The sequence below is a fragment of the Pseudoalteromonas sp. AWH4_217 genome, assembly GCF_056161105.1.
Genome location: NZ_JBSWYM010000002.1, coordinates 1 through 115,343 on the forward strand (window position 1 = coordinate 1; position 115,343 = coordinate 115,343).

The 115,343-nt window shown below is 48.5% G+C and carries 101 protein-coding genes and 1 other RNA gene; 62 read left to right on the forward strand and 40 right to left on the reverse strand.

All coding sequences use genetic code 11. The features are described from left to right. Nucleotides 1–252 precede the first annotated feature (252 nt). Together ACXAH1_RS01770 and uvrA are read right to left on the reverse strand one after the other, a co-directional pair. On the reverse strand, nt 253–1,335 hold the full coding sequence (locus ACXAH1_RS01770; protein ID WP_475193303.1) for a hypothetical protein: 1,083 nt from the start codon (nt 1,333–1,335) through the stop codon (nt 253–255). 68 nt (nt 1,336–1,403) lie between these two features. Continuing rightward, complete coding sequence (gene uvrA, locus ACXAH1_RS01775; RefSeq protein ID WP_475193304.1) at nt 1,404–4,223, reverse strand: excinuclease ABC subunit UvrA; 2,820 nt, start codon at nt 4,221–4,223, stop codon at nt 1,404–1,406. Between the two features lie 124 nt (nt 4,224–4,347). On the opposite strand from uvrA, the gene ACXAH1_RS01780 reads away from it, so the two are divergent. From ACXAH1_RS01780 to ssb, 3 genes are all read left to right on the forward strand, one after another. Beyond that, on the forward strand, nt 4,348–5,100 hold the full coding sequence (locus ACXAH1_RS01780; RefSeq protein WP_475193306.1) for a substrate-binding periplasmic protein: 753 nt from the start codon (nt 4,348–4,350) through the stop codon (nt 5,098–5,100). 97 nt (nt 5,101–5,197) lie between these two features. Continuing rightward, entirely contained in the window at nt 5,198–6,565 is a 1,368-nt protein-coding gene (locus ACXAH1_RS01785; RefSeq protein ID WP_475193307.1) for an MFS transporter, read from the forward strand. Nucleotides 6,566–6,592: 27 nt separating this feature from the next. Continuing rightward, nucleotides 6,593–7,288, forward strand: a complete 696-nt coding sequence (gene ssb, locus ACXAH1_RS01790; protein WP_138550215.1) for a single-stranded DNA-binding protein — start codon at nt 6,593–6,595, stop codon at nt 7,286–7,288. 182 nt (nt 7,289–7,470) lie between these two features. Here ssb and ACXAH1_RS01795 read toward each other — a convergent pair whose 3' ends face one another. From ACXAH1_RS01795 to ACXAH1_RS01805, 3 genes are read right to left on the reverse strand one after another with little or no spacing between them, the layout of a single operon-like run. Further along, nucleotides 7,471–8,709, reverse strand: a complete 1,239-nt coding sequence (locus ACXAH1_RS01795; protein WP_475193310.1) for a serine hydrolase domain-containing protein — start codon at nt 8,707–8,709, stop codon at nt 7,471–7,473. Nucleotides 8,710–8,731: 22 nt separating this feature from the next. Next, nucleotides 8,732–9,466 carry a hypothetical protein gene (locus ACXAH1_RS01800; protein ID WP_253048040.1) on the reverse strand — a complete coding sequence of 245 codons (735 nt, stop codon included), beginning with the start codon at nt 9,464–9,466 and terminating at the stop codon, nt 8,732–8,734. 2 nt (nt 9,467–9,468) lie between these two features. Next, a complete protein-coding gene (locus ACXAH1_RS01805) occupies nt 9,469–9,813 on the reverse strand; it encodes a PadR family transcriptional regulator (protein ID WP_253048042.1) in 345 nt (114 codons plus the stop codon). Nucleotides 9,814–10,143: 330 nt separating this feature from the next. Here ACXAH1_RS01805 and ACXAH1_RS01810 point away from each other — a divergent pair, with 330 nt between their 5' ends. Further along, complete coding sequence (locus ACXAH1_RS01810) at nt 10,144–11,787, forward strand: EAL domain-containing protein (protein WP_475193312.1); 1,644 nt, start codon at nt 10,144–10,146, stop codon at nt 11,785–11,787. Between the two features lie 153 nt (nt 11,788–11,940). On the opposite strand, the gene ACXAH1_RS01815 is transcribed toward ACXAH1_RS01810, so the two are convergent. Next, nucleotides 11,941–12,843, reverse strand: a complete 903-nt coding sequence (locus ACXAH1_RS01815) for a 1-aminocyclopropane-1-carboxylate deaminase/D-cysteine desulfhydrase (RefSeq protein WP_475193314.1) — start codon at nt 12,841–12,843, stop codon at nt 11,941–11,943. Nucleotides 12,844–13,054: 211 nt separating this feature from the next. Here ACXAH1_RS01815 and ACXAH1_RS01820 point away from each other — a divergent pair, with 211 nt between their 5' ends. The 9 genes from ACXAH1_RS01820 to tldD all read left to right on the forward strand — a co-directional run bounded on the left by ACXAH1_RS01820 (nt 13,055) and on the right by tldD (nt 25,846). After that, complete coding sequence (locus ACXAH1_RS01820) at nt 13,055–15,079, forward strand: SUMF1/EgtB/PvdO family nonheme iron enzyme (protein ID WP_475193316.1); 2,025 nt, start codon at nt 13,055–13,057, stop codon at nt 15,077–15,079. 139 nt (nt 15,080–15,218) lie between these two features. Beyond that, on the forward strand, nt 15,219–16,262 hold the full coding sequence (locus ACXAH1_RS01825) for a rod shape-determining protein (protein ID WP_054014269.1): 1,044 nt from the start codon (nt 15,219–15,221) through the stop codon (nt 16,260–16,262). Next, complete coding sequence (mreC, locus tag ACXAH1_RS01830) at nt 16,262–17,095, forward strand: rod shape-determining protein MreC (RefSeq protein ID WP_054014270.1); 834 nt, start codon at nt 16,262–16,264, stop codon at nt 17,093–17,095. The genes ACXAH1_RS01825 and mreC overlap by 1 nt, the downstream gene beginning before the upstream one ends. A 2-nt stretch (nt 17,096–17,097) precedes the next feature. Continuing rightward, nucleotides 17,098–17,574 carry a rod shape-determining protein MreD gene (gene mreD / locus ACXAH1_RS01835; protein WP_138550208.1) on the forward strand — a complete coding sequence of 159 codons (477 nt, stop codon included), beginning with the start codon at nt 17,098–17,100 and terminating at the stop codon, nt 17,572–17,574. Further along, complete coding sequence (locus ACXAH1_RS01840) at nt 17,574–18,152, forward strand: Maf family protein (RefSeq protein ID WP_475193318.1); 579 nt, start codon at nt 17,574–17,576, stop codon at nt 18,150–18,152. Before mreD ends, ACXAH1_RS01840 begins: the two co-directional genes overlap by 1 nt. Beyond that, the gene (rng, locus tag ACXAH1_RS01845; RefSeq protein ID WP_475193319.1) at nt 18,145–19,617 is read left to right on the forward strand and encodes a ribonuclease G; all 1,473 of its coding nucleotides are present in this window, start codon (nt 18,145–18,147) and stop codon (nt 19,615–19,617) included. The genes ACXAH1_RS01840 and rng overlap by 8 nt, the downstream gene beginning before the upstream one ends. A 4-nt stretch (nt 19,618–19,621) precedes the next feature. Further along, nucleotides 19,622–23,578, forward strand: a complete 3,957-nt coding sequence (locus ACXAH1_RS01850; RefSeq protein ID WP_475193321.1) for a YhdP family protein — start codon at nt 19,622–19,624, stop codon at nt 23,576–23,578. Then, a complete protein-coding gene (locus ACXAH1_RS01855) occupies nt 23,575–24,399 on the forward strand; it encodes a carbon-nitrogen hydrolase family protein (RefSeq protein ID WP_475193322.1) in 825 nt (274 codons plus the stop codon). The genes ACXAH1_RS01850 and ACXAH1_RS01855 overlap by 4 nt, the downstream gene beginning before the upstream one ends. After that, entirely contained in the window at nt 24,392–25,846 is a 1,455-nt protein-coding gene (gene tldD / locus ACXAH1_RS01860; RefSeq protein WP_475193323.1) for a metalloprotease TldD, read from the forward strand. The genes ACXAH1_RS01855 and tldD overlap by 8 nt, the downstream gene beginning before the upstream one ends. A gap of 56 nt (nt 25,847–25,902) precedes the next feature. Here tldD and yjgA read toward each other — a convergent pair whose 3' ends face one another. Continuing rightward, nucleotides 25,903–26,424 (reverse strand): ribosome biogenesis factor YjgA, encoded by a 522-nt coding sequence (gene yjgA, locus ACXAH1_RS01865; RefSeq protein WP_475193325.1) that lies wholly within the window; start codon nt 26,422–26,424, stop codon nt 25,903–25,905. A 191-nt stretch (nt 26,425–26,615) separates the two neighbouring features. On the opposite strand from yjgA, the gene pmbA reads away from it, so the two are divergent. Beyond that, entirely contained in the window at nt 26,616–27,962 is a 1,347-nt protein-coding gene (pmbA, locus tag ACXAH1_RS01870; protein ID WP_475193327.1) for a metalloprotease PmbA, read from the forward strand. Between the two features lie 24 nt (nt 27,963–27,986). On the opposite strand, the gene mgtE is transcribed toward pmbA, so the two are convergent. The 12 genes from mgtE to ACXAH1_RS01930 form a co-directional block, all read right to left on the reverse strand. Further along, nucleotides 27,987–29,345, reverse strand: a complete 1,359-nt coding sequence (gene mgtE / locus ACXAH1_RS01875) for a magnesium transporter (RefSeq protein WP_138546508.1) — start codon at nt 29,343–29,345, stop codon at nt 27,987–27,989. A 180-nt stretch (nt 29,346–29,525) separates the two neighbouring features. Beyond that, on the reverse strand, nt 29,526–29,804 hold the full coding sequence (locus ACXAH1_RS01880) for an HPr family phosphocarrier protein (RefSeq protein WP_475193328.1): 279 nt from the start codon (nt 29,802–29,804) through the stop codon (nt 29,526–29,528). Then, nucleotides 29,801–30,646: an RNase adapter RapZ gene (gene rapZ, locus ACXAH1_RS01885; RefSeq protein WP_138546510.1), complete on the reverse strand. Its 846-nt coding sequence runs from the start codon at nt 30,644–30,646 to the stop codon at nt 29,801–29,803. Before rapZ ends, ACXAH1_RS01880 begins: the two co-directional genes overlap by 4 nt. A 12-nt stretch (nt 30,647–30,658) precedes the next feature. Then, nucleotides 30,659–31,114 carry a PTS sugar transporter subunit IIA gene (locus ACXAH1_RS01890; RefSeq protein WP_475193332.1) on the reverse strand — a complete coding sequence of 152 codons (456 nt, stop codon included), beginning with the start codon at nt 31,112–31,114 and terminating at the stop codon, nt 30,659–30,661. 2 nt (nt 31,115–31,116) lie between these two features. Next, a complete protein-coding gene (hpf, locus tag ACXAH1_RS01895; protein WP_010386630.1) occupies nt 31,117–31,404 on the reverse strand; it encodes a ribosome hibernation promoting factor in 288 nt (95 codons plus the stop codon). Nucleotides 31,405–31,429: 25 nt separating this feature from the next. After that, entirely contained in the window at nt 31,430–32,938 is a 1,509-nt protein-coding gene (locus ACXAH1_RS01900; RefSeq protein ID WP_475193334.1) for an RNA polymerase factor sigma-54, read from the reverse strand. Between the two features lie 44 nt (nt 32,939–32,982). Then, the gene (gene lptB / locus ACXAH1_RS01905; RefSeq protein WP_253048062.1) at nt 32,983–33,708 is read right to left on the reverse strand and encodes an LPS export ABC transporter ATP-binding protein; all 726 of its coding nucleotides are present in this window, start codon (nt 33,706–33,708) and stop codon (nt 32,983–32,985) included. Then, nucleotides 33,705–34,244, reverse strand: coding sequence for a lipopolysaccharide transport periplasmic protein LptA (gene lptA, locus ACXAH1_RS01910; RefSeq protein WP_253048063.1), 540 nt, complete (start codon nt 34,242–34,244; stop codon nt 33,705–33,707). Before lptA ends, lptB begins: the two co-directional genes overlap by 4 nt. Next, nucleotides 34,234–34,788: an LPS export ABC transporter periplasmic protein LptC gene (lptC, locus tag ACXAH1_RS01915; RefSeq protein WP_475193336.1), complete on the reverse strand. Its 555-nt coding sequence runs from the start codon at nt 34,786–34,788 to the stop codon at nt 34,234–34,236. The genes lptA and lptC overlap by 11 nt, the downstream gene beginning before the upstream one ends. Then, nucleotides 34,785–35,336, reverse strand: a complete 552-nt coding sequence (kdsC, locus tag ACXAH1_RS01920; protein ID WP_475193337.1) for a 3-deoxy-manno-octulosonate-8-phosphatase KdsC — start codon at nt 35,334–35,336, stop codon at nt 34,785–34,787. Before kdsC ends, lptC begins: the two co-directional genes overlap by 4 nt. Continuing rightward, nucleotides 35,337–36,308 (reverse strand): KpsF/GutQ family sugar-phosphate isomerase, encoded by a 972-nt coding sequence (locus ACXAH1_RS01925; RefSeq protein ID WP_475193339.1) that lies wholly within the window; start codon nt 36,306–36,308, stop codon nt 35,337–35,339. Between the two features lie 9 nt (nt 36,309–36,317). Continuing rightward, a complete protein-coding gene (locus ACXAH1_RS01930) occupies nt 36,318–37,277 on the reverse strand; it encodes a calcium/sodium antiporter (RefSeq protein ID WP_475193340.1) in 960 nt (319 codons plus the stop codon). Nucleotides 37,278–37,505: 228 nt separating this feature from the next. On the opposite strand from ACXAH1_RS01930, the gene ACXAH1_RS01935 reads away from it, so the two are divergent. The 7 genes from ACXAH1_RS01935 to murA are packed head-to-tail and all read left to right on the forward strand — an operon-like array spanning nt 37,506 to nt 42,164. Beyond that, complete coding sequence (locus ACXAH1_RS01935; protein WP_253048068.1) at nt 37,506–38,312, forward strand: ATP-binding cassette domain-containing protein; 807 nt, start codon at nt 37,506–37,508, stop codon at nt 38,310–38,312. After that, nucleotides 38,312–39,088 carry a lipid asymmetry maintenance ABC transporter permease subunit MlaE gene (mlaE, locus tag ACXAH1_RS01940; protein WP_253048069.1) on the forward strand — a complete coding sequence of 259 codons (777 nt, stop codon included), beginning with the start codon at nt 38,312–38,314 and terminating at the stop codon, nt 39,086–39,088. Before ACXAH1_RS01935 ends, mlaE begins: the two co-directional genes overlap by 1 nt. Nucleotides 39,089–39,102: 14 nt before the next feature. Next, a complete protein-coding gene (mlaD, locus tag ACXAH1_RS01945; RefSeq protein WP_253048070.1) occupies nt 39,103–39,648 on the forward strand; it encodes an outer membrane lipid asymmetry maintenance protein MlaD in 546 nt (181 codons plus the stop codon). Nucleotides 39,649–39,653: 5 nt separating this feature from the next. Further along, a complete protein-coding gene (locus ACXAH1_RS01950; protein ID WP_475193346.1) occupies nt 39,654–40,337 on the forward strand; it encodes an MlaC/ttg2D family ABC transporter substrate-binding protein in 684 nt (227 codons plus the stop codon). Continuing rightward, complete coding sequence (locus ACXAH1_RS01955; RefSeq protein ID WP_253048071.1) at nt 40,330–40,623, forward strand: STAS domain-containing protein; 294 nt, start codon at nt 40,330–40,332, stop codon at nt 40,621–40,623. Before ACXAH1_RS01950 ends, ACXAH1_RS01955 begins: the two co-directional genes overlap by 8 nt. A 5-nt stretch (nt 40,624–40,628) precedes the next feature. Continuing rightward, nucleotides 40,629–40,886, forward strand: coding sequence for a BolA family protein (locus tag ACXAH1_RS01960; protein WP_010386610.1), 258 nt, complete (start codon nt 40,629–40,631; stop codon nt 40,884–40,886). Nucleotides 40,887–40,898: 12 nt separating this feature from the next. Then, a complete protein-coding gene (gene murA, locus ACXAH1_RS01965; RefSeq protein WP_253048072.1) occupies nt 40,899–42,164 on the forward strand; it encodes a UDP-N-acetylglucosamine 1-carboxyvinyltransferase in 1,266 nt (421 codons plus the stop codon). A gap of 68 nt (nt 42,165–42,232) precedes the next feature. On the opposite strand, the gene ACXAH1_RS01970 is transcribed toward murA, so the two are convergent. From ACXAH1_RS01970 to ACXAH1_RS01980, 3 genes are all read right to left on the reverse strand, one after another. Then, nucleotides 42,233–43,315 carry a trypsin-like peptidase domain-containing protein gene (locus ACXAH1_RS01970; RefSeq protein ID WP_475193349.1) on the reverse strand — a complete coding sequence of 361 codons (1,083 nt, stop codon included), beginning with the start codon at nt 43,313–43,315 and terminating at the stop codon, nt 42,233–42,235. A 271-nt stretch (nt 43,316–43,586) separates the two neighbouring features. Beyond that, nucleotides 43,587–44,939 carry a DegQ family serine endoprotease gene (locus ACXAH1_RS01975; RefSeq protein ID WP_475193351.1) on the reverse strand — a complete coding sequence of 451 codons (1,353 nt, stop codon included), beginning with the start codon at nt 44,937–44,939 and terminating at the stop codon, nt 43,587–43,589. Between the two features lie 111 nt (nt 44,940–45,050). After that, complete coding sequence (locus ACXAH1_RS01980) at nt 45,051–45,503, reverse strand: Z-ring associated ZapG family protein (protein ID WP_475193353.1); 453 nt, start codon at nt 45,501–45,503, stop codon at nt 45,051–45,053. Between the two features lie 142 nt (nt 45,504–45,645). On the opposite strand from ACXAH1_RS01980, the gene zapE reads away from it, so the two are divergent. From zapE to ACXAH1_RS02020, 8 genes are all read left to right on the forward strand, one after another. Next, entirely contained in the window at nt 45,646–46,740 is a 1,095-nt protein-coding gene (zapE, locus tag ACXAH1_RS01985) for a cell division protein ZapE (RefSeq protein ID WP_138546538.1), read from the forward strand. A 259-nt stretch (nt 46,741–46,999) separates the two neighbouring features. Next, the gene (gene rplM / locus ACXAH1_RS01990) at nt 47,000–47,428 is read left to right on the forward strand and encodes a 50S ribosomal protein L13 (RefSeq protein WP_010386604.1); all 429 of its coding nucleotides are present in this window, start codon (nt 47,000–47,002) and stop codon (nt 47,426–47,428) included. A 12-nt stretch (nt 47,429–47,440) separates the two neighbouring features. Beyond that, on the forward strand, nt 47,441–47,830 hold the full coding sequence (rpsI, locus tag ACXAH1_RS01995; RefSeq protein WP_010386602.1) for a 30S ribosomal protein S9: 390 nt from the start codon (nt 47,441–47,443) through the stop codon (nt 47,828–47,830). A 504-nt stretch (nt 47,831–48,334) separates the two neighbouring features. Next, nucleotides 48,335–48,925 carry a ubiquinol-cytochrome c reductase iron-sulfur subunit gene (gene petA, locus ACXAH1_RS02000; RefSeq protein ID WP_054014295.1) on the forward strand — a complete coding sequence of 197 codons (591 nt, stop codon included), beginning with the start codon at nt 48,335–48,337 and terminating at the stop codon, nt 48,923–48,925. Continuing rightward, nucleotides 48,925–50,217, forward strand: coding sequence for a cytochrome b (locus ACXAH1_RS02005; RefSeq protein WP_475193356.1), 1,293 nt, complete (start codon nt 48,925–48,927; stop codon nt 50,215–50,217). The genes petA and ACXAH1_RS02005 overlap by 1 nt, the downstream gene beginning before the upstream one ends. Continuing rightward, nucleotides 50,214–50,951 (forward strand): cytochrome c1, encoded by a 738-nt coding sequence (locus ACXAH1_RS02010; RefSeq protein ID WP_054014297.1) that lies wholly within the window; start codon nt 50,214–50,216, stop codon nt 50,949–50,951. The genes ACXAH1_RS02005 and ACXAH1_RS02010 overlap by 4 nt, the downstream gene beginning before the upstream one ends. A 127-nt stretch (nt 50,952–51,078) precedes the next feature. Continuing rightward, nucleotides 51,079–51,705, forward strand: coding sequence for a stringent starvation protein SspA (gene sspA, locus ACXAH1_RS02015; protein WP_010386598.1), 627 nt, complete (start codon nt 51,079–51,081; stop codon nt 51,703–51,705). Further along, nucleotides 51,705–52,154: a ClpXP protease specificity-enhancing factor gene (locus tag ACXAH1_RS02020; RefSeq protein WP_253048076.1), complete on the forward strand. Its 450-nt coding sequence runs from the start codon at nt 51,705–51,707 to the stop codon at nt 52,152–52,154. Before sspA ends, ACXAH1_RS02020 begins: the two co-directional genes overlap by 1 nt. A gap of 50 nt (nt 52,155–52,204) precedes the next feature. Here the strand turns inward: ACXAH1_RS02020 and dolP are convergent, their stop codons facing one another. From dolP to ACXAH1_RS02040, 4 genes are read right to left on the reverse strand one after another with little or no spacing between them, the layout of a single operon-like run. Then, entirely contained in the window at nt 52,205–52,771 is a 567-nt protein-coding gene (dolP, locus tag ACXAH1_RS02025) for a division/outer membrane stress-associated lipid-binding lipoprotein (protein ID WP_054014300.1), read from the reverse strand. A gap of 3 nt (nt 52,772–52,774) precedes the next feature. Next, complete coding sequence (locus ACXAH1_RS02030) at nt 52,775–53,359, reverse strand: SIS domain-containing protein (RefSeq protein WP_138550180.1); 585 nt, start codon at nt 53,357–53,359, stop codon at nt 52,775–52,777. 1 nt (nt 53,360) lies between these two features. Then, nucleotides 53,361–53,726: a YraN family protein gene (locus ACXAH1_RS02035; RefSeq protein ID WP_138550179.1), complete on the reverse strand. Its 366-nt coding sequence runs from the start codon at nt 53,724–53,726 to the stop codon at nt 53,361–53,363. Between the two features lie 3 nt (nt 53,727–53,729). Next, nucleotides 53,730–55,622, reverse strand: a complete 1,893-nt coding sequence (locus tag ACXAH1_RS02040) for a penicillin-binding protein activator (protein WP_475193360.1) — start codon at nt 55,620–55,622, stop codon at nt 53,730–53,732. A gap of 63 nt (nt 55,623–55,685) precedes the next feature. Between ACXAH1_RS02040 and rsmI the strand changes: the two genes are divergently transcribed. The 6 genes from rsmI (at nt 55,686) to secF (ending at nt 68,060) form a co-directional block, all read left to right on the forward strand. Beyond that, complete coding sequence (rsmI, locus tag ACXAH1_RS02045; RefSeq protein ID WP_475193363.1) at nt 55,686–56,549, forward strand: 16S rRNA (cytidine(1402)-2'-O)-methyltransferase; 864 nt, start codon at nt 55,686–55,688, stop codon at nt 56,547–56,549. Nucleotides 56,550–56,599: 50 nt separating this feature from the next. Beyond that, an RNA gene (gene rnpB, locus ACXAH1_RS02050) (RNase P RNA component class A) lies at nt 56,600–56,970 on the forward strand. A 279-nt stretch (nt 56,971–57,249) separates the two neighbouring features. Next, the gene (locus tag ACXAH1_RS02055; protein WP_475193364.1) at nt 57,250–64,434 is read left to right on the forward strand and encodes a LamG-like jellyroll fold domain-containing protein; all 7,185 of its coding nucleotides are present in this window, start codon (nt 57,250–57,252) and stop codon (nt 64,432–64,434) included. Nucleotides 64,435–64,702: 268 nt separating this feature from the next. Then, nucleotides 64,703–65,227, forward strand: a complete 525-nt coding sequence (locus tag ACXAH1_RS02060) for a hypothetical protein (protein WP_475193366.1) — start codon at nt 64,703–64,705, stop codon at nt 65,225–65,227. Nucleotides 65,228–65,341: 114 nt separating this feature from the next. Next, nucleotides 65,342–67,156 carry a protein translocase subunit SecD gene (secD, locus tag ACXAH1_RS02065; protein WP_475193367.1) on the forward strand — a complete coding sequence of 605 codons (1,815 nt, stop codon included), beginning with the start codon at nt 65,342–65,344 and terminating at the stop codon, nt 67,154–67,156. Nucleotide 67,157: 1 nt separating this feature from the next. Continuing rightward, nucleotides 67,158–68,060 (forward strand): protein translocase subunit SecF, encoded by a 903-nt coding sequence (secF, locus tag ACXAH1_RS02070; RefSeq protein ID WP_475193370.1) that lies wholly within the window; start codon nt 67,158–67,160, stop codon nt 68,058–68,060. Between the two features lie 49 nt (nt 68,061–68,109). Here the strand turns inward: secF and ACXAH1_RS02075 are convergent, their stop codons facing one another. Beyond that, nucleotides 68,110–70,224: a winged helix-turn-helix domain-containing protein gene (locus tag ACXAH1_RS02075; protein ID WP_475193371.1), complete on the reverse strand. Its 2,115-nt coding sequence runs from the start codon at nt 70,222–70,224 to the stop codon at nt 68,110–68,112. Between the two features lie 191 nt (nt 70,225–70,415). On the opposite strand from ACXAH1_RS02075, the gene ACXAH1_RS02080 reads away from it, so the two are divergent. From ACXAH1_RS02080 to ACXAH1_RS02095, 4 genes are all read left to right on the forward strand, one after another. After that, the gene (locus tag ACXAH1_RS02080; RefSeq protein ID WP_475193373.1) at nt 70,416–71,309 is read left to right on the forward strand and encodes a TolB-like translocation protein; all 894 of its coding nucleotides are present in this window, start codon (nt 70,416–70,418) and stop codon (nt 71,307–71,309) included. Between the two features lie 154 nt (nt 71,310–71,463). Then, on the forward strand, nt 71,464–71,973 hold the full coding sequence (locus ACXAH1_RS02085) for a hypothetical protein (RefSeq protein ID WP_475193375.1): 510 nt from the start codon (nt 71,464–71,466) through the stop codon (nt 71,971–71,973). Beyond that, entirely contained in the window at nt 71,966–72,187 is a 222-nt protein-coding gene (locus ACXAH1_RS02090) for a helix-turn-helix transcriptional regulator (RefSeq protein ID WP_054014315.1), read from the forward strand. Before ACXAH1_RS02085 ends, ACXAH1_RS02090 begins: the two co-directional genes overlap by 8 nt. A gap of 151 nt (nt 72,188–72,338) precedes the next feature. Then, nucleotides 72,339–72,794 (forward strand): hypothetical protein, encoded by a 456-nt coding sequence (locus ACXAH1_RS02095; protein ID WP_475193377.1) that lies wholly within the window; start codon nt 72,339–72,341, stop codon nt 72,792–72,794. 44 nt (nt 72,795–72,838) lie between these two features. On the opposite strand, the gene ACXAH1_RS02100 is transcribed toward ACXAH1_RS02095, so the two are convergent. Next, entirely contained in the window at nt 72,839–73,411 is a 573-nt protein-coding gene (locus tag ACXAH1_RS02100) for a DUF4879 domain-containing protein (RefSeq protein ID WP_475193379.1), read from the reverse strand. Nucleotides 73,412–73,681: 270 nt separating this feature from the next. Between ACXAH1_RS02100 and ACXAH1_RS02105 the strand changes: the two genes are divergently transcribed. The 3 genes from ACXAH1_RS02105 (at nt 73,682) to ACXAH1_RS02115 (ending at nt 77,915) form a co-directional block, all read left to right on the forward strand. Beyond that, nucleotides 73,682–76,540 carry a WD40/YVTN/BNR-like repeat-containing protein gene (locus tag ACXAH1_RS02105; protein WP_475193380.1) on the forward strand — a complete coding sequence of 953 codons (2,859 nt, stop codon included), beginning with the start codon at nt 73,682–73,684 and terminating at the stop codon, nt 76,538–76,540. 296 nt (nt 76,541–76,836) lie between these two features. Next, the gene (locus tag ACXAH1_RS02110; RefSeq protein WP_475193816.1) at nt 76,837–77,658 is read left to right on the forward strand and encodes a TolB-like translocation protein; all 822 of its coding nucleotides are present in this window, start codon (nt 76,837–76,839) and stop codon (nt 77,656–77,658) included. A gap of 104 nt (nt 77,659–77,762) precedes the next feature. Beyond that, on the forward strand, nt 77,763–77,915 hold the full coding sequence (locus ACXAH1_RS02115) for a hypothetical protein (RefSeq protein WP_171045418.1): 153 nt from the start codon (nt 77,763–77,765) through the stop codon (nt 77,913–77,915). Nucleotides 77,916–77,983: 68 nt separating this feature from the next. Here ACXAH1_RS02115 and ACXAH1_RS02120 read toward each other — a convergent pair whose 3' ends face one another. After that, a complete protein-coding gene (locus ACXAH1_RS02120; RefSeq protein WP_475193382.1) occupies nt 77,984–78,316 on the reverse strand; it encodes a putative quinol monooxygenase in 333 nt (110 codons plus the stop codon). Then, nucleotides 78,306–78,527, reverse strand: a complete 222-nt coding sequence (locus tag ACXAH1_RS02125) for a DUF2798 domain-containing protein (protein WP_475193383.1) — start codon at nt 78,525–78,527, stop codon at nt 78,306–78,308. Before ACXAH1_RS02125 ends, ACXAH1_RS02120 begins: the two co-directional genes overlap by 11 nt. Before the next feature lie 87 nt (nt 78,528–78,614). On the opposite strand from ACXAH1_RS02125, the gene ACXAH1_RS02130 reads away from it, so the two are divergent. Further along, nucleotides 78,615–79,475 (forward strand): LysR family transcriptional regulator, encoded by an 861-nt coding sequence (locus ACXAH1_RS02130; RefSeq protein ID WP_475193384.1) that lies wholly within the window; start codon nt 78,615–78,617, stop codon nt 79,473–79,475. Between the two features lie 158 nt (nt 79,476–79,633). Here ACXAH1_RS02130 and ACXAH1_RS02135 read toward each other — a convergent pair whose 3' ends face one another. Further along, nucleotides 79,634–80,665 carry a hypothetical protein gene (locus ACXAH1_RS02135; RefSeq protein WP_475193387.1) on the reverse strand — a complete coding sequence of 344 codons (1,032 nt, stop codon included), beginning with the start codon at nt 80,663–80,665 and terminating at the stop codon, nt 79,634–79,636. Nucleotides 80,666–80,872: 207 nt separating this feature from the next. Here ACXAH1_RS02135 and ACXAH1_RS02140 point away from each other — a divergent pair, with 207 nt between their 5' ends. The 3 genes from ACXAH1_RS02140 (at nt 80,873) to mutM (ending at nt 83,899) form a co-directional block, all read left to right on the forward strand. Further along, nucleotides 80,873–82,516: a methyl-accepting chemotaxis protein gene (locus ACXAH1_RS02140; RefSeq protein WP_475193388.1), complete on the forward strand. Its 1,644-nt coding sequence runs from the start codon at nt 80,873–80,875 to the stop codon at nt 82,514–82,516. Between the two features lie 85 nt (nt 82,517–82,601). Continuing rightward, nucleotides 82,602–83,090, forward strand: a complete 489-nt coding sequence (locus ACXAH1_RS02145) for a hypothetical protein (RefSeq protein ID WP_475193389.1) — start codon at nt 82,602–82,604, stop codon at nt 83,088–83,090. Continuing rightward, nucleotides 83,090–83,899, forward strand: a complete 810-nt coding sequence (gene mutM, locus ACXAH1_RS02150; protein WP_475193391.1) for a bifunctional DNA-formamidopyrimidine glycosylase/DNA-(apurinic or apyrimidinic site) lyase — start codon at nt 83,090–83,092, stop codon at nt 83,897–83,899. The genes ACXAH1_RS02145 and mutM overlap by 1 nt, the downstream gene beginning before the upstream one ends. On the opposite strand, the gene ACXAH1_RS02155 is transcribed toward mutM, so the two are convergent. After that, nucleotides 83,896–85,026 (reverse strand): M20 family metallopeptidase, encoded by a 1,131-nt coding sequence (locus ACXAH1_RS02155; protein WP_475193392.1) that lies wholly within the window; start codon nt 85,024–85,026, stop codon nt 83,896–83,898. The two genes, mutM and ACXAH1_RS02155, sit on opposite strands and share 4 nt — an antisense overlap. 188 nt (nt 85,027–85,214) lie before the next feature. Between ACXAH1_RS02155 and ACXAH1_RS02160 the strand changes: the two genes are divergently transcribed. The 5 genes from ACXAH1_RS02160 to ACXAH1_RS02180 all read left to right on the forward strand — a co-directional run bounded on the left by ACXAH1_RS02160 (nt 85,215) and on the right by ACXAH1_RS02180 (nt 93,094). Continuing rightward, nucleotides 85,215–86,162, forward strand: coding sequence for an ATP-grasp domain-containing protein (locus ACXAH1_RS02160; protein WP_138550160.1), 948 nt, complete (start codon nt 85,215–85,217; stop codon nt 86,160–86,162). A gap of 58 nt (nt 86,163–86,220) precedes the next feature. Beyond that, complete coding sequence (locus tag ACXAH1_RS02165) at nt 86,221–87,615, forward strand: ATP-grasp domain-containing protein (protein ID WP_475193393.1); 1,395 nt, start codon at nt 86,221–86,223, stop codon at nt 87,613–87,615. A gap of 75 nt (nt 87,616–87,690) precedes the next feature. Continuing rightward, complete coding sequence (locus ACXAH1_RS02170; protein WP_475193395.1) at nt 87,691–90,282, forward strand: M14 family zinc carboxypeptidase; 2,592 nt, start codon at nt 87,691–87,693, stop codon at nt 90,280–90,282. A gap of 82 nt (nt 90,283–90,364) precedes the next feature. After that, nucleotides 90,365–92,839 (forward strand): cation:proton antiporter, encoded by a 2,475-nt coding sequence (locus ACXAH1_RS02175; RefSeq protein WP_475193397.1) that lies wholly within the window; start codon nt 90,365–90,367, stop codon nt 92,837–92,839. Between the two features lie 81 nt (nt 92,840–92,920). Next, nucleotides 92,921–93,094, forward strand: coding sequence for a hypothetical protein (locus ACXAH1_RS02180; RefSeq protein WP_171039557.1), 174 nt, complete (start codon nt 92,921–92,923; stop codon nt 93,092–93,094). A gap of 64 nt (nt 93,095–93,158) precedes the next feature. Here the strand turns inward: ACXAH1_RS02180 and ACXAH1_RS02185 are convergent, their stop codons facing one another. The 3 genes from ACXAH1_RS02185 to ACXAH1_RS02195 are packed head-to-tail and all read right to left on the reverse strand — an operon-like array spanning nt 93,159 to nt 95,738. After that, nucleotides 93,159–93,656: a DUF3299 domain-containing protein gene (locus tag ACXAH1_RS02185; protein ID WP_475193398.1), complete on the reverse strand. Its 498-nt coding sequence runs from the start codon at nt 93,654–93,656 to the stop codon at nt 93,159–93,161. Nucleotides 93,657–93,666: 10 nt separating this feature from the next. Beyond that, nucleotides 93,667–95,055, reverse strand: coding sequence for an ABC transporter permease (locus tag ACXAH1_RS02190; RefSeq protein ID WP_475193400.1), 1,389 nt, complete (start codon nt 95,053–95,055; stop codon nt 93,667–93,669). Further along, complete coding sequence (locus ACXAH1_RS02195) at nt 95,052–95,738, reverse strand: ABC transporter ATP-binding protein (protein WP_475193401.1); 687 nt, start codon at nt 95,736–95,738, stop codon at nt 95,052–95,054. Before ACXAH1_RS02195 ends, ACXAH1_RS02190 begins: the two co-directional genes overlap by 4 nt. A gap of 195 nt (nt 95,739–95,933) precedes the next feature. Between ACXAH1_RS02195 and ACXAH1_RS02200 the strand changes: the two genes are divergently transcribed. From ACXAH1_RS02200 to ACXAH1_RS02220, 5 genes are all read left to right on the forward strand, one after another. Further along, complete coding sequence (locus ACXAH1_RS02200) at nt 95,934–97,037, forward strand: phosphoribosylaminoimidazolesuccinocarboxamide synthase (RefSeq protein ID WP_475193404.1); 1,104 nt, start codon at nt 95,934–95,936, stop codon at nt 97,035–97,037. Nucleotides 97,038–97,250: 213 nt separating this feature from the next. Continuing rightward, complete coding sequence (locus tag ACXAH1_RS02205) at nt 97,251–97,988, forward strand: methylamine utilization protein (protein ID WP_475193405.1); 738 nt, start codon at nt 97,251–97,253, stop codon at nt 97,986–97,988. Then, complete coding sequence (locus ACXAH1_RS02210) at nt 97,978–100,293, forward strand: putative bifunctional diguanylate cyclase/phosphodiesterase (protein ID WP_475193407.1); 2,316 nt, start codon at nt 97,978–97,980, stop codon at nt 100,291–100,293. The genes ACXAH1_RS02205 and ACXAH1_RS02210 overlap by 11 nt, the downstream gene beginning before the upstream one ends. Further along, entirely contained in the window at nt 100,280–101,122 is an 843-nt protein-coding gene (locus ACXAH1_RS02215; protein WP_475193410.1) for a DUF3034 family protein, read from the forward strand. Before ACXAH1_RS02210 ends, ACXAH1_RS02215 begins: the two co-directional genes overlap by 14 nt. A gap of 30 nt (nt 101,123–101,152) precedes the next feature. Continuing rightward, on the forward strand, nt 101,153–101,584 hold the full coding sequence (locus ACXAH1_RS02220; RefSeq protein WP_475193411.1) for a group I truncated hemoglobin: 432 nt from the start codon (nt 101,153–101,155) through the stop codon (nt 101,582–101,584). 65 nt (nt 101,585–101,649) lie between these two features. Here ACXAH1_RS02220 and ACXAH1_RS02225 read toward each other — a convergent pair whose 3' ends face one another. The 4 genes from ACXAH1_RS02225 to ACXAH1_RS02240 all read right to left on the reverse strand — a co-directional run bounded on the left by ACXAH1_RS02225 (nt 101,650) and on the right by ACXAH1_RS02240 (nt 105,487). After that, entirely contained in the window at nt 101,650–102,174 is a 525-nt protein-coding gene (locus tag ACXAH1_RS02225) for an RICIN domain-containing protein (protein WP_475193412.1), read from the reverse strand. 374 nt (nt 102,175–102,548) lie between these two features. Further along, the gene (locus tag ACXAH1_RS02230; RefSeq protein WP_475193415.1) at nt 102,549–103,355 is read right to left on the reverse strand and encodes an FkbM family methyltransferase; all 807 of its coding nucleotides are present in this window, start codon (nt 103,353–103,355) and stop codon (nt 102,549–102,551) included. A 345-nt stretch (nt 103,356–103,700) separates the two neighbouring features. Continuing rightward, the gene (locus tag ACXAH1_RS02235; protein WP_475193416.1) at nt 103,701–104,450 is read right to left on the reverse strand and encodes a glycosyltransferase family 25 protein; all 750 of its coding nucleotides are present in this window, start codon (nt 104,448–104,450) and stop codon (nt 103,701–103,703) included. Between the two features lie 32 nt (nt 104,451–104,482). Further along, nucleotides 104,483–105,487, reverse strand: coding sequence for a glycosyltransferase family 9 protein (locus ACXAH1_RS02240; RefSeq protein ID WP_475193419.1), 1,005 nt, complete (start codon nt 105,485–105,487; stop codon nt 104,483–104,485). A 95-nt stretch (nt 105,488–105,582) separates the two neighbouring features. Here ACXAH1_RS02240 and ACXAH1_RS02245 point away from each other — a divergent pair, with 95 nt between their 5' ends. Further along, entirely contained in the window at nt 105,583–106,419 is an 837-nt protein-coding gene (locus ACXAH1_RS02245; RefSeq protein ID WP_475193420.1) for a sulfurtransferase, read from the forward strand. Here ACXAH1_RS02245 and ACXAH1_RS02250 read toward each other — a convergent pair. Beyond that, on the reverse strand, nt 106,416–107,597 hold the full coding sequence (locus tag ACXAH1_RS02250) for an ROK family transcriptional regulator (RefSeq protein WP_475193421.1): 1,182 nt from the start codon (nt 107,595–107,597) through the stop codon (nt 106,416–106,418). The two genes, ACXAH1_RS02245 and ACXAH1_RS02250, sit on opposite strands and share 4 nt — an antisense overlap. A gap of 295 nt (nt 107,598–107,892) precedes the next feature. Here ACXAH1_RS02250 and ACXAH1_RS02255 point away from each other — a divergent pair, with 295 nt between their 5' ends. From ACXAH1_RS02255 to ACXAH1_RS02275, 5 genes are all read left to right on the forward strand, one after another. Next, the gene (locus tag ACXAH1_RS02255) at nt 107,893–108,978 is read left to right on the forward strand and encodes a substrate-binding domain-containing protein (RefSeq protein WP_475193424.1); all 1,086 of its coding nucleotides are present in this window, start codon (nt 107,893–107,895) and stop codon (nt 108,976–108,978) included. Between the two features lie 8 nt (nt 108,979–108,986). Continuing rightward, complete coding sequence (locus ACXAH1_RS02260; RefSeq protein WP_046005381.1) at nt 108,987–109,955, forward strand: ABC transporter permease; 969 nt, start codon at nt 108,987–108,989, stop codon at nt 109,953–109,955. Continuing rightward, a complete protein-coding gene (locus ACXAH1_RS02265; RefSeq protein WP_138544617.1) occupies nt 109,948–110,721 on the forward strand; it encodes an ATP-binding cassette domain-containing protein in 774 nt (257 codons plus the stop codon). Before ACXAH1_RS02260 ends, ACXAH1_RS02265 begins: the two co-directional genes overlap by 8 nt. A 196-nt stretch (nt 110,722–110,917) precedes the next feature. Beyond that, the gene (locus tag ACXAH1_RS02270; protein ID WP_475193427.1) at nt 110,918–112,516 is read left to right on the forward strand and encodes a glycoside hydrolase family 3 protein; all 1,599 of its coding nucleotides are present in this window, start codon (nt 110,918–110,920) and stop codon (nt 112,514–112,516) included. 167 nt (nt 112,517–112,683) lie between these two features. After that, nucleotides 112,684–115,275, forward strand: coding sequence for a TonB-dependent receptor (locus ACXAH1_RS02275; protein ID WP_475193428.1), 2,592 nt, complete (start codon nt 112,684–112,686; stop codon nt 115,273–115,275). Nucleotides 115,276–115,343 lie beyond the last annotated feature (68 nt).

Genomic DNA, 115,343 nt, shown 5'->3' on the forward strand with positions numbered 1-115,343 from the left:
TGTCAGCTAGCGACTGTCATGCGTTGCCCGAAGACATGGAAGTCCAATAGCCGCAGAGGTGCTGGGGCTCACCACCAATTCATGTCAGCTAGCGACTGTCTTGCGTTGCCCGAAGACATGGAAGTCCAATAGCCGCAGAGGTGCTGGGGCTCACCACCAATTCATGTCAGCTAGCGACTGTCATGCGTTGCCCGAAGACATGGAAGTCCAATAGCCGCAGAGGTGCTGGGGCTCACCACCAATTCATGTCAGCTACCGACTGTCTTGCGTTGCCCGAAACTGGTGTCCGATGGCTGCGGAGATGCAGGGTTTCACCACAAATTCATACCGGGTAGGCTCACCTTCAATTTTAGTGATCTCAAGCAGTTCGTAATCATTTAGCTCTATGATCCGGGTACCGGGTGTTATCTCACAGCGTGAGCGGCTATCCGATTCATACTCATAAATGAAGTAAGTGAGTACGTTCTGCAGGTGACGCTCGTAGTTATCGGCATTTTTTTCAAAGGCGGATAACTGTACCTTAATTTCTTCAAGCTCAGCTTGTTTCTCTGCCAGTTTAGCTTGCGCTACATCATCGACTCCAGAACCTGCAATGGCGTCAACATTTGCACGTGAGATGGCATTTTGAGCCTCTTCTGGTACGGCAACATTGACCTTAATTGATTGGCCGGTAAAGCCTTCGAAGATATGTTGCAAAAAACTATTCACACCACGTGACATACCAGTAGAAGAAATAAATATGGCCATTTGGTAGAGTAAAAACAGTCCGAAGAAAAAGCGCACCAATCCAGTGGTAACAGGATACTGATAGTCCGGGCTGTGCCACCATTTATGTAAACCAAAGGGTCTTAACAACATCAGCACAAACAAATAAACAGGCTGGATGAGTTGTAACAGGATCAGCAGCAGGATGCTGGTGGTGACAAACCAGGTTGGCACAGATAGCAGCATACTAAAGTTATGCGAATAGGGGAGATGATCGGCATTCACTCCGGTGATGTCATTGACCATACCAGCCGCCTGTGCCAGCGCATAGTTGGCAATAAACGCGTAGAACAATAGGATCACAGCCTTGCCGGGCAGGCTTTCCCAGAGGTGAATAAACCTGGGCCAGAACTCTCGGGTCATAGCTATCAGTGCCAGAACCGATGCGCCCAGATACAGGGGACTGTCTTCAGGCGCCTCATTAAAAATGCCAAGCAGGCAGAGTATGGTTGCCGAGCAATAACAACGTTGAGCGACATTTAGCGCCTGCCAAAATGCCAGCCATTTTTTGTGGATGACCTGCAACGGGGTTAATGCGTTCTGTATAGCTCCAGGTATTGTCAGTTTCATTATTATTATTCCATTCCCTGACGTACTCATTATTGTGGGGGAGAGACTCCCCCCTTTTAGATGCTCCGTTATAGCATAGGCTTGAGGTATCGACCAGTGTGAGAGGCTGTGCAGTCTGCAACTTCCTCTGGTGTACCTGAAATAAGAATTTGGCCTCCGCCTGCGCCGCCTTCTGGGCCCAGATCGACGATCCAGTCTGCGGTTTTTATGACGTCCAGATTGTGCTCTATCACCACGACAGTGTTACCATGATCGCGTAAGCGGTGCAGAACCACCAGTAACTGTTGAATATCGTGGAAGTGCAGGCCGGTGGTGGGCTCATCCAGAATATAGAGGGTTTTACCTGTGTCTCGCTTAGATAGCTCGCGGGCCAATTTAACCCGTTGCGCCTCACCCCCTGACAAGGTTGTCGCTGCCTGGCCCAGTCGAATGTACGACAGGCCCACGTCCATCAGGGTTTGTAGTTTGCGTTTAATGGCCGGGATCTTATCAAAGAATTCACGGGCATCTTCTACCGTCATCTCCAATACTTCGTGAATGTTTTTGCCCTTATAAAGGACTTCTAAGGTCTCACGATTGTATCGCTTACCTGTACACACATCACAGGGGACATAGACATCAGGCAAGAAGTGCATTTCGACCTTGATCACCCCGTCGCCCTGACAGGCTTCACAGCGACCACCTTTCACGTTAAAGCTGAAACGACCTACTTTGTATCCCCGAGAACGTGCTTCCTGAGTACCGGCGAACAATTCCCGGATCGCTGTAAATATCCCGGTGTAGGTGGCCGGGTTTGAGCGTGGTGTACGTCCAATAGGGCTTTGGTCTATGTCGATCACTTTGTCAAAGTGTTCCAGGCCTTCAATCGACTGATAAGGCGACGGTTCAGCGACTGTAGCACCATTGAGCTCTCTGTGAGCTAGCTTGAACAGTGTGTCGTTTATGAGTGTCGATTTACCTGATCCAGATACACCAGTGACACACGTCATCAGACCAAATGGGATCTTCAGGTTAACGTCCTTAAGATTATTTCCACTTGCACCATTGAGTGCCAGCCATTGTTCGCCCGGCTGATGACGCTGTGCAGGGACTGCAATGGCTTGTTTGCCACTGAGATACTGTCCGGTCAGTGATTCCGGGTTGGTCATAATGTCGTCGCGACTACCTTCTGCGACCACATAACCACCATGTACGCCAGCACCCGGACCAATATCAATAATGTGATCCGCTGCTCGGATAGCATCCTCATCATGCTCAACTACAATCACAGTGTTACCGAGATCGCGTAGATGGGTGAGGGTACTCAGCAATCGATCATTGTCTCTTTGGTGCAGACCGATTGACGGCTCGTCAAGTACATACATGACCCCAACCAGACCGGCACCAATCTGGCTGGCTAATCGGATCCTTTGAGCTTCACCACCGGAAAGGGTATCGGCACTACGCTCCAGTGACAGGTAATTCAGACCGACATTAATCAAGAAGGACAGGCGATCACGGATCTCTTTAAGTACCTTTTCTGCGATCTTGGCCTTCTGGCCGCTGAGGGTCAGGTCACCGAAAAAGTCACACGCTTCGCCAATACTCATAGTGGTAACAGCTGGCAAATTAGTGGCACCAATGAATACGTGGCGCGCTTCTTCTCTCAGTCGAGAACCTTCGCATTTTGGGCATGCCTGGCTGGTCTGATATTTAGCCAATTCTTCACGGACTGAGGCTGACTCTGTTTCCCGGTAGCGGCGATTCATATTATTCAACACGCCTTCGAACTCATGGTTCCGAGTGATTAAATCACCTCTGTCGTTACGATAATTGAAGGCAATTTTGGTTCGCCCTGAGCCTTCAAGTACCACTTTTTGCGCGTCTTGTGGTAAATCCTGAAATGGCACTTCCAGATCAAAGTCATAATGCTCGGCCACGGAACTGAGCATCTGGTAATAATAGAAACTACGTTTATCCCAGCCCTTAATGGCGCCACCGGACAGGCTCAGCTCTGGGTTTTGTACAACCCTGCTGGGGTCAAAAAACTGTCTTACACCAAGGCCGTCACAACTCTGACAGGCTCCGGCGGGGTTGTTGAAAGAGAACAGGCGAGGCTCAAGCTCGGTCATGGCATAGCCACACGTTGGACAGGCAAAGTTGGCTGAAAATATCAACTCTTCTTCAAGACTGTCATCCATCGCGGCCACCACTGCGATGCCATCGGCCAGTTCCAGCGCGGTTTCAAAAGATTCTGCGAGTCTTTGTTCCAGGCCTTCCTTTACTTTAAACCGGTCAACCACCACTTCAATGGTATGCTTTTTATGTAATTCCAGTGTTGGTGGATCGGATAAGTCACATACCTCACCATCAATACGAGCGCGGATAAAGCCCTGGCTGGCAAGCTGCTCCAGGAGCTTGACGTGCTCCCCTTTGCGGTTTTTCACCACCGGGGCAAGCAGCATCAGCTTGCTGCCTTCGGGGTGGGCCAGTACCGTATCCACCATCTGACTGATGGTTTGGGCTTTGAGAGGCAGATCATGCGTCGGACATCGTGGCTCACCAACTCGGGCAAACAATAAGCGCAAATAATCATAAATTTCAGTGATGGTCCCGACCGTTGAGCGCGGATTATGAGAAGTCGACTTCTGCTCAATGGAAATCGCCGGCGAAAGCCCTTCGATGTGATCAACGTCAGGCTTTTCCATCAGTGACAGGAATTGTCTGGCATACGCTGAGAGCGATTCGACATAGCGGCGCTGCCCTTCGGCATATAAAGTGTCGAATGCCAGCGATGATTTCCCCGACCCCGACAGACCGGTGATCACAATGAGCTTGTCGCGCGGTATTGTCAGAGAGATGTCTTTGAGGTTGTGCGTGCGTGCACCTCTAACTTCTATTTTATCCATGGTGGCCTTATTTGCTGTACAAACTTACAGTGTTTTTCTCAGACTCCAAGAGTACCCTATCCTGTCTGTAAAATTAAGCTATCTTGACTAAACTTACGAGAAACCTTGAAACTGGGGATCACAATTGTATTGGCTCGTTCTGATATGCGTACTGTTTACCCCGGTGACAGCCAGCTGCGAGCTGATTGTCCGATTTGAAAACTACGCAGCGCAATCACGACAAGATAATAATCTGACTTGGCATGGGCTGGACGTCGATTTTGCCAGAGCTCTGCTAGATGAGGCCGGCTGTCACTATCAGTTTATTAATGTCCCCTGGGGACGGGCACTGAAAATGCTGGCGGAAGGCGAGCTTGATATGGTACTCAGTGTCAGCCGTACGCCCGAACGGGAGCAATTTGCCTATTTTATTGGCCCGCAAAGAATGGAAACAATCGTGTTTGCCATGAGTCGCTCACGCCCATTTGCAGTACATACTCTGACCGATCTATTTACCTTGCCTGTGCCTGTCGCTATTCAGCGAGAAGCGTTTTACGGTCATGCATTCAATGAACGGTTATTATTAGAACAAAGCAAGGTTGAATCGCAACGATTTATCTATGTTGCAGACAACCAGCGCAAGCTGAGTTTGCTTAAACATGGGCGAATTGCCGGGTTTCTGGAAGAAAAATTTAACGTTCTGTACCAGTCGCAACACAATCCGGACTTTGCCCAGATCACTGTGAGCCCGCTGGTGGTGAACCGAGAGCCAGTTTATTATGCCATGAGCAAACAGTCAGTGTCGTCCAGAGAGTTGCAGCAGCTGGCGGCAGCGTTTAAGCGGTTGCAACACTCAGGCCGTATAAAGCAGATCCTGGCCAAATATGGATTAGACTAATTACCGGTTTTTCTCACTAAAATCCGCTCTGGTCGTCAACACTTGGTTACTTTTTTGCTAGACTAGCGCCTGTTTTTGTCTTAGCCAAATAAGTGTCATGTCGAAACAATCACTTAACTCTCTTGAAAAACGTGCTGCTATTTCACTGGCCAGTGTCTTTGCCTTTCGGATGCTCGGGCTGTTTATGCTCATGCCCGTGTTGGCCATTTATGGTCAGTCACTCACAGATGTGTCGCCATTGTGGATTGGTCTGGCAATTGGAGCTTACGGACTGACACAGGCGTTACTGCAAATTCCCATGGGGTGGTTGTCTGATAAATTTGGCCGCAAACCGATTATTGTTGCTGGATTAATTATGTTTGCTATTGGCTCAGTGATAGCGGCACTGGCTGACTCGATTTACTGGGTGACAGCAGGGCGAGCCTTGCAGGGCATGGGCGCGATTGCAAGTGCTTTGCTGGCGTTGGCTTCTGATCTAAGCCGAGATGAACAGCGACCCAAAGTCATGGCTGTCATTGGTATGTGTATCGGTATGAGCTTTGCTGTAGCGATGTTGTTGGGTCCTATGGTTGCTGCTGCTTTTGGCATAGCGGGAATTTTCTGGCTGACGGCGGCACTGGCTGTATTGGGGATCGGAATAGTGATGTTTATCGTGCCAAGTGCAGTAAACCGGGCGCCCAAAGGAGACACGGTAGCCAGCATGGCAGATATTCGTCAGTTAGTGCGTCATCCGCAGCTGGTAAGACTGGATCTGGGCGTGTTGCTGCTACACTTAACTTTGACGACGTTATTTGTCGCGCTGCCGGGTCAGCTGATTGCTGATGGTTTGGCTGCGCAGGACCATTGGCAATTGTATATCCCCGTTTTATTGCTTGCGTTCGTATTGATGGCGCCGCTGATGATAGTGGCCATTCGTAAGCAAAAAGAGAAACAGGTATTTCTGACGTCGATAGCCCTACTGGTGCTGAGCACGCTGGCTTTAATCCCAGCGGCAAACTCACTGGTAGGGATAGCGGTAGCGATGACAGTGTATTTCATTGCGTTTAACTTTCTTGAGGCAACGATGCCAGCTTTGGTTTCGCGCATAGCCCCGGCAACCCAAAAAGGTTCAGCAATGGGCGTCTTTTCCTCTTCGCAATTTTTTGGCGCATTTGCAGGTGGTGTGATGGGGGGTTATCTGGCGCAGCAGTTTAATCCTCAAACTGTGTTTGCTGCGGCTGCGGCAATTGGGGTAATATGGCTATTTATTGCGTGGCGTATGCAAATCCCGGTGCGAAGTAAAACACTCAGTTTTGTAACTGACGTGGACGAGCCTGAGCGAGCCGATGCTTTGGCCGATCAGCTGGTCGCGTTACCCGGGGTAATCGAAGCGACCGTTGTCAGTGAAGAAAATCGTACCTACTTAAAAGTAAACGATAAAGAATTTGATTTAAACCAAGCAAAGCAAGCCCTGGGCTTGCGCTAGCTTGCAATAGTGTGAGGAGAGGGTGCCATGGCACGCGGTGTAAACAAAGTTATTTTGGTTGGTAATTTAGGCCAAGATCCTGAAGTACGTTATATGCCTAACGGAAACGGCGTAGCGAACATCAGCATTGCAACGACCGACAGTTGGAAAGACAAAAACACAGGTCAGATGCAAGAGCGCACTGAATGGCACCGTGTAGTGCTATTCGGTAAGCTGGCAGAAGTAGCGGGCGAATACTTACGCAAGGGTTCACAAGTCTATATCGAAGGTCGTCTGCAGACTCGTAAGTGGACTGATCAAGGTGGTCAGGAGCGCTATACGACAGAGATCGTTGTTGATATGGGTGGCCAGATGCAAATGCTGGGTGGCCGCGGTGAACAAGGCGGTGGTCAGTACCAGGGTGGACAGCAGGGCGGCCAAAACTATGGTCAGTCTAACCAGTCTAACTATGGCAACCAGGGTGGTCAGTCTCAGTATGGGCAACAGCAGCAGGGCGGTTTTGCACCTCAGCAAGCACAACAGCCTCAGCAAAACCAACAGCAAGGCGGCGGCTTTGGTGGTGGTCAGTCTATGGGTCAGCAACCGCAGCATAATGCGCCTGCACAAGGTGGCTTCGCTCCTCAGCAAGGCAATGCAGGTGGTAACACCGGTGGCAATGCAAGTGGCAGCGCCAGCAACCCAATGGAACCGCCTATCGACTTTGATGACGATATTCCGTTCTAATCAAAGACAAATATTATTAGTGTTGGAAAATACTCTGAAAAGCCGCGGTTGAGCGGCTTTTTTAGTTTATTGGAAAACGAGTTGTAAGATTAGTACGAATAGGTGTGCACTTTCATTTTAATGTGTCTGCTGATCGCCGACGGCCCCAAACCTCCCCGAGCAATAAGCAGTCATCTGAGACGCTAACTCACAAATGCAGGCAAGATCCGCTCAGCTACAATTTGCTGTGTTGCGTGGTCAACGTGATGCGCAGTTATTGCAATAATTAAGTCTAATTCTTCAATCAAAATGATGTATATTCCTCCCCCTCCTTGGGCAGAGACACTCGCATATTTCTTATCCTTGTACTGAAGATCTGAACTCCACCAATAATAGCCATATCCCTGATTAGAAACGTCTTTGCCATCACCGAAAATTTCATCATCTCCTGTGGTGATAAGTTTACTTGTGGATCTGGTCATAAAATCACGGTTAATTATTTGCTTGTCTTTCCATTTGCCCTTGTTTGCCGCGAGTATGCCCATTTTTATCATGTCCCTCGAAGTTAAACTCGATCTCCATATCGACTCGGGTAATCCACTCGGTGCCGTTTTCCAATGAAAATTTGTAATGTCTAATTGTCCCAATAGCTCTTTCTCAATGAATTTTTCAATATTGCCGGGTACAACCGCCTCGATTACCTGCATAATAAGCTGAGGACCAATATCGTAATAAAAGCTTTTCGATTCGGGAGTTATGGCTGCACTGTTTGCAAAAAGAAATTGAATTTCTTTTTGCCCTTTGACTAATGGAGGGTTCTCCATCATAGACTTGCGGGTTGCATCGCTGATCCGAAGACCGGTTGTCATGGTTAAAGCCTGGTGTAAGGTAATATGACTTGCGCCGTCAACAAACTTTGAAGCGTCCAGCTTGTCCAGAAAGCCTGCCACGGGCTTATCCAAATCATCCATGCTGAGGTAACCCAATTGAATGGCACGACCAAGCAACATGCCTGTATAAGCTTTAGTAACGGATGATTGGGGGTGGGATAAATCTACGCGGCCTCTGAGGTAATATGACTCAAACAACAGCTTGCCCTTATGGTGAATTAGAAGGCTGTCAAAATTACCGTGCTGTTTTTTGGCAAGTTCGTCAGCCAGTGCAAGGATATTGGCTTTTTTACCGCCGTCAATGCCCAACTCACCAACCGCTAAGCCATCGCTTCTTAGAGCTGGCTTAACATCAATGAAAGCTTGTGGTAGTACAGAGATATCCCAAAACTCACGATTTATTTCAGGTTGCCTCCAGTGTCGTATTGTTGCTTCCTCATCGCTGGCCGTTGGTGCCATTTTATTTAATGGCGTTAAAGATGCTTCATTACCCATGCTTGCAAAGCTACAGACAATAAAAGGCAGTAGCAGTGTGTATTTCACGCGAGCCATAACCTCTCCTTATAGTTCTATTTTATTTATTAAATTCAAATCGTTCTGTTTTTATCTGCTGTAATTTGCGATGGATAATGTAGCTTACAGGTGGTAGCTGATATAGCAGGCAAAGAATACCGGTCGCAACAATGGGCCCTATTTGCCTTGCTTCAAAGCTATGATGTGCGATATGCATGATGCTCCATAAGTAAGGAATGAAAGCAAGTGAATAACCACATATAGCGAGTTCAATGATGGAAGCTTGTTGTTGTTTATATAAATAGAGCATCATTGCGATACTGAAGAACGAGATGAGCAAAGACTCGAAATGTATAAACATGCCCCATTCAGCCAGCGCTAAAATGTCCCAGAAATTGTGCCAAAAATGTGCACTAAAGAGCGCCGTATGAACTTTTCCTTGTAGCAGTTCATCCCAAAAAGTTTCAGAAATAAAGGTTGGGTCGTTCAATATGGACAGCAATACAATTAAACCCGCAGTCACAACGAACATGATAAGTGGTAAGTAAAAATTCAATCGCCCCAATACATCGACAGAAGCCAGTTTTTTCTGTAGATAAATCAAGCTTGTTTCAAGAGTTTGCTGCCAATACCATTGACTAGCATGTTTGATACTTTGTTTCGCTCGTAAGTTAAACTCTTCTTCAAGGTCGCCCAGAACACTTTCTACCAGTCGATGAGGGAGCAATATAGAGAGAATTTTATTTGCCAGTGCTGGCGGTTTGACATCTGATTTCTTGTCTGAATAGAGGCTCATTGCTACACCTCCTGAGATAAAGCATGGCGAATAGATAGTCCGTGCCATAATGTATCCATAGCCTGCCTGGCACGCTTAAGTGCATTATGGCCTTGCGCAGTCACTTTGAAATAGCGTTTTGCTCGGCCACCTCGCTGAGCTGTGGCTTCACCTAGTCGTGATTCCACCATACCTTTACGCTCCAATCGCTCTAGTGTTGAATAGAGTGCGCCAATGGCGACATTGCGATCCACTTGTTCTGCCAGTAGTTGCCTAATCGCTGCACCATACGCTTCATTTTCAAGATGAAGTAACGCAAGCATAGTCATTTGTTCGAATTCACCTAAGAATTTATCTTTTTCAGACATAACAGGAAGCCTTTAAAATTAATTTTTCTTATTTTTACTACAAAATAGGAATTTACTGCAAGATATTATTACTACAATGTAGTTTTATTTCGGGTTTTATGGGAACAGCAGCGATAACTCAGGTTTGTGTAAAGGGCTGAGAGATAGTGTGAATGGGATATATGGGATGCAGTAAGGCTTTGCAGTTCTGCTTGAGGGACAAAATTGCCGTCACTACAACGTTGGTCTGACCGCGCTCATTCGTCCGCGGAGGAATCTGCTTCAGGCAACTTGAGTTTTAGTCTGTCTTGAACAAAACTTGATACAGGGTTTATTGGCTTGTGTAGTAGCATGCGTCGACTAGTTAAAGCAGACAAAGAGATATTTACCGGGTGGGGAATACGCGCGGTGATGGGAGTTGTCTGGTTGTTGGTTAATGGCGCGTTATGGCAATTCACACACGCACAGGTAGTGCAACAGGCCGGGCAGTTACAAAGTCACCTGACGCAGTTAGACGCATCCTCTTCGGCGCAACAGATTGGTGAACTTTCTACCTTGATCCGCCACTACGGCTTTATCAGTGAAGACCAGGCTGCACCCGTTTGGCTGTGGGCGACTGAGAGTGAGACCTTCCAGTTTGCTGAGCAAACGCTGGCGCTGTCACCCGCTCCGATACTAGAAGACTGTTTACCCGTAGTCCTGTTTATGAACTTACTCATTTTGGGAGCTGGATACCTGTTTTCCAGGTGGATGGGAGGTCTTTCCCGTTCTGAATTGTCTGCCTCTCAGGCTCGGGCCATTACCTCAGACTTAGCGCCGGTCCCGAAAATGAAAGTACAGGCCGTGGAAGAAAGCCGAAAAGTGTCTGTTTTTGCGATGGTAAAATGGCGCCTGGCATTGCCTGACGATTTGGATCCACAAAGCCATTTTAGTGTCACGCTGGCGCGGTGTTTCTCAAAGTATGAGCGGTGCTCTTGTAAGTACTTATCGTCTGGCGCTTTGGTGATGACGCTGGCGCCGGTTGACAAAGTGGATGTCGATGCGCTGGCTCGACGGATCCATGAGGTAGTCTATCAGGCTTTGCTGTCTTTTCGCCCAGACCTGTCAAGAAGCGCGGTGAAATGCGGGGTGTGTTTTTACGCTAAAGGGGCTGATCAGGCAATGGTTTATCAGGTTGTCCGTTCGGCGCTGAGTATAGCGCAGAGCAATGTCTGGCAGCACGTACATATCATGCCCCTGAATCATACTTTGAGTACCAGTCTGCGTCGTGCCGAAAGTGAAATCATTGATGACATAAAAGCAGGGCGCTTTATGTTGTTCTTCCAGCCTTTGTTTGGCTTTGCTCAAAAAGATGTGATCCAAAGTGAAGCGCTGTTACGTGTACGTCACCGCTCACTGGGGCTCATGTCTGCCGGGCAGTTTATTCACAAAATTCATCAGGCAGATCACCTGCTGATGTTGGATAAAACCATGGTTCGCCACGCGTTAAATGCGTTGTCTAAAGAACCTGTAGGCTTTTCTGTTAGTCTGAATTTACATGTACTTAATTGGAGCAATAGGGACTTTGTCGCCTGGCTGAATGAACAAGTGGCTGGGTCGGGGCGGGCAACGGATATTGCGTTTGAACTCACATTACAGGATTTCTATCAACATGAAGCATACTGCGCTCAGGTATTGACTAGCTTGTCTGAACAGGGGTGTCGATTTGTCTTGGATCATGTCAATGCGCCGGTGAAAATTGAGGCACTGCGTGAGTTTGGCAAGATAACGGCGCTCAAACTGGCCTTTGAGCTGATCCATGAAGTGCATCATTCCGCCAAACGTCGTAGTGTTGTTCGTCAGGTTGTGTCTCAGGCTAAATTACTTGGGATACCGGTTTACGCGGTTGGTGTAGAAACCAAAGAGGAGTTTGAGTGTATCACCAACCTGGGGGTGGATGGGGCTCAGGGCTATTATTTTAGCGCTCCTTTGCTACAACTGGAACAAAGCCTGTAATTCACACGCTCTAAGTGTATAGCACTCAGCCTAGAGCAGTATGCCTGTCGCTCGTAGTGAGATAAGCCTGTAAACTTCTTCATGCGATTCACAAAACGCCATGAGCGTTGCAAACGCGGGCTCTCCCCGCCGGGCTGGGGAGCCGGTACGAGTTTAGATTAGCCCACGGTAGCGCAAGCCGTCTAAGCCTTGTAATCCGCCACTGTGGATCGCAATGATCCGACTGCCACGAGGAAAATATCCTTGTCCTATCAACTGCCAAAGCGCAAACATCAACTTACCTGTGTATATGGGCTCCAATGGTAATGAATGCTCCCGACGCATACGAAGGCAAAATTGCCACAATGGTGCTGAAAACTTGCCATATCCACCATCATGATGGTCACACAGCAGCTGCCAGTTGGCACGTGTGGCTGCTTGCGGATTTAACCGTAATACTTCATCGCGCAGGTACTGTGCTCCTTTTAACACTGCTACCCCCAATAACTGACAGTCAGGTGAAAGCCCTTCCAGTATGCCTGCCAGTGTACCGCCGCTACCCACAGCGCAACACACATAGTCGCTGTCGGGCAGGCTCTGTGCCAGCTCTTTACAGCCGGCAAGGGCAAAGTGATTACTACCGCCTTCGGGAATGACAAAGGCGTCGGGAAACTGCCGTTCTACTTGTGCCAGATAATCTGGCTCATTGCGTCGCCGGTACTCTTTGCGAGAAACCGAATGTAAGGCCATCCCACAGGCGTGCGCCAAGCGAATTGTGGGATTATTCAAATCCAGCTCAGGGCCTCGGATCACGGCATGTCCATGAATATTAAATTGTTTGCAGGCCATCGCGGTGGCATACAGATGATTTGAAAAGGGACCGGAAAAGGTAACCAGAGCACGTTTGTTTTCCTGTGCCATGGCCTTGAGGTTATATTTGAGCTTACGCCATTTATTGCCCTGAATAGTCGGATGAAGCAGATCGTCACGCTTGATTTGCAACGAAACGCCTGCAGTGTCGAGTTCAGGTGCCCGGATCTGTTGTAACGGAGACTCAGGAAATTCAAGCTTGTCCATCTCAGGTTCAGTCTGTGTTCTTTAGTGTCGAATAGCCGTTATTATTTCATGAAAATCTTAGTAGAACACTGGTAAGGAAGTGGCTAATAGTTGTAAACTCAGATATTAATTGTGCTAGGCTTGTGTTTTACTTCTTAAGTACATAGCATTAAGCGCTAAATTATAAAAAATAACAAAGACCAAACAACTGCCGCTGTTGGGAATGGAATTTATGCAAATTGCTCCTTTATCTCTTTTTGTCTCTGCGACCCTTTTATCTTTAAGTGTGTCGGCGCAAGATACTGCAACTGTGACTGCCATTGAATCTGAGCGTACTGAAAAGCAAGCTGAATTAGATAACTATACTCAAGTACTTGATAAGCACTTGAGTGAAGAAACTCGCTTGCAGGCACAGCTCGACCTGTTGCGACAGCGTTCCGCGGAGCTGGATAAAGAAAAAAACCAAGCCCTTGATGCAATGAATGATATTTATCGACGCTTGATTGATGATCCTTCTCTGGATATCTCAGCGGCACAGAGCAGATATCAGCAGGCAGTTGCAGAGCATAAACAGAACAAAGAAGACATTGTAATGCAGTTGGCGGCGATTGCATCACACCGTAAAGACATTGAGCAAATCCGCGTTACCAAGCACACCTTAGTTAACACCATCGCCAGTTTGAATGACCAGCTCAGCACCGCTCGAATTGAGCGTTTGCGGAACGAGTTTAGCCGTGAAGGCACGTTAGAGGTGGACCATACAATCAATTGTAAGCGGACCGAAACGCTGGCAGCATGTGAACAACGAGGCCAGCAATTGGGCCTGCAAAAAGCGACCAAGCATTTTATTGACCAAATTTTCGCTAACCTGACGGAGCAACGAGTTGTTGAACCTAAGCGTCATCTGGCAGGTGCGCAGGTACAGGTTGTTAGCAGTCATGTGGTTGGCAGTGCGTTCAGTGGTCAGGGCAATTACAGCGTCAATCTGAGTGTGACTATGCGTGGCGATGTGAATAACAGTCGCTTGTGTAGCCTGCTGAATTTAGATAACCGTTATTGCAGTGAGTATGGCTCACCGCTTGCGCTGGGATATCAGGCCAATTATCCGACAACATACAGTGATGAACAGCTAACATTTTCAAATGACTTACCTCAGAGTAAACCGGTGGTCAGCGTAGCCAGAATGCCTGTCTCTCCCGATATCACCACGGAGATAGCGCCTCAGCCACCAAAGAATCGTGAGGTTGAATTGACTTTGCGTTCCAATGTGTATGACGACGAAGTCTTTATTAACGGTGTCAGTTATGGCTCGACCAAGCTGGTGGTGAATCTGCCAGCCGGTATGCATGACATCGAAGTACGTAAACTGGGATACGAGCCTTATAAGGCCAACCTTAATTTGCGACGAGCCCGGACCTTAAACGCCCGGCTGATAAAAAAGCCTGAGTCGATTGCTGCACCGACACCAAAAAGCGAGCAAACTCAGTCAGCACAACAAGTCGTCGTATCGCAACCCGTTAAAGTAGTGAACCCGGACAGGGTCATTAATGAAACGGTGATCATTCCTGCTGGTAGCTTTAAAATGGGAGACCTGACAGGTAATGGTCTGGCCAATGAACGTCCAGTTGTAGAAAAGGTGCTTAGCCATTCATATGTGATGCAAAGCAAAGAAGTCACGGTTTCTGAATTTCGCCGTTTTATCGAAAGTTCTCAGTATGTTACTGAGGCAGAGAAAGGCAAGGGTTGTGCACATTATAAAAATGGCGAGCCTGTCTGGGAAATAGATTACAACTGGCGCTCGCCTGGGTATCAACAAGCTGACGATTTTCCTGTTGTCTGTGTCTCTTATGAAGATGCTAAAGCCTATGCGAATTGGTTATCTGGCGATCAGGGGATGCAATACCGTTTGCCTAACGAAGTTGAATGGGAATATGCAGCTCGGGGTGATACCACTTCTGAATACCCTTGGGGTAATGAAATCGGCCGTAATCAGGCAAACTGTGGCTGGTGTGGCAGTGAATGGTCAAATAAAAGCCCGGCGCCCGTAGGTCAGTTTGCAGCAAATGCCTATGGGCTGTATGACACGGTAGGCAACGTTTGGGAGTGGACCCAGAAACGTGCGTCGCAAGATGATGTGACGGTACGTGGAGGCGCCTGGAACTTCGCACCGAGTCTTGCTCGGGTATCCACGCGTTTGGCGCTGGCCCCTGATTTTCGGGCCAATTATATTGGATTTAGATTAGTACGAGAGCGTTAAGGCTGTTTTAGCACGCCAATGAGGCAGCGTTATTCATGCCTGTGCGACTGTGTCTTTGACACACAGAGAAATATTTCAACGCAGTGGCGTAAGTCACTGTATGGTTTGCAAAAAGAATTCTTAAAGGTTACCCAGCCTCATGTTTAAAAAACTACGTGGACTATTTTCAAATGACCTGTCGATCGACTTAGGTACGGCAAATACCCTGATTTACGTGAAAGAAGAAGGGATCGTGTTGAACGAGCCTTCCGTTGTTGCGATCCGTCAGGAACGTGCGGGTGGACCAAAGAGCGTTGCTTCTGTGGGTACTGCCGCAAAGCAAATGTTGGGTCGTACGCCTGGTAATATCAAAGCCATTCGACCTATGAAAGATGGTGTGATCGCCGACTTCTATGTGACGGAAAAGATGCTGCAGCACTTCATCAAGCAGGTGCACAATAATAATTTTATGCGTCCGAGCCCTCGAGTGCTGATCTGTGTTCCTTGTGGTGCAACACAGGTTGAGAAGCGTGCCATTCGTGAGTCTGCCATGGGTGCGGGAGCCAGAGAGGTATATCTCATTGAAGAGCCGATGGCGGCGGCAATTGGCGCCGGATTACCTGTTTCAGAAGCAACAGGTTCCATGGTAGTCGATATCGGTGGGGGAACCACGGAAGTGGCAATCATCTCACTGAATGGTGTGGTTTATTCATCGTCTGTTCGAATTGGTGGTGACAAATTTGATGAAGCCATAATCAACTATGTGCGCCGTAACTTTGGTAGCCTGATTGGTGAGGCTACCGCCGAGCACATTAAGCACGAGATTGGCTCAGCCTTCAAGAGTGAAACTCCGGTAGAAATTGAAGTCCGTGGTCGTAACCTGGCTGAAGGTGTACCACGCTCGTTTACACTGAACTCTCATGAAATTTTAGAAGCCTTACAAGAACCGTTGATGGGAATTGTGAGCGCGGTAATGGTTGCTCTGGAGCAATCTCCGCCTGAACTGGCGTCGGATATCTCAGCACACGGCATGGTGCTGACCGGTGGTGGTGCACTGCTTAAAGATCTGGACCGTTTGCTGATGGAAGAAACCGGGATCCCGGTTGTGGTGGCTGAAGACCCTCTGACCTGTGTTGCCCGTGGTGGTGGTAAAGCCCTTGAAATGATAGATATGCACGGTGGTGACGTATTTAGTTACGACTGATGAACCTGCTATTTGGACGTACTATTTCTTTACAACTGCGACTTACGGTCGCAGTTGTGCTTAGCGTACTGCTGATCCTGGGAGATCGCTATACCTCAGGCGGTACCTTAGTCAGAACCAGCCTGAATACTCTGGTAAGTCCGCTGCTCTATGTGGCGAATGTACCCTATGAAGTTTTTAGTCTGGGTGCCAAAAGCCTGGATACCCGCGACAGGTTATTTCAGGAAAACGAAGCACTCCGTAAAAAACAGTTACTGCAAAGTGAGCAATTGCAGCAGTATCAATTTCTGTTACGTGAAAACCAGCAACTACGAGCTTTACTCGGCGCATCTTCCCGGCAACAAAGGGAGCGTTTAATTGCGGAAGTTTTATCGGTGCGTTCGAGTCGCTATAGTCATCAGGTGGTGGTCAACCGGGGCGCTATTGATGGCGTGCTGGAAGGTCAGCCAGTGATTGATGAAATGGGGATCGTTGGCCAACTTACCCAGGTTGGCAGTACCACGTCCCGGGTATTGCTCATGACTGACACGACCCATGCTACACCTGTACGTATCCTTCGTAATGATGTGCGTACTGTGGTGGAAGGCACAGGCAAAATCAACCTGGTGCAATTGCAGCATGTACCGCACAGCCTGGATATTCGTTTGGGAGATATCCTGGTGACGTCCGGACTCGGCGGCACGTTTCCGGAGGGATACCCGGTTGCGGTGGTGACCGAGATAGATCGCGACGAGGGACTCCCTTTTTCCAAAGTCTATGCAGAGCCGGTTGCACAGTTGGATCGTATTCGTTTGCTCGTGATCTTGGGTAAAATGGCCAAAGGGGAGCTGTGAGTATGAACCGAAGTTATGCCCTGGTAGCACTGAGCCTGTTTATTGCATTAATTATGGCACTGATGCCGCTGCCTATATCCTTTGAACCATTTAGGCCCGACTGGGTCTTACTGGTATTAATGTACTGGTCAATTGCCTTACCGCATCGTGTCAATATTGGCTGGGCATGGTGTACCGGGCTGGTTATGGATCTGGCAACAGGCTCTCCGTTGGGTGTGAACTCACTCACCTATTCCATTTGTGTGTATATCACGACCAGTAATTTTCAAAAGATCAGGAACTTCTCAATCTGGCAGCAGGCAGTGCTTATTGGCTTGTTTTTAGCTTTGTATCACTTGCTGCAATTTTGGCTGAACCATTTCTTGTTAGACATTTATTTCAACCCGAGATATTTATGGCCGGCCTTGATAGGTATGCTGTGCTGGCCTTGGGTTTTCCTGCTATTACGCAAGTATCGCAGGCATTTTAGGATCCGTTAATGACACCGACACTTTATCTGGCGTCAGCATCGCCACGCAGGCGTGAGTTGTTGACTCAACTCGGCTATTCTTTCTCGCAATTTTCTGTAGATGCAGACGAAAGCCAATTACCCGGTGAGGCACCGTTGCTTTATGTCGAACGACTGGCGCGGCTGAAGGCCACAAGTGGCGTTGCTATGGGCTATCAGGATGCACCTGTACTGGGCAGTGATACCATTGTCGTGCTCGGAGAACAGGCGCTGGGTAAACCCAAAGACAAACATGACTTTATCGTCATGATGCAGGCGCTATCTGGTAAAACGCATCAAGTTATGACTGCAATTGCCATTGCCGATACAGATCGGATCCTAAGCCGAACGGTGATAACAGATGTTACATTTAAACCCTTGAATGAAAAAGAAATTGAGCAATACTGGCAAAGTGGAGAACCGCACGATAAAGCGGGAGGCTATGGCATTCAAGGGTTAGGTGGGCGTTTTGTTACTCAGTTATCAGGTAGCTATTTCGCTGTTGTCGGCTTACCTTTATACGAGACGGATGAACTGATTAAAGCATTTATGGCGGGTGTAGATGAGTAGTGAGTTATTGATCAATGTGACTCCCAGCGAAAGCCGGGTTGCACTCATTGAAAATGGTGTTTTACAAGAGGTGCAAGTAGAGCGAGTTGGTAATCTCGGTATTGTAGGTAATATCTATCTGGGCAAAATAAGCCGAGTCCTGCCAGGTATGCAGGCCGCTTTTGTAGACATAGGCCTTGAGAAAGCCGCTTTCTTACATGCATCCGATATTGTTAATAGTGCTTCGATTGAAGAGGGCGTCGACGACCAGCCGATCAAAAAGGTGCAGGATATTCGTGAACTGGTAAAACAGGGTCAGTTTATTATGGTGCAGGTGGTGAAAGATCCTATCGGCACTAAAGGTGCTCGCCTGACCACAGACATTACCATTCCATCACGTTACCTGGTGTTTATGCCGGATGCGACTCATGTGGGTGTCAGCCAGCGTATTGAAACGGAAGAAGAGCGTGGTCGACTGAAAAAAATTGTTGCTCAGTACAATGATGAAAATGGTGGTTTTATTGTGCGCACAGCAGCAGAAGGGGCGGCAGAAGCTGAGTTGCAGCATGATGCTGAGTTTCTGAAGAAGCTTTGGCAAAAAATCATCAAGCGCCGCAGAAAAACCAGCAAAGCCAGTATACTCCATGAGGATCTGACACTCGCATTTCGCACTCTCAGGGATTATGTTGGTGAAGACATGGAGCGTATCCGTGTTGACTCTAAACTGACCTACCAGCAGCTAAAAGATTTTACAGAAGAGTTCGTCCCTCAGTTGTCACAAACGCTCGAGTACTACCCCGGCGAGCGTCCGATCTTCGACTTATTTGATGTTGAGATAGAAATTCAAAAAGCACTGCACCGTAAGGTCGAGTTGAAATCGGGCGGTTATCTGATATTTGATCAAACTGAAGCCATGACTACGGTTGACGTGAATACGGGTGCGTTCGTTGGCCATCGCAACCTCGAAGAAACTATATTTAATACCAATGTTGAGGCGACTTCAGCCATTGCCAGACAACTCAGGCTGCGTAATCTGGGTGGCATTATCATTATTGACTTCATCGATATGATTTCGGATGAGCACAAGCGCCGGGTTTTACATTCGCTGGAAACGGCACTGGCAAAAGATCGGGCCAAGGCTAACATCAATGGTTTATCCGCGCTGGGTTTGGTTGAAATGACCCGAAAGCGCACGCGAGAAAGTCTTGAGCACATTCTATGTGACGTGTGCCCTGCCTGCTCAGGTCGCGGTTCACTCAAGACAGTTGAAACTGTTTGTTACGAAATCTTACGCGAAATTGTGCGTGTTAATCGTGCCTACGACGCTGACAAGTTTATGGTCTACGCATCACCGGCAGTCAGCGAAGCCCTGGTCAATGACGAATATCACAATCTGGCAGAACTGGAATTGTTTATCGGTAAGCAAGTCAACATTCAGACTGAGAGCCTGTATAGCCAGGAGCAGTTTGATGTCGTCATGATGTAGTGACATGATGCAGGTAAAGACGGTTTGCTTTTTTTGTGTGCGAAAGATGTGGCAGGTGTTTGCGGTCACATTGGTGCTGCTTGCCGTCTTGGTGTCCCTGGTTAAATATAGCCTGCCTTACGCCAATGAGTATAAAAACGACATCGAGTCGCTGCTCTACCAGCAGCTCGGGGTCGAGTTAAGTATCGGTAGTATCAGTGCCAGCTGGCAGGGCAATGGGCCAGCACTGGTATTACGTGATGTCAGTTTTGAAGACAACCTTCTCTCGCCAATTTCTTTACATATTGCACAAACCAGCCTGCAGCTCAATCTGGTTGAATCCGTTCGACAGTGGCGACTGGTTTCCAATTATTTTGTGCTTGATGGATTTGATGCCACGCTAGATATTGATGCGATGACGACTGGTATGGAGGGGGGCAGCGGGGAGTTCGAGCAACATGCGTTGATTGAAGAACTGTTTCTGGGCGATACCGGGCATTTTGCTGTTCAGAATAGCCAGGTGACTTTACTGCTCAGTGACGACACTTCGCATACTTTACTGGTACCAGATCTGATCTGGCAAAATAGTGCAGACATGCATCATGGAGAGGGGCAAATCTCGTTGCCCGGACTCGCTAAGGGGCAACTCAACGCGCGTTTTCGCTTCCATGGTCAGCAACTCAAAGCCATGGCGGGCGATATCTTTATCGACGCGCAACAGGTTGAAATAATGAGTTGGCTACAGGCCTACCTTGACCCTCAGTACAGTGATGTCAACTCCAGTGTTAATATGCAGCTTTGGGCGCAGTTGGAGCAAGGGCAACTTAAAGATGTCTTAGTGGATTGGTTACCCAGTCATATTAGCTGGCAGCAGGAGCAAGTCGACAAGCAACTGGCAGTGCAAGGGGGATCTCTCTACTTGCAGCCAGCGCAAGGTGGGTGGGCGCTGAGCAGCTCCGAGTTACAGCTATCACGCGATAAGCAAAGCCTTGCGCCGTTAAGCATTCAGGGGCAATTTCGCGAGAATGAGCGCACCTTGTGGATGCAGCAACTGGATCTGACTTTTGTTGCTCAGCTTATGTCGCTGACACACTTTGACTGGGCAAAGCAAGTGAAAACACTTTCTCCATTTGGCCAGGTCACTGCGGCCAGACTGTCACTTGAAGACGATAAACCTATGTCGATGTGGTTGGCCCTGCAGGATATTGGCTGGTTGCAAGATGGTGGGATCCCTGGCTTTTCCGGATTGAATGCTGAACTGACACTGATGCCCGAACGTGGCGTGGTCACCGTGAGTGCTCAGAACCAAACTATGCAGGTGGAAGAACAATTTATCGCTCCACTGGCGGTCAATGAGCTCAATGGCGATATTCATTTTTACCTCGACGATGCGCAGCAATGGCATGTTCTATCGGATAATTTGTGGCTTAGCAATGATGACTTGAGCTTGGCTTTGGAGATGCACTTGCGTCTGCTTGATGAGCCAGAACTTGATCTCTATGCCGATGTATTTGGTGGTGACGCCAGCATAGCAGGGCGGTATTTTCCGCTACAACTGATGAATGAAAACCTGGTCGACTATTTGAATAATGGGATTCAGGGAGGGCGACTCAGGCATACTCAGGTATTGTTATCCGGACCGTTAGAACAATTTCCCTATCGCGGTCATCAGGGCCGTTTTGAAGTGTTGGCGCGTATTGATCAGGCTAAATTTGCTTTTGCACCTGATTGGGCGGCTTTGCACGATGGTGATGTGACCCTGCACTTTGCGGATGAGCGGATGGATATCACAGTGAATCAAGGCACATTAATAAACCAGGAATTGGACTCCGGGGTGGTCGTCAGCCTGGCTGACCTTGAGCAAACAGATCTGCTGACGGTGAATATTGCCCATACTACAGAGGCCAGCACGTTAGCCGCTTTTTTTAGTGCAACACCTATCGCGGATCCACTCGCTGATATTCTTCAGGTTGCTCAGGTTCAGGGAAATGTAACGGGCAATGTTGATCTGTTAATTGATTTGGCCTCACTGGATGTCAATGTGCTGGGGTCCGTGGAATTTAAAGATAATGCGCTCTATTTGCAGCAGCCGGGTATGGCACTCGATAGGCTGAGTGGTACGCTTAATTTTATTGACGACAACATTGAGCTGGAGAATACGCGAGCACTTTGGCGCGGTATGCCTTTGCTATTTAGTTTATCCGGACAGGGAGACAGTAGTCGTTACCGTTTGGGAATAGAGACAAGACTGAATGCTGACAGTGACAAGCTGATGCCGCTGACACAAGGTTTGATGAATGGGTTTGTAGATGGACAAGCACTACTGGCTGGACGTGTGATGCTCGATTTTACGGAGCAAGGATTCAGCTACGAAGCAAACTTTGCATCAGACTTGCAGGGCGTGGCTGTAGATTTACCCATGCCGGTCGGTAAGCAGGTCAATGAGCGTATGCAATTACAAGCACAGGTGCGTGGTGATGATATATCCAACCTGATCAGTGTGGCGCTGGGGGAGCAACTCTATTTTGACGGCATTCTGGATAACAATAGTGGTCTGATTGAACGTGCCCAATTGGTTCTTGCCAATGATAACAGCGCATTAAGTAAACCCGGCTTTAACATCGCGATCACCCAGCCTCAGCTCTCGCTGGCCCCCTGGTTGCCGTTTATTGAACGTATCATTGCACAGGTCGAGCAAACGTCCCCTGAGCCGGGAATATTACCCGCCTTTGGTGAGTTACGTGCCCAAATTGCGCAGCTGAATGCACTTGAGCTCGCCGTCAGTGACTTCGAATTAAGCTTAACTCCCGATGCTCAGGGGTTGCAGGCCAGATTGAATGGCAAGGAACTGCGAGCACAGGTGCAAATCCCGGACAGCAAGTCGACACAGCCAATTCAGATCCAGGCGGATTACCTGCGTTTGAACCCCATTCCTATAGAGGAAAATGCGGCCACAGCAGAAGATGCGCCACAAGCTGAAGGCACTCAAGAATCACATCAATGGTTAGCGAGTATGCCGGCTATTGAATTAAACTGTGATGACTGCAAAATTGCACAGTATCAGCTCGATAAGGTCAACCTGAAATTAGCCGGGAATGGAGAAGAATTATTGATAGAGCAGCTGAGTGTCGATAAGGGCGACCACCTGCTAAAAGGCAGCGGGGGCTGGCGAGATGGTCGAACCAACTTTGCCGGAACGCTGACCAGTGACGATTTTGGTCAACTTATGGAAGAATTTGATATCACCTCTAGCGTTCAGGATTCCAGTGCGGATATAGAGTTTGCATTGAGCTGGGCTAAACCACCTTATGAATTTGATGTTGCCAGCTTGGATGGAGAAGTTAAATGGCAACTGGGTGAGGGACATTTGGCGGAGATAAGCGATCACGGTGCACGAGTGTTTTCTTTACTCAGCTTGGATTCGTTGGTGCGTAAGCTCAAGCTGGACTTTCGCGACGTGTTTGCAAAAGGGTTTTTCTACAACCGAATTGATGGCACTTTTCAGTTGAACAAAGGGGTTGTTTTCACTGAGGATACCCAGCTGGATGGCGTGCCAGCCGACCTGTCTGCGAAAGGCTATGCCGATCTAAATAGCCAGGCGATTGATTACGAGCTGTCTGTGGCGCCTCAGGTCACATCCAGCCTACCCGTAATAGTTGGCTGGATGGTCAACCCGGTGACTGGCCTTGCCGCGTTAGCAATAGATAAGGTGATCCATTCCGCGCGAGTGATCTCGGAGATCAAGTTTAAGGTGACCGGCACAATGACTGAACCTGTCGTGACGGAGCTGGACCGTAAGAGCCGGGAAGTTGAATTACCTAAACCTCCGAATGCTGAGCCTGATAAACCCGAAGCACCAGTGCAGCCTCAACATGAAGGGGGAGCAACTGAGCAACCTGAGCAGAGCACACAGGACGCCAGTTCAGGTGCTACAGACACCACAGTAGTTCAACCTTCGACGGTTAAAGAGGAAAAGCCATGAGTATCTGTCATATCTATACAGTGCAAATGTGCTCGGGGATACATCCTGCGCACAACCTGAAACAGCTGCGGGAACTACTTGAGACACAGACTCTGGAGCAGCCTGCACTGGTGTGTTTGCCTGAATCATGGCTGGCGTTTTGCGAAACGCCACAACAGACGTTGGCACAAGCTGAGGAAAGCCATAGCTGGATCGAACAAATTCAACAACTTTGTCGGGACTTTGATATTTGGTTAGCAGCGGGCACTATCGCCATGAAGGATGGCGAGGGCCGCTATTATGCTGCCAGCTTGTTGTTTAACAATGAAGGGACGGAAGTTGCACGCTATAATAAGATCCATCTGTTTGATGCGGATGTTGCAGACAGTGCGGGGCAGTATCGGGAATCTAGGTTGACCCGCGCCGGGGATGACGTTGTCACTGTGGCCAGCCCTTTTGGTCGCCTGGGCTTGAGTGTTTGCTATGACGTGCGCTTTCCCGGCCTCTATCAAATGATGCGAGAACAGGGCGCTGAGGTATTACTGGTACCCAGCGCATTCACAACGGTGACTGGAGATGCGCACTGGCAGACATTATTACGGGCAAGGGCAATAGAAACACAGTGTTATGTGGTTGCTGCGGCTCAGGTCGGGCATCACGAGAATGGTCGGCAAACCTATGGTCATAGCCTGATTGTGTCACCCTGGGGCACTTGTCTGGCTGAAGCGTCAACCCAAGTGGGCATTATTCATGCTCAAGTTGACCTGGCAGCATTGCACGCCATCCGACAGAAAATGCCGGTTGCGGCACATAACCGATTTAAGAGCGATTTTTATGAGTAATTTTGGTAGCGAGCACGTTGAACAACATTTACTGACTGACAGTGACTTAACCCGGGAGCAGCTACAGCAGACGCTGGCATATATTCATCAGCACAAGGTGGATTATGCCGACCTGTATTTTCAGTCCAGCTACCACGAAACCTGGGTACTGGAAGATGGTTCCGTCAAAGAGGGCAGCTACAACATAGAACGCGGTGTGGGAGTGCGTGCTGTAAGTGGTGAAAAAACCGGTTTTAGTTACTCTGATGCCATTAATATCGAAGCATTAAATCAGGCTGCAATGGCGGCCAGAAGCATTGCACAGCAAGGTGAAGACAAGCAGGTGCAGGTGTTCGCTGACGTCAAAGCGGCGACCCAATTTGAGGCAACTCAACCGTTACTGAGTATGAGTGATTCTGAGAAAGTCGCTTTATTACGTGAAGTAGAAGCCGCCATCCGTGAATTGGCTCCGGAGGCTGAGCAGGTGGTTAGTTCAATGTCTGCCGTATACGAGGAAGTGTTGGTTGCCGCCAGTGATGGCACCTTTGCAACGGATATACGCCCTCTGGTTCGTTTAAACTGCTCTGTATTACTGGCTAAAAATGGCCGTCGTGAGCGGGGCAGTGCCGGTGGTGGCGCGCGTCTCGACTACAACTATTTCCGCGAGTTGGTCGATGGTAAACCGCGGTGGCAACAGTATGTCTCCAAGGCTGTTCACCAGGCTCGGGTTAATCTGGAAGCGGTTGATGCACCAGCGGGCACTATGCCTGTGGTATTGGGGGCTGGCTGGCCTGGTGTTTTACTGCATGAGGCCGTTGGTCATGGCCTTGAAGGTGACTTTAACCGCAAAGGGGCGTCTGCGTTTAGCGGCCGTGTCGGCGAGCAAGTCGCATCCAGCCTGTGCACTGTGGTGGACGATGGAACGCTGAATGATCGCCGAGGTTCATTGAACATTGACGATGAAGGGACACCGGCAGGTTATAACGTCCTGATCGAACAGGGCGTATTGAAAGGTTATATGCAGGACAAGCTCAATGCCAGATTGATGGGGGTGGCACCGACGGGCAATGCCCGGCGTGAATCATACGCGCACTTGCCAATGCCCAGAATGACCAACACCTACATGCTGCCTGGTGAACATAGTCAGAGTGAGATTATAGCGTCGGTCAAGAAAGGGATCTTCGCCCCTAACTTCGGCGGTGGTCAGGTAGACATTACATCTGGTAAGTTCGTGTTTTCTGCGTCGGAGGCCTATCTGATAGAGGATGGCAAAGTGACACAGCCCATTAAAGGTGCCACGCTGATCGGAAATGGTCCGGACGTAATGCAAAAAATTTCTATGCTAGGTAATGATCTGGAGTTAGATACGGGTGTCGGTGTCTGTGGTAAAAGTGGTCAGAGCGTGCCTGTCGGGGTGGGTCAGCCCAGTCTGAAAATTGACGAACTCACCGTTGGTGGCACCGCTTAAGAACTCACCCGCAGTAGCACTATGTGTGACGCTGCGGGTGTATATAGCCAGGGCTGTTATGGCAAGATCAATTCTTTAAGCAACTGAAACAGCTCTTTATAACCTTTCCCTGGTTTTTCTGCCTGTTGCTCTTTCTTTGCCTGACGTACCAGCTGTCTCAGCTTTTGGCGCTCCAGTGTCGGGTGTTCATCAAGTAGGGCGTTGATCTTGTCATCACCTTTGGCGATCAGCTCATCTCTGAGTTTTTCGACCTGATTGAGCAAGACATCGGCCTGATTATTCCTGTTCAATATCAGATCCAGGCTTTGCTGTAATTCATCTACATTGCTGGTGGTACGCAATTGTTTGGCGATGAAGTTCAGGTGACGGCGGTAAGCATCATGTTTTCCGCGTAGCTTGTCGGCCAGATCCATAGCTGCAACCAGTTCAGGGGTGAGCGGGATCTTCTCTCTTTGCTTCTTGCCTAACTGAGCGATATCAACACCTAGCTGATGGTACTGCTGCGCATCGCGTTTTAGCTCGCTTTTTGAGACGTAAATGATCTCTTCTTCTGGCTCTTGAGTCGGTTTTTTGGCCATGGTATCGCACTTAATCAAGTTATTAATGACCTGATTATACCAGAAGTAAGAAAAGCAGTAACGTCTGCGATTGCACCAGCTATATGTACGCATTACGCTTGCCAGGAAATCAGAATCTTTGTGCGAGTCACAGCGTAATGGCGCGGGCTGTGTTAGGATTAAGGAAGTACTATGATTTGTGGAAGAAAAACATGAGCCAGCAGCAAGATCCCATTTGGACGCAGATTGATGAAGTGAAACAAGCTGTGTCCGATGTCCTTGACTACGCAAAGCAACTTGGCGCGACCTCCGCTGAGGCGTCGATGAGTCGAACTTCGGGTTTGTCCGTTAGCACCCGTATGGGTGAAGTTGAAACGATTGAATTTAATCAAGATGGTGGTCTGGGCCTGAGTGTGTATGTGGGTCAACACAAAGGCTCGGCATCGACTGCCGATCTGGGCCCTGATGCCTTACGCTCTGTTGTGGAAAAAGCCGTTGAAATCGCCAGGTTTACCTCCGACGATCCGTGCAACGGTGTGGCTGATGCGGATCTTATGCCAACACAAGTGCCTGATTTGGATCTCTTTCATCCCTGGACTCTAACCCCGGAAGAAGGCGTAAAGCGATGTCTTGAAGCCGAGCAGGCCGCATTAAATTTTGACCCACGTATCGTTAATTCAGATGGTGCCAGTGTGGCCAGTCATCAGGGCTTACGTGTCTATGGCAATAGCCACGGGTTTTTGGCTGGTTTCCCGCGTACCCGGCATACATTAAGCACTATGGTGATTGGGGAAGAAAATGGCGTTATGCAACGTGACAACGCCTATTCTATCTCACGCTTGCATACTCAACTGCGCGATGCCACAGCTGTGGGGGTGGAAGCGGCGGAGTCAACACTGGCAAAGTTAAATAGCCGTAAGCTGGATACCATGCGGGTGCCTGTGGTGTTTCGTGCGGACATTGCTAACAGCCTGTTTGGTCATTTGGTATCGGCAATTGGCGGTGGTGCCTTATATCGAAAGTCGAGTTTCTTGCTGGATAGTTTGGGGAGCGAGGTGTTCAATTCCTGTGTTTCCATTAAGGAACAACCGCACATGCTGCAGGCCTTAGCGTCCAGTCCGTTTGATGCGGAAGGCGTGCGTACGGTTGAGCGCGATATCATCAAAGACGGCGTGCTGGAGACGTACCTGTTGCCCAGCTATGCCGCCAGACGTTTAGGTATGCGCAGCACCGGTCATGCCGGGGGGATCCACAACTGGCTGGTACAAGCAACGGAGCCGGATTTGGCTGCTTTACTACGCACCATGGGACGCGGCTTGTTAGTGACAGAGCTGATGGGGCAGGGCGTAAACACAGTCACAGGCGATTATTCGCGTGGTGCAGCGGGTTTTTGGGTAGAAAATGGCGAGATCCAATATCCGGTCAGTGAGATCACCATTGCTGGCAATCTCAAAGAGATGTTTAAGTCTGTCAAAGCCATTGGCGGAGACATTGAAACCCGAGGGGCAGTACAAACGGGTTCAGTGCTTATTGAAAGCATGCAAATTGCTGGTCAGTAACATGCGTACCAGGTATCTGGCTGCTTAAACCAGCAGCCAGGTCGCGGTGCCCAGAAAGGCGAAAATGCCTACTATGTCGGTGACCGTCGTTAGCACCACACTGCCTGCCAGAGCAGGATCTATATTCATTCTTTTCAGGATCAAAGGGATGCTGGCTCCGGCGATGCCTGCAGCGACCAGGTTCATAAACATCGCAAAGGCGATCACGCCACCGAGTACAAAATCCCATTGCCACAGCGCAATCACGCCTGCTATGAGCAGTGACCATAGCAGGCCATTTAATGCGCCAATGGCCAATTCTTTTCCGAGCAGAAAGCGTTGGTTAGTAGCATTTACATGGCCAAGTGCAATACCCCGAATAACCAGGGTCAGTGTCTGACTACCTGCAACCCCACCCATACTTGGCACTATGCCATTTAAGACAGCCAGGATCGGTAAAATATCTAAGGTGCCTTCAAAAAAGCTGGCAACAAAAGCGGCCATCAGTGCAGTAAGCAGGTTAATCCCTAACCAGATGGAGCGGCGCCGGCTACTTTTCCACACTGGTGCAAAGGTATCTTCCTCGTCATCAAGACCAGCCATACTCATCAGGCTGTGCTCTGCATCTTCACGAATGACATCAACGATGTCATCGATGGTGATACGGCCCAGCAGATGTGCGTTATCGTCGACGACCGGGGCTGAGATCCAGTTGTGGCGCTCAAACAACTGAGCGACATCGCTTTCATCCATGGAAATGGGAATGGTCTCACGCTCATCATTCATAAGCTCCTTGACGAGCTTATCAGGCTGGCTGGTGAGTAACATACTGATAGAAAGGGAACCCAAAAAGCAATTGTCTTTGTCAACAACGTACAGGTCATCCGTACCAGCAGGCAGGTCACCTTTAAGGCGCAAGTAACGCAAGACAACATCCAAAGATACATCCGGGCGAATGGTCACCGTATCTGTGTTCATCAGAGCGCCGGCGGAGTGCTCTACATAAGACAGTGCCTGTGTCGCTCGGGCTCTGTCTTGCGAGTCCATAGCACCGATAACATCCTGATAAACAGGGTCTGGCAGGCTTCTCAGGACCTCACCCAGGTCGTCATCGTCCATGTCCTCGGTTGCCGCAGCAATGAGCTCAGGCTCCATCTTGGCGATGATGCTGAGTCGTACGTCTTCTGACAGCTCCTCTAGCACGTCACCCTGAATATCCGGGTCAACCAACTGCCAAAGCAGAGTTCTGACCTTATGCGGAGAGGACTCAAGGAGTAATGCGGTGTCACAGGGCGGAATTTCGGCTAATGTGCGCCTGACTTGAACAAACTGACCACTGTTGAGGGCATTGGTAACTTGCTGTAATAGCTCCAGTGTGTAGTCTTGTTCAAAAACTTCAGGCATAGGCGTCCCAGATTGGATAGTCGACAATTAAGCTTGTCATGATTGTAAAGCGCGCTGATTATAGGCTTATGATAATTATAGCTGTTTTAATATCAATTAGTATAACTAAAAAGCAGCATTAAGTGATGCAAATAGCCTTGCTATAGTACAGCTGGTGGCTACGTAACAAGGGGAAGGGAGCTACTCGGATTCGTTAAATTTGTCGTCTATCAGATTACCAATTGCACTTAAAGCTTGCTCGGCATCAGGCCCTTCACATATGACTTTGACTTCCTTACCTTGACTGCTTTCCAGCAGCAGTAGCGCCAACACGCTGTCGCCCTCAGCCGCTTTGTCTCCCTGAAATAGCATGATATTGGCGTCAAACTGAGCGGAAAGCTCAGCCAGAACACTGGCTGCACGGGCATGCAGGCCCAATTTATTTTGGATCAAAAAGGTATCTTCAAAGCGTTGTGTCATTTTTCTTGTTCGCGGTGATGGATTTTCACGTTGCTATGTGTGCGGGCAAAGCGTTCACCCAACGTTTGAGCCAGGTAAACAGAGCGATGCTGACCGCCAGTACAACCAATCGAAATCGTCAGGTAACTGCGGTTGTTACGCTCAAGGTGTGGTAGCCAGGTTTGCACAAAAGTTTGTATTTGCCAGGTGAACTTTTGCACCAGACTATGGCTTGCTAGATAGTCAATGACAGGCTTATCTAGCCCAGTCAAAGGCTTAAGCTCTGGCTCCCAGTGAGGGTTAGGGAGAAAGCGGGCATCAAAAACATAATCAGCTTCTTTTGGGATACCATGCTTAAAACCAAATGATTCGAACGTAATAATTAATTGCTTGTCTTTTTTACCCAGTATCTTCTCACGGATCTGCTCTGCGAGCTGATGAATGCTCATGTCCGTTGTATCGATTGTAATATTAGCGCGACGGATCAATGGATCCAGCAGCTCTTTTTCTTTTTTGATCGCTTTGTCCAGCGATAGATCCGCTAACGACAGAGGGTGCAGACGGCGTGTTTCGGAGAAGCGGCGGATCAGGATTTGATCTTCACTATCCAGGTAAAAAATATTCGGCTCAGCAAATCCTGGTAAATACTCCAGAATATCGTCGAGTTCTTGCTGATCTTTTGGCAGGTTGCGCACATCAATACTGACGGCAATTTTATCGTAGCTGTCGGATACACTGCGCACTAACGCGGGCAGAAGGTTAACAGGGATATTATCGGCGCAGTAGTAACCAAGGTCTTCCAGTACACGCAAAGCGACCGATTTTCCCGAGCCAGAACGACCACTGACAATAATTAGCTGCACAAAAACTCTCCGTTAGTTGTCAAACTCTTCAATTATCGAGAATAACTCCTGATCATCGTGAGCTTGTCTGATACGTTTACAAAACACCTTGTTTTTAAGTTTATCAGCGATTGTTGCCAAGGTCTGCAAATGTTGTTGATTTTCTCCTTCAGGTACGATGAGTGCCACAAAAATGTCGACGGGTTGATTGTCGATGGCGTCAAAAGCAATACCTTGTTGATTAACGAGGAGCATAGCGACGACTTTATCGATCCCCGGAAGGCGGCCGTGGGGGAGTGCAATCCCTTTGCCGATACCTGTACTGCCAAGTTTTTCTCTACTGAGAAGTGAATCCAGAATTTCATGGGCATTGCTGTCTGGCAGCTGACTATGTGCCAACTCGCTGATGTATTCTAAAATACGTTTTTTGCTATTAAAAAGGACCGCAGCTTTGCTGCAGTCCTGTGAAATCAATGAGCTTAGTTTCATGATTAGTGTCGAGTTAGCTTCTCTTTGTGCTTGATCACCTGACGATCAAGCTTATCGATGAGTCCGTCTATTGCGGCATACATATCCCGGTGTTCGGTCGAGGCGAAAATCTCCCCTCCGTTCACATGTAATGTGGCTTCTGCTTTTTGGATGAGCTTTTCGACATCTAGGATTACATGCACATTGTTGATGTGATCAAAGTGCCTTTCTAGCTTCGCAAACTTGTTTGTTACATAGTCTCTTAACGAATCGGTGATTTCTACATGTCGACCAGTTAAATTTAGTTGCATAAGCATTTTCCTTCTGTAGTTACGTCTAAATCAAGCTTTTACGCTGATTCGACGGTGGGATAGCCAAAGACTCTCGGTATTTGGCAATTGTACGTCTAGCCACTTTGATCCCTTGATCTGCCAATACATCCGCGATTTTGCTGTCACTTAATGGCTTAGCTGTATTTTCTGCGGCAATTAGCTTTTTGATCAATGCTCTGATTGCAGTCGAAGAGCATTCTCCTCCGTTTTCAGTGCTGACATGGCTTGAGAAGAAATACTTCAACTCATAAATACCGCGAGGCGTGTGCATATACTTTTGCGTTGTTACACGTGAAATTGTGGACTCATGCATGTCGACCATTTCGGCCACATCATTGAGTACCATAGGTTTCATCGCCTCGGGGCCATGTTCAAAGAATGCCTGTTGTTGTTGCACAATGCAATTGGTAACTTTCAATAAAGTTTCATTGCGGCTTTCGAGACTTTTAATAAACCATTTTGCCTCTTGCAAGTGCGAGCGGATAAACTGACTGTCGGTGCTCGACTTGACTGAACGGGACATAGCGGCATAGTGATCGTTTACTCTTATCTTCGGCATAGAGTCCGGGTTGAGTTCAACAACCCAGCGGCCTTTCACTTTTTTCACCGAGACATCCGGTATCACATAGTCTGCTTCTTCTTGCACTATACTGGCGGCAGGCTTGGGGTTAAGGCTGTGGATCAGGGTCATGACTTCTTTAAGCTCAGCTTCTTTGAGCTTAGTCTTTTTCATCAAAGTTCGGTAGTCACGACTTGCGAGTAGATCGATATGTTCCGTCAGAATCTCTTTGGTTTGGGTTAACCACGGAGTGGCTGGATCAAACTGATTGAGCTGGATACACAAACATTCCTGCAAGCTGCGGGCTGCAATACCAACGGGATCAAATAATTGAACACGTTTCAGTACGGCTTCGACTTCATCCAATTCGATTTGTTCGTCGTCATTGTCCTGATTCATACTCTCAACAATGTCTTCGCAGCTGATAGTCAATAAACCAGCGTCGTCAACGGCTTCGACGATTGCCAGAGCAATGGCTCTGTCAGTTGGGCTAAAGGGAGTGAGCTCCAGTTGCCACATCATGTATTCTTGCAGCGTCTCAGAGGTTTTTCCCTGATAGATGGTTTCATCTTCTGGCATAGGGCCAGAGCTGCTTGCCGGGGCGGCACTGATGTACTCATCCCAGGTGACGTCCATTGCCAGATCGTCACTGACGGTGTCTTTGTTTAATGCAGCGTCGCTGTCTTGCTCATAGTCACTGACAGCCGAGTCCTCAAAGCTGTCACTATCATTGGTTGCGTGTTGATCTAACTCAGTATCCGATTTGGACTGTGTTTCATTATCGTGTGATTCAGACTCACCCTCTTCCACTTCCAACAAAGGATTGCTATCAAGCGCTTCTTGGATTTCTTGTTGGAGATCTAGCGTACTCAACTGTAACAGACGAATAGCCTGTTGCAGCTGTGGTGTCATTGTCAGTTGCTGCCCCATGCGCAGCTGTAGCGATTGCCTCATGTATCTCTAACAATCCTTTTTGTTATTTACTTCTAATCTTATAACTATAGCCTGAATTGCTCACCTAGGTAGACATCCCGCACGGTTTGATCGGCCAGAACATGCTCCGGGGTGCCTGCTGCTATCAGTTCACCATGTGACACTATATAAGCTTTCTCACAGACGTCCAGCGTTTCACGCACATTGTGGTCTGTAATCAATACGCCGATACCGCGGTTTTTTAGGTGTTCAATAATTTTCTTTATATCTAACACTGAAATGGGATCAACACCAGCGAAAGGCTCATCCAATAAGATAAATTTTGGATCTGCCGCAAGCGCGCGTGCAATTTCTACCCGACGCCGTTCACCGCCCGACAATGCCATGCCCTGGCTGTCACGGATATGCTGAATATTAAACTCATCTAATAACTCGTTGAGGATAACTTCTCTTTGCTCTTTACTGAGTGCTTTTCGGGTTTCCAGAATCGCCATCAGATTTTGATACACTGTGAGTTTACGGAAAATCGAGGATTCTTGTGGCAAATAACCTATGCCCAGGCGTGCTCGGCTGTGCATTGGGAGTAAAGTGATATCTTGATCATCAATATGAATGCTGCCTTTGTCACTCGGCACTAAACCTACGATCATATAGAAAGTCGTGGTTTTACCCGCACCATTAGGGCCAAGCAGGCCAACAATGCTGCCTGCCTCAACGCTCAATTCAACGTTTTTGACAACTTGTCTGCCCTTGTAGCTCTTGGCCAGGGCAGTTGCTGTTAACTTACTCACGGATTACCCTTCTTTTGTGCATTCTTACTGCTCTCTTTTTCGGGCAAAAGAATGGTTCTTACACGATTTTTCTCTTGTTCACCCCGTTGTGCGCTGATCAGCTTTTTCTCCATATCATAGACTATGGTTTGTGCGCTGATTTTCTGGCCTGCCTGGCTTATTTCTGCACCTCCTTTGATGGTCAGCATACGATTTGCCACGTCATAACGCACTTCTTTGGCGGTTGCTTTTAGTAACGAACCATCAGCCTGGCGCTCCTGAAATACCGCCGGGTTACCTGTAGCGACCAGTAGTTGTTTGTTTTTTCCCAGCTCTTCTCTGCGGTGGACCTCAAGGCGATCTGCCAAAATTGTCCTGTCGCCATGGATGATTTCAACGTTTTCTTCGAATACGCCAATGTTGGTTTGTAATTGTGCCAGCTGAGTACCCGAGCTGATAATGACCTGATCGACTACCTTTTCTTCTGCATAAGCGCTGGGTTGAAATGCACTTAATGTACACAGTAGGATCAGGGAATAAGTTAATTTATTGCTCATAATAAATCGTTTTAGTGTGGTTGATGAGTTCAATGATTTCGGTATTGAGATCGGCAACCAACCCCTTGCCCGAAATGGTTAAGTTAGGCCCGGTAATTTCAACAGGGTGTTCGGAACGCATATGCTTTTCGCTAATATCGACTTGCACATGATCCGCATTGATGTGCTTTATCATTGCGTTGTCGGTCAGATTTGTAGCTTGTACCTGGCCTTCTAATATGAGTGTGTTATTACCATATAATGTGGCTTCATTGGCCTTTAGTTGCCAGTTTTGCTGATCGTTATGAAGCGTAAAAATAGGTGCTGTAAAGTGGCTGAAGCCAAGCTCCTGATAGAGCTCCATTCTATCTGCGGTGATCTGATAGCTCAGCTGGCCATTCTCAGCATAATTAGTCTGCTTAAGGTCGAGAGCAACATAATCAGGTTTGGCTAATACTTCTTCAGACTTTGGCGCTGTTTGTCCTGACTGGGTTAAATAAGGATACCACAGCCAAAGCATCGTCAGACTGAATACAATGAGCAACAGGACGCGGAGCACGGTCATATACTGCTGCCTTCATATCCCAGGGATTTATCCTGGCACAGTAATAGCAAGTCGGTCAGTTCACGCACAGCACCATAGCCGCCAGGTAGCAGGGTGGTATAGTCCGCCTGGCGGATGACCATTGGGTGTGCGTCATTCACTGCAACAGATAAACCGACTTTGAGCATCACGGGTAAATCCGGTGCGTCATCACCAATATATGCGACTTCATGATCTGCAAGTTGCAGCTTGTCTTTCAGCTCAGCATAGCCTTGCAACTTGTCTTCCATCCCCTGATAGATATGTTTAACGTTGAGGCTAGTCATACGTTGCTTAACTATCTGTGAATGGCGGCCCGTGATCACTGCGACTTCAACGCCAGCGTTGATCAGTGCTTTGATGCCAAAACCGTCTTTGGTATTAAATGCCTTTAGCTCTTCCCCTTGGTTACCCAGATAGATACGGCCATCGGAAAACACCCCATCGATGTCGCAGATCAGTAGTTTAATTGCTTGTGCTTTACGGACAATGGTGTCGTCAATGGGCTGGTAAAGATCAGAAAACAGCATTTATAAAACTCCTGCTCGCAGTAAATCCTGCATATTTAACGCGCCGATTGGGCAACCTTGTGCATCAATAACAATGAGACCATTGATGCGTTTTTTCTCCATGATATGCAATGCTTCTGCGGCCAGCATATCCTGTGTCACTGTGGTACAGTGTTTCGTCATCACAGACTCAATTAAAGTGTTGTGCAAATCGAGTCGTTGTTCAATAATTCGGCGTAAGTCTCCATCTGTGAATAAGCCTTTGAGCTGACCCTTGTCATCGACAATGGTTGTCATACCCAGGCCTTTACCAGACATTTCAAACAAGGCATCAGTGATAGTGCAGCCTTGCGACACAATGGGCACCGCTTTACCTGTGTGCATCACATCCGCGAGTGTTAGCAGCAGACGTTTTCCCAGGCTGCCACCGGGATGAGACAAGGCAAAATCATCAGCCGTAAAGCCTCGTGCCTCCAATAACGCTACCGCCAACGCATCTCCCATTACCAGAGTAGCAGTGGTGCTGGCTGTCGGCGCAAGCCCCAGCGGGCAGGCTTCTTTTGACACTTTAATACACAGGTGGATATCTGCCAGTTTGGCCATGCTTGATTCAGCATTCCCTGTCATGCTGATGACCTGTGCGCCAATACGTTTTATCACAGGCACAATGGCGAGTACCTCATGGGTTTCTCCGGAATTCGAGATCAGCAGCACAACGTCATCTGCTGTGATCATTCCCAAGTCGCCATGGCTTGCTTCTCCCGGGTGCACAAAAAAAGCCGGTGTGCCGGTGCTGGCAAGCGTGGCTGCTATTTTATTACCAATATGACCTGACTTGCCCATACCAACGACAATGATACGACCACGGCATTGCAGCATGAGTTCACAGGCAGCGGTAAACTGTGCGTCGATATACTGAGTAATTTCTTCTATAGCTTGTTGCTCTATCTCAAGTACTTGTTTGGCGGAACCAATAAAATTGTAGGTGCTCATGCTGCTTCCTTAAATAATGAAGTACATATAACCGGCGAACGCGCTAAGCAGCAAGCCACCTTCAATACGATTGATTTGCCGGCGACCTTTCAGGCTCAGGCTCATCAGCACCAGCGCAGCAGTGGCGCCAAGCATGACATAAATGTCCCGACTTGCGATGTTACTGTCCAGCGTTGCTGGATTGAGGATCCCTGCAATAGACAAAACCGCTAAAATATTAAAGATATTCGAACCGATAATGTTGCCAAGCACCAGGTCGTCTTCATTCTTGAGGACTCCGGCAACACAGGCAGCGAGTTCAGGTAAGCTTGTTCCGATCGCGATAATTGTCAGGCCGATGAGTAAGTCACTCATGCCAAAATATTTTGCAATATCTACCGCAGAATCGACCAGATAATCGGCACTGACAGGTAGCAGAATCATACCGACGACCAGCCAGAATAAGGCTTTGCCCATGGGAACGTCGTTGGGAACTTCATCACAGGCTTCCGAAATCAGCGGATCGTCCTGGTCAGTTTTACCTGCTTTTGAGATATAAATGAGGCCGCCGATAAAAGCCAAAAAACCAATGAGCAACAGCCAGCCTTCGAGTGCACTAAAATGGTTATCACTGATGATGAACCAGGCTGCCAACGACACGAAGACCAGTAGCGGCATTTCACGCTTCAAAATGCCTGAACCTACGGCAAGCGGGCGCAATAATGCAGTGATACCAAGCACCATCATGATGTTGGCAATATTTGAGCCCACGGCATTGCCAACAGCCGTGTCTGTTTTGTCAACCAGTGCGGCTTGCGCGGCGACCATCATTTCAGGTGCTGAGGAGCCCATTGCAACGATAGTCAAACCCACAATTAACGTTGGTACCCCAAGGTTTTTAGCCAGTGCAGCTGCGCCATACACGAAGCGATCTGCACTCCAAACCAGGGCAATGAATCCAAGAATGAGAATGACAAACGATAAAACCATGAAGTCTAAGCCAAGTTACTAAATTCAATGGCGCTGATAGTATCAAATAGCTTATCAAATGTATAAATAAAGTCATCGGCTTTGGGTCATGCAAATGCATATAATAGTGTCAATTTCCCACAATAATTGTGGCGAATGAATTACAAAATTTTACCATTAAGGGTTTTCCATCTCGTAGCAAAACAACGTATTATTCCACAATTGAAAAAGTATGATGTGGAGAGCGACTTGACGCAGTCAATAGTTGAAGTCAGGGATTTGACCTTTTCTCGTGGTGAAAGGACAATCTACAAAAACATGAGTTTCTCCGTTCCCAAAGGGAAAATTACGGCAATCATGGGACCCAGTGGTATCGGTAAAACCACCATGTTGCGTCTGATCGGAGGTCAACTCAAGCCGGATAGCGGTGAGATTCTCTTCTCTGGTGACAGCATTCCTTCTATGTCCCGTCAGGCATTATATCAGGCACGTAAGCGTATGAGCATGTTGTTCCAAAGCGGGGCCTTGTTCACGGATATGTCTGTTTTTGACAATATTGCCTTCCCGTTGCGAGAGCACACCAAACTGAGTGAAGAACTAATTCGCTTGGTGGTATTGATGAAGCTACAGGCAGTTGGCTTGCGTGGGGCCCGTGATCTCATGCCTTCGGAGTTATCGGGTGGTATGGCGCGCCGTGCAGCCTTGGCCAGAGCCATTGCACTTGACCCAGAACTAATCATGTATGACGAGCCGTTTGCAGGGCAGGATCCCATTTCTATGGGAGTCCTGGTGCGCCTGATTAAATCGCTGAATGAAGTCTTGGGGTTATCCTCATTGATCGTAACGCATGATGTAACTGAGGTACTGAGTATTGCCGACCATGTTGTGATCATTGCCGAGCAAGGTGTGATCGGTAGTGGCACGCCTGAGCAGATGTTGGCTCATGATTCACCTCTGGTACAACAATTCTTGCAAGGTCATTCAGATGGGCCTGTACCATTCCACTTTGATGCAGCTCCTTATGAGGATGAGTTACTTGCAGGAGGAAGCCGTTAATGGATTTTTTGCAGAAATTAGGCCATAAGACGCTGAGTCGATTTGCGTCACTAGGCCGGGCGACCAGAATGCTGATAGGGGCACTGTGTAGTATGCCCAATTTCAGAAAAGGCGGACCTCTGCTGGTTCGCCAATTGTATATGGTTGGCCACCAATCGCTCCTTATTATTATGGTGTCGGGTCTGTTTATCGGCATGGTACTGGCTTTACAAGGATATACGGTACTCGTAGATTACGGGGCCGAAGACAGCCTCGGTCCGCTTGTTGCGCTGAGTTTATTGCGTGAACTCGGGCCCGTGGTAACGGCATTGCTATTTGCTGGCCGGGCAGGCAGTGCATTGACCGCGGAAATAGGCCTGATGAAAGCGACTGAGCAATTATCCAGTCTTGAAATGATGGCAATTGACCCATTAAAACGGGTGATTTCACCGCGTTTTTGGGCTGGCTTCATCAGTATGCCGCTACTTGCATTGATTTTCTCGGCCATCGCCATTCTCGGTGCACACTTAGTTGGCGTCGATTGGCTGGGTGTTGATTCAGGCAGCTTCTGGTCCATTATGCAATCTCAGGTTTCGTTCGAGCAGGATATTGTCAATGGTTTGATTAAAAGTTTTGTATTTGCGCTCATTGTGACCTGGATTGCGCTATACAAAGGGTATGACTGTATCCCAACGTCCGAGGGGATCAGTAAAGCCACCACAGAAACGGTGGTTCATTCTTCTCTTGCTGTTCTGGGCTTTGACTTTGTTCTGACAGCAGTGATGTTTTCAAGTTAAGGGTTTGTAGAAACATGAATACACGGAAAATAGAAATACTTGTCGGCCTGTTCGTTGCCTTGGGTGTGGCCGCCTTTGTTATGCTAGCACTCAAAGTTGCGAATGCAGGGATCAGCGGCAATAGTGAAACCTACACACTGCAGGCTAAATTTGACAACATCGGCTCACTTAAAACACGTGCACCTATTAAAGTAGGCGGGGTGGTGATTGGTCGTGTTGATGGGATCAGTATCCATCCACAAGAATTTGTACCAGTCGTGAGCATGAGTATTGACAAACATTACGAGTGTCAGTTCTCAGACACGACGTCTGTTTCCATTTTGACTTCAGGTATTTTGGGCGAGCAATATCTGGGAATTTCTCCGGTGATCGCTTCTAAATCTGCCAAGCAAACATGTCTGGGCGAAGAAGTGGCCAATAACGATGAGCTCGATCTGGGTGAATTATTTGGCGTGGAAAGCGCGGCACTCAAAAATGGTGACATGATCACCGACACCAAATCGGCATTGGTTCTGGAAGAACTGATTGGCCAATTCCTGTTTAATCAAAGTAGTGAGTAATAACCATGATGGCGAAAGTTTTGGGTTTCTTCGCAAGTGTTTTTCTAATTGGACTTGCCAGCACAGTATCTGCCAGTGAGGTAGATATGACCAACCCTTATACTATGGTGCAACAAGTTGCAGACAACACCTTTAAACGCGTGACCCAAGATCAGGCTAAAATTGAGCAGAGCAAAGAGCACCTTAGGGTGATCGTTGAAGAAGAGCTGCTGCCGTATATCGATTACAAATATGCCGCCTATCGTGTATTGGGTAGTCATATTCAGAAAGTCCGCAATATCGAAGATAAAGAAGAGAAGCGCCAGGCGATAGAACATATCCGTACTTTTATTGACGTGTTTAAGTCATATCTGGTTGCAACCTATGCGGGTGTATTCACTCAATACACAGATCAGAAAGTCGAGTTTGAACCAGCACGTGATGCGGAAGATGATAAAATTGCCATTGTGAAAACTAAGATCGTGGAAGCCGGGAAGCCGGATATTAAAATCGATTTTAAAGTGCGCCGCGATAGCAATGGCCAGTGGCGTGCCTTTGACATGATGGCTGAAGGGATCAGTCTATTGGATGCCAAGCAATCTGAGCTGCACGGCATTTTACGTCAGCAAGGTATTGAGCATGTAATCGAGTTACTGGACAAGAAAAGCAAACTGCCCGTGCAGTTTCGAGGTGATGACGGCAATGCCTAATTTGCAATTTACCAAACCCGCCGCTGATACAGTGGCGGTTATCGGGGAATTAACCCGAGATAGTCTCACAAATGAATCGCTTCTTAACCAGTTGCTAGAAAATGCGCAGTCAGTCTTGTATTTTGATCTTTCTGAGGTATCCAGGGTTGACACCGCGGGCTTAGCTTGGTTAATTCACTCTTTAGGCAAATTAAAGCAGCAAGACGTACGTCTTGAGTTAAAAAATGTACCTGATCAGCTACAAAACCTAATGGCATTAGGTCAGGTCAGTAACCTATTTGAGTGAGTCCAATGGAAACAAACCAAGTCGAAGCTTTACTACAAGAAGCGCTGGAACTTGACGAAGTCAAAGTTAAATCAGAAGGTAGCCATTACGAAGTGATCGCAGTTGGCGGCTGTTTTGAAGATCTGCGTCGGGTTAAGCGCGAGCAAATGGTCTATGCCCCTCTGATGGAAGTGATTAAAGACGGCACTATCCACGCCGTCAGCATCAAAGCTTTTACGCCCACTGAGTGGCAGCGCGAGCGCAAATTTATCTTACCTCAATAATCTGGAGCCACAATGGATCAGTTTGTTATCCAAGGTGGCACCACTTTAAACGGTGAAGTCACTATTTCCGGGGCTAAAAACGCAGCCCTGCCAATTCTGTTTGCGGCGCTACTTGCCGATGGAAAAAGCACATTCAGTAATGTACCAAGACTCAGAGATATAGGGACTACAGAAGCCTTACTACGCACCTTAGGTGCTGAGGTCAACTGGCGTGGCCAGTTGTTAGAGATTGATGGCGCTAAGGTCGACAAAGTGCTGGCACCTTATGAGCTGGTTAAGCAAATGCGTGCGTCAGTACTGGCACTAGGTCCCTTGCTTGCCCGCTTTGGGAAGGCACAGGTATCATTACCCGGTGGCTGTGCTATCGGCGCACGACCCGTTGATTTACATATTGCCGGGTTGGAGAAAATGGGCGCGACCATCCGCGTTGAAAACGGTTATATCAATGCTGATATTGCACAGGGTAAACGATTACATGGAGCCGAAATCTTCATGGAAACGGTCTCTGTTGGCGCAACTGAAAACCTCTTGATGGCGGCAACGCTGGCAGAAGGCAAAACGGTGTTGGAAAATGCCGCGCGCGAGCCCGAAATCGTCAATCTGGCAGAGTGTCTGGTTGCCATGGGGGCCAAGATATCCGGTGCCGGCTCCAGTCGTATTGAAGTTGAGGGGGTGGAAGCCCTGCGAGGTTGTGAACACAAGATCCTTCCTGACAGAATTGAGACTGGTACCTTTTTAGTTGCCGCTGCGATGAGTGGTGGAGAGGTTTTGTGTAAAAACACCGATTATCATAGCCTTGAGCCTGTGCTGGATAAACTGCGTGATGCTAACGCCTTAGTTGAGGTGGCAGAAGACAGCATTTTTGTCAGTATGCAGGGCCGGACACTGCAAGGCGTGAATATTAAAACCATGCCACACCCTGGCTTTCCAACCGATATGCAAGCGCAGTTTACGGCATTGAATGTGGTTGCCAATGGCAGCGCAACCATCACGGAGACGATTTTCGAAAATCGCTTTATGCATGTCCCTGAATTGCAACGTATGGGCGCAAACATTCGCCTTGAAGGCAACACCGCGTATTGTGGTGAGACTGAGTTTCTTTCTGGCGCTCAGGTCATGGCGACGGATCTGCGTGCCTCTGCGAGTCTGATCCTAACCGGGATTGTTGCCAGTGGTGAAACCGTTGTCGATCGTATTTATCATGTTGACCGTGGATACCAGCGTATAGAGGATAAGCTCAGTAAGCTGGGCGCTAAGATAAAGCGTCGCCATAATTAAGCACATTTATGATTATGAAAAAGCGAGCTGAGCTCGCTTTTTTGTTTTCTTCACCCCGTTTCAGAGGGCTAATAAATCGGGGTTTCCAGCTCAGCGACTTCTACCATAAAGGTCAGATGGCGATCGCCTCGATACACCTCAAATTCTAACTGAGTGCCAGGTGCGGTATTGCCTATCTTACGCAAAGTTTGTTGTGGATTCTTAACGGGCTCACCGGCTACTTTTGTCACTATATCATTTTCCTTCATACCGGCTTGCCAGGCAGGGCCCAAGGGGTCGAGGTCGCTAATCCTTAAGCCGACAATGGTGGTATAGACATTGGTGACTTCCTGACCTGTATTATCGACGGGAGTGCCTCGAAAACCCAGATAGCCACGGATCACCCGACCATCTTTGATTAGTTTGGCCATTACATCTTTGGCCAGTGAATAAGGCACCGCGAATGAAATACCCTGAATATCGATATTATATCTGGCCCTGAACTGGGCAGAGGTGATACCAACGAGATCACCGTTTGAGTTCACCAGTGCACCTCCTGAGTTACCCATATTCACAGCCGCATCCATTTGCAGCAGGCTGTTGTATTGGCTGTCGGTCAGCGTCTGTTTTCCGGTGGCGCTAATGATACCCTGGGTAATGGTTTGTCCCAGGTTCAGCGGGTTGCCGATGGCCAGCACCACATCGCCGACTTGCGGGTTAAACGCATCATCAACCGGGATAACCGGAAGATGCTCAGCTTTAATTTTTAGCAGGGCCAGGTCGGTGATGGTGTCATATCCTACCAATTGTACTTCGTTAAATAAGCGACCATCTGGCAGCAATACAATGATTTGATCGGCATTATTGACGACGTGGTAATTAGTCAGGATATAGCCTTCTCGACTCATGATCACACCTGAGCCGAGTTCCTGAACCGTATTTTGTCGTTTAAATCTTGGCTGGTTGCTAAAGCTTTCGGAGAAAATTGATACCACCGCAGGCGCTGCACGATTAACGCCGGAGGCGAAGCTCATATGTTGCGTGGTGTAGTGGCTGTTGAGGTTGAGGCGCAGTGCATTTTGACGTAACTCGGGCGTGAGCCAGATGATAATCAATGCCAGACCTAAACCAACGAAGATCGGCGGGACAATAAGCTTGAATAATTTAAACACGGCTATTTTTTATCTAGTTATCGGTGTAGAAAGTAATGATGGCATAATTAACAATAATCTGCATTAAGACAAAACCTGCTAGGAGTTTAAATCTGTCCTCGAATAAGTTGAAAATCTTTATTTATGACAAATAAATTGAGCGGTTACTTCAACTTGCAGAGACTGACTCGTGTGACAGTGAGTACTTAATTACTGGCTGGTAAAAACATACACAGCGACGGGGCCGCTGTGTATGTTTTGTGTTTAAACGTAATGATGCGAGTGGGGTAGGTTACTGAATGAGATAGAACACCGAGTCGCGACCCCGCTTAATGCCCAGAACAATATTGCCCTGAATGTCGTCGATCAGGCGTTTCATATCTCGGACCGATGCAACGCGCTGACGGTTAACCTGCATAATCACATCCCCCTCCTGAAGTCCGACTCTTGCAGCCGGAGAGCGTTCCTCAACGGACACCACCACAATACCCTGGTTGCCATTGCGTTCACCGCTCTCCAGTACCGCACCTTGCAGGCTAGGGTGAATACGGTCTGCTTCCGCACGTTGCTCACTCGCACCTTTCAGTTCAACATTGAGTGTGCGGGTATCACCGTCTCGGTAGACTTCAATTCTGACTTTTTTCCCTTCGCCAAGAGTTGCAATCTTACCGCGCAGCTCTTCGAAGCTTTCAATTTTATCGCCATTGAGCGCAACGATGACATCGTTGGCTTTAATGCCGGCTTCATCTGCCGCTGAATCTTTGACGACCTCCTGAACAAAGGCACCTTGTTTGACGTCGAAGCCCTGCGCTTTAGCCAAACCTGCATCGAGCGTTCGTCCCCGGATCCCCAGTGAACCACGACGCACCTGACCATACTCAATGATCTGATCAACCAGGTTCTTCATCATATTAGAAGGGATAGCAAAGCCGATACCGACATTTCCGCCCGAGGCACCCAATATGGCAGTGTTGATCCCGATCAGTTCACCACGCAGGTTAACCAGTGCACCACCAGAGTTCCCTTGGTTGATGGCGGCATCGGTCTGGATAAAATCTTCATACCCTTCGATATTCAGACCACTACGACCCAATGCGCTGACAATACCGGAGGTGACGGTGTGGCTCAGGCCGAATGGGTTACCAATGGCAACGGAGAAGTCGCCGACTCTAAGCTTGTCTGAGTCAGCCAGCTTAACGGCGGTGAGATCTTCCCCTTCAATCTGTAACAGGGCAATATCCGACTCTTTATCAGTACCGACCAGTTCAGCTTTGAACTCTCGGCCATCCTTAAGTGTTACGATAATATTGTCGGCTTCGTCGATGACGTGGTTATTGGTCACGACATAGCCTTCGTCTGCATCAATGATCACGCCCGAGCCTAAGCCGCTAAAAGGACGCTTTTGAGAGCGCGGGGCGGGGTTACCAAAAAAGAAATCAAATGGATCAACGCGTCGGCGTACTTCTTTTGCACCAGATACCTGAATACTGACCACCCCGGGAGTGACCTTTTCTAACATCGGGGCCAGTGTCGGCAGCTGCTGGCCGTCGACGGCAACAGGCAGGCGTGCATGACTGGTTTCGGGTAATAAGAGTAAGCTTGAAGAAAGTAGCGCTGCGGTAAGTAATGATAATTTCAGTTTCATAGTCGTGGAATTCTCCTGGAAACAGCGTTAGTCCGTTGGATGATGCGCCATAACGCACCACCCATTATTCAATTGCTATTTCTACAGACTATGGGGTCAAAAAAAAGTTCATCAAGAGGCTTTTAATTGCTCATTTTGTGACCCTTCTCCTTTGAACAGGCCGCTTTCTCCTTCGACATAGTCACTTGGTGGAGCATCATGAGTTTGCTCACTTGCACGGCGTTTCTCGTCTCGCATGTGTAACGAGGCGTGTAACTGCTCGGTGGTTTCTTTAGAGAAAAAAGGCTCATCTGGCAGCGTTTTCTCCTGACTAAGGAGTTGTTTACCTTGCTCAAAGTGGCGATTGAGCAGGCTGTAGTTTTCTTCCAGTTTAGCCATTAGCTTTTTGCTGTCAGCCAGATGGTCAGTAACATCCTGACGATATTGCTCTAATGCATGTTGTGCTTCCTGCGCTTTTTGTTCCAGTTCATCATGCTTGAAGCGTTTTTTAGTGAGTTGCGTGCCGGCAAAAAATGCGGCCAGTGCGACTATTACAAGGATCCCGAACCAGGCGATTGTCGTCATAAAGTACTCCTGTTAATGGTGCGGAAGGTGCCGCACCGAATGCAAAAAAATAATCGACTTCGATAGCTTAAATATACGCTGAGTTTCGATGCGTGTTAATATAGCGGGCAAATAAAACTGCTCTTCGACACTAAAAAAGATGATGACGCCCTGGGAAAAGTACCAACAAGACTTACAGCGTGATGACTTTCACTATGACAGCGCACAGGAAAATGCCGTCAGGCACCTGCAAAGACTTTATGACGATCTGGCTAATCAGGTGCCGGTCAAAAAAAGTCTGTTAGGCAGCCTGTTTGGTCTGAAAAAGACACAACAGCCTAAAGTCAAAGGGTTATATTTCTGGGGTGGGGTAGGTCGCGGAAAAACTTATCTGGTAGATACGTTTTATGAAGCCCTGCCAACTGAGCGAAAAATGCGGGTGCATTTCCACCGTTTTATGCACCGGGTTCATGATGAACTGAAAAAGCTCAAAGAAGTGAAAAACCCGCTTGAAGTGGTGGCGGATATTTTCAAGGCCGAAACGGATATTATCTGCTTTGATGAGTTTTTTGTGCAGGACATTACCGACGCCATGTTGCTGGGTGGCTTGATGGAAGCCTTATTTGAACGCGGCATAGTGCTGGTTGCGACCTCCAATATCATCCCTGATGAGTTGTATCGCAATGGTTTGCAACGTGCACGCTTTTTACCTGCTATCGCTTTGGTGAATGAAAATACCGACGTGGTTAATGTGGATTCGGGGATAGACTACCGCTTGCGGACTCTGGAGCAGGCCGAAATCTTTCACAGCCCCTTGGGCAAAGAAGCCGACGACAACCTGTTTGAGTACTTTGATAAGCTGTCGCCTGAGCCGGGCAAGCTAAATGAACCAATTGAGATTGAAGGGCGCCTGATCCAGACCCGTAAAGTGTCTGACTGCATTGTTATGTTCGACTTTAGTGCCTTGTGTGAAACCGCACGCTCTCAGGTAGATTACATGGAGATCAGCCGCCTGTATAACACAGTGATCTTATCGGATGTAAAACAGATGGGACAAAATAATGATGACGCGGCACGGCGCTTTATTGCTCTGGTGGATGAATTTTATGAGCGTAACGTAACGCTGATCATTTCCGCAGAGGCACCGATCACTGAACTGTATACCGACGGCACGCTGAACTTTGAGTTTAAGCGGTGTATCAGTCGCTTGCAGGAAATGCAGTCGCTGGAATACCTCGCCCGGGAGCACCTGGCATAACGCCTGAACCATTCCGTTTCACACATATGTCAGAGAATGGCATGTTTTTTGTGGAAAAAACAGCCATCCCCTAGCATCGTGGCAAAACCCTTGCTATAATCCGCGGCCTGCCACGTTGCGTTACTATTGCCCTCGTCGGCTTAGCCACTGACTTGAGCGGCAAAAAAGTCTTAAACTCGAAGGGGTTAAAGCACCAAAAAGTAGAGCGGTAGTCATTCGGACTACCTGTGGTTTTAACTGAAAACTTTGGATTTTTATAATGAAAACGTTTGTTGCTAAACCAGAAACTGTAAAACGTGACTGGTACGTAGTTGACGCTGAAGGTAAAACTTTAGGTCGCATTGCTACTGAAATCGCTTCTCGCCTGCGCGGTAAGCATAAAGCTGAGTACACTCCACATGTTGACACTGGTGATTACATCATCGTTATCAACGCTGAGAAAGTTACTGTAACTGGTAACAAAGCTCAGGACAAAATGTACTATGCACACTCTGGTTACCCAGGTGGCCTTAAATCTGTAAACTTCGAAAAACTTCAAGCTAAAAAGCCTGAAATGATCATCGAAAAAGCAGTTAAAGGCATGTTACCTCGCGGTCCTCTGGGTCGTGAAATGTTCCGTAAACTTAAAGTTTACGCTGGTAACGAGCATAACCACGCGGCTCAACAGCCTCAGGTTCTAGACATTTAAGGAGCACTACTCATGGCAAATCAATACTACGGTACAGGTCGTCGTAAAAGTTCAAGTGCTCGCGTATTCCTACGCCCAGGCACTGGCAACATCGTAATTAATCAGCGTTCTATCGAAGAGTACTTCGGTCGTGAAACTTCTCGCATGGTTGTTCGTCAGCCTCTAGAGCTAGTTGAAATGACAGAAAAGTTTGACCTATACATCACTGTTGCAGGTGGTGGTTCAACTGGTCAAGCTGGTGCTATCCGTCACGGTATCACTCGTGCACTAATGGAGTTTGACGAGTCACTACGTCCTTCTCTACGTAAAGCTGGCTTTGTTACTCGCGACGCTCGTCAAGTTGAGCGTAAGAAAGTTGGTCTTAAGAAAGCACGTAAGAAGACTCAGTTCTCAAAACGTTAATTTATTACGTTTCAGAATTGCAAAAACCCAGCCTCGTGCTGGGTTTTTTGTTTTTAGGCGACTCAAATCTCGGTGTTTTTTGCTGTCTCGTTTCTTTGAGTTTGCAACATACATTCTCTCGACCTGCTTTATGGTCAAAAAAGTTCAATAATTATAATAATTAGTCGAGTTCGGACGATATCTCAGCGCATTTTTTTGCTACAATTGCGGGGCAAGTAATGAGTCGCGAAAACACTGGTTAAATTTTGATAGCTCACCAGCAGAGCTTGATCTTAGTCAGTGAAAGGTCGCGTATGACGTTTTACCATAGTAAATCGGCTTCATGCTCGAAGTAACCAATCCCCTAATATTCGTGGGTTTATTCGGGCATGGTGCTGGAATAACCTTGTTTTAATCAAGGGATTTATTTATGATCGCGTCTATTTTGTAGTTTCTTAAAATTAACCTGCTGTAACTGATGTTCTCAATATAGCAAGTGTTGAGAATCATAGTGGAGATAAGTGGATGAGCAATGCGCCTGTAGACAACAGCCGACGTCGCTTCTTAACTATCGCTACCTCTGTCGTAGGTGGCGTTGGTGCGGTTGGAGCTGCTGTTCCTTTTATTGCGTCTTGGAATCCGAGTGAGCGAGCTAAATCTGCAGGTGCGCCTGTAGAAGTAGATATCAGCAAGCTTGAGCCTGGACAATTGATTCGTGTTGAGTGGCGAGGCAAACCTGTATGGGTTGTTTATCGTACGCCTGCGATGTTGGATGAAATGAAAAAACACGAAGGTAACCTTCGTGATCCTAACTCAGAAGAGCCACAACAGCTCGACTCTGCCAAAAACTCTCACCGTTCTAAGCGTCCTGAGATTTTTGTCGCAGTCGGTATTTGTACTCACTTAGGTTGTTCTCCGTCATTCCTCAATGGTGGTTTTGGTGAAAAGGTTGAAGGTACTGAGCATGGTTTCTTCTGTCCTTGTCACGGTTCTAAGTTCGATATGGCCGGCCGGGTATTCCAGGCTGTACCAGCTCCGTTGAACCTGGAAATCCCGCCTTATACCTTTATTGACGACACTACCATTTTGGTAGGTGAAGAAGAAGGGGTTGCATAATGACTGCGAAGGTTGATAAGCCAGGCGCAATCGGCGCTGTGATGAACTGGATTGACGATCGTATTCCTATGACGCGTGTCTGGAATATGCATATCGCGCAATACCCAGCACCTAAAAACTTTAACTTCTGGTACCTGTTTGGCTCGCTTGCCATTTTGGTATTGGTTAACCAGATCCTGACTGGTATCTGGCTGACAATGAACTATGTTCCTTCAGGCGAAGGCGCATTTGCTTCAATTGAATACATCATGCGTGATGTAGAGTACGGTTGGTTACTTCGTTATTTGCATTCGACCGGTGCGTCGGCATTCTTCATTGTGGTTTATTTGCACATGTTCCGTGGCATGATCTATGGCTCCTACCAGAAGCCGCGTGAACTGCTGTGGGTATTCGGTATGCTGATCTTCCTGGCACTGATGGCTGAAGCTTTCATGGGCTACTTACTCCCTTGGGGTCAGATGTCATTCTGGGGTGCGCAGGTAATCATTTCATTGTTTGGTGCAATCCCGGTGATTGGTGATGACCTGACACTGTGGATCCGTGGTGACTACGTAATCTCAGGTGCCACTTTGAACCGTTTCTTTGCACTGCACGTAATTGCATTGCCTCTGGTACTGGTTATTCTGGTATTCCTGCACATTGTTGCGCTACACGAAGTGGGTTCAAACAACCCTGACGGTATCGAAATCAAACGTAAAAAAGGCACGGTTGCTGAAGAAGACAAGCCTAAATTTAAATTCCATGAGTACTACACGAGTAAGAAAGACATCGTTGATGCGATCCCTTTCCACCCGTATTACACCGTTAAAGATATTCTGGGTGTGGCTGGCTTCTTAATCCTGTTCTGTTGGGTGGTATTCTTTATGCCTGAAATGAACGGTTTCTTCTTAGAAGCGCCTAACTTTGAAGCGGCTAACCCGCTGAAAACACCAGAGCATATTTTCCCGGTTTGGTACTTCACACCTTTCTACGCCATCTTGCGTGCAATCCCTGACAAGTTGATGGGGGTTATTGCGATGGGGGTGTCTATCGTGATGCTGGCACTGCTGCCTTGGTTAGACCGTGGTAAGGTTCGTTCAATCCGCTACCGTAGTGGTATCCACAAGCTGAACATTGCTCAGTTCGTTGTTACCTTCTTCATTCTGGGTTGGGCTGGTGCAACACCACAAACTGTGACTTCAACAATCTTGTCACAGATTTGTACCGTAACCTACTTCATGTTCTTCGTATTGCTGTTTATCTACTCGAAGAATGAAACGACTAAGCCATTGCCTACGAGGTTGACGAAATGATGAAAAAGCTACTGATTGGTTTATTCGCATTGCTGCCTACCTTTGCAATGGCAGCCGGTCCGTCGGTTCCTTTACTGGAAGCGAACCATGACCTGACTGATAATGCGTCTTTGCAACGCGGTGCTAAGTTGTTCATGAACTACTGCCTGGGTTGTCACCAGATGCAGTATCAGCGTTATGAGCGCACGTTCCGCGATATCGGTATCCCGGTTGAGATTGGTAAAGAGACGCTGATTTTTGATGACTCAAAAGTCGGTGGTCACATTCTTAACGCGATGGACACTGATGACGCTGCAAAATGGTTTGGTGCTGCGCCACCAGACCTGACTCTGGTTGCACGTGTACGTGGTGCTGACTGGGTATATACTTACCTGAAGTCGTTCTACGTTGACGAAAGCCGTCCGTTTGGTGTAAATAACTCAGTGTTCCCACTGGTTGGTATGCCACACGTTCTGCAGGAGTTGCAAGGTGTGCCTACTGCAGAGTTCGAAGAAGTAGAAGAGCACGGCGTAAAAGTTCAGAAAGTGAAAAGCATCACAACAGATGGCTCAGGTGAGTTGAGCGCGGATGAGTATGATCAGGCGGTTCGTGACCTGACTAACTTCCTGGCTTATGTTGGTGAACCTTCACGCCTTCAATCAGAAGCGATGGGTATCAAAGTACTTGGCTTCCTGGTTATCTTCTTCATTCTGGCATTCCTGCTGAAGAAAGAATACTGGAGAGATGTCCATTAATCTGGACACTTACCAGCAATTGATGCAATAGGGGCTTAAGCCCCTATTGCTGTTTTTATCGATTTTATTACATAAAATTGGTATTAAAGTGATGTTATTACTTTGTCATTAATTTATGGAGGTAGGCATGGCCGTTGCTGCCAATAAGCGCCCTGTTATGACTCTTTTCTCCGGTGCAAACTGTATGTACAGCCATCAGGTTCGTATCGTATTGGCCGAGAAAGGGGTAAGTGTCGATATTCATCTGGCCGAAAAGGACAACTTGCCAGAGGCACTACATGAGATTAACCCTTATGGTACAGTTCCCACTCTGATCGACAGAGAGTTAGGTCTGTATCAGGCAAATATCATAATGGAATACTTAGATGAGCGTTTCCCTCATCCTCCATTAATGCCTGTCTACCCTGTTATGCGTGGTCGCAGTCGTCTGATGATGCACCGTATTGAAACTGATTGGTACAGCTTGGCGGAAAAAATTGCGCAAGGTGGTGCTGATGCTGAACAAGCGCGTAAAGAGCTGACAGAAGCGTTACTTGCGATTGCGCCTATCTTTAGCGAAGCGCCTTACTTCATGAGTGAAGAGTTCAGCCTGGTTGATTGTTATCTGGCTCCACTGTTGTGGCGTTTACCACAGCTTGGCATTGACTTGTCAGGTGCAGGTGCAAAAGAGCTGAAAGAATATATGTTGCGTTTATTTGAACGTGATTCATTCCAGGCTTCATTGACCGAAGCTGAGCGAGAGATCCGCAGCTAATGACTTCAAATCGCCCCTACCTATTACGTGCTTTCTATGACTGGATTGTTGATAACCAGTGTACACCGCATATCGTGGTTGATGCTGAGTATCCGGCGGTTGAGGTACCACGTCAGTTTGTTCAGCAGGGGCAGATTGTGCTGAATGTGAGTCCTTCAGCAGCTGCTAACTTCTTAATGGACAATGACGCACTGAGCTTCAATGCGCGTTTCTCTGGTCAGCCTATGCAGGTATATGTACCGATTGGTGCAGTATTGGCCATCTATGCGCGTGAAAATGGTGAAGGTACGATCTTCTCCGAGCCGGATTTACCGCAAGATGATGAGGCTTCAGAAGAACACGCTCAGACTCAAGAAGTGATGACTGAGGAGCCTGTTGAAGCCCCTTCAACAGAGAAAGAAACGTCTGAAAAGACGAAAAAGCCCTCGCATCTGAGAGTGATTAAGTAGCACGTCAAACAATAAAAAAACCTGCCCTCTGGCAGGTTTTTTTATACCTATTATAAAATTTCGAAGGCTTTAACGACTTTAAGCACGCCATGGACATTGCGCGCAATTTCAACCGCGCGATTCGCTTCATCCTGATTGACCAGGCCCATCAGAAAGACTTCACTGTTCTCAGTCACCACCTTAATATTGCCACCATCGATGTGATCGTCTGCAATCAATTTGGTTTTAACTTTGGTGGTCAGCCAGCTGTCGTTAGTTTGTGTGGTGATACCGATATTGCTACCGATCCGCAGCTGGTTGTATATGCGTTTAATGCCCTGAACACTCTGCAGGGTATTGTGTGCCTGTTGCTTCATTTCTGTGGTGCTCACCTGGCCTACCATCAGCACATGGCCGTTGACACTCACCAGGCTGATATTGGCATGGTTTGCCAGAGCAGGAATACGCTTTAGCGCAAGCGTCCCTTTAATTTCGATATTATTATCATCAATTTGTGAACCTAATGTTCGTCTGTCATTAGCTGAAGTCACGGCACCAGCCGTTCCCGCGACTACTGCGGCGGCACAGCCTTGGATCAGCAGTACGGAGCAAAGTATCAGTGCAGGTCGTTTTAACATCTTTTATGCGTCCTGTGGAAAGAGAATATTATCGATTAACTGGCTCAGGCAGTGTACGGTAAACAGGTGGGTTTCAAGAATGCGGCTCGCCCGTTTGCTGGGTACGCGTATTTCTACATCATTTGGCCCCAGCAGGCCAGTCAGCTCTCCGCCATCATCCCCAATCAAGGCGATGACATTCAGGTCATTCGTCAAAGCCGCTTCCACGGCGCTGATCACACTTTTCTCGTGCCCATCGATGGCAACCACAAAAAGCAGGTCATTTTGATTGGAAATAGCACGAACCTGACGGGCAAAATAGTCATAGCCCTGGCTTTCTTCAGTGTTGCTGAGGTTGATTTGGGTCTGGCTCAGGGTTAGTGCTGGCAGGCAAGGACGTTCAGTTTCAAAGTAATTGACCAGCAGGTTGCTAAAGTGATCGGCAATCATGTGGCAGCTTGGCACACCACAACAGATCAGTTTATTGCCGTTGATCAGGCACTGTGCAATGGCATAAGCCGTTGACTCTAATACTTCAGGCAGCGCTTCACCTGCGGCAATTTGTGCCTGAATGCTTTCGGTAAAGATCTCTTTTATTGATTCTTGCATACTAAGTAATATTTCTAATCCATTGGATATCTGGGTTCTTATCGCCTTGAATTGCTACAAAGTCTATTCGTAACGGGACATTGTGCAACGCAGATTGTTGCAGGTAATTATATATACTGCGACGTAATTTTTGTAACTTACTTTGACTCAAAGCCTGCAGTGCACCACCAAAACCACCACCTCGGCGAAATTTTACCTCAACAAAGACCCAGGTATCACCGTCTTTCATGATCAGGTCGATTTCGCCATATCGGCAGAGGTAATTGCGAGTTATGCTTTTAAGACCTTGCTTATGTAAGAAAGTTTCAGCAACCCTTTCATAGTGTTGGCCTTTTTCTCGGCTGTGATTGAATAGGTTGCCAAACATGACTTATTGCTGCGCCTGATAGTCATCATACAGCTGTTTCATAAACAGCGGGGTCGGTGCCCTCTGATCCAGACTGACCAGCCTGATTTGTTTCTTGTGATATTGCGCCCAGCTCAATTGACGGCTGATCCGGTTTGCCGCTTTGATAGTGAGTGCGCCGGTCAGGCCATCAAACTCTTTACCGGGGATTTTGCTCAGCTGTTTAACTTCCGGGATCAAATTGAGCGCATCATAGGCCATGGCAAACAGGCGCTGTTCGATGTCGGATTGTTCAGGCCACAACTGGGTGTGTTGTTCGCGCAAGCTTTGCGACTTAACCGCGCCTGGTAACATCCAGGGGACTTCAGTGAAGAATAGCCCATCGAGATCCCCTTTATCTGTCTTGTCTATCTGTTTGCTGTAACTGCGAGAACTGGCATACAGCGGAATACGATCGGCAAAGGTGCTGACATTTACGTCCAGGTAAGGTTTAAGCAATCGGGTCTCGATGGCATCACCCAGAATGTAAATGGCATCTATATCACGACGTGAGCGCGTTTCACTTTCCAGTTCGCGTCTGAACATACGTTTTATGGTCGCTATCCGTTGCTTTGAGCTGTCAACTTCGAGCAGCTGGCGAACCACCTGGGCCATGTTTTCACTGTCCGAGTACAGCCCGACTTCAGGCTGGGTCTCACTGTATCTTTGCCATTGTGTCTCGAAATGATTGATCAAGCGTTTACCAGACGCCGTATCGGGTGCCAGCAGCATAGGTTTTTGATAGCCCTTGGCCAAAAAGTGCACCATTGCTTGTTCTACTTCGTGCTCGGGATCCAATGCAAAGTAATAGTGGTTGGGGTTGTCTGGCTGTGTTTCAGCATCAAGCGTATTGAGGAACAGGACCGGTGTTGTAGTCAAATAGGTACTAGCGGTGAGCTTCTCAACATTACTTTTCAGTAACGGGCCAATCACGAAATCGGCCTGACTCTGCTGCAGCTCCCTGTCTATTTGTGCTACATCCAGCGTTTCATCAATAAAGAAGATCTCTTCGACCCGGTTATTGTCCATGGCAGCTAAAAACCCATTTTTCAGGGCTCTGCCAAGGCGCTCACTGCTTCCCGAGGCAGGTAATAAAACTGCTAGTCGAGTCACTTCGTATGGAGCCAGGTCCAGTGTGGCTTTCACTTTCGTCGGAATAATTTCACTACCCGGGTGATTGGTATAGCGACGTTGCCAGTTATTCAGCGCCTGATGAAGCTGCACCGTCGACCCCAGGTAGATTTGATGATATTTGGCCAGTTTAACCCAGCCTTGTTGTACGACCGTTCCGCGATCAAATCGCTCTAACGCGTATGAAGACAGCTGTTGTAGTGCCTGCCAGATATCCTGATTCAGCCCGGCAATGTTTAACTGATGTTTGTTGGCCAGGTCTGCACTGTTGAAGTAATGGACCAGAGCTTTTTTGGGAAGCTGTTGAGCGGCATACACACTCCCCATCAGATACTGATGCCAGGCCTGATGCTCTGGCAGTTTTAATTTACTTTCTAAGGTTTGTAATAAGGCCAGCGCACTGCTGTATTTTTGCTGTTGCTGTCGGGCCAATGCGGTATAAAGCTTGTTTTGTACATGGTCGACACTAGCCTTGCTTTCGAGTTCACTACAGGCCTGTTCCAGAATGGGCCAGTTTTGCTCCTCAATGGCAGCCTGTCTTGCCAGATACAGCAACTGAATTTTACTTGCGCCTTGTTTACGATTGGCTTTATCAAACAAACCCTGCGCATCCAGTAGTTCGGCTGGTGCGGTGGTGGTTGCCGCTAATGTCTGTTTGTCTTGTGTTGATGGCGTTTTAGGGGTTGTGCCGCAGGCCGATAACCCCGACAATACCGCAATCACTAGACTTATATTTTTCAGTCGCACTCGCAAACCTATACTCATACCTTTTGTTTGTGGATATCTTACTGACTGACCCTGGAGAGCTCAATGACAAATGCCGAAATCTCAGACAAAATTGGCACCCTGTATATCGTTGCCACACCCATAGGTAATTTAGAAGACATCAGTGAACGTGCGCTGAAAGTGCTGGCAGAAGTCGACTTAGTGGCAGCCGAGGACACCCGTCACACAGGTAAATTATTGAGCCATTTCAGCATAAAAGCAAAAACCTTTGCGCTGCACGACCACAACGAAAAACAAAAAGCGCAGCAGATCCTGACTTGGCTGGAGCAGGGCATGGACATCGCGCTGGTATCCGATGCCGGCACGCCGCTGATCAGCGACCCAGGCTATGCGGTGGTGAACTTATGTCGTGAAGCGGGCGCTCGGGTCACCCCTGTGCCTGGTGCCTGTGCCGCAATTGCCGCGGTAAGCTGCTCAGGGTTACCAACCGACCGCTTTCAGTTTATCGGTTTTACACCGGCTAAAAGTCAGGCTCGCCAGAGCTTTTTTAAAGAAGCGCACGAATCTGGCATTACCAGCATTATGTATGAAAGCACCCACCGCATTATGGCCAGCCTGGCTGACTTGCAAACGGCACTGGGTGAGCAGCAGCAGGTGGTGTTCGCTAAAGAGCTGACCAAAACCTATGAAACCTTTTTCAGTGGGCCTGTCTGTGAGCTGATCGCGTTTCTTGAAAACGAACCCGAACGCCAGCGTGGTGAGCTGGTGCTGATGCTGCCAGGCAAAACCCAGGTCAGCAGCGAAATGACGCCTGAAGCCAAACAATTGATCGGCTTGCTGGAAGGGGAAATGCCGCTGAAAAAAGCCTGTGGCATTGCCGCAGAGTACTTCGGATTGAAGAAAAACGCCCTGTATAAAGCCATCATCGCCGAGCGTGAAGGGGAATAAACGCAAATTAATGCTGCGTTTTATGGCAAAGGTGCGTATAATCGCCCGCCTGAGTCAGCCGGATAATCGCTGCCTGTGACGAAAATGATCAGGGGGAGGAAAGTCCGGGCTCCATTGGGCAGGGTGCCAGCTAACGGCTGGGGGGCGTGAGCCTACGACAAGTGCAGCAGAGAGAAGACCGCCTAAGTTCTTCGGAACCGGTAAGGGTGAAAGGGTGCGGTAAGAGCGCACCGGGCCACTGGTAACAGTTGGTTGCAAGGTAAACTCCACCCGGAGCAAGACCAAATAGGGTTCCTTATGGTGTGGCCCGCATCGGAACCGGGTAGGTTGCTCGAGCTTGGGAGCGATCCCAAGCCTAGACGAATGATTATCGATCTCCCTCGGGAGAGAACAGAACCCGGCTTACAGGCTGACTCACCCTATTTTACATTAGCAAACGCTTGTTTTTGCAAGCGTTTGCTAACCTACTTTGAAAACCTATCTCATACTTTCACGCCTTAGCTACGCAATACGTTACATGACAAATGTGCTTGTATATATCTCATTGATTTATTCCTGTTAATTTTGGCTTTTTGGCATACTCAGGGCACTAAGAGCTAATGAGAAATGTCTACACTTCCTCATTGTATCCATATTTAAATCTCATTTTTGTGAGATAAATCCATATCTTAAGCTGTATTTGCCGACTAGATAGAGGGGTATGAATACTATAATGCGGAACAAACTGTACCTGGCATTGCTGACTGTGGGGACTAGTTTCCCTAGTTTTGCTCAGACAACTCTGGCCCCATTGACAATAGAAGTTGATGAAAATACTAAAACGAACACAACCATTGGTACTGTTCGTTTTCTTGATGGCGTATCAGATAAAACGGTGCGCTTAGAAGTTGGCACAACTGATATCAAAAACTGGATAACAAACGGTGAAGTGTTTGAGCCCATCTCATTTTCATCGACCTTTACCCAAGCGCCTATTGTTTTTGGCCAGATCCAGTCTAACAGTGATTATACGGTAGAGTATGAAGTAAATACCTACTCTTATAATGGCGTTGAAGATAAAAACCACAGCGACCTGTTAATGCGTCATCGTTTAAACAATGTGACGGCCTCAGGTTTTGAAGCGGTTCTTGAGTCACAGTTAGACAAAAAAGGCACTAGTGTTATCCAAAATTTCACCAATACAGGTGCAGGTGAAAAATTAGGGTGGATCGCATTTGCTGAACCTGTTTCAGGCTTTTGGAATGACAAACCAATCGATGTGTCAAGCACAGGCACAACGGTTACTCACAATACTCATGGTCATGCGTTCAGCGTGCCAATGACAGACACCCCGGTCATTCTAACTTCTTTATCTACATACAATGGTACTTCTCAAAGTGGCGTTGCAATTGAAGAATTATCTGCAGACAAAGTCAAAGTTCATATTGATAACCTTGATGATGCAGCGCACGTGGCGGAAAACGTCAACGTATTTGCGTTACAAGGCACGGGTTTATTAGTTACAGAAGCGAGTGCCATCGTTGGTGAAACGGGCGTGATCACAGTTTCTGATACTGACATCGAAAACCCATTCTCCATTACATTCTCAAAATCTTACAGAGAGCCAGTTGTATTCGTACAAGCTGTGGGTAAAGACAAAGAGATCTTCGACGCGGCAGTGCGTATAAACTACATCGCGCCAATGATGTTACAAGGTTATTTGCATTCAGATAACGAAAACCTTGTGCCAAATCGTTTTGGCGAATTTGAATTGCATTATCAAATTTTCGAAGCCGGTCGCTGGGATATCCCACTAGAACAGTACACCTATTCAATTGTTGCTGGTAACGATGCTGGTGTTTTCTCCGTTGATCCAGTTAAAGGTAACATCAAAGTTGCTGACCAAGCACAACTAGATTACGAATTAGGTAACAACCAATATGTGATCACAGTTCGTGTCACTGATGGCGCAGGCAATAATTATGATTCACAAGTAACTATCAACGTTAATGACATCAATGATTCATTAAACAACAACGCACAATCTATTGACGGTTTAGAAGCAGCCGATTGGGCGGGTTGGGCAGTGGCGCCAGCAGGTGACGTCAACGGTGACGGTTTTGACGACATCATCGTAGGTGCGCCTCAAACTGATGTTCGTGATGGTGACGGTGTGCTTATCACAGAAGACAATGGTGCGGCTTATGTACTATTTAGTGATGAAACAGGCACCTTCCCAACGTTAACTCAAGTTCAAGGCGGTACGCGCGGTTTTGGTATCCTTGGTGCACAAGCTGGCGATAATGCAGGCTTTTCTGTTGCTGGTGGCGTTGATATCAACGGCGACGGTTTATCAGATGTTGTTGTTGGTGCACCATATGCTGGCACTAATGGCGATAATTCCGGTTCTACTTATGTCGTATTTGGTAAATCAGATACTAACTATGTGCCGCTTCAATATTTAAACGATGGCAGCAGCGATAAAGGTTTTGCTATTCATGGTGCTTACACTCAAGACTACTCAGGTGGTTCTTTAGTTGTTGGTGATGTAAACGGTGACGGCCTGGGTGATATTGTTATCGGTGAAACAGTCACTCGTTTCTTAGCGGGTACAGGTTCTTTTGCATTAAGAAATTTATTAGAAGACGGCGCCGCTGATCCAAACCTGGCGTATGTTGTTTACGGTAAAAAAGATAAAAGCGTTGTTCAGTTAGCCAACGTTGCAACAGACTACAATACACAAGGTTTTGCCATTACTCGTCCTAACAGAAAGCTATTCAGCGACTGGCATTACGGCGCGCAAGTATTACCAACGGGTGACTTTAACAGTGATGGTTTAACAGATTTCATCGTGAGCAACGGCTTATACGTTGATACAGCGGGCACAAGCTATGTTGTATATGGCCGTATCGGTGGCGAAGCGATTAAATACAACAACATTTACAAAGACGAACACGGTATTAAGATCACGCCAGAAGGTTCAAACAATTACGGTTTCGACTTCGGTAATGCCACTCTTAATGCTTTGCCATCTTTTACTACTTCTCATGTAGGTGACGTAAACGCCGATGGTGTTGACGATATCGCGTTATTATTGACAGACACAGGGTGTTGCTCGGGTATTGATCACCCTCGAGCATACATCTTATTCGGCGGTGTTGACGTTGCTGATGAAATCAATCTAGCGGATATTGCTAATGGCAATGGCGGTTTTGTTATTCACAACGATGCGTCAAATATCGACCACGGTGACTTACAAGTTATTTTGGGTTCAATCGGTGGTGCAGGTGACTTAAATGGCGACGGCTTTGATGACATCATCATCGGTGACCCGTTTGCAGAGGACAACAAGGGTCGCGTATACGTAGTTTATGGCCGCGCAGGTACAGAGCCTGTTTATCTTAGTGAGATCATTGAAACCCAACAAGGCTTTTACTCTGAAGGTAATGGTGGCGAGCAACTTGGGCAATTCATTGCAAGTGCTGGTGACATTAACGGCGACGGTATCAAAGACATTCAATTTGGTACGCCTTCTGCGAACAAAAACAACCAAGAAAACACAGGTGCTGTGTACGTTCTAAATGGTGACGGCAAGTTAGTAACGCTTTGGGGGACTGACGGTAACGACACAATCACAGGTACTGCGTCTGCAGATAATATTGCCACAGGTACAGGTGACGACGTCATTCGAACTAACGGTGGCACTGATGCTGTTCACGCAGGTCCTGGTGAAGATACCATTTACATTTCTGACAACACCTTCACACGCATCGACGGTGGCGGTAATACTGATACGCTCATCTTTGATGGCTCAGGCATTAACCTAGACCTTGCAACACAAGCCTCACGTGTACGTAATATTGAAGTATTTGATATCCGTGGTTCAGGTGCTAACTCAATTACGCTTAATAAGAGCGTGAGTAGTAACTCAAACTTACGAATTTTAGGTGACAACGACGACTATGTTGGTGCAGCAAATAACCAATGGGTTGATTCTGGTTCAACACAAGTTATCGATAATATCACTTATAAAGTGTTCACGTCTGGCTCAGCAACCATGTTAGTGCAAGATGGGTTAACCGTTACGGTTAACAACGAACCTACTATCGACCCTCAACAGTTCTCTGTAAGTGAAGCAGCTGCGAGTGGTACAGAAATCGGCACATTAGAGGCAGATCCTAACGATATTGGTGACTATGTAACCTTCCAAATCCTAAGTGGTAACGAAGACGGTGACTTGGTATTAGATGCACAAACGGGTGTGTTAAGCATTAGCGATACGGTTTCTCGTTTAGACTATGAAAACACCTCAACGTACACCTTAGAAGTCATCGTTTACGACCAATACAACACCACTGACACTGCAGAAATCACTGTTGAAGTACTAAACATGGAGTCGATGGAGATCACTTTAGAAGGTGATGTAAGTGGTGAAGGTAGTTACTGGGGCGAAAACACGGTTTTAGATTTGCTTGGCATGAGTGCTCCTGAGTGGGCGTCAACAGAAACTAAGCATACTTGGACTGTGCCAGAAGAAAATCTACCAGATGATCCTGCAATTATTAGAATTGAATCACACGGTAAAATCCATTATGTGGGCGGCATGAACTTATTCGGCGGTTGGGTCGAAGCTGACATTCCTCTTGAGATGGACTTACGATTCCCAGATGAAATAGCTGCTGGTCAGCCAGTTAATTTAGCAACCAAGTTTACCGTTGGTGAAAATGCAAACTTCATGGCGTCTTCTCCTGGTGTGCAAATTTCGGCTGAGTTAATTTTTGAAGACTATTTAATCAAATATGAATCAGCGCTGTTTGAAAAGCTAAATGGTCAAACCAAAATCGATTACGCGTCTTATGAGAAAACGGTTGGTTCAGAATCTTTTGGTGTATACGGTGATAACTGTGCTAACGCGCTTAATCGTGCCGATTGCTATGAGTTGGAATACGGTGTAGAAGTTTTCGATTTAACTCGTAACTTAACTGATGAAGAAATTACGTCTTTGACAGAAAGCTACTTCTACGAGTTATCCGTTGCTGTCGCAACTGAAAACGCAAAAGCCAGAAGTGATGATATTAGCTTTGGTACGAGTGTGGTAAACGGTGTGGAAATTATCGACGCTGTATACGCTCACTTCGGTTTAACTGATGGCGTTGAAATTATCAGCACAGATGTTTCTGATCCGACAGCGACAACCATTGCCTATATTCCGGCGAATGTATCTTATGAGAATATCGCTCTATTTATTAAAAACTTAACTCGTAATTCATTAGCAGAATTACCTTCAAATGCAAGGAAAGCGATTGAAAAAGCGATTGATTTAGACGTAGATAAGTTACGTTTCTTAGCTAGTCACGACTTAGTTGATTGGGTATCAGAAGAGGTCTATTGGGGTTCTAACTGGACCAAGTGGCATGCAGCGGCAGGCATGGAGGCAATGGAAGGTACGTCTGAACAATGTATTGATGGGTATTTCGCACCGACCGGTGAAGATTTATATCGTCGCTACAAATACAGTACGCTTGATACTTTCTTAAGTGCAGCGCTTGATTTAAAACAAGACTTTGAGTTGAACATTGAATCTAGCGCTATTTTAGTTCTTGAAGATGGTACTGAGATTTACTTTGACCCGGAAGAAGACATTACCTTTACACCTGAGCTAACCCATGACGTTAACAATGATGGCATGATTGACGCAACGTTAACCGTAAATGCAGCATCGAACTTTGTTAATAACAGTAAGATGAGTGCATTCTTTAGAATGCCATTTAAATTGCTTGAGTTTGAATACAACGTGCAAGAAGCGATTTGTTCAGCTGACCAAGTTTATACCATGGGTAACCAAGGTTTGATGTTTGAAAAAGGTTCTTATGGACCATTATTAGACAGCGAGAAAGTGGTTACGGCTGGCGACACAGACTTTGGTGGACCAACGGAAATCACTATTGCACAAAACTCCTTCACTACAGCATTGTCATTCGACTTATGTAGCAACAGTGCAGCGTGTGGTGAACCAGTATTATCATTTGGCAACAATGCGCCAGTTGCGTCTGATGTAACTGTAGCAGGCGAGTATGTCGGCAAATCAATGTTAACTGCATCTTACACTTATGCCGACCATGAAGGTGACTTGGAATCAGGGACTCGTTACCAATGGTATCGTTCTGCTACAGGCAGTAAGGACGATGCACAGGTAATTGATGGTGGACTTTACCAATCATACACCTTGTCATTAGAAGATATTGATAGCTATGTTGCTTTTTGTGTAACGCCAAATGACGGTACGTTATTCGGTGACCCTGAATGTTCTGAGTGGACGTATGTGGAAAGCCCGTTCCATCAAGACTTGTCTATTATGAACAGTTTTGGTCAATCAATTGTGCTGAACGGCACAGATCAGCTTATGGTTCAAACCATGGGTTCAGGTTTTAATCCAAACAGTTCATACACAATTGAAGCATGGGTAAAAGTGAATGCTTTAGACCCTGAGAACAACTCTAACTTGTTTACTTTCTCTGAAGATGCAAATTCTTCAAATGCAGCTATCCGTATTTTGAAAGATGGTACTTTACGAGTAAAAGCTACCAAGTCTGCATACAAGTCAACACAAACGATTACTGTAGGTCAGTGGCAACACTACGCATTAACTTATGATCAACCAACACAAACAGTATCTTTATACTTAGATGGTGAGTTGGTTATTTCAGAAGTGAATGCCGCTAATGACGCCGACGTTCATTTTGTATGGGGTGCAGGTAATGACCGTGTAAGCAAGATGTTCAACGGTCAGATTGACGAAATCCGTGTCTGGAACTACGCAAAATCACAAGATTCTATTGTTGCACATCGTAACTTGGGGGCGTCGTTAAGTGATTCGAGCTTATTGTCTTACTATAGTTTCGATAATGAAGAAAACGGCGAAGTAAAAGACTTAACGGGTGAAAGCACGATGGAGCTGATAAACACACCGACCTTTGAAAAACACAACGCTTACTTTACCTTCGATGGCAATAGTGACTATGTTGAAATCGAGCATGATGATGATCTGAACTTTACCAGTGGCAATAGCTTTACTATCAAAGCGAAGATTTATAAAGCACCGGGTAGTAAAAATAGTAACCGCGTCATTGCAGCTAAAAAAGCATCTGACTCTAATGATGACATCGGTTGGCTATTGCGAATCAATAACTCGAATCGACTTGAGTTCAGGTTCGTCAATGACAGCAATGCAAGCAGGAATATTATTGCATTTAATAGTTCTAAGTATAGCTTGAGTAACTTGGCTGATGGCCGTTGGTACGATGTCGCCGTCGTTGTAGATATGGAAAATAAAAAGTGGAAGGTTTTCGTAAATGGCACATTTGTTAGACAAGCTACTTTATGGGGTATACAAGTAAACAATACATTACCTATTCGTATTGGTGCATATAGCGGCGACGAAACAGTAGTACATAGTTTTAAAGGTTACATCGATGATGTGGCGGTGTGGACACGTGCGTTAACTGAGGACGAAGTTGGTAGTTGTACTGCCGAAATGGTATCAGGCTGTGAAGAAGACCTATTGTTGTTCTATGACTTCGAGCAAGACAGAGCGAACAACGTAGCGAGAGATGAATTTAACGGAACTATCTATGGCGCAGTTGAAGTAGGTAATAACCTTGATGTTAAGTTTACTACGACTGAATATGCTGCTTTTGCTGGCAAGCTTCCAGGCGGTACTGGAGTCACATTCGGATTAGCAGATGCGCCTGCCTTCGGTGACGTAGCCATCGGCGAATACTCTGGTGAATTTATTTATACACCAAATGGCAGTGCAAATGGTGCAAGCGACTCATTTAGTTATTACATTTACAGTAGTGATAACGGTCAAAGCCAGAAGCAGATTGTTACCGTTGATTTTGAATAAGCTCAATAGCGTATAAAAAGTTTGAAGCCGCGATAGTAAAAAGTGTCGCGGCTTTTTTGTTTCGATAATATTTATGAGACCGTTACGCGAAAGGCTATGATTTACTAGGGCCGTTGGTAGGGGGTATTTTTGTACACAATGCGTGCAAAAGTACAGGGGGCAATCGAATGGTGCATGCTGGCTTTTACCGCTATGTACATGCCCGATATCGAGGCCATTTTTTGTGATGGCTATTGAAAAACCACCTTGCCGACTATATCTTCACCACATGAGTTATGAGACATTTGCCAAAGTGCTGCGGTGTTTAGTGCCGTTTTTGCTGTTATGTACGCTACTGAATATGGGTAGTCGTGATGCCGTGGCCGCTGATTGGCAAACTCAACCCGTTTCTGTGGTTGTGTTGTCACAGGCAGTGAGTGCCGAGCCACATACAGCGCCCGACGCGAATGATCTCAGGCATAAGGTCACTGACACTGCACTGATCAAGCATTTGCCTGCACCTGGTACTGAGGTGTCGCATTCACAACCGACAAGCTATCCCGCGCAACTGCCGTCACAGAACCGTTTAACGCATCCTAGTTACTTTCTGCATCCGGACCAGCAGCCGGATTATGATCTACTCTATGCCTTTGCTGACCCCGACTTGTATCGGGTGAGCCAGCAATATATTCATCAACCTTTGACGCGACCCTGGCATCAATGTTCGACTCGTGTACGCACGGGGCTGATCAATGACTGTCAACCCGCCAACTTAACCTATCGAGCAAGACTGACTTATCAGCTGAGCGCCTGATCTCACAACACAAACCGACCGCAAGGTTCGGTCGGATTACAACATGTTTTATCAGGTAAATAGCGAAAGTGTGAGCGGCCAAATGAGGCAGCTCATCGTTAAGTGAGTCAAATTATGAATAGAAGAGCGAACGCTGCGGGTACGGCCTGGCCGGCGCGGCTTAAACGTCTGCTGGTGGTAGCCGTGATCCTGGTGCTGGGTCTGTGTGCGATGCCCAACTTATATCAAAACACCACCCAACTCAGTATCCGTACACTAACATCAGAGCCGGTAGCACCCGGCCCGGACCAGCTTGTGCAGTTGCTGCAAAGTCGCGGCTTTACTGTGGCTGACATAGAGTCGGGCAAACCGACTTTGGTTACACTAACTCCACAGACAGCCTCCGCTGCAGCGCAAGAGGTATTGGCTGAGGCTTTGCGTGGGCAGGCTTCAGTAAAAGTGGTTGAACAAGCTACCGCACCTTACTGGCTGCAACGACTGGGCCTGTCTCCCATTAAACTGGGTCTTGATTTAAACGGCGGTGTACTGTTCGTGCTGAAAGTCGATACCGACAAAGCACTGGAAAAGCACATGGAAAACATTGCGCTGGAGGCCAAAGCGCTGCGGATCCGCGATAAGTTAAAAGGCGTTCGTATTGAGCGCAGTTCGGTTGCTGGTCTTGAGCTGGTGGCACTTCCTCAGGGAGAGGCGGCACTGCATCAGTTGCAGTCGGCATTACTGGATCAGTTTCAGCATCTGAGTGTCAGTACACACCAGCAAGGCAGCTTGTTGCGTGCTTCCTTAAGCTATGATGAAACCGGCAAGGCGGCTTTTGAAAAACAAACGATGACACAAGCGTTGACGACGCTGCGCTCGCGGATTGAAGAGCTGGGTATTACTGAAGCTGTGACGCAGCGTCAGGGCGCGAATTATATTCGCATTGAACTACCCGGGGTGCAGGATCCGGCGGCAGCAAAGCGGATCATCGGTGCTACGGCACAGTTGTCTTTTCACGCTTTGCAGGAATTCGGTGGCAAGCGCGTTAAAGCTGAACACGGCATGGTGGGGTTAGATCCGCGAGCCATTTTTACCGGGGCCGATATTGATTCGGCGCAGGCTGGCCGGGACGAATACGGAAAGCCTCTGGTACAGCTGTTTCTATCATCCCAGGGCGGCGATAAAATGCTGCGTTTTTCCCGCACGCATGTGGGTCAGCCTATGGCGACTATGTACAGTGAGTACATTGCCGACAGCCGGGGAGAGATCCGCGAAAGCAGTCAGGTGATCTCAGTGGCTACCATCCAGCAGGTGCTGGGGCAGCGCTTCAGCATAACCAATTTAGGGTCGTGGCAAAAAGCGCAGGATCTGGCACTGTTACTGCGGGCTGGCTCCTTAGATGCGCCCCTGACCATAGTAACTGAGCGCACCATAGGGCCGAGTTTGGGTGAGCAGAACATCAGCAGCGGCTTTGCGGCACTGGCACTGGGTCTGTCACTGACGCTGGGTTTTATGTTGCTGTGGTATCGCAAACTGGGCGTTATAGCCTGCGTGGCGCTGGTGGCGAATCTGGTGTGTTTAGTGGGTCTGATGTCTTTGTTACCCGGTGTAGTGCTCACTTTGCCGGGGATTGCGGGTCTGGTCCTGACCATTGGTATGGCAGTCGATACCAATGTGATTATCTTTGAGCGGATCAAAGAAGAAAGGCGCCAGGGAAACAGTATGCGCGTGGCGTTGCAACGTGGTTATCAGCAAGCGCAAAGCAGCATCATAGATGCCAATCTGACCACCATGATCACTGCACTGGTATTAATGTCCATTGGCTATGGTCCGGTTAAGGGCTTTGCCATCACCCTGGCGCTGGGGATTATGACCAGTATGTTTTGCGGTGTGGTGGTCTCCGGCCAATTGTCTCAGTGGGTCTATCGGACCAAACCGGTAAAAGGAGCCTGATATGCGCGATTTATGGCAAACACTTCGAACCTCAGGCTTAGTGCTGAGTCTGATTGCGATGATACTCAGTTGTGTGCTTATCAGTCAGCGAGGTCTTGAGCTCGGGCAGGATTTTACAGGTGGCTATGTCACAGAATTCCAGCTTGCTCAGGATATACCCGGCGATGAATTACAACACCAACTGGCACGTCATGTGAGCGGAGGGTTTCGTTTATCTGCTCAGGGTGCACTTCACTGGCAAGTATTCCAGCCGCCACATAATGACAGCCCGACGCCACTTAGCTGGCACACTCAGTTGCCCGATAATCTGGGGGGAGAGATCCTCGACAGCCGCTATGTGGGTGCGCAGATAGGCGCTGAGCTCATCGAGCAGGGCGGGCTGGCATTGCTCGTGAGCCTGTTGGCAGTGGGCCTGTATCTGATAGTACGATTTGAATGGCGACTGGCTGTATCGGCAAGTCTGGCCCTGCTACATGACGTGCTTATCACACTGGGCTTTTTCGCTGCGACCGGAATGGAATTTGACCTGACGGTACTGGCCGCCTTACTGGCCATCATTGGCTACTCATTGAATGATTCGATTGTGATTGGCGACAAAGTCAGAGAGCTGGTTCGCGCCCGCCCGGATAGCACCGTGAGCAACACCATTAATGCGGCGTTGGGCAGCACCCTGGGCAGAACCACCATTACTTCATCAACCACGCTAACAACTATAGCGGCATTGTGGTGGCTCGGTGGTGCCAGTTTGCAGGGGTTTGCGAGTGCTTTATTCATTGGGGTGACAGTAGGAACCTGGTCCTCCATTTTTGTCAGCGCAACGTTACCGCAGTGGCTGGGACTGAGTCATCGAAATTATCAGCGTTCGCTCAGTGAAAAAGAACAACAGCAGCTGGCAGAGCCTTAAAAAGCGCGTTATTTAAAGGGCAGAGAAGACTGCCCTTTTGAGTTGCTGCTTACTCCGCCAGCAGCAACTCGACCACTTCTTTGCGGGATGTGAGTTGTTTGATCAACAAGATCTGTTGATCGTTGACGGCTGAAATGCGGATAATGTCGTTTGCCACTGTGGTGATGATCTCAAAATCACCGCTGTGTAGATCGTAAGACCACAATTGTGCATTTTCATTAATCCCATAAAGAGTATTGCCAAATGCCGTAAAGCGCCGCTCGCTGCCCTGATCCAGAAGAGGCTCAATCAGCTCGTCTTCAACCGGGCCGGATCGCCAGAAGCGATCCATGTGATCGGTGTAAACCAGGCTACCGTCAGCGGTTTTGAGCGCCCAGGTGACCTCGCGCTCGTTCAGAACACGTATGGCTGAATCTGTCAGGTTCAGCTCAGCAAACGTGAGTACCCCATTTATTTTGAGCTGGGCAAGTGCTGTCTGAACGCGGCTGTCCCAGTAAAATAATTGCTCTACCGGGTGCGCCAGGGTAATGGCGTGCGCAGTGCCATCCAGTGCAAACTTCACCAGTGCTTTGTCGGCGTTGGTTAAAAGCTCACTGCCATCGGCTGACCAGTGGGTTTCGTATAAAAAGGTGTCCATCGGGAAGTTACTGAGCTGACGGGGGACCTGCCCGTCGCTGAGCCAGATCTGCATTTGTCCGGAACGTGCGGAGTTAAAGGCGAGCAGATCGCCACCCGGCTGGAATATCGCATTGCTTTCTTCTTTGGTGGTGCGTTCGAGGATTGTCGCTTGCGACGTTTGCAGCGAAGCGTCATTGCCAAACGGCATAGCCAAAATATCACTGTCATATTGTCCCTTGATCACCAGCATACGGTGACCGTCGGGATGAAACACCGGGGAGCCCATAGGTTCGTCAACTGGCAGGGTCACGGGGCTGACTTGCCCTTGATAAGTGAGGGTATATAACTGGCGTCCGGTGCTGAAGGCCAGCTGGTTCTCATAGGGCGAAAAATTGGGATAGATGGGCCTGAATCGGGCTATGGTATTTGGATAGTGAATGCGGTGACTGGATACCTGCTCGCCATCGGGCCTCAGCATATCAAGATAATAGTGCTCACCCTCACCAAGGCGCACCACCGCCAGCAAGCCGTCTTTACGGGAATAATCATAGCTAATGATGTCGCCGTCGCTGACCTCATACAGAGGCGCGCTGCTGTTATCTGTCATTGAGTAGCGGATCAGTTTCCAGCGCTCGTCCGTTTTTTGTAGCAGGGCTATGTGCTCGCTGTCTAGCCATTGTGGCTCTCTGATCTGTGAGTTTTTGCATTCCAGTACACGAGTTGGGATTTGCGGTGTTTGCAGCGCTTTATCGAAATCCAGCGTCATCAGGTGATAACAGAGCTTCTGGGTGACGGGCTGCACACAGGTTGAGGTTTGCACGAATGCCAGGGTTTTACCATCGGGTGAAAACTGATGCTGCCCGTTGATATCCAGGTTGTTCGTCAGGCGAAACTCCTGCTGGGTGTCGATGCGCTTTGCCCAGATGCTGTTGCGGCACAGTTCAGTCGAAAAACGATGGAATACGATATATTCGCCGTCGGGCGAGTAAACCCCGGCCACTTCACGATTATCGGTGGCTGTGAGGGGGCGAAATTCGCTGATCGTCAGCTGTTCGCTTGAACTTGGCTCAAACAATACAGAAGCCGCGAGACCGACAATAAAAAATGCCGCCGCAAACAGGGCAAATCCGAATTGTGAGCGGGAGCGTATTTGCGCGTGCGCTGGTGTGTGGCTTGATTCGGGGTGACTGTCTTCTGAGTGCTGTGCCGATGCTGCGCTTGGCGGCTGTGCTTGCCAGCGTACATCACATTCCAGGCTATAGCCTTGCTTGGCATGGGTTTTGATAAAATGCTGTTCCTTGCCATCATCACCCAGTGCTTTTCTTAACTGAGCAATGCAGCGTTGCAAAGTATTAGGCGAGACTATGGTGTCCTGCCAAACTGCATCCAGTATTGCGTCCTGACTGATCACCTGCCCCTGTTGCTGAGCCAGCACGGTGAGCACCGACAGCGCTTTGGGCGCTAAGGTTTTGACCTCTTGGTTTACGGTGATTTGGTTACGCGATAAGTCTACAAAAAACTCTCCAACCCAGTATTGCTGTGTCATAACACCCCTAGTGCGCTTGGCGCTTTCTGCATCTGTACCAAAATCTTACACTGAAATTTTATGTAAGGTTTTGATAGTAATGCTTTTTATGGTTTACAGATTAAAGTCAGCGAGAAGTCACTATAAAGCCCAGTTTTAATTTTTGAAACGATTAAGGTGAAGGCTTATCTATCCGCTTACATGGAGAATATATGATGAAGTCTGAATTACCAAAGTTACTTTTTTCTGTTGTTACCCTGCTGCTGTGCAGCAACAGCCATGCTCAAGGTGTGCTGCCCGGATTGAACGGCCCTTATCTGGGCCAAAACCCTCCCGGGCTCACACCCAAAGTGTTTGCCCCTGGCATCGTATCGACACTCGATTGGGGAGATGCGGTGCATTTCGCACCTGATAAAGAAGTGCTTTATGTATCTCGATGGCGGGTGGCCAATGGCCAGCGTGAAACGGCTCATGTGGTATTCAAACGAGTTGCCGAAGGCTGGCAAAAAGTGGTGACTGAGCACACAGGCCGTGCGGCGTATTACAGCCCGGATGGTCAAATGGTGTTTTACGGCAAGCAATATAAAACGCGCACCTCAGACGGATGGTCTGAGATGAAAAAGCTCGGCCCTGCTTTTGATGATATCCCTTTGATGGGGCTTAAAATGTCGCGAAAGGGCACGTTAGTGTTCGACGAGTTTACTCGTGACGGTAATGGCGTACTGAGATACTCAAAATGGGATAAGGGTGAGTGGCAGGCACCAACAGCGTTTAGCACAGCAATCAATACAGGTAAGTGGAATGCCCATCCGTTTATTGCACCTGACGAGTCTTATGTTATGTGGGATGGTGAGCGGGAGCAGGGGTTTGGCAGTTCAGATCTGTATATTAGCTTTCGCCAGCGCGATGGCTCATGGGGTGAAGCGATTAATTTGGGAGCGCGAGTTAATACGGCTGCCGAAGAAGGAGGACCTCAGGTAACACCGGATGGTAAATATCTGTTTTTCAACAGAATGGTTAAGTCTAAGGGGAGAGCAGGTGAAGCACAGTCCGACTTGTTCTGGGTTGATGCAAAAATTATTGATGAGCTCAGGCCCGTTGATTGAGGTCCCGAGCGGTCAGATTTGCACGAACGGTGACGTTCATCGACGGCTAGATTGTCATGGATTTTCGACCTGAAGTAAAAGATATTTGACATGAGTAGAATTTTCAACCAGTATTAGGTCAAATATTTTTTACTTTGAGTTAAGGATGGTAGTCATGACAAGCAATGAAAAATTGAAAGTGCTCAAGGCGCTGCTCGACTCGCTGAGCTTTCGGGATCTGACTTTGAGCTTAGATCTGTTGGTAACCGGTGCTGTAGTCTATTTCTACGCCTCCAGTCTGATGATGGCTACAGCAGAACAGCTCGCCAGTGGGGTTTGGATATCCCAGCTGCTCGTCAAAGTTGTGGGTGTTTCGATTGCTTTGTCTATTGTCAGTCAGCTATTGCTGGAGCTGGTCAGTGATGGCGAAGTCGATCAGTCTATGGATGAACGAGAAAAACAGGTGTCGCTGGTAGGTAATAAATATGCACTTTGGACGCTTCAGGCCGGGGTCTGTTTTGCGATTGGACAATATGCTTTTGAGCAAAACGGTATGGGTATTGCTGAGCGTGCGCCGTTGCCGTTTTTCACGTTACACATCATGGTTGGCGCTTTTTTGCTGGCGGAACTGGTTAATTACGCAACTCAGCTGATCAGAAACCGCATGGTGACATCTTATGGCTGAGTGCACTATCAAAAACCAAATCAGAACCCTGAGGTTTATGGCGGGCGAGATGACGCAGAAAGAGCTGGCTGAGCGTGTTGGCGTGACCCGGCAGACTATTATGGCGATTGAGGCAGCAAAATACTCACCATCACTGGAGGTCGCGTTTAAAATTGCTCAGGTATTTGGCGAGCCGCTGGAATCTGTTTTTCAGTATCAGCATCGTGAGCTGTGAAAAAAGTCGGTACGCGAATAAAATTAGCTAGGTAAAATGGATGGTTTTCTTGGCACCTTAATTGCATTAACAAAATGTAAATAGCGGGCCTGCTTAGTTTGCCGTTGAGAGATGACCCGCCCTAATCTCCACCAATGGAAGGATATCATCAATGAACGCAATTAATGCAAGCGCTGGCGCCAGCGCAGCCAGCCAGGTCTACGCGACACGCGCAACTTACACGGCCGACCAGCAAACCGCTGAGACAACCAAAACTGCAAGTGATACTGTCACGCTTAGTGACAAAGCCAGGCAGGCGGAAAACAAGTGGCAAGAACTTGCAGCCAACTATGATGTACACAATATGTCGGCAGGTGAAATGCGCAGTCTGTCACGAGAGCTATTTGATGGCGGCTTTATCGGCACGGGTGAAATGATGGTGATAGGCGCACCGACTGCTATGAATGAAAATCCGCTCAAGAAACACGATTTACTGAACGATATGCGTCATACCTATCAACTATCGTCCGCCATGGGTGGGCACAGCAAAGAGTCCAGTGAGCTGTATCTGAAATCTATCGAAGTGCTCGAAAGATTGGGTAAAACCCGCTCTGATCCCGCGGCTTAACAAAATGGGTGCATAACCGCTGCATGCACCCTGTGTTCAAAGCACTAGTTGATGTACAGAGAGTCACTCCAGTAACCAAACGGAGAGGCCACTGAATTCGCCGAGGCTTTTACCTGACCTGCAGACTGACCGGTGAAATCCCAACCATACAGCCAGCCAGTGACAGTTTCCCCTGCCTGACAGCGATGTAAATTAGAACCGCATCGCGCCTCTCTGAGCGCAGCAGACTTCGACAGGCCATTCATGGTAGCGTTATTTGGATTACCGTAGCCGACTTGCCAGGCATACACAAATAAGTAGCTACCACCATGATTTGTGCTGCCGGTTGAGAAGTCACCCGCCAGAATGGTTTGGTCGCCACCTTGCTGTGATCGTACCAGGCCAAATTCAAAGTAGGAGATACCTGTGGCAGGGGCCATAGGTTGAACGTCAAAGCGAGGGTATTGCTTGGTCGTTTCTCTGAATTCCGGCGCCTGTTTTACTAGGTCTGAAGTTGAGAATTCTATACCGTAGTAGTTTTCTGCATTTTTCATAATGCCGTTTTCAATGTCACCGGCCAATGCCGAACCCGACATAACTACAGCCAGACCCAATACAGCGTTTCGCAAATTTTTCATAAAATTGTCCTTTTTAATTAGTGTGTCTGTGACGCAAAGTGCGTCACAGATGTATTGTTTACTTTTTGTGAATCAATTTAAACTTTTATTTTACATTTGTTGTGAAGAGCTTGCTTTGGATCAAGAAGGCTGGGTGTCTAAGTATGCGCGTCAAGACCACAACGGGGTTGTTTATCTGGTATACAGACTTGTTACGTATCTGATAAGGTGACAAATGAGCGGCTATTCAGGTCGTCAGTACAGGACAAAAACAATTAAAAAGGAGTGAATATGCGTCATAAAACACATGCCCGCTGGTTGGGTGGCGTCGCCTTATCGACGATTGCTGCAGCGGTCATTTACGCAAATCATCAACCCACCATTCACGATATAACCCCCATAGTAAAAGTACACGAGAAAAATATTCGTGAACCTGATAAGTCGATGCAGAGCCTGATCCGCGTGAATCCTGCGCGTCAGGTCGATATACTGGCGCGATATGAGCAGGCATTCAAGCAGGTCCAGGCACACAGAGCACAGGAATACTCAGACACCCAGTGGCAAAACCTGGGGCCAGAAATGGTTGGTGGTCGAACCCGGACCCTGGTATTTCACCCGCAAAACCCCGACGTTGTGTTCACTGCCGGGATTTCCGGGGGAATATGGAAGTCTGTGGATGGTGGAGAAAACTGGCAGCCGGTTGCCAATGACCTGCCCAGTATGGCGATAGGTACTCTGGTCTTTGACCCTGCCGACAGTAATCGCCTGTTTGCGGGCAGCGGTGAAGGAGTCTATGTGGGTCGTGGATTCACAAACAGCATCGGCTTTGCCGGTGATGGCATCATGACATCTGAGGATGGGGGCGAGACCTGGTATCAGTTGGAGAGCACCAACAATAATGTCAATTTCCAGTATGTTAACAAGCTCCGTTTTGGAGCCAAAGGTCGCTTGTATGCGGTGACGAATACCGGGATTTGGCTGTCTGATGACAAAGGTGAGCGCTGGCAACTGGCACTGGATCAAAACGAGGTGGTGGGCGGCTGTCTGGAACTGGCGGTGAGCCCATTAAGTGACGAGCAGGATCGTATCCTGGCAAGCTGTGGCAACTTTGGTGAGGGCGGTGCAGTCTATTTGAGTCTGGACTCGGGACTGAGCTGGCAGGCGGTGATTGCAGAGCCCAATCAGGGGCGGACGACTTTGGCCTTTGCACCGTCTGACCCAAACACGGTTTACGCACTGGCTGCGTTTAACGCTCGGGGAGAGATACCCCATGCGCTGCAGGGCTTGTATAAATCTGTGGATGGGGGGGAAAACTGGACGCTGGTCACAGGTCCGCAACACGAAGATATACTGGGCCGGTATGTGCTCTCTAACCCCGCGACACTGAATTGTGACGACCCACAGCGGAGTTTCATTTATGGTCAGGGCTGGTTTGATAATACGCTGACTATAGATCCCACAGATGCGAATGTGATCTGGGTTGGCGCGGTTGAGTTGATGCGCTCCGTAGATGGTGGTCAGAGCTGGCAACAGATGTCGTTTTATTATAGTGGTGAGGCGCTCCCGCATGTGGATCACCATGGACTTTATTTTCATCCCAACTACGATGGGGTCAATGAAACCCGACTATATAACGTCAATGACGGTGGTATTGCCCAGACTGACAATCCCTTTGCATCAGGGGTGAGTGCCTGTGCAGAAGAGCCTGCTGAGATCTCCTGGCGCTCTTTGAACTCAGGTTACAATGTCACTCAGTTTTACCACGGCGATGTATCGGAAGATGGCAGCCGGGTAGTCGGTGGCGCTCAGGACAACGGCAGCTGGATGTATACCCCGGATATGGGATGGCAGGATGTCGGAGCCGGTGATGGTGGTTATGCGTTTTTTATTGATGAAGCACGTACGCTGATGTCCAGTCAGAATGGCACTTTGTTCCTGCGTGAAAACGGAGAAAACCGCTATATACAAAAAGCGGACTATGAAAATGCCCTGTTCATTGCACCGTATGTGGTCGACCCGAATTACTCTGAACGAGTCTGGCTGGGCGGGCAGAGTTTATGGCGTCTGGATGAGCTGGCCGATGGTCAGTTTGAGCGCGCATCTGAGCGGTTTACCGAGGAGTATCGTCGGGGGATCACTGCGCTGGCGGTTAAACCAGGGGACAGCAATACCGTTGTTTACGCACAAACGGACGGCGCGCTGAAACGCCTGACTAATGCGCTGAGCGCAGACAGCACGACCATAGGGCAAGATATCAGTTTCTCTGACACCGCCTATGTGCGCGAATTGCACTATAGCCTGCATAACCCCGCACATATGTATGCGGTCACATCCACATTTGATGAAAAACACATCTGGAAGAGCGAAGACGACGGGACCAGCTGGCGAGCACTCGATGGAGAAGGGGAAGGGGCGTTTCCGGATTTACCGGTACATACCCTGGTTGAGCTCAAAGAAGACCCGGATACCTTGTTCATTGGCACAGATTATGGTGTGTATCACACCGATAATGGCGGCGAGCACTGGCAGCCTTTCATTCACGGGCTGCCCAATGTCGCTGTGTATCGCATGGTATTGAGGCGTATTGAGCACATCAACTATCTTTATGCATTCACATATGGTCGTGGTGTATATCGTATTGCGCTGGATGTACCGAACCAGGCACCACAATGGCGTCAACAGCCTGAGACACTGACTGTCAGGCAGGACGAGCCCATAACGCTAGAATTGATCGAGCTGGTGGTTGACTTGAACGGGGATGACTACCAATTTAGTGCGACTGAGTTACCGCAAGGGTTTGAATTGACACCATGGGGGACTCTGAGCGGGCAGTTTTCCCAACCGGGCGAGTACAAGGTGACCATTGAAGTCAGTGATGGTGAACTCAATCAACCGCTTGAGCTGGAGTTTGATGTTGAAGCATCCAGTGATGGTTCAGGCGATGGCTCAGGCGATGGCTCAGGTGATGGTTCAGGCGATGGTTCAGGCGATGATTCAGGCGATGATTCAGGCGATGGCTCAAGCAGTGACTCGGGTGACGATACGAGCGAAGTCAAACCGGGTGGCAGTAGCGGTATGCTCAGCACGCTGCTAGCTATGATTGGAGGCGCTGCCTGGTTACGCAGAAGAAAAGCCATACGGGGATCTTAACCGGCAAGTCTGTTGCTGCCGACACTCTACCTTGGCACATTAAGTGTTGAGTGTGACTTTGATCAAGCCACCTTAGTCGGGTGGCTTTTTTATGCGTTTTATCAGTGTTTATGCCGATATCAATCTGATTCTTATGCTTTTTTATTATTCATAAAGACATCAGCAAAACATCATGTAATGGCCGGCCCGTTCGTTAACCTTGCTGTATACCAGTGCCAAAAAACAACACGATTTAGTCCGGGAGTTCAGCAATGAAAGCGATGTCAATATTCACTGTATCCTTCTCACTCTTAATAATGAGTTCAGCCAGCCTGGCCAATCAGGTATCGGAGACGTTAACAGGGCCCTACCTGGGGCAAAAAAAGCCGGGGAATGTCCCTCAGGTATTTGCTCCGGGGGCAGTCTCTACCAAGCACAGGGATTACAATGCCTTTTTCTCACCCGATATGACGGAGTTTTATTTCACCCGCAGAGATAACGATACGGGTAACTGGACCTTAATATCCTATGTCCAGCAAAACAATCAATGGCATGAACAGGTAGTTGGCCCACGGGTAGGGCGTCCGTTTCTGGCTCCGGACGGACAAACCATGCATCTTGGAAAATACTATATGGCGCGTACAGCCTGTGGCTGGGGATCGTTGCAGGTGTTAGACCCCATGTTTGCTCGCAATGATTGGGGTATTATGCGCCTGACTTCATCCCGCAAGGGCACTTATATTCTGGACGACTACAAAAGCGGGGATGTCATTCGTGTGTCAGAAGTGGTTAATGGCAAGCGACAGCCTCCTGTTGCACTGGGTCCGCAGGTCAATACCGGCAAGTATAATGCACATCCGTTTATCGCGCCTGATGACTCTTATATTATCTGGGACGGTCAGCGAGAAGAGGGGTATGGTGACAGCGATCTGTATATTAGTTTTCGACAAAAAGACGGCAGCTGGGGGGAGGCCATAAACTTAGGGGCTCCAGTGAATACTGCCGGCAGGGAAGCATCAGCCAGTGTCACGCCCGATGGTAAGTATTTGTTCTTTAACCGAGATGCCGAATCCGCAGAAGGGGATATCTATTGGGTGGATGCGCAGGTGATCGAGCGATTGAGAGCAGTTCAAGACTAGCCTGAGGAAGCATGTTTTTGTACTTTTTTTGTACCAATCAGAGAGGTTCTGTGTTAAACCTGATTGGCCACTTAAGGCATTCATATTTTGATTAAGGAAAGATTATGAAACTGAAATTAAATAAAAAAGCAGTCAAAACTCTTCAGGACCATGGCTTAAACAAAGATCAGACCAAAGCAATTGCTGGCGCGGGTAATCAGGCAAGTGTTGATATTTGCTGGACACACCCTGCCTATGCTGCCTGTAGAATGCACTAAGCGCTCATTGTGTATTAATACAATAAACTGAGATAGATGCCCGCATTTTGCGGGCATTTTCGTGTGCCTTACACGTCGAGCTCAGTCATAAAGTGGAGTTCTACTGGGGTTGCCAGAGCCTGCTCATAAAGTTGATACACTTTTTGGGTGTAGGGCTGAGCATGGTGGAAATCAAAGTCATGGCGTCGTGAAAATCGCTCTATCAGCGTGAGCTGTGATTGCTCCTTGTTTTCATAAAGCTCAAAACGCTGGCAGCCCGGTTCACATCGTGTCACTTCGATAATTGCCTCAATCGCGGCTTTGCAATCTTGGTAGCTGTCAGCTTTTGGATTAATATAGGCAACCAGATTGACGGCGTCATCGTGTTGGGGCAAGTCATTAAGTGCGTTGTCATGTGTCATTGAAGACCTCCAGAATACAGTGTGTGAGTGTTTGAACAGGGCCGCTTAGCAGATATGCGGTGATCAGTGCCACAGGCCAGACGTGTAAAAATGCGCTGAACCAGTGTGGTACAAACCCAGCGTCAATGCCCAGATTTAAGTACGTGACCCAACCAGATACTAATGCAGACAGGCAAAATGAGAAGAGGGTCGTAAATATCAGTTTTTGCATCTTGGCTCCTTGGTTACCCACCCATCATATCCACCGCCGAAAAAAGTGGAATATCAGAAATCGAAAGTTAAGATTAAGGAAATCCCTATGCTTGATGATCTCTTGCTCTTTGTTGAAGTTGCTCGGCGTGGTAGTTTTGCCAGAGCGGCTGAGGCGTTAGCACTCAGTGCGCCTACGTTGTCGAAACGCCTCGCCGGGTTAGAAGCCAGGCTTGGGTACAGCTTGATGATCCGCTCCGCACGGGGCGTGCTGCTCACGTCTCACGGACATGCGGTGTATGATAAGGTTGCAACAGAACTATTAGCACTGAACGCGCAATGCACTGAGTTACTTAATCCGCAGGTCAGAGCGTTTCATTTGTTGTGTCCGCAGAATTTGATCAATGGCCCGCTGTATTCTGTGGTTGAGACTTTTCAGCGTGCTTATCCAGATCTGACACTGCATATTGAGCCAGATAATACCAATGTGCTGCTGAGTCAGAAGCGATTTGACGTGATCATCCGGGTGGGCACATTGCAAGACTCCAGTTGTTTTCATACCCGGGTAGGCCAGATTGGGGTCAAATGTGTGGTATCCGCGCAGGCTGGCGAGGTAAGCACTTTGTTTATGCCCTTTAAAGCCGAGCAAGTACCGGATTCAGCCTCCTGGCGTTCACTGTTGGCACGTTTTGATCAGGTTTCGTATGTGGGGGATATCACTCTGGCAAGGCAAATGGTCTCATCCGGGTTAGGTGCGGCCATTTTACCTATGACGGAAGTCGCGCAGCTGGATCAGCCATTTCACTACCTTGGAGAATGGCAGCACATGCGCCCGGTATATGCCCTGTGGGCTAATACACGAAAGCCGCCGGCTATGGTACAGATTTTCATCAACCAGCTGAAAGCGTTTTGTGCCGACTCGAAAGTGCTACAAGGCGAACTATGTGAAGGGTTAAAAGACCTGAAATAAAAGTGAGGGTTGAGACAGAGAAAACGCGCACTCAATGTGCGCGTTTATCAGTGCCGTCGCGAAGGGGATTGTTTAGTACACCGTACTGCGAACCCTTCATTCTATAAAACGAATGCGCCGGTTATCCGGATCACTCATTTTAAATTTTTTTGTAAAATTTACAGATTCAGCCCGAGCCGGACTTTGCCCTCCTCACGATAGGTGATTTGGGTATCTGTCTCACCTTGCACCGCCAGATAGCAACGGCCGTAATTGTCTGGTACCTGATAATTGTTTACGGGAAGCTCGCTAAAGTGTTGGTAACCATTTTGGCAATATAAAGCCACGGTACTCGGGTTGCCATTTTCTGCACTGAGTGAAATAGTACTGCGGTTGAGAATATGACGCCAGGTACGCGACTGAACCAGTTTGGATGTCACTGTATTGACTGGCTGTGCCGCCAGTTGTTCATGTAATTGTGCCTTAAATTCAGTGACGGTCTGCTTAGATAACTGTTTGTTCTTGATGTGGCGCATCTTTAGCAATGTCTGCAACGCATTACCATATTGCTGATTGTAAAGTTCCAGGTTCATCAGGCTTTGCATAGACATCAGAGCAAGATCGGGTTCTAAAAAACTATGCATGTCCGTCGCTTTGCGAAGCTGCAGCTCGTAATTGTGCCAGTCCTGAATATTGTAGAAATAAGCGCTGGATAGCCAGGCTGTGTATGCTTGCTCAGCGATATTCTTAGTATATTTCTCGGTCAGTTCAGCCAATGCAGGTTTGGCTTCACTCAATTTATTTCCGGCGATTAATTGTTTGGTTTGATCAAAGTATTTGGTATAGGTAGTGGATACGTTGTTATTTGAGTGTCTTGTGAAGGTTTTATAGTGTCGTAAATAGAACTGTGATGAGGACGCTATTTTTTCTCCATTCAGGCTGGCTACGGTGTAGTTAAGTTGTTGCAGGTACAGCTTGGTTCGACCAAAGTATCTGGGATCCTCCGACTCGAGTAAAACATGCATCGGTTTACCATCCAGTCCGACCATAAAATCTGAATTTACCCAGGCCTCATTGCGGCTGCCGTCTTTGGTTTCTACGAAAGCGCTGGTATTGGCGTTGTCTGCTAACTTGGGTGGGGTAAACAGTGGTTTTGCGTGTGCTGTTGCTGACAATGTACCAATAAGCAGAGAAAGGATCCGTTTGTTCATTTTAAATTCCTGACACACTTAACTTCGTTTGAATAAGTGTCGATTAATTGCTTTGTGTAATTTTCCACAATTATACCTAATCTGAGTCAGCTATGTGCATGCGCATATTATTTTTTCTATGATGACAATTCATTTAATCAACTTTACAGCGTAGAGTCCTGAGACTAACTTTGAACTTTCAACATGTTGCTATCATGGAGGCACAATATGGTGCAGTGGTTAATGGGGTTGTCGGTGAAAAGCCGACTCGTAGTGGGGTTTGGTATTGCGCTGGCGTTGCTGGTAGTGATGACCATTATTGGCAGCAATCGGGTGGCCTTTATCGATCATACATTAACCGAGATCACCGATGTCAACTCGGTTAAGCAACGCTACGCCATAAACTTTCGGGGCAGTGTACACGATAGAGCAATTGCCATTCGTGACGTGGCGATCGCCAGAAGCGCGTCAGAGGTGGCTGAATATGAGCGGGAAATCGATCAGCTGGCACGTTTCTATCAGGATTCAGATGCTAAGATGACGCAAATGATTAACTCCGGCGGACACTTCAGCGCCCGAGAGCGGGAGATCCTGGCCCGGATCGAACGGATTGAGTCCACTACACTGCCGCTGATCCGCACCATACTCAGTAATAAAAAAGCCGGTCAGCCTGTTGATGCGCTGGTGCTGGATGAGGCCCGTCCGGCATTTATTACCTGGCTCAACGTAATTAACGAGTTTATTGACTATCAGGAGCAGCAAAATCAAACACTGACGCCGGCAGCGCGAGAAGCCGCAGGCGGGTTTTCGCAGCTTATGTTGTGGTTTACCGTTATTGCCGTTGCCATTAGTGTGCTGGTGGGATGGGCTATTGAGCGCAGTTTTCAGCGTTCTTTAGGTGGCGAGCCACAGGATGCAGCCGCTGCTGTGACACGTATATCCGGAGGCGACCTGACAGGGCAGATCCAGACCGACTACCCAGACAGCATGTTAGACTCTGTATGTCGGATGTCCGGTGAATTAACCCGTATTGTGACCAGTATTAAAGAGGTATCCGAACAGCTGTCTGTGCAGGCTTCGACTGTATCTGGAGCTTCCGGTGAAATCTATGACGCAGCACAGCATCAGGCGGAGGCCACCAGCAAGACTGCAAATATGCTCGACTCTTTGCGAGAAAACATGATGCGGGTGAGTGATATCGCCAAGCTAACAGAAGAAAACTCCACACAAACGGTGACTTTTGCTGATCAGGGACGCCAGGCAATTCGTAATACCGCTGAGGCAATGGATACGATTGCGCAGACAGTGGACGGTACGGTGTCACAAATTCAGAAACTGGCTGAGCAGACCAAGCAGATCGGCGGTATTGCCAATGTGATCAGTGGGATCTCTGAGCAGACCAACCTGCTGGCACTGAACGCCGCTATTGAAGCTGCACGGGCTGGTGAATCTGGCCGTGGTTTCGCTGTGGTGGCTGATGAAGTGCGTCAGCTGGCACGCCGAACCTTTGAAGCCACAGATCAGATTGAAACCATGATCCGGGAAGTACAAAGTGAAACCTCTGCCACGGTGGCGGCGATGGAAAAAACCCAGCCTCAGGTTGAGCATGGCCGTACGCTGACGTTTGAAGCCACCGAGCTACTGGAACAGATAGATACCCAGGCACAAAACTCCTTGTCTCAGGTTGGAGAGGTCGCCAGCGTCGCTCAGCAGCAGGCATCGGCAATCAACGAAGTGGCGTCAAACATGGAAGAGATCACACTGGCCGCTCAGGATGCGATGAGCGCGCTGAACGACAATAAACAGGCTACCAGCAAGCTGACAGAAATGTCTGGTGTGTTGGGTAAAAATATTGGCTTCTTTCGCATCTGAGTGTACTTAGCACAGTGTGCGGGATAAAATCCGGGGTCAAAATTAACCCGTCGGATTGCTGGTATGAAAAAGCAGTGGAGCAGTTATGCGTTTGAGTCGTAAGGCCTGGAATAATGTGGTGATCTTTTCCATGTTGATCATGATCTTTTTTCTCAATGGGATTCACCAGAAAATGAACCCTTCGGATGAGGAAATGGGTAGCATGCCGCTTTTTGAGCAGCAGAGCTTTGTGCTGGCATTGGGCTTTCCGGGTTACAAGATTGAACGTATTGGCACCTCTTGGCGGCTCAGTGCTGATGCCGAGGCCACCTGGCAGGCACCACCGGCCACACTGGACGCGTTAGTTACCCGGTGGCAGGAAAGTGAGCTGGCATTGACTGACAGTCCGGGGTTGCCAGCCAGTGCAGCACTGAGTGTGGCTCAGTTCTGGTTGGCTGGCAGCGAATTACCTGTCAGCTATCAGCTGTACCGCCAGCAGCAGCGCTATTATCTTTTTGCCAGACAATCACAACGTTGGTTCAGCCTGAGCAAAACCCAGGCACAACAATTATTCGCCCCTATAGAGTTGAAGTAATGCCAGAATTACCTGAAGTAGAAGTGAGCCGTTTAGGCATTGAACCCCATATTCTGAATCAAACTGTCACTAAAGTGGTGGTGCATCAGCGCCAGCTGCGCTGGCCAGTCCCAGAGCAAGTGAGCCTGCTAGAAGGACAACACATACAGGGTGTCCATCGGCGGGCCAAATACTTGCTGCTTGAGAGTGCGCTGGGTACGGCTATTTTGCATTTAGGCATGTCGGGCAATTTGCGGGTGGTTGATAAGGACAGTCCATTGAAGAAACACGATCATGTCGAATTTCACTTTGCAAATGGGTTGGCGTTACGCCTTAATGATCCGCGTCGCTTTGGTGCATGTTTGTGGCAATCACCGGATGAGGCGCATGCGGTGTTTGCAAAGCTGGGCCCTGAACCACTGACAGAGGCGTTTACGGCCGAGCACTTGTATGCGGCCAGCCGGGGCAAAAAGGTCGCCATTAAACAGTTTATTATGGACAATCATGTGGTGGTGGGCGTCGGTAATATTTATGCCAATGAGTCTTTATTTAAAGCAGGGATCCACCCAAAGCGCGAAGCCGGTAAAGTGTCATTGCAGCGCTATCAGCGGCTGACACCCATTATCAAAGACACACTGGCGAGCGCCATCAAACAAGGTGGGACGACCCTTAAGGACTTTGCGCAAAGCGACGGTAAGCCAGGCTACTTTGCGCAGGAGTTGCTGGTCTATGGGCGAAAAGGCGAACCCTGTGTCAGCTGTGAGACTGAATTGAAGGAGATCCGCCTGGGTCAGCGCAGCACCGTCTATTGCCCCCAGTGTCAGCGCTAACTGTCACTGCTTAACTCAGCTTCCGGTTCGGCCTGATAACACAGGCTTGCCAGGATCTGAGTGACCTGCTCAATACGCAGCGCAAAACTAGATTTGATCGCACGTTCATGAATGGTGTGATCCCCATCACCATAGGGTCCAAAGCCATCCAAAGTTGGCGTCCCCGTGGCGGCTGCTGTATTGGCATCGGACACCCCGCCACGATGTTCCACGGGCAGATCATAACCCAGGATCTCATTGATCTCATTCAACAAGGCTGATTGCTTATCCGTTGGTGCCATGACGCCACGTTGCAGACCCCCTTCTAATTTGACCGACACACCGGTTACTTCAATGGCCAGGCAGATGTTTTCTATGCCCTCGAGTAAGCGCTGTTGTTCAGAGGCTTTGGTAAAGCGTGCTTCTACTACCATAGTGGCCGATGGGGAAATGGTGTTGGCACCAATGCCTCCCTGGATTTTACCCACATTGACGGTGCTGCCACGTTTGAGGTCGGTCAGGGCCGACATTTCCATCAGCATGTTTGCCAGTGCAAAGTTCGCATCAATACCATCCCGGTAATGGTTACCGGCATGTGCCGCCTTACCCGTAATGGTAATGGTATAAGTGGCAATGCCTTTGCGAGCCACCACCAGTTCGTGGTTTTTTCCTGCTGCTTCGAACACCAGGCAGGCATCATACTGTTTCGCAATTTTACTGGTCAGCGCTTTGCTGTCGTCACTGCCAATTTCCTCATCGCTGACCAGCAGCCAGTCAATGTTGTTGAGCGTGCCATAGGTGCGCTTCAATTGCCGTAATGCATTCAGCGCTACCCAGTTACCGCCTTTCATATCGCACACGCCAGGACCATACACACAGTCATCGTCCTGGCTGAATTCGACGAATGTATCGGGTGGATACACCGTATCCAGATGACCCAGCAAGAGGATCTTTTTACCCGTGCTTCTTGGCGCACGCAATAATAAATGATCACCAATATGTTCCCGCTGATAACGGGTGAGCGTATACCCCAGCGGTGCAGCCAGCTCAATCATTTGCTCGCCGTGTGCATCCACACCGGCTTTATGCTTACTGTAAGAATTACAACGAATTAAAGACGCGAGTTCATTAAAGTCCAGACTATCCATAACAGGTCCCTGCGGTAATTTTGGCCCATCGTGGCGATTTTCGATGACAGTGAGGTGACGGAATTATGAACAGTTTTTGGATCCCGATAGGTACAGAAAAACGATCAAAAATCTGTCACACAGTGCCCTGTAAAATAGCATTCCTGACCAAATTTTATGCACCTGTTCAAGGACCAAGGAGATACTTTATGACACGCTCTGTCGCGGCGCCGCACGTTGGCATCTGGATGTACGAAAATGGTGGAGGGCGCGAGATTGAGCAGCGCCTGGTTCACGCGTTGGCTGAACGCGGGATCCAAACCAGTACCGGGCTCAATCTGCGTGATGCCCGGGCAAAAGATGGCCAGATCAGCTGCAATGGCGTAGTAATGGAGCAGCTGGATGCGTTTTTGAGCTATAACGCAGGCCAGCAAACTCAGTTTCAGGTGTATCTCTATCAGGCGTTGAGCCAGGCGATACCAACACTGAATAACTACGAGGCGTTTGCGCTGGCGGAAGACAAATTTCGCACCTCTCACTTGCTCAATAGCCAGGGGATCTGCACGGCAGATTATCGTTTGTGCCACAAAAACGACATGGATGGCCTGAAACAGGCACTGCGAGATTTTGGCGGCAAGCTGATCTACAAGCCCACCGATGGCTGGGGTGGTGTCGGCATTGTCAAAATTGACAGTGAGCAGGCACTGGACATGCTGCTGCCGTTTTTGAGCCGAACCGACTTGCGTTACTTCTATGTTGAGCGTTTTATTGACTACGACAATACCGACTACCGCATTGATGTGGTGGATGGCAAGTTTGTCGGTTGCTATGGCCGCAAAGCACCGAAGGATGACTGGAAAACCAATATCACCAGTGGTGGCTCTGTGTTTGTCCGAGAGCCTGACGACGAGGTGGTTGATCTGGCGATCCGGGCTGCCAATACCTTGGGGCTGGAGATTGCCGGTGTTGATCTAATCTATGATCGCGAGCGCGAAGAATACGTGGTGCTGGAAGTGAACACCATTCCTGCGTTTGCGACACCTGAACAAGAAGCATTGGGGATCAATTTTAACCAGGCCAAGATAGATGCCATGGTGGAGCTGATCGAGCGCACAGCGACCCAAAAAAGCGCCCTGCATACGCATAAAGTGGCCTGATGGCCATGCGATCGACTTATTTTACTAACCCATTAATTTTGCCAAGGTGGCCCGAGCAATGACTGCAAAACCCAAACTCCCAAAGATTGGACTTCTGTATCTGGATTATGTCTTACGCTTTTTCGACAAATCCAACTTTAAAGGTTGGCCAGATAAAATCGAAACTGTGGTATATCACTGGGGCAACGACAAAGCGCGTTTTATTGCCGAAGTGAATCAAAAGAAAATCGATGTGCTGATCGGTAATATTCCTGCGACAGCGTATGAGACGTTCCGCGAAATTGCCCGTGCGTTGCCACATGTACGCTTTTTACCTTCGCTGGATAGCCAGTTTTCAAACAAGTCAAAAGAAAATGTGACCCACTTCTGTCGTAAGTACAAGTTGCCGGCGCCTCATACCGAAATCTTTTACGTCCCTGAAAAAGCAAAGCGTTATCTCAGTCAGGCCACCTACCCAAAGATCATCAAGCGCTCGTATGGTCCCTCAAATTACGGCGGCTACTTTGTACATAAAGTGGATAATTACGACGAAGCAATGGCACTCCTGACGGAGAAAAAATACTACCCGGCTTATGTACAAGACTTTGTGCCTATGGAAGCAGACATTCGTGTCATGCTGGTAGGCCACAAGCCGGTATGTGCTTTTTGGCGTCGTCCACCGGAAGGCGAATGGCTGACCAATACCAGCCAGGGTGGCAGCATGGATTATCAGGCAGTGCCAAAGTCAGTGCTTAAGCTGGCCACTGCTGCTTCGAAAGCGGCGAATGCAGAATACTGGGCGTGCGATATTGCGCTGGGCAAAGATGGCAAGCTACGCATTTTGGAGTGTGCCACGGCATTTGCTGCGTTCCCATATATTCGAGATTGGATAGGCCAGTATCTGATGTGGCTGCTCTCGGATGGTCATTTCCGTAAGCCGAGCATCCCGCTGTATAACTGGGAGGAGCTGGGCAAAATCGATTCACGTTTACTGCGTACTATGCGTCATATTGGGTTTTCCAGCTATACGCCAAGTCAGGACTGTGGCGAGACCTTCCATGGTATGGATGAACAACAGTTTCCAATTCTCGATACCCAATATCAGCGTGTCGAAGAATGGCCAAGTGAGATCTGGAATTTACAGGACAACTTTGTTTTGCAAGCTAAATCGGCACAGGCCAAAGCCCTGCAACCTATTCCGGGCAGTGATGAACAGGCTGGTCTGGAGCTCAACAGTTACCCGGCTCCGGTGTTTGATGATGCCCAGATCCGGGAGATCCTCGCCCAGGTAAAAGGCATAGGTGACAAGATGATCGACGAGATCATGGCCACCTTTGGTGCACATGGTGTGGTTGAAGCCCTGAATACCGAGCCACAGCAGTTATGTGTCGTAAAAAACCTGAAGGATAAGAAACTGGAAAAGATTGTTGCTCACTGGCAACAGGTGATGCCCGCCGGGCTGACCACACATTAGTGCTTTCTGGCTGTACCGGATCAGCTAGTCTGATCCGGGTTATGGCATGTCTTTTTATGCAACTGAGCAATCGCTATGAAAATCCAATATGCGTCCTATCAGGACACCATAGAGTTCCTGCAAAGCGCCATGAGCGCACACCCCCATTTGATCCGTTTACAAAGCATAGGTGAGACCTGGGAAGGCCGACCGATCATGCTCGTGACCATTTCCCTGGATGTGACCTATGCCGATGATAAACCGGCCTTATTATATACTGGGTCCATTCATGCGCGGGAATGGATTGGCAACGAACTGGCGGTGAAGTTTGTTCAGTATGTAATTGATAACTATCGTTTCAATCCTAAGCTACAACATGCATTGACCCGTAACACCCTGTACATGGTGCCTTGTCTGAACCCCGATGGCTTTGAGTACTCCCGTAACCACTTTTCATTTTGGCGCAAAAATCGGCGCAACAACGGCGATGGCACTTTTGGGGTGGACTTGAACCGTAACTTTGATGCCAAGTTTATGCGCAATCAGAATACCGGCTCGAATACCTATGGCGGTCCTCATGCCTTTTCTGAGCCGGAAACCTGTGCCATTCGCGATTTTGTGGAAAGTCACGAGAATATCCGCATTGCTCTGGATTATCACTCTCAGGGTAACGTGTTTTTCCCCGCCCATAAGTTTAATCATGAGGTCGAGATCGAAGGCACGGATCTGAATGTGCTGTGCGCTAACATGAACCACGAGATCAAAAAGGTCACCGGCCGTCAGTACGGGATCCACCGTGGCAAGCCGCCTGCGCAGTTGATCCATGGCAGTGGCCGTGAGTATTATTATCGCAAAGGGATCATTGCCACAGTGGTGGAGGTGGGCACGCGTAATATCCCGGATTACATGAAAAACATGTCCGAGAGTGTCGCCGAGAATATTCCCGCCGTGCAGTACGCACTGAGTGAAGCGATAAATTACTCGCCGCTGGCGCCTAAGCGGGTTGAAGGGTTCACCATCAAATCCGTGGCCCATGACAGCGTCGAGCTGGAGTGGCAGTATGAAGACCGGGATGACATCTACTTTGAAGTCTATCGCAGTCAGCACAATAAAAACCCTTGCGGCGAAGAAACTCTGGTGGCGATCACCAAAACACAGAGCTTTATCGATCGCCAGCTGCAAAGCGGACACAGTTATTTTTATAACATTCGCGCCGTCGATAAAGTCACTAAAATAAAATCCCCGTTCAGCCCGGAATTGCGCCTGAAAACCCGCCTGGGCCGGACCGAAAGCGCCCGTACCTTGTTCCCTGCTCGCGAAACTGTGGGCTATTTATCGCAAAACAATCAGGCCAAGAACAAGGAGCATTTTGGTTATAACTCCATGTTTATCGGCGTCGATAAAAAGCGTGGGGTAAGCATGGGCGTGGTGCAGTTTGATCTCAGCAGTATTGTGGAAGGCTCGCAGATCTTAAGCGCCCAGTTCTTTATCTATCCAATGAACCGGGTGGCCGCCAAAATTGAAAAATATGGCGAGTGGTCGGTGGCGATTCTCGATGCCGATCAGGTTGAGGACATCTATGACTACAGCAGTATTGCCGATGCTAAGCCATTGCATACGCTGGGACAAACCATAGAATCCGACAAGCTCACCCAGGGGATCTGGATGAAATGGCTGTTTAACGGGGTTGAGCGCAGCCTGCTGGCCAAGCTGCTCAAGCAGAAGCGCTTACTGCTGCGCTTACAGGGACCCAAGAAATTGCCACTGGGCAAAGACTCTCAGGTGATGCAATTCGATATTGGCTACGGCTCGTTTGGCAGTGGTCTGCACTATCGGCCCAACCTGGAGCTGGTCTATCAGCTACCCGAGCAACAGCTCGCCCTGAGCCCGCTGTCCTGCAATACCATTTACAAAGACAAAGTAGTGGCCGACAAGCTGGCATCGGGATTCGATGCCGAAGGCGATATTGTTTACGGACAAATGGCGTTTGATCTGAATGTGGATTTACCTGTAGATCGTACCGTATTTACCAATGCCTGCCTTACCGTACGCTGTTGTAATTCCATAGCTTCTGCACGGGATGTGCGTTTTACCATAGAGCTGGTGGAGCTAAGAGATGTGGACTACCAGCATGTTAAACAGCGCCAGAAGATTGAATATATCGGCTATGAAGTCAGTAATGAGCAACTCAGAGAGCGTGCTGAACATCACTTTATTTTCGACAGCTACAGCTTGCAGGAGCTGGAACGTCTGCATCAGGCACAGACGCCGTTTTACTTTATTATTCGTGCCACCGCGGAGTCGCAGGCTACCGATGCACTGGTAAACTGGACCAACTGTCAGGACCAGCAGCCGGCACAGCTGAAGATCGATTATATCGAGCGCCGTAAACATCCGGTGGCTGCGCCCCATAACCTGCAAACTCAGGTCGAAAATGGCGTGGTTAAGCTGACCTGGGACAATGAAGAAGACGAGGATCTGGTCGGCTTCTTTGTGGTGCGTAACCGTTTTCATCCGCCGCGCTCGCCGTTTGATGGGGTGAAGTTGTACGGTGGTCGGGACAATTATACGCTGGATAACTTTGGTACGCCGGATATTGCGAAGTATTATGCGGTGTTTAGCTATGATGATGTGCCCAATTACTCGCAGCCAGTGACGATTTACTACCCGGGCAAAACTGAGGGCTGAGTTTTTTGACCATAAACTAACAGGGCCAGCCTGAGTGAACTAAGCTTTAACCATTCTGAACGCGGTGGTTAAGGCGACAGGTATGCAGTTTGAATCTGGCATTCTGGTCCTGGTGTTTTTGATCCTGGCCCTGTTTATCGGGGCGTTGACTCGCCATGCCCTGAAAAATACCCAAATCCCTTATACTGTAGCGCTGCTGGTCATAGGGATCTGTATCGGGCTGGCGCAGCGGGGTGAGGCATTCAGTGGCGATATGCAGATGGTCGGCGATACCCTGACGCTGGTGGCTGACATCGACCCGCATCTGTTCCTCTTTCTATTTTTACCTACCCTGATCTTTGAAAGCGCGTTTGCCATGGAAGTGCATTTATTCCGGCGCATGTTTACGCAAATTGCCATTCTGGCGGTGCCAGGTCTGATGCTGGCCATTTGGCTGACTGCTGAGTTATTGCATGTGAGCGTGCCTGAACACTGGCAGTGGAGCTGGGCCATGTGCCTGATGTTTGGTGCCCTGATCAGTGCCACCGATCCGGTGGCTGTGGTGGCTTTACTGAAAGAAGTGAGCTCGCGCAAACGCCTAGAAACCCTGATTGAGGGCGAGTCTTTGCTTAATGATGGGACCGCCATTGTGTTTTTTAGCTTGTTTTATTTCTGGGTACTGGCCAGCAGTGGTGGTGAAGGTGCGGCGATGGCCTCGCCCTGGCAAGCGGTAGGCCAGTTTGCCGGGGTCGTCTTGGTGGGGCTGGCGATAGGGCTGGTGTTGGGCGGATTATGTATCATGTGGATCGATCGGGTGTTTAACGATCCCATGATAGAGATCACTCTGACCATAGCAGCGGCGTACTCGGCCTTTTTTATTTCCGAGTCGTTCCATGTATCCGGGGTGGTGGCTGTGGTGACGCTGGCGCTGGTACTGGCCAGTGTCGGGCGGACCCGGATAAGCCCGGAGGTTGCCGGATTTTTACATCATTTCTGGGAAATGATGGCGCATATTGCCAACACCTGTATTTTCCTCCTGGTGGGGATCCTGGTGGCCATTCGGGTGCCCCTGGACGACCTTCAGGCATGGCAGACGCTGGGTATCTTGTACGTGGGGATCATGCTGATCCGGGCGACCTCCATCACAGTGTTTACACCTTTGTTAAGCCGCATAGGCGTGGGCATTACCTTTGAAAAAGCCAGTGTATTATGCTGGGGTGGTCTGCGTGGCGCAGTCTCATTAGCGCTGGCCCTGACCGTGGCTGCCAGCGAGGCGATCCCCAAGGAGGTAAGCGATCGCATGTTGTTTTTATGTGCCGGGATTGTGGTACTGACGATTTTAATTAACGGCGGCACTATGGGCATGCTGCTGAAGTTTCTGCATCTCGATAGCCTGCCTCCGGCTAAACAGGCTACGGTGGATAAAGCCAATCAGCAGGTCGCCAATACCCTGCAAACTATGTTGCCGACCATGATGGACAGCCCGTTTTTACGGGGCGCTGACTGGCAACAGGTGAAAGCACAGGTCAAGCTGGGCGCGATGGCACAGTCAGACGCCGCAACACCAATAGATAAAGACGATCTCAATACCGCTTTTTTACGTCGTCTGCTGGAGACGGAACGAAAACACTACTGGACACAGTTTGAGCAAGGGACTTTAGGTAAGCGAGCAACCAACTTGCTGGTTGAAGCCGTGGAGCAGGCACTGGATGGCGAGCCCTGCATTGGGCCGCGCGATACTCTGTTTGCGACCTGGCAAGTACCAGGCTGGCTTGAACGACTGCGTGGCAGTGCCTGGTTAGAGCGGGCGTTATTGAGATTGTACTTTGAGCGTCTGGTGGTGGGTTACGATGTGGCACGGGGTTTCATTCAGGCACAGGAAGCACTGGAAAGCCATATTGATACTTTATCGCCCAATACACAGATAGCGGCTCAGGTGCGTAAGCAGGTTGAAGACAATATTGCTCAGACCATAGCGCGCATTAATGATCTTCAGGAGACGTTTCCGGATATCGTTCAGGCGCTGCAGTCACAGGCGGCTACCCGATTGCTGCTTAACCGGGAGCGTGCGGTGATTAATGAGCAACTAAAACTGGCAGTGCTCGATAAACCCGAAGCCAGTCGTTTGCTGGAAAGTGTCGAAAAGCGTATGGCGGCACTGCAAAAAGTGTCCATTTTTCGCCAGACCGAGGCGGCGCAGCTGGATCAGCAGATCCCCTGGCTGCATGGCGTAACACACACCACTCGGGAGCAGATAAGCAGCTGCCAGGAGCGGGGCATTTATGATGCCGGGCAGGCTTTGATCAAGCAGGGCAAGCCGCTGAATAAACTGGGGGTCATTTACCGGGGTAGCGTACGAGAAGTAGGTGCCGGCACTGACGGGGGCAGTCAGGCTGTGGTTCGGGGGCCGGGTGAAGCCCTGGGGGCTACGGCCTTGCTGACAGGTACTTCGGCGCTGGATTATCTGGCAGAAACGCCCTGTGAAGTGATGTGGATCCCGCTTGATAAGCTGAAGTCACTGATGCAGGACGACCCCGCGCTGATGCGCATACTTTGCCAACAGCTGGCGCAGGGGTAGCTTTGCATCTGGTTGAAATATATGCAATGGTGGTTAAGTGCCTACGAGCACACACTACAGATACCAATAAGGAAATAAACTATGAAACTACAGTTAAACAAAAAATCGATAAAGCAGCTTGGCAAACCGGCGCGTACGCTTGCGGGCGGCGAAACACCTCAGATTGCGGGTGGTGCATATCGTACCGCATGGTCCACCTGTAACACGGCAATCGACCAGTGCGATACTTTCCATTTCAGAAGTTGCCTTTGCTAAAGGCTGATTGGATAAATTATCGGTGGCTCAACTCTGAGCCACTTTCAGATACATCACCCGGCGTTTATAGTTCAAAAGGTGCGACGCCAACCGCGTCCATTTGATATCCAGTTTGTGCCAGGTCACCTTTCCAGGTTGCAACTTTCATAGTGCCAGTCACGGTAATGGCATCATACAGGCTGTTGATGGGCACGCCGTTCTTGATTTTAACATGGACAATCTGATTGGGTGGCGGCGGCGGTACGTGGATACAAGCACCAAAGTAGGGCACCAGCAGGAATTCGGTGATCACTTCACTGTCGCCTTCCAGCGGTACCACAAACCCGGGTAAGCTCACTTGTTTGCCATCCAGGCTTTTGACCACGGGCGCATCCAGATCTGGCTGTACCCAGTTTTGCTGATCGCCATCGTGGCTCGCTGCAGCATCCTGATTGCTTATCTGCACATGGCCCTGAGGGATCAGATCTTCCCAGAAAATTTCTTTCGGGGGTCCAGCCTGAACTTGTACTGAAATTAGCAATAGCGCAGTGCATAGCCAGAAAAAAGTGCGTATTGGTGTCATTCAAAACCTCTTATAGCTTAATGCTCATGCCATCGCTGAGCGAATAGAAATAGGCCCGGGTTGCAGGCAATATGCCCATCAAAGTGCCGGCCGCCATGATAACGCCGATCAACATCAGTTCATAGTGACTGAGCAGTGAAATACTCAGGCTGATCCCAAACTGACTTTGCAGTGTGCCCTGAGCCAGGGCGATCAGCGCGTAAAACAGGGCAATGCCCAGTGCGCAACCGGCGGCTGTGATCAAGATGGCCTCGCTGCTCATGAGTGTAAAAATATGCCGGGGTCTGGCGCCCACAGAGCGCAAAATGGCCAGCTCACGGCGACGCTGGTTGAGGGTTGCCAGTAACGTAGTGAGCATCCCCAGCAGGCTGATAAGTACCACTACGCCTGAGAACAGCAACAGGATCTTCTCTACCAGGCCTAACATACGCCACAGCTCACGTAGTGTGACACCGGGCATGATGGCTAGCAGTGGCTCCGCTTTGTAATTATTGATGTTTCGACGGATCTGCAAGGTATAGAGCGGTGAATCCAGCCCCATCAGAAATGCAGTGATCTGTTTTGGCTCGCCGATCAGGTCGCCATGCAAATGTGCGGGTGCTGGTACGGCGACCGCGACGGTGTCGGGCTTGTCATGAGCGTGGTCATGACTGTCATTGTGCCCATGTTCATCTGCATGGTTGTGATCATGCTCGTCAGCATCACTATGAGTATGTGCAGGCGGTTGCTTTGGTTTACCTATCATGCGGGGCGTTGATTTAGGCTGGCTATGCATGGCCTCGATGGCTGCCAGTGGCACGTGTACGGTTTTGTCAACGGGTGTACCGGTAGGCGCCAGGATCCCGACTATGGTCATCGGATTATCGTCGTGATGGTGGAAACTGGTATTGCCCATGCCGTGTGAGATCACAATTTGCTGGCCAAGCCGATAATGCATTTTGCTGGCAACCTCGCTCCCCAGTACCACTTCCTGCGCATTAACAAACGCGCGGCCGGCGGCGAAGGCCAGGTTTTGCTTTTTACCATAACGAAAGTGTGTAAAGTACGCACTGTCGGTGCCCAGCACAGCATGGCCTTTGTGGCTGTCACCCAAGCTCATAGGTATGGTCCAGCGCACGCCACGCTGAGCGCGGATATCCTGATAGCTCTCCCAGCTGACACTATTGTTAGCGTGGCCGATACGAAATACACTGGAAAGCAGGAGCTGAATATCACCGCTGCGTGCGCCGACGATCAGATCGGTACCCGACACGGTATTGCTGAAACTGCTTTTGGCTTCCTGACGCACCCGTTCAATGGAAAGCAGCAGCATCACACTGATGGCAATGGTAAACAGGGTCAGCAGTACACTGGCCTTGCGATTGAGCATACTTTTGGTTGCTAACGTGACTAATCTCATTGATTCACCTCGTTTATTTCAACAAGGCTCAATTGTTTATCAAATAAAGGCGCTAGACTATTGTCGTGGCTGACAAATAGGATAGTGGCACCATACTGGCTGGCTTGTTGGAACAGCAGCTCAATAAAGGTATTGCGATTGTCGGCATCCAGTGCCGAGGTGGGTTCATCTGCGATGATCAGCTCCGGCTGACCGATAAACGCCCGGGCAGCTGCGACCCGCTGTTGCTGGCCTATACTCAGCTGTGACACTGAACGTGACATAATCTGTGGGCTCAGACCGAGCGCTTGTAGCAGCTGTTGGGCCTGCCGTGTCAGTGTGTTACCTGAAGCATTGACTCGCTGAGTGCGGAGTTTAGAAAAATTGCACCCCAGCATCACATTCTCAATTGGGCTGAGATAGGGCAACAAATTGAAATTCTGGAATATGGTGCCGATGTGATCGGCTCTGAATTTGTCTCTGGCGGCATCGCTGAGGTTTGCCAGGTCAGTATCCAGTAATTGAATATGTCCAGACTCGGGTTTGTTTATACCGCTGAGCAGCCCCAGTAAAGTGGATTTTCCGCTGCCACTAGGGCCATGTAAAAACACCCGCTCACCAGCGGCGACTTCAAGTTTAGGTATATGAAGCGTGGCATCGGCTGCTCCGGGCCAGCGAAAAATCAGGTCGTTAATTTCTAACATAGTCTCACATCAATGGCGGATCACGCCCGCATCATAAAATACTTGTGCCCGAAGCTAAACCTGCCTGCGGCATATCGCCGATCAGTGCGGTAAAGCAATTGTGATTTAGCGGCTGCTCGACTATCATACACCGCTCTAACCCCCTCTGTATTTTGCGTCCTTTAGCAAGACGCAGCCGTTCTCTATGGAGATACAATGAGTAGCTACAAAGTTCTAGACGTCAATGACGATCTACCCATTCGCACCAAAGGTGCTGTGCACAGTGGTAAAGTACGTTCAGTTTATTGGTTAACCGACCAGGACAGCGCCCGTTTAATCGAAGAAAAAGGCTATGATGTTCCCACCGGAACTGAGCTGGCGATCATGGTGATCTCGGATCGCATCTCCGCATTTGATTGCATCTGGCAGGGCGAAAACGGCCTCAATGGTGTGCCGGGTAAAGGTATCGCACTAAACAGTGTGGCCGCCCATTGGTTCAAATTGTTTGATGAAGCCGGACTGGCCGGCAATCACATCGTGGATATTCCACACCCTTACGTGTGGATCGTGCGTAAAGCCAGCACAGTGCGCGTCGAAGCCATTGCCCGTCAGTATATCACTGGCAGCATGTGGCGCGATTACAGCAAAGGTGTACGCGAGTTCTGTGGCATCGCTCTGCCAGAAGGCCTTACGGCCCATCAAAAGCTGGATGAGGTATTGATCACCCCGTCAACCAAAGGGATCATTCGCGGTTTAGCAGATGTACCGGAAGTGGACGACGTGAACATCACCCGTCGCAATATCACAGATAATCTGGATGCGTTCAACTTTAAGTCTGAAGACGATGTCGCACTCTATGAAAAGCTGCTGAGCGAAGGCTTTGCGCTCATCTCTAAAGAGTTGGCTCAGCTGGACCAGATTTTTGTTGATACCAAATTTGAATTTGGTTACGTGGAAGACAAAGATGGCACCGAGCGCCTGATCTACATTGACGAAGTAGGGACACCGGATTCATCGCGGATCTGGGATGGCCCGGCCTACCGCGACGGTAACATTGTCGAGAACTCAAAAGAGGGCTTCCGCCAGCTGCTGATCAACAATGTGCCTGACAGCGATGTTCTGCTGAACAAAGACCGCATGGATGAGCGTGAGCAGCTGGCTGCCAGTTACAAACTGCCAGAGCAGGTAATGATGTCTGTATCTGATACCTATGTCGGCATTGCCAGCAAAATCGTTGGTCGGCAGTTAAGCATTCCTCAAAGCCCGCGTGACGAAGTGATTGCGGTGTTAGATAAAGAGTATGGTCTGATCGACGCCTGAGTCATCTGATACGACTCTTCTGAAAAAGCGGCTCGGTGCCGCTTTTTCATTTTGACGCACCAAGCACTCTCAAGCTTGAGCTAAAAACATACCCTTGGCGCCGATTTTCCTTCGTGTTTACGTATTATCTGAATGTGAATTCGTGTTAGTCCTTGCTTTTCTTTTCAGCGTCACTTTTACTTAAGAGTATGCAAGTGGCTCAGGCAAATATCCATGAACGTCAGCGGGCATAACCCGGTAAGGATCGCACAAGGGCGTCTGAACGTGATCAGACGAACCGTGGGGAGCGTATGGGCTGCATTCAGCATGACCCTGATTGGTTACTGTACGGTGGTTTTTATGACCGGCGTTGTCTATGGAGCTGAGAGTGGTCCCGGTAACGGTTACACCCTTCAAATACGCGACCAGCATGGTGCTCCATTGCCCGATGTAGTAGTCGAGGTTATTGCCCCTCTGCGTGCAGGCGCTGTGCAGCAGATAGCGATAATGGATCAAATTGATAAACAGTTTCAGCCTCGGCTGCTTACCATTATGCAGGGCCAGGCGGTCAGCTTTCCAAACAGCGATGATATTCGCCATCATGTTTATTCCTTCTCTGATACTAAACGATTTGAACTTAAATTGTATGCCGGCACCCCCATTCAACCGATACGATTTGAACAATCTGGTGTCGTTGTTTTAGGATGTAATATTCATGATTCAATGGTCGGCTATATCTATGTTTCTAAATCAAAAGATGTGCTTACAACAAATCAGCAGGGGACTGTGCAAATACCAGCATACGCCCAGCAAGTAGCCATCTGGCACGCACTGCAAACACAGGATATCGACACTCGCAGGGTAGTGGCGGTGACAGAATTACAACAATCCGGGTCTGTTATTGTAGAGATACAGGCACCGGCACCCAGAAACACATTCTCTGAGATGTTTAAGGAGCATCATGGGCACTAGTTTTAAAAATCGCATTATCGCGCTGTGCGTCGGGTTAGTGCTGTTAACAGCCATAGCCAGTTTGGCCAGCTTTTGGTGGTCCACCAGCCAGTTTAATGAACGCAAAGTGCAGCAGGATATTCAGGTAGCACAAAATGTCTATCAGCAGTATCTGAGTGCAAAAGAGCGCTTACTGGTCACAGCTGCGACTGTGCTGACACAGGATTTTGGCTTTAAACAGGCCGTTGCAACCCGGGATGCACCCACCATAGAAAGCGTGTTGTTTAATCACAGTCAGCGAATTGATGCTGACTTGATGCTATTGCTGGATGTCAGAGGGCAGCTGATTTCCGCTAATCAGGCAGAAATTGAATTGGCTGAAGACTTGCGCCCGCTGCTCAGAGAGCTGTTGAATCACACTGAACAGTCGGCCTTTGTTAGCCTCGACAAACAGTTGTATCAAGCCATTATTCTTCCGGTTAAGGCGCCCAGGACCATTGCCTTCGCCATCGTTGGTTTTGCGGTAGATACAGAGGTCGCAAGACAGCTGCGTGAACTGACTGGCATGGAGATGAGTTTTATCGGCCACGGTGAGCAGATCAAGGCCAGCTCTTTGAGTTTACCGGAGTCACAGGATCTGTTTGCGTATTTACACGAGCAAAAAATTACCCGGTGGTTGAGTGAGTTTCCGATTTATATCAATGCCGAAGTGGCCTTGCCTGCGCTCAGCTCTTCGCCGGTGAGCCTGGTATTGAGTGCTGATATGACCAAAGACTATCAGGAGTTTGATCAGCTGGTGCTGACTATCATCTTGTCGTCGTGTGTGACTATGCTGTTTGGCTTTGTGGCCAGTGGCTTTTTGGCCCGCAATCTGGCAACTCCCTTGCAGCAGTTAACTGTGATGGCGCGCCGCTTTGCCCTGGGAGATTATGAAGCGACTGTACACGAGTCTCGGCCTACCAAAGAGATTTGCCAGCTGGTGGATGCCTTTCATGAAATGGGTGATGATATTCAGGCGCGGGAAAAGCAAATTCGCTATCAGGCCAGTCATGACGGTTTGACGCGTTTTTATAACCGGGCAGCGGCTATGGAGAAACTCACTCGGTTGTTGCAAGATGGTCGTGTTTATTATCTGCTGGTTGTGGACATTAAAGGCCTCAGGCACATTAACGATAAACTGGGACCGCGTGTGGGGGACAGTTGTATTCAGGCCGTTGCACAGCGCATTGAGCAGATAGGTGCCAGTTTTGAAGGGCTCAATGCCCGTCTGGGAGGCGATGAGTTTTTAACTGTGCTGGCAGCCAAAGAAGACAGCTCCATGGAGGGCTGTGTTGCGGGGTTTTTAAGTGCGCTTAACCAGCCATATCAGGTACAAAAACTGGAGATCAACCTGCGATTTAGCGTGGGCGTCGTGCATTACCCCGAGCAGGCAGACGATCCGGAAGATCTCGTGCGACGGGCACTGATTGCAGCCGATAATGCCGCACAACAGGGCAATAACTCGGTTTATTTCTATCAGACAGGTGAAGACGAAGCGTATCTTGAACGCTTGCTGATCATTGATGAACTAAAAGCCGCATTGCAAAGTGACGATGGCCAGCTGTTTATGACCTATCAGCCTAAACTGAATATGCATAGTCAGCAGGTGGATAAGGTTGAATCACTGATCCGCTGGCAGCGGCGTAACGGAGAATGGGTATCGCCCGAATTCTTTATTGATCTGGCAGAGCAGTCAGGCCTGATTGTTGAGCTGACTCAGTGGGTGCTCAAAACAGTGGTGGCACAGGTGGCCAACTGGGTCGAGCAGGGGATCACTATGAAGGCGGCAATCAATGTGTCGGCCCAGGACATTGCCGATCCCGACTTTGTGCCACACCTGGAAGCCATGTTAGACCGCTATCAAATATCTCCATCGCTGATCACCATAGAGCTGACCGAGCGGGACATGATAGAAAATGAAGAAAAAGGCATAGCTGCGCTTAAAGTTCTTAAAGAAATCGGTGTACATATATCTCTAGACGATTACGGGGTAGGGCAAACCTCACTGGGCCGCTTAAAAATGCTGCCCATTGATGAACTTAAGCTGGATAAAGTGTTTATTCTAAAACTGGCTGAAACCCATCAGGATCAATGTATTGTGCGCTCCACCATCAGTCTGGGTCATCAGCTGGGTTTCTCTGTGGTGGCCGAAGGCGTAGAAGACAAAGCCTCTTTGGAGCTGCTTAAAGAAATGGGGTGTGATTACGCGCAGGGTTACTATCTGAGTAAGCCATTAAAAGCGGATCTACTGACTCAATGGCTTGGCCAATATCATGAAGCAGGCTGAGTCGTGGCTGCTTTTGCTGACCAGTTGTGTGCTGTGTGTGAGTACACACAGTATCGCAGGATCCGGTAAGTTACTGGCCACACCGGGCGTTTCTCAGGTAGAAGGAAGCGCTGGGGGTGGGATCGTGCCCTGGGCACAACTTGCAGGTTATGCCAGTGAAGAGCAGTGGAGTCTCGGGGGATTTTGCAGCCGCGCCAGCGTCGACGATTATCGCCTCGATGTGTGTGGCATTCAGGCTAACCTGTTTGATCGAGTCGAGCTGAGTTATGCTGAGCAAACCTTTGCGGTGCCAGCACTCAATACCGATATTGAACAGTCTATAAGTGGTGTTAAAGTGCGCCTGTATGGGGATATCGTTTACAGTACCTGGCCACAATTGAGCCTGGGCCTGCAACACAAGTCGTTAAAAGACGATGCGGTTGCCGCTTTACTGGACGCGGAAGATGACAGCGGCACCGATATTTATTTAGCTGCCAGTAAGCTGCATCTGGGCATGCTTGGCGGCTATAACGCATTTTGGAATATCACGGCGCGTCATACGAAGGCCAATCAGTTGGGTCTGCTGGGTTTCGGTGGTCAGCACGGCAGTGAACGCATTTACCTTGAAGCCAGTACGGCCATTTTTCTTAGCCAGCACCTGGCTTTGGGCTACGAATATCGTGAAAAGCCTGACAACCTCGGATTGGGCGAGCAACAGTGGCAGGATGTGTTTGTTGCCTGGTTTATCAATAAGCAGGTCAATATCACCGCAGCCTGGTTGGATTTGGGCAGTATCGCAGGTCAGCCGGGTCAAACCGGTTGGTATGTGTCTGTTACCGGATACTTTTAAGGGATTAGGGTGAATAATAAAGCACATCACATGACCCGTAACCTTGTAGCCAGTCTGATAGTCTTGTTAGCCTGCGTCTGGCTGGGTGGCTGCCAGTCCGCTGCCCGGCCGACTCTGTATCAAAAAATTGGCGGTGAGGCCGGTCTGGAGCGACTGGTTGATCTATTTATTCAGGAAATAGGACGGGATAAAGCCATTCTGCCTTACTTTGCTAAGGCCAATGTAAGCCGCTTTCGTCAGGGGTTTATTACTCACCTGTGTGATACCCTCGACGGCCCCTGTTATTATCAGGGGGATTCTATGATACAGATCCACACCGGCATGCAGATCACCGAAGCCGACTTTAACCGGGTCGTTGAGCTATTGATTAACGCTATGACCGAAGCGGGCATTGACCACACCACGCAAAACCAGATCCTCGCCAGACTGGCACCGTTGCGCGGTGTGGTGATAAAGATTTGAGGTTTATCAAGTGCGATTTTTGACCTGCATGGAGAGGTCAGATAACTCTTACTAACTACTCAAGCTCAATATGAACGTTTTTTAGGACTCCAGATTTGGTCATCTTTAAACTCTCTGGACCAGATCACGACATTACTGCCATGGCTTCCTGTTGTACCTTCAACATCAAGAACGTGCCCTTGTGCAACGTTAATAATGTAACCCCCCTTCACCAACCATAGTTGGTCTGCTGAATATGGGCTATCACAACTCCAAACACCGACACTTTCCCCTTTATTTCCACTCAGTTTCCTTACGTCTAAGCAGTGGCCCGAAGCTGCATTTCTTATTTGGAAGTAGGAACTGTTAAAGTCCATGGGTTGTATATACCATAGTTGGTCATTTTGACCATCGCAGCTCCAAAGTAAAACATTACTCCCTTTGTGACCATAATCACCTTCAGGATCTAGGCATAGGTTTTGTGCTTTATTTCGAATCTCTACGCGTTCACCAGGAGTGAAAGAGCCATATTTATAATTTAATGCTTCTACATTTGGTATTGTAAGAATAGATAAAGCACCGACGGATAAAATAAGCGTTTTTAATTTCATGTAATTTCCTTTTTTAATGAATTTTAATGTTATTATATAGTATTGTTTTTTTCAACTTGTAATTTAAAGTAGGCTGTATGTTGTTTGTCCCTGCGTTAATTTTTTAAAAATAAAAGGACGCTGTATGAGCTTTGATGATATAGGTTTACATTGACTGACGTAGCACAGCAAGTTGCAATTTAAAGTACTATTTCCGGTGTTGGATGAAAATGTACTTCTAATAGTGGGGGTAGGCAACCATTTATATGGTTTTTTTGAATTTAAGTGAGCTTAAAAGTGCATTATAACTAGGTTTCTTAAAACGCTATAATTAAAAAGCTCAACAATGGCGATCTTATTGTTGAGCTTTTTTAATTAATGCTAATTTTTTAGGGTTAAAATTCGATTTTATAATCCGGTTTTTTCGGGTTGTTTGGAAAGTCTAGTCCTTCAACCGGGTAAGAGAGTTGGGAAACCGTCGCATCAGGCATCAAAGCTTTATTGATAAATGTAATTTCAACAGTTTCAGGGAAATCAATCGAGTCTGCGTATTTACCATAGTTGTTACCATGAATATGAACAACATGAAAATGCGCTTTTATCGATTCAATAAAGTGGTTAAAGTCAGCGGTCTGCGTGTCCAGGTGATGAAACTCTGCGGCAACAACATTGATCCTGTCGGCATGTTTACACAGGTCATCGATAACCTGGTATTCAGCCCCTTCGATATCCATTTTAAGAAAAATGGTGTCATCTTTCGCCCCACAATGCTGGTTGATTAATTCATCCAGGCTGATATCCAATTGATCTGAAGTCTTACTGACACGGCGTTGTAAATGGCAGTTTTTGCCACGGAAAAAGCTGTAAAAAAACACACAGTTTAATAAACGCGTCCAGTACTTCTGACGTTTGTCATGGCGGAACAACAATGTATTGATCAGAGACTTGAGGCTATTTTGCAGGGTTTTTCGAACGATAAAGCCAAGCCCGACGGTATAGTCTACTCCCACAACCCGGCAATCTGGATTGAGCGCCTGAAATTCTTTGTCAAACCGCCAGTCATCATTGATACCCAGCGAGAGCAAAACATCAGTTTCTTTTATATGGTTTTTGGGCACGATGTATCCACCATCAAAGTGGTTACCCATACGGATTAAGTCTGGGCAGTGATTTGGGCGCAGGGCGTGTTTGTTTATTGACATGTATATATTCCAGTCATTTCCTTGTAAGTTGCCTGATAGTAACGTTGCAATTTGTTGATTACAAGCGGGAGTTTGAACTTAGGGAGTGTTTCATGCACACCTGAGTTTTTGAGGAAATTTATCGCACAGATTATGGGTGGTCCGGACAGCAAAGCTATATAGTATCCAGATGATATGCTGGAGTTTTATCTTACTGTGCATCTTAATGGCGTATGCAATTATATATCTAACAACGTATGGGGGTTTTATCAGGTTGTCACAATGTTTGAGGTGGCTGTTGTTAATTAGCTGGGACAGTTGCCAATTACCACCTCACAGCGGTTTGAGCGCTTTAGACTTTGAATATTATTCATCCAAAATTATTTTCTTTAAGTCAGCTGAGCGTGATTGGCGCTGTATATACATTCGTACTCGATGCTTGAAATTGCGAAAAAATGTACTTCTGTTGGAATGCCTCCCTTGATTAATATTTTCAATTTCACTACCAAAGCTTACGTCTTCGGAAATTGGGTAAGGTTTTATACCAACAATGCGCAAACCTAATTCCCCATGGAATTGGAAGTCTACATCTACGGGTCTGAAAAATGGTTTACGTTGAAGCAGTTTTTTAGCACCTTGTAAGCTTATTAGGTAACCCAGTGCACTGTTTGGGACTTTTTTATAATTGCCTACGGTGAATTTCTCATCAAGCTTCACTGACTCAACAAACGGGTAATCTCGGGCATCCGCTAGTTTTATCATATCCCAATTTTCTAGGCGACACACGTGGTCCAATATTTGGGTTAAGTTTGCATCAATATTAAGATCATCTTCCAGAATTAGTGCGAATTCTAGGTTTTCTTTTACCACTTTTTCAAAAACCTGATAGTGGCTGACGTAGCATCCAATTTCACCGGGCGTCAAATGTCTATGGTAGCGTTGTATATTTTCAGCTTGATCATACCACATCGCTAACTCTTCTTCTGATAGTCGCTTACCATTGGTGGCAGGAAAACGGCTGGCATCGAGCCCAATCTTCTTTAATCGAGCATAAGTTTGGTGCCATCTGGTTTCACAGCCATCCATGTTAATTATGAATATTGGTGGGTGAGTCATTCTATTAATTTACAAGGTTTGTATTGTTGTATTTATTTGAACAGATTTAAGTAGCGTTCGGCAAGAATTTCCGGTTTTATTGCGCAAATAATCTCAGCTTCATCAAGACTCGTTGATTGACTGGTGATAGCTTGGCAGTTGCCAGTTAAAGGCGCGACCAGTGAAAAGGGGGAAGTCCCCAGACCAACTAATGCCAGCGTTGGTACATTACATGCGGCTGCAATATGCATAGGGCCTGAGTCTATTGTAATCATCGTATCCATGGCTGCGATGATATCTACCAATGCGCCTAGTGATGTGGTACCGGCGAGGTTGGTCGCTGTAATATTTTGCTTGGCAAGTAGTTGTTGCAATTCCTCAGCGTCACCACATTCACTACTGTCGCCCAGTAAATACAAATGAGTTGGTGTCTGAGCTACAATTTTTGCCAATGCGCTTGCTGCCAGATGTACCGGATAATGGCGTGTGGTTTTGTTTTTGCCACCAATGTACACAGCGGTTGCTTGAGGTTCAGTGTGCGTCAGCTCAAGTTTGTTTGCTCGGAGCTTTGGTAAGGAGAAGCTACCCAAGGGTTTTCCATGCACGTCGTTCACCAGGCGACAATAGCGGAAGATATAATGATGGCAATCATTCAGTTTAAGAGCATGAGAAAGCAATGGAGTTCGGCCATTCTGGGCATATCCAACGACATAGTGGATCCTGGCCAGTTTAGCGAGCAGCGCGTCGGTTAATGAGCCGCGAAACAACACCGCCGTTGAAAATTGGAATGTTCTGAGTGTTTTGGCAAAGCTGAGCAGGCCAGCGCGTTTACCAGCCTGATAACGGGCGTCTTCAAGTAGCTCAAAGTCATATCCATGTGCCCTTTCCAATACTTCGCGCATATAGGGACGAATCAGCAAATAGATTTTTTTACCCGGATACAAGTCGTTGAGCAGCCCTATCGCGGGTAGCGAATTGATGGCGTCTCCAATAAAGCGGGGAAGTACCACTAAGATGGGACCATTGATATTACTGGGCTCGATGACTGTTTTAGGCATGGATTTCCTTGTTATAGGCACTGATCCAACCTAGTATAACCAAAGCTAATGAACAAAATCACCCTAGTCCTAAAATTTTAAACAAAAGTTAAAAAATGAAAAACATCAAAAGCTGTCACTGGTTACTAAAGAACCTCGACCGAGTTGTGGTACTCGATTGCGGCATGCTCAAACCCGGGGCAACAGGAAAGTATCAGCCTGCGGGAATCATCGCGGGTGCAAAACGATTTAATATCAGCCAGACGTTTAGTGATCCCGATGGCAGGTTTCCCAGCACTATGTGCAGTGCTGAGCAATTTCAGCATGAGGCTAGGTTGTTGGGGATCAACCAGCGGGATACCGTGATTGTTTATGATAACTTTGGCTTGTTTAGCGCGGCCCGTGCCTGGTGGATGTTTAAGGCCATGGGGTTTGAGCAGGTTTATGTGCTGGATGGGGGCCTGGTCAAATGGCTGGAACTGGGTTTGCCCGTGGCACCAGACTATGCACAGAGCCCACAGTCTGGAGAATTTGTAGCTCAGCCTCAGGCAGGCTATTTTATAGATAAACAGGCGGTACTGGCAGCAATAGACGACCCCAGCGTTTTATTGCTGGATGCCCGCAGCCCGGCAAGATTCAGTGGTCAGGAAAGTGAACCCAGAGAGGGGATGCGTAGCGGACATATTCCAGGCAGTGCCAATGTCCATTATGCCAGCGTACTTGATGACAGCGGCTTGTTAAAGTCCAGGACGCAGTTAAGAGCGTTACTGAGCGACGCGGGTGTCACTCATCAGGCCTTGCAGTTTAGCTGTGGATCCGGGATCACTGCCTGTATTCTGGCCATGATTGCTGATGAATGCGGGTTCTATCCTTTGTCTGTATATGACGCGTCCTGGAGCGAATGGGGGCAAGACTCGGAGGTACCGGTTGCGACACTTGCCCCTGAGAGTTAGTAAACCAGTTCCTGAAGCTCACTGGGCGGGCACAGGGCTGGAAAATACAAGGTTTGCATATTTTTGGCGCTGAGTGCGCTGTGTAGTGGCAGGGTCGCTACCCCTTTAAGCGCAATATTTGCCACATCTGGGGTTTTGACCAGGCGTACTACCTGCCGCTCACCAAACTGCGCAATGGATGGGATAAACGGGCGCAGTTCTGATGTCAGTTTATCCAGCAGCCAGTCATTAATGTCTCCCCCTAAAATAATAGTCTGAGTATTCAATAACGACTCTATGCTGTGAATGGCGATCCGCATCGGCTCTGCGGCTTGCTCAAGCCAGCGGTCGATCACAGGGTGTTCCTGTAGCTGGTGGTGCAGCTCTTCTGTGGAACAACCCGGTCGTCCCAGGTGTTGTTTCAATGCATTGAGTGAGGCAAAGTCATTCAGTCTGCCTAATTCTGCGGTATCATCATCGGTTTCGGGTGTCACAAACAAGTCACCTAAGGCGCCTGTAAGGCCATTTTGTCCGAGCAGTATCCGACGGTCGTACACCACCGCAGATTCAACCTGATTACCCAAATGTACGTATACAAAGCTATCGAGCAGCCGGGCTTCGCCAAACAGCATCTGAAAGCTGGCACAGGCGGATGCGGTGGTTTCGAGCGCAACCGGAACCGCCAGTGTATCGGCAAGCTGTTGCTGCAATTGTCGATTGTGAGCAAAGATCTCGACACCTTTAAGATGACTCAGTTGTACCGACAATCCGCAGCCAAGCACCTGAGACACGGTCAGGTTGGCCACTGTCAGCAGGGTATCAATCAGATATTTGACTTTCTCGAGTGGTGTATCATTTGTGTCTAGTCGGGTATGCAGCCGGTTTAGCAGTTCACCGTTGAGGTAAAACAAGCCAACTTCCAGCTCACTATCGACAATCCGTACGGCCAGGGTATACGCAGCCTTCTTATTCAGAACCAGCATTTTTGAGGGTTTACCTGCCCCTTCAGATTTCTTTATGCCGGTTTCTTCGACAAGCTGAACGCTCAGTAATTCCTCGACCATATTGGTAATGGTTTGTTTGGTCAATTGTGTATTGCGGGCAATCTCTACACGGGAGATCGGCCCCTGCGTGACAATCTGAGCGAGTACAAGACGCAAATTTATCGATTTATTCTGTTTTGCGTTGGAGCCTTTCAATGTGTTCGCCTTACTATTTGAATCTGATTACGGGGTTCTAAACATCATATAACCCCTGTTAATGTGTCATATGTACCTGCTTATACAACACATTCTCCTTGAACTAAGCCGATCATCTTACTCGATCATGATGCTAAACCGAATAAAAAATAATTAGTCAAACTATTTGACATAAGCGGTTTGTTGGCTGAATATGACTATAAATACAACAAAACAGATCCTAAATGCCAGTATTAAAAAGGCAGTTAGGATATTCGCGAGTGCGAATTTTAATAATCAACAGCAGGATCTACCTATGTCTACAGGAACTCAGATAAAGGGCCATCGTAGCCGGGCGTGGTTGAGCGGGATGTTTGCCGCTGCTGCACTGTGCGCAACGTCGATGAGCTGGGCAACGCAAAGTATCGACTGGAGCAAAGCGGCAAAATCCAGTGATATTCACCTGAGCGCACAGCAGAGCCAGGCAATTAAATCAAAAGATTTGACTGCTGCACTGGTATGGCATGGCGCCAGCCCCTGGGTGGCTGCGGTATCACGTGGTGCGCGTGCTGAATTTGAAAAGTTAGGCATTAAAGTGGTGGCAGCAACCGACGCCCAGTTTGATCCTGCCAAGCAAGTGGCTGATCTCGAAAATATTGCGGCATTAAACCCCGACATCATTTTGTCACTGAGTGTAGATGGCGTAAGTACGAAACAAAGCTATGCGAAAGCCATTGAGCGGGGCGCCAAACTGGTGCTGCTCAGCAACCCCATCCCCGGATTTGAGCAGGGCAAAGATTTTGTCGGCATTGTAACCGATGACATGTTTGGTATGGGTAAGGCGGCAGCTGATCTGACGGCCAGTGCGCTGGATAACAAAGGTAAAATTGGCATGATCTACCATGATGCCAGCTATTTTATCACCAACAACCGCGATAATGCCTACCGCACCGGGCTCAAAGCCTACCCTGAACTCGACGTGATCATCGAGAAGGGGTTTATCAAAGAGCATGAGACAAGCAATGTGGCTGCTGCCATGGTGTTACAGCATCCTGAGCTGGAGGCGATTTATGTTTCCTGGGATGCTGCCGCTGAAGGCGTTGTCGAGGCACTGCGCTCTTTGGGCCGGCGCGATATAAAAGTGATCACCCATGACTTAGGGGTCAATAATCTGCTGGATATGGCTATGAATGGCAACGTGCACGGCACCATTTCGGATCGCCCATTTGATATCGGCCAGACCATGGCCAGACTGGGTGCGGCTGCAACGCTGGGTTTACCGGCACCGCACTTTACTCTGGTGCCGTTTGATACGGTGAAGCGAGACAATATTGCTGAGATCTGGCAGCGCGCGTTCCAGTCGCCTCTGCCCAGACTCCTGAATTTAGCGTTAAAACAATAAGGAATACCATGAGCGTTAATCAACTACCTTTGCAGCAGCTGAAGTTGCTGGCAGTAAAACGAGAGTTCTTTATCTACTATATATTCCTTGCAGTGATGCTGATTTTTGCAGTTGCGCTGCATGATACGGGCTTTTTTAGCCTGACCAATTTTATGAACATTGTGCGCCAGACTGCGCCCATTACTGTGATGGCAGTGGGCTTGACCTTTGCACTGGCAGTGGGCCATATCGATCTGTCCATAGGCTCGGTTGTCGCTTTATCAGCCCTGGTTGGCGCTCTGTTATTACAACATGTGGGTATTCCGCTTGCGGTCCTGGGGGCGCTCAGCGTGGGTCTGATCGTGGGCCTGATCAACGGGTTGCTGATTGAGCGGTTACAGGTATCTTCTTTGTTGATTACTCTGGGCACTATGGGTGTGATCACGGGCCTGTCGCGTCAACTGACCAATCTTGAATCCGTACCTATCATAGATCAGACGTTCACTGCGTTTTTTGGTGCTGGTGAGCTGTTTGGTATTCCATCGCTATTTATCTGGACACTGGTGATCGCGGCTCTGGGTTATGTGGTGCTCACTAAATTAGCTTTTGGTAAGCACTTACTTGCGGTAGGTGGTAGTCCTAAAGCAGCACTGGCGATGGGGATTAAGGTGACTCAGGTGCGTATTTACGCTCTGGTTATCTCATCTATGGCTGCTGCGCTGGCGGGGCTCTTGTATGCCGGCCGCCTGCATGGTGCCCGTTACACTTTGGGTGAGGCGGATCTGTTGACCGTTATCGCTGCGGTGGCGATTGGCGGGACCAGCCTGTTTGGTGGCCGGGCCTGTATTATCGGTGCCATTCTGGGCTCCTGGTTGATGGGCATGATCAACAACGGTCTGATCTTGTCCGGGTTTTCTACAAATGAACAAATGATAGCCCGCGGCGCTATCCTGATTGTGGCAGTGGCAATTGGTGTCAAGGAGTTGAAAAATGGTTAGAAGTGCATTAGATCAAATCGCCCTCGAAGTCAGGGATGTACATAAGCGCTTTGGCGGCGTTCACGCCCTTAAAGGGGTCAGCTTTACCATTAATAAAGGCGAAGTAGTTGGCTTACTGGGTGACAATGGTGCCGGTAAATCGACTCTGGTGCGTTGTATCTCCGGGATCCACCCGCCGGATGAAGGCGCGATTTTGGTCAACGGCCAGCCGGTACATATCGACTCGCCGCTGGCTGCGCGTGAGACAGGGATAGAAACGGTATTTCAGGATCTGGCCATGGTGCCCGAGTTCGATATCACAGAGAACCTTTTTCTTAATCGCGAGATCCTGCACAAAAATCCGATCCTGCGCCGACTGGGCTGGCTGGACAAAAAAGCCATGGAGAAACGGGCGAAAAAAGCTCTGAACCGACTGAACAGCCGCATTCCAAGTTATCAGGAGCAGATCCACCGCTTGTCTGGTGGTCAGCGTCAGGCTGTGGCCATTGCCCGTGCCGTGAACTGGGGCGCTGACATCGTGATTATGGATGAGCCAACCGCCGCACTGGGTGTTGAGCAAAGTGCCCAGGTCAATGAGCTGATCAATGTGATCAGTTCGCAGGGCGTAGCGGTGCTGCTGATCAGCCACAACATGCAACATGTTGTAGAAACCTGCGACCGTGCAGTAGTGCTTTATCAGGGTCAATCGGTGGCAGATGTGTCTGTCAGTGATGTGACCAAAGAAGATCTGGTCGGGTTGATCACCGGTGCCAAATCTGCGGCTTAACTTTTATCGGTCCTGAACAAGTTTTATCAATTAAATGGCAGTGACAGACGCTTTGTGCGCACTGAAAAATTGATGAATATATAACACGGATTGATATCAACCTCGGGGTGCAACTGCGCACTCCTTTAATCTGAACATTGTTTAAATCGGCGCTGTGGCGCTGAGGGCTTTGCTTTGCCGAAAATCAGAGGGCAGTATGGATATTGAAAAGAAAGTTGCGCAACTTATAGACACGCTTTGCATCGAAGAAAAAGTCGGACAGTTGTTTGTACTGGCATTTGCCGGAGAGGACCGGGACTACGCAAAGGCGCTGGTCAAGGAGCGTCATATCGGCGGGTTTTATATTACCGACGACAATGCAGCCAACCCCACAAGTGCAGCGCAGTTAGCGCATGACTTACAACACGAGGCATCACTGAGAGCCTGCGATGCACCTTTGTTGCTAGCTGTCGATCAAGAGGGCTCCTGGGGGATCCTCACTCAGTACACCGATCTGGGACCCGGTAATCTGGGTCTGGGTAAGGCCGACAACACGGCACTCACCGCAGATATGTATCAGGTCTTTGCGGAGCAAATGCGGGAAGTGGGATACAACACGCTGCTTTCACCTTGTGCGGATGTGAATGCGGATCCCGATAATCCTATCATCGGGCTGCGCGCCTTTGGTGAGCAAAGCCATCATGTTGCCCGTCATGTTGCAGCCGCCGTACGCGGTGTAGGGCGCAGCGGTAGTCTGAGTTGTGCTAAGCATTTTCCGGGGCACGGAGATACCCACAGCGATTCACATCAGACACTCCCTGTAGTGGATAAATCATTGCAGCAGCTGATGCGTGAAGATCTCTTACCTTTTAAGGCTGCCATTGAATCGGGTGTGCCGCTGATTATGACCAGTCATATCAGCTATCCGCAAATTGATGCCGACCATCCTGCAACCTTATCATCGACGATTTTGCAGGGGGTGTTACGTCAGCAATTAGGCTTTGAAGGCCTGATCATTACCGATAGCATGAACATGTGGTCGATGCGCAAAAACTATGCCCCGGAAGAAGCAGCAATTTTGGCCTTGCTGGCTGGTGCCAATCTGGTGATGCTCAGTGAAGAGCACTACGAGAACAGCACCACACCGTATAAAGCCATTCAGGCGCAAACCATTGATGGCGTCATTGCAGCGGTGAAGCAAGGTCGCTTGCCAGAATCTGTCGTCGATGCACGTTTGCAGCAGGTACTGGCATTTAAGTATCAACATTTTGCGGCTGCACCTAACCCGACCGCCAGTGTTCTGGAAGGGGCCAATCAACTTGCACGCGAAGCGGCTGAGGCCGCCATTCGGGTCGTTCGTAATCGTCATCAGCAGTGGCCGCTGGCTGGCCGTCCGTTTACCCTGGCATTTGCCGCAGATCCCAAAGGCTATGACAGCATAGTGAATAGCCGGGGAATAGGTCCGAACGACCCTAATTCAGCACGAGATGTGATCCTCGAAACATTAGCTGAACGGGGGCGTGAGTACCGACTCTGGCAGCACGATCAGCTGCTGGCTGCACTTCAGGCACCGACTGAGCCAATGGCTGAGCCTTTGGTGCTCATCACAGAAGACTACCCGCTGCCCGGAGAGAGTTTTGACGTAGCTGCGCAACAACAGCGTGTAAAACAGGCGCTGCAAAAATGGTCTGATAACGTCATTGTGATTGCCATGCGCTCTGACTATGAGGTGGCGCAATATACTGATTTATCGACTTATGTTTGTGCATACTCGAGCCGAGCCGTCAGCGCCCGGGCAATGGCTGAGCTGCTGTAAAAAGAGCAGCAAAACGAAATAATAAGTGCTTGACAATTAGTCAAAATGATTTAATAAATACTTAGTATATCAATTTTACTAATAAAAGATGACAGTTTGATAATAATACAAGCCCGTCGACTCACTGGGAATGAACGGCTTGGGAAAAAGGCAAAGGGGAGAAGAGCATGAAAAATCAGGGCTCAAAGGTAAATACCAGTTATCTGAAATCTAGTTATCTGGCGGTATGTGTAGCAACGGCGTTATCTGGTATGTCGTTTGGTGCAATGGCTGAACAACAGGAAGGTGCGAATAAGGAAATTGAAACAATTGAAGTCAGAGGGATCCGACGCAGTCTGACCGAGGCGCTGAATACTAAGCGTTTTGCTAATTCTGTCGTTGACTCGATTTCCGCTGAAGACATAGGTAAGTTTCCGGATAAGAACATCGGTGATGCGATGCAGCGGATCCCGGGTGTGACTGTGGTCAGAACCTTTGGTGAAGTGAGCGGTGTAACGGTTCGTGGTACTGCGCCGGAGCACAGTATGGTGTTGCTTAATGGTCAGAACGTAGCCAGTGTTGGCTGGTTTGACTTAGGCGGAATGAACCGTAGCTTTAACTTTGAGATGCTCGCATCGGAGCAGATCTCGGGTATGGATGTCTACAAATCCGTTGAGTCTGATATCAACGAAGGAGCGATGGGGGGAACAGTCAACCTGAAGACCCGTAAGCCGCTCGATATGGACTCAGGCACTGTTTTTGCGTCGGTAGAAAATGCCTATCATAGCAATGCAGAAGACTGGTCTCCTGCCTACTCCGGTCTGGCGAGCTGGAAAAATGAGCAAGAAAACTTCGGTATTCTGGTAGCTTACTCAAATGAAGAGTCGAAAGTATACCGTGAAACCCTGTCGACGTTCGGGCCTCCTGGTGCATCTGAGTTGGAAGACAGCGCTGGTATCTTAAGAAAAACCTCATGCTGTGCTTCGTCGATTATCTTTGACGAAGACAGGGAGCGTAGCAGCAGCCAGATCAGTGTTCAGTACGCGCCCAGCGAGAACCTGACATTAGGCCTGGATTACAATTTATTTGAGCTGGAAAACGATCACATAAACTCGGCCATGTTTGCCATCATGAGTTCGGGAACGTTGCAAAGTGACACCGTCAGCGTCAATGAACAGGGCATAGTGACCGGCGCGACTGTGACGGCCTCGGGCCCGGGTGGTGCGCCATTGTTTAATAACAGCGTATTGCGTACACCCAAGATGCAATCGGATGTGCTCAACTTTACTGCCAATTATCAGTCCGACACCTGGTCGGCAGACTTTGTGCTGGGTAAGTCAACTGCCGAAGGTCGTATCGGCCAGACAAGTACCTGGTGGGGTGACATTACCGAGCGTGCTAACTCAGGCTTTTCTTACAATGTGGATGGGCCGCTGGAATTACAACCTGTCAACTCAGACTACCTGAGCAGCCACGATAACTTGGAGCTGTTCCATGAATACACTTACATCAACTATGAACGCGATAATGAAATAGATTATATTCAGGCCGACTTCACTTTTGAGTTGGACTCGCCAGTGATCACCTCTATTCAGACAGGGATTAAGTTTCAGGAGCAGGTTTTCTCTTATCAGGAAAACAACCAGGACCTGAGTGTTGATGCTATTCGTGCGGGTGGCGAGCGATTGACGCTGGGCGACTTTAACGGCGGATTTGTCTCTGGCCTGCACAGTGCGCAAGGACGTGCTGGCAGTTTGTCGTTGTTCCCGATTGCGACACGTGCCCTTTGGGATTACGCGCGTAGCAATGCGCCTGGTACTGTCACGGTCAAAGATGCTTTTTCCATTGAAGAAGACATTGCCGCAGCTTATGTGAAGGCCAATTTCTCAGGCGAAGGTTTCCGCGGTAACTTGGGCCTGCGAGTAGTGGAAACCGACATTCTCTCTAAAGGCGAAATCAATGGCGTAAAAGGTGAAGTGGATAAAACCTACACCAACTATCTGCCAAGCCTTAACTTAGCCATCGACCTGAGTGAAGATATGATCTTCCGTTTTGCTGCCGGTTCAACGGTATCGCGCCCTGATTATGATGACATGAAAGTGGCAGATATCATCTCCGAAAGCTTTAAAACGGCGAATGTCGGTAGCCCAGATCTGGACCCGTATAAGTCAGATCAATACGACATGGGCGTTGAATGGTACTTTAATCCGTCATCCGTCCTTGGGGCGACCTTATTTGTGAAGAACATCAGTGACTATATTGAGCAAACGACTGCTGCTGAGTTTTATCCGGGATGTGGCGAAGGCTGTCTGGTAACGCGTTCACGTAACGTTGGCACGGCCGATGTACGCGGTATTGAGTTGCAATATCAGCATGCATTTGAAAATGGTTTTGGGGTGCAGGCAAACTACACCTATACCGACAGCAGCCGCACCGACTCGACGGGCAAGGAAATGCCGATTGAGGAAGTATCGCAAAACTCGTACAACCTGTCGGGTTACTACGAAAACGACCTGTTCAGCGTGCGCCTGGCGTATAACTATCGTGATAACTGGGTCAGGCAACTTAACGGCAGTGGCCTGGACAGCCTGAACGATGCTTATGATCAGCTTGATGCCTCTATTGTCTGGCATGTGACAGACAACATCGATGTGTCGCTGGAAGCGGTTAACTTGCTCAATGAAGCTCTGGTACTCAGACAGCCAACTGCGGGTAATATTGTTCATGCTGTAGATGAATTTGGTACCCGTTACTTTGTGGGGGCAAGCGTGCGCTTCTAACTCCCAGTTTTCCGGGCAGTAACCTAAGCTGTCTGGTGTTTGAATAAGGGAGGTGCCCGCTTCCCTTA

What these genes read in the sequence shown, in the direction of transcription:
- ACXAH1_RS01770 (WP_475193303.1), bottom strand. Translation starts at nt 1,335, where the DNA reads ATGAAACTGACAATACCTGGAGCTATACAGAACGCATTAACCCCGTTG.
- uvrA (WP_475193304.1), bottom strand. Translation starts at nt 4,223, where the DNA reads ATGGATAAAATAGAAGTTAGAGGTGCACGCACGCACAACCTCAAAGAC.
- ACXAH1_RS01785 (WP_475193307.1), top strand. Translation starts at nt 5,198, where the DNA reads ATGTCGAAACAATCACTTAACTCTCTTGAAAAACGTGCTGCTATTTCA.
- ssb (WP_138550215.1), top strand. Translation starts at nt 6,593, where the DNA reads ATGGCACGCGGTGTAAACAAAGTTATTTTGGTTGGTAATTTAGGCCAA.
- ACXAH1_RS01795 (WP_475193310.1), bottom strand. Translation starts at nt 8,709, where the DNA reads ATGGCTCGCGTGAAATACACACTGCTACTGCCTTTTATTGTCTGTAGC.
- ACXAH1_RS01800 (WP_253048040.1), bottom strand. Translation starts at nt 9,466, where the DNA reads ATGAGCCTCTATTCAGACAAGAAATCAGATGTCAAACCGCCAGCACTG.
- ACXAH1_RS01805 (WP_253048042.1), bottom strand. Translation starts at nt 9,813, where the DNA reads ATGTCTGAAAAAGATAAATTCTTAGGTGAATTCGAACAAATGACTATG.
- ACXAH1_RS01810 (WP_475193312.1), top strand. Translation starts at nt 10,144, where the DNA reads ATGCGTCGACTAGTTAAAGCAGACAAAGAGATATTTACCGGGTGGGGA.
- ACXAH1_RS01815 (WP_475193314.1), bottom strand. Translation starts at nt 12,843, where the DNA reads ATGGACAAGCTTGAATTTCCTGAGTCTCCGTTACAACAGATCCGGGCA.
- ACXAH1_RS01820 (WP_475193316.1), top strand. Translation starts at nt 13,055, where the DNA reads ATGCAAATTGCTCCTTTATCTCTTTTTGTCTCTGCGACCCTTTTATCT.
- ACXAH1_RS01825 (WP_054014269.1), top strand. Translation starts at nt 15,219, where the DNA reads ATGTTTAAAAAACTACGTGGACTATTTTCAAATGACCTGTCGATCGAC.
- mreC (WP_054014270.1), top strand. Translation starts at nt 16,262, where the DNA reads ATGAACCTGCTATTTGGACGTACTATTTCTTTACAACTGCGACTTACG.
- mreD (WP_138550208.1), top strand. Translation starts at nt 17,098, where the DNA reads ATGAACCGAAGTTATGCCCTGGTAGCACTGAGCCTGTTTATTGCATTA.
- ACXAH1_RS01840 (WP_475193318.1), top strand. Translation starts at nt 17,574, where the DNA reads ATGACACCGACACTTTATCTGGCGTCAGCATCGCCACGCAGGCGTGAG.
- rng (WP_475193319.1), top strand. Translation starts at nt 18,145, where the DNA reads ATGAGTAGTGAGTTATTGATCAATGTGACTCCCAGCGAAAGCCGGGTT.
- ACXAH1_RS01850 (WP_475193321.1), top strand. Translation starts at nt 19,622, where the DNA reads ATGATGCAGGTAAAGACGGTTTGCTTTTTTTGTGTGCGAAAGATGTGG.
- ACXAH1_RS01855 (WP_475193322.1), top strand. Translation starts at nt 23,575, where the DNA reads ATGAGTATCTGTCATATCTATACAGTGCAAATGTGCTCGGGGATACAT.
- tldD (WP_475193323.1), top strand. Translation starts at nt 24,392, where the DNA reads ATGAGTAATTTTGGTAGCGAGCACGTTGAACAACATTTACTGACTGAC.
- yjgA (WP_475193325.1), bottom strand. Translation starts at nt 26,424, where the DNA reads ATGGCCAAAAAACCGACTCAAGAGCCAGAAGAAGAGATCATTTACGTC.
- pmbA (WP_475193327.1), top strand. Translation starts at nt 26,616, where the DNA reads ATGAGCCAGCAGCAAGATCCCATTTGGACGCAGATTGATGAAGTGAAA.
- mgtE (WP_138546508.1), bottom strand. Translation starts at nt 29,345, where the DNA reads ATGCCTGAAGTTTTTGAACAAGACTACACACTGGAGCTATTACAGCAA.
- ACXAH1_RS01880 (WP_475193328.1), bottom strand. Translation starts at nt 29,804, where the DNA reads ATGACACAACGCTTTGAAGATACCTTTTTGATCCAAAATAAATTGGGC.
- ACXAH1_RS01890 (WP_475193332.1), bottom strand. Translation starts at nt 31,114, where the DNA reads ATGAAACTAAGCTCATTGATTTCACAGGACTGCAGCAAAGCTGCGGTC.
- hpf (WP_010386630.1), bottom strand. Translation starts at nt 31,404, where the DNA reads ATGCAACTAAATTTAACTGGTCGACATGTAGAAATCACCGATTCGTTA.
- ACXAH1_RS01900 (WP_475193334.1), bottom strand. Translation starts at nt 32,938, where the DNA reads ATGAGGCAATCGCTACAGCTGCGCATGGGGCAGCAACTGACAATGACA.
- lptA (WP_253048063.1), bottom strand. Translation starts at nt 34,244, where the DNA reads ATGAGCAATAAATTAACTTATTCCCTGATCCTACTGTGTACATTAAGT.
- lptC (WP_475193336.1), bottom strand. Translation starts at nt 34,788, where the DNA reads ATGACCGTGCTCCGCGTCCTGTTGCTCATTGTATTCAGTCTGACGATG.
- kdsC (WP_475193337.1), bottom strand. Translation starts at nt 35,336, where the DNA reads ATGCTGTTTTCTGATCTTTACCAGCCCATTGACGACACCATTGTCCGT.
- ACXAH1_RS01925 (WP_475193339.1), bottom strand. Translation starts at nt 36,308, where the DNA reads ATGAGCACCTACAATTTTATTGGTTCCGCCAAACAAGTACTTGAGATA.
- ACXAH1_RS01930 (WP_475193340.1), bottom strand. Translation starts at nt 37,277, where the DNA reads ATGGTTTTATCGTTTGTCATTCTCATTCTTGGATTCATTGCCCTGGTT.
- mlaE (WP_253048069.1), top strand. Translation starts at nt 38,312, where the DNA reads ATGGATTTTTTGCAGAAATTAGGCCATAAGACGCTGAGTCGATTTGCG.
- mlaD (WP_253048070.1), top strand. Translation starts at nt 39,103, where the DNA reads ATGAATACACGGAAAATAGAAATACTTGTCGGCCTGTTCGTTGCCTTG.
- ACXAH1_RS01950 (WP_475193346.1), top strand. Translation starts at nt 39,654, where the DNA reads ATGATGGCGAAAGTTTTGGGTTTCTTCGCAAGTGTTTTTCTAATTGGA.
- ACXAH1_RS01955 (WP_253048071.1), top strand. Translation starts at nt 40,330, where the DNA reads ATGCCTAATTTGCAATTTACCAAACCCGCCGCTGATACAGTGGCGGTT.
- ACXAH1_RS01960 (WP_010386610.1), top strand. Translation starts at nt 40,629, where the DNA reads ATGGAAACAAACCAAGTCGAAGCTTTACTACAAGAAGCGCTGGAACTT.
- murA (WP_253048072.1), top strand. Translation starts at nt 40,899, where the DNA reads ATGGATCAGTTTGTTATCCAAGGTGGCACCACTTTAAACGGTGAAGTC.
- ACXAH1_RS01975 (WP_475193351.1), bottom strand. Translation starts at nt 44,939, where the DNA reads ATGAAACTGAAATTATCATTACTTACCGCAGCGCTACTTTCTTCAAGC.
- ACXAH1_RS01980 (WP_475193353.1), bottom strand. Translation starts at nt 45,503, where the DNA reads ATGACGACAATCGCCTGGTTCGGGATCCTTGTAATAGTCGCACTGGCC.
- zapE (WP_138546538.1), top strand. Translation starts at nt 45,646, where the DNA reads ATGACGCCCTGGGAAAAGTACCAACAAGACTTACAGCGTGATGACTTT.
- rplM (WP_010386604.1), top strand. Translation starts at nt 47,000, where the DNA reads ATGAAAACGTTTGTTGCTAAACCAGAAACTGTAAAACGTGACTGGTAC.
- rpsI (WP_010386602.1), top strand. Translation starts at nt 47,441, where the DNA reads ATGGCAAATCAATACTACGGTACAGGTCGTCGTAAAAGTTCAAGTGCT.
- petA (WP_054014295.1), top strand. Translation starts at nt 48,335, where the DNA reads ATGAGCAATGCGCCTGTAGACAACAGCCGACGTCGCTTCTTAACTATC.
- ACXAH1_RS02005 (WP_475193356.1), top strand. Translation starts at nt 48,925, where the DNA reads ATGACTGCGAAGGTTGATAAGCCAGGCGCAATCGGCGCTGTGATGAAC.
- ACXAH1_RS02010 (WP_054014297.1), top strand. Translation starts at nt 50,214, where the DNA reads ATGATGAAAAAGCTACTGATTGGTTTATTCGCATTGCTGCCTACCTTT.
- sspA (WP_010386598.1), top strand. Translation starts at nt 51,079, where the DNA reads ATGGCCGTTGCTGCCAATAAGCGCCCTGTTATGACTCTTTTCTCCGGT.
- ACXAH1_RS02020 (WP_253048076.1), top strand. Translation starts at nt 51,705, where the DNA reads ATGACTTCAAATCGCCCCTACCTATTACGTGCTTTCTATGACTGGATT.
- dolP (WP_054014300.1), bottom strand. Translation starts at nt 52,771, where the DNA reads ATGTTAAAACGACCTGCACTGATACTTTGCTCCGTACTGCTGATCCAA.
- ACXAH1_RS02030 (WP_138550180.1), bottom strand. Translation starts at nt 53,359, where the DNA reads ATGCAAGAATCAATAAAAGAGATCTTTACCGAAAGCATTCAGGCACAA.
- ACXAH1_RS02035 (WP_138550179.1), bottom strand. Translation starts at nt 53,726, where the DNA reads ATGTTTGGCAACCTATTCAATCACAGCCGAGAAAAAGGCCAACACTAT.
- rsmI (WP_475193363.1), top strand. Translation starts at nt 55,686, where the DNA reads ATGACAAATGCCGAAATCTCAGACAAAATTGGCACCCTGTATATCGTT.
- ACXAH1_RS02055 (WP_475193364.1), top strand. Translation starts at nt 57,250, where the DNA reads ATGAATACTATAATGCGGAACAAACTGTACCTGGCATTGCTGACTGTG.
- ACXAH1_RS02060 (WP_475193366.1), top strand. Translation starts at nt 64,703, where the DNA reads ATGAGTTATGAGACATTTGCCAAAGTGCTGCGGTGTTTAGTGCCGTTT.
- secD (WP_475193367.1), top strand. Translation starts at nt 65,342, where the DNA reads ATGAATAGAAGAGCGAACGCTGCGGGTACGGCCTGGCCGGCGCGGCTT.
- secF (WP_475193370.1), top strand. Translation starts at nt 67,158, where the DNA reads ATGCGCGATTTATGGCAAACACTTCGAACCTCAGGCTTAGTGCTGAGT.
- ACXAH1_RS02075 (WP_475193371.1), bottom strand. Translation starts at nt 70,224, where the DNA reads ATGACACAGCAATACTGGGTTGGAGAGTTTTTTGTAGACTTATCGCGT.
- ACXAH1_RS02080 (WP_475193373.1), top strand. Translation starts at nt 70,416, where the DNA reads ATGATGAAGTCTGAATTACCAAAGTTACTTTTTTCTGTTGTTACCCTG.
- ACXAH1_RS02085 (WP_475193375.1), top strand. Translation starts at nt 71,464, where the DNA reads ATGACAAGCAATGAAAAATTGAAAGTGCTCAAGGCGCTGCTCGACTCG.
- ACXAH1_RS02090 (WP_054014315.1), top strand. Translation starts at nt 71,966, where the DNA reads ATGGCTGAGTGCACTATCAAAAACCAAATCAGAACCCTGAGGTTTATG.
- ACXAH1_RS02095 (WP_475193377.1), top strand. Translation starts at nt 72,339, where the DNA reads ATGAACGCAATTAATGCAAGCGCTGGCGCCAGCGCAGCCAGCCAGGTC.
- ACXAH1_RS02100 (WP_475193379.1), bottom strand. Translation starts at nt 73,411, where the DNA reads ATGAAAAATTTGCGAAACGCTGTATTGGGTCTGGCTGTAGTTATGTCG.
- ACXAH1_RS02105 (WP_475193380.1), top strand. Translation starts at nt 73,682, where the DNA reads ATGCGTCATAAAACACATGCCCGCTGGTTGGGTGGCGTCGCCTTATCG.
- ACXAH1_RS02110 (WP_475193816.1), top strand. Translation starts at nt 76,837, where the DNA reads ATGAGTTCAGCCAGCCTGGCCAATCAGGTATCGGAGACGTTAACAGGG.
- ACXAH1_RS02115 (WP_171045418.1), top strand. Translation starts at nt 77,763, where the DNA reads ATGAAACTGAAATTAAATAAAAAAGCAGTCAAAACTCTTCAGGACCAT.
- ACXAH1_RS02120 (WP_475193382.1), bottom strand. Translation starts at nt 78,316, where the DNA reads ATGACACATGACAACGCACTTAATGACTTGCCCCAACACGATGACGCC.
- ACXAH1_RS02125 (WP_475193383.1), bottom strand. Translation starts at nt 78,527, where the DNA reads ATGCAAAAACTGATATTTACGACCCTCTTCTCATTTTGCCTGTCTGCA.
- ACXAH1_RS02130 (WP_475193384.1), top strand. Translation starts at nt 78,615, where the DNA reads ATGCTTGATGATCTCTTGCTCTTTGTTGAAGTTGCTCGGCGTGGTAGT.
- ACXAH1_RS02135 (WP_475193387.1), bottom strand. Translation starts at nt 80,665, where the DNA reads ATGAACAAACGGATCCTTTCTCTGCTTATTGGTACATTGTCAGCAACA.
- ACXAH1_RS02140 (WP_475193388.1), top strand. Translation starts at nt 80,873, where the DNA reads ATGGTGCAGTGGTTAATGGGGTTGTCGGTGAAAAGCCGACTCGTAGTG.
- ACXAH1_RS02145 (WP_475193389.1), top strand. Translation starts at nt 82,602, where the DNA reads ATGCGTTTGAGTCGTAAGGCCTGGAATAATGTGGTGATCTTTTCCATG.
- mutM (WP_475193391.1), top strand. Translation starts at nt 83,090, where the DNA reads ATGCCAGAATTACCTGAAGTAGAAGTGAGCCGTTTAGGCATTGAACCC.
- ACXAH1_RS02155 (WP_475193392.1), bottom strand. Translation starts at nt 85,026, where the DNA reads ATGGATAGTCTGGACTTTAATGAACTCGCGTCTTTAATTCGTTGTAAT.
- ACXAH1_RS02160 (WP_138550160.1), top strand. Translation starts at nt 85,215, where the DNA reads ATGACACGCTCTGTCGCGGCGCCGCACGTTGGCATCTGGATGTACGAA.
- ACXAH1_RS02165 (WP_475193393.1), top strand. Translation starts at nt 86,221, where the DNA reads ATGACTGCAAAACCCAAACTCCCAAAGATTGGACTTCTGTATCTGGAT.
- ACXAH1_RS02170 (WP_475193395.1), top strand. Translation starts at nt 87,691, where the DNA reads ATGAAAATCCAATATGCGTCCTATCAGGACACCATAGAGTTCCTGCAA.
- ACXAH1_RS02175 (WP_475193397.1), top strand. Translation starts at nt 90,365, where the DNA reads ATGCAGTTTGAATCTGGCATTCTGGTCCTGGTGTTTTTGATCCTGGCC.
- ACXAH1_RS02180 (WP_171039557.1), top strand. Translation starts at nt 92,921, where the DNA reads ATGAAACTACAGTTAAACAAAAAATCGATAAAGCAGCTTGGCAAACCG.
- ACXAH1_RS02185 (WP_475193398.1), bottom strand. Translation starts at nt 93,656, where the DNA reads ATGACACCAATACGCACTTTTTTCTGGCTATGCACTGCGCTATTGCTA.
- ACXAH1_RS02190 (WP_475193400.1), bottom strand. Translation starts at nt 95,055, where the DNA reads ATGAGATTAGTCACGTTAGCAACCAAAAGTATGCTCAATCGCAAGGCC.
- ACXAH1_RS02195 (WP_475193401.1), bottom strand. Translation starts at nt 95,738, where the DNA reads ATGTTAGAAATTAACGACCTGATTTTTCGCTGGCCCGGAGCAGCCGAT.
- ACXAH1_RS02200 (WP_475193404.1), top strand. Translation starts at nt 95,934, where the DNA reads ATGAGTAGCTACAAAGTTCTAGACGTCAATGACGATCTACCCATTCGC.
- ACXAH1_RS02205 (WP_475193405.1), top strand. Translation starts at nt 97,251, where the DNA reads ATGAACGTCAGCGGGCATAACCCGGTAAGGATCGCACAAGGGCGTCTG.
- ACXAH1_RS02210 (WP_475193407.1), top strand. Translation starts at nt 97,978, where the DNA reads ATGGGCACTAGTTTTAAAAATCGCATTATCGCGCTGTGCGTCGGGTTA.
- ACXAH1_RS02215 (WP_475193410.1), top strand. Translation starts at nt 100,280, where the DNA reads ATGAAGCAGGCTGAGTCGTGGCTGCTTTTGCTGACCAGTTGTGTGCTG.
- ACXAH1_RS02220 (WP_475193411.1), top strand. Translation starts at nt 101,153, where the DNA reads ATGACCCGTAACCTTGTAGCCAGTCTGATAGTCTTGTTAGCCTGCGTC.
- ACXAH1_RS02225 (WP_475193412.1), bottom strand. Translation starts at nt 102,174, where the DNA reads ATGAAATTAAAAACGCTTATTTTATCCGTCGGTGCTTTATCTATTCTT.
- ACXAH1_RS02230 (WP_475193415.1), bottom strand. Translation starts at nt 103,355, where the DNA reads ATGTCAATAAACAAACACGCCCTGCGCCCAAATCACTGCCCAGACTTA.
- ACXAH1_RS02235 (WP_475193416.1), bottom strand. Translation starts at nt 104,450, where the DNA reads ATGACTCACCCACCAATATTCATAATTAACATGGATGGCTGTGAAACC.
- ACXAH1_RS02240 (WP_475193419.1), bottom strand. Translation starts at nt 105,487, where the DNA reads ATGCCTAAAACAGTCATCGAGCCCAGTAATATCAATGGTCCCATCTTA.
- ACXAH1_RS02245 (WP_475193420.1), top strand. Translation starts at nt 105,583, where the DNA reads ATGAAAAACATCAAAAGCTGTCACTGGTTACTAAAGAACCTCGACCGA.
- ACXAH1_RS02255 (WP_475193424.1), top strand. Translation starts at nt 107,893, where the DNA reads ATGTCTACAGGAACTCAGATAAAGGGCCATCGTAGCCGGGCGTGGTTG.
- ACXAH1_RS02260 (WP_046005381.1), top strand. Translation starts at nt 108,987, where the DNA reads ATGAGCGTTAATCAACTACCTTTGCAGCAGCTGAAGTTGCTGGCAGTA.
- ACXAH1_RS02265 (WP_138544617.1), top strand. Translation starts at nt 109,948, where the DNA reads ATGGTTAGAAGTGCATTAGATCAAATCGCCCTCGAAGTCAGGGATGTA.
- ACXAH1_RS02270 (WP_475193427.1), top strand. Translation starts at nt 110,918, where the DNA reads ATGGATATTGAAAAGAAAGTTGCGCAACTTATAGACACGCTTTGCATC.
- ACXAH1_RS02275 (WP_475193428.1), top strand. Translation starts at nt 112,684, where the DNA reads ATGAAAAATCAGGGCTCAAAGGTAAATACCAGTTATCTGAAATCTAGT.